At 54.1% G+C, this 115,343-nt stretch carries 87 protein-coding genes and 1 other annotated feature (1 of these 88 only partly in view); of the genes, 52 read left to right on the plus strand and 35 right to left on the minus strand.

The annotated features are described in order from the left end of the window. The first annotated feature begins 222 nt into the window (after positions 1–222). The 8 genes from K0I63_RS11035 to K0I63_RS11070 all read left to right on the plus strand — a co-directional run bounded on the left by K0I63_RS11035 (position 223) and on the right by K0I63_RS11070 (position 15,731). Positions 223–1,134, plus strand: a complete 912-nt coding sequence (locus K0I63_RS11035; RefSeq protein ID WP_220081066.1) for an AAA family ATPase — start codon at positions 223–225, stop codon at positions 1,132–1,134. A gap of 27 nt (positions 1,135–1,161) precedes the next feature. Then, positions 1,162–2,142: a DUF58 domain-containing protein gene (locus K0I63_RS11040; RefSeq protein WP_258406851.1), complete on the plus strand. Its 981-nt coding sequence runs from the start codon at positions 1,162–1,164 to the stop codon at positions 2,140–2,142. After that, the gene (locus K0I63_RS11045) at positions 2,132–4,174 is read left to right on the plus strand and encodes a transglutaminase TgpA family protein (protein WP_220081068.1); all 2,043 of its coding nucleotides are present in this window, start codon (positions 2,132–2,134) and stop codon (positions 4,172–4,174) included. The genes K0I63_RS11040 and K0I63_RS11045 overlap by 11 nt, the downstream gene beginning before the upstream one ends. 218 nt (positions 4,175–4,392) lie before the next feature. Beyond that, positions 4,393–8,007, plus strand: a complete 3,615-nt coding sequence (recC, locus tag K0I63_RS11050; protein ID WP_220081069.1) for an exodeoxyribonuclease V subunit gamma — start codon at positions 4,393–4,395, stop codon at positions 8,005–8,007. Position 8,008: 1 nt separating this feature from the next. Then, positions 8,009–11,680, plus strand: coding sequence for an exodeoxyribonuclease V subunit beta (recB, locus tag K0I63_RS11055; RefSeq protein ID WP_220081070.1), 3,672 nt, complete (start codon positions 8,009–8,011; stop codon positions 11,678–11,680). After that, positions 11,677–13,665, plus strand: a complete 1,989-nt coding sequence (gene recD, locus K0I63_RS11060) for an exodeoxyribonuclease V subunit alpha (protein WP_220081071.1) — start codon at positions 11,677–11,679, stop codon at positions 13,663–13,665. Before recB ends, recD begins: the two co-directional genes overlap by 4 nt. Beyond that, entirely contained in the window at positions 13,662–14,585 is a 924-nt protein-coding gene (locus K0I63_RS11065; protein WP_220081072.1) for a hypothetical protein, read from the plus strand. The genes recD and K0I63_RS11065 overlap by 4 nt, the downstream gene beginning before the upstream one ends. 141 nt (positions 14,586–14,726) lie before the next feature. Beyond that, the gene (locus K0I63_RS11070) at positions 14,727–15,731 is read left to right on the plus strand and encodes a D-alanine--D-alanine ligase (RefSeq protein WP_220081073.1); all 1,005 of its coding nucleotides are present in this window, start codon (positions 14,727–14,729) and stop codon (positions 15,729–15,731) included. A gap of 95 nt (positions 15,732–15,826) precedes the next feature. On the opposite strand, the gene K0I63_RS11075 is transcribed toward K0I63_RS11070, so the two are convergent. From K0I63_RS11075 to K0I63_RS11085, 3 genes are all read right to left on the minus strand, one after another. Continuing rightward, positions 15,827–16,264 carry an Hsp20 family protein gene (locus tag K0I63_RS11075; RefSeq protein ID WP_011865932.1) on the minus strand — a complete coding sequence of 146 codons (438 nt, stop codon included), beginning with the start codon at positions 16,262–16,264 and terminating at the stop codon, positions 15,827–15,829. A gap of 435 nt (positions 16,265–16,699) precedes the next feature. After that, positions 16,700–18,403 (minus strand): bifunctional UDP-sugar hydrolase/5'-nucleotidase UshA, encoded by a 1,704-nt coding sequence (gene ushA / locus K0I63_RS11080; protein ID WP_011865933.1) that lies wholly within the window; start codon positions 18,401–18,403, stop codon positions 16,700–16,702. Positions 18,404–19,007: 604 nt separating this feature from the next. Next, on the minus strand, positions 19,008–19,682 hold the full coding sequence (locus K0I63_RS11085) for an alpha/beta hydrolase (RefSeq protein WP_220081074.1): 675 nt from the start codon (positions 19,680–19,682) through the stop codon (positions 19,008–19,010). Between the two features lie 192 nt (positions 19,683–19,874). On the opposite strand from K0I63_RS11085, the gene K0I63_RS11090 reads away from it, so the two are divergent. Further along, positions 19,875–20,867, plus strand: a complete 993-nt coding sequence (locus K0I63_RS11090; RefSeq protein WP_220081075.1) for a glutathione S-transferase family protein — start codon at positions 19,875–19,877, stop codon at positions 20,865–20,867. 135 nt (positions 20,868–21,002) lie between these two features. Here the strand turns inward: K0I63_RS11090 and K0I63_RS11095 are convergent, their stop codons facing one another. The 4 genes from K0I63_RS11095 to K0I63_RS11110 all read right to left on the minus strand — a co-directional run bounded on the left by K0I63_RS11095 (position 21,003) and on the right by K0I63_RS11110 (position 24,221). Beyond that, the gene (locus K0I63_RS11095) at positions 21,003–21,227 is read right to left on the minus strand and encodes a DUF3389 family protein (RefSeq protein WP_220081076.1); all 225 of its coding nucleotides are present in this window, start codon (positions 21,225–21,227) and stop codon (positions 21,003–21,005) included. A gap of 95 nt (positions 21,228–21,322) precedes the next feature. Continuing rightward, positions 21,323–21,805 (minus strand): FKBP-type peptidyl-prolyl cis-trans isomerase, encoded by a 483-nt coding sequence (locus tag K0I63_RS11100; protein WP_011865937.1) that lies wholly within the window; start codon positions 21,803–21,805, stop codon positions 21,323–21,325. Between the two features lie 74 nt (positions 21,806–21,879). Then, positions 21,880–22,752, minus strand: coding sequence for a WYL domain-containing protein (locus K0I63_RS11105; protein WP_220081077.1), 873 nt, complete (start codon positions 22,750–22,752; stop codon positions 21,880–21,882). 281 nt (positions 22,753–23,033) lie between these two features. Continuing rightward, positions 23,034–24,221: a lytic murein transglycosylase gene (locus K0I63_RS11110; RefSeq protein ID WP_220081078.1), complete on the minus strand. Its 1,188-nt coding sequence runs from the start codon at positions 24,219–24,221 to the stop codon at positions 23,034–23,036. Positions 24,222–24,476: 255 nt separating this feature from the next. On the opposite strand from K0I63_RS11110, the gene K0I63_RS11115 reads away from it, so the two are divergent. Next, positions 24,477–24,851, plus strand: coding sequence for a DUF2750 domain-containing protein (locus K0I63_RS11115; RefSeq protein WP_409928975.1), 375 nt, complete (start codon positions 24,477–24,479; stop codon positions 24,849–24,851). A 57-nt stretch (positions 24,852–24,908) separates the two neighbouring features. Then, the gene (locus K0I63_RS11120; RefSeq protein WP_220081079.1) at positions 24,909–25,577 is read left to right on the plus strand and encodes a hypothetical protein; all 669 of its coding nucleotides are present in this window, start codon (positions 24,909–24,911) and stop codon (positions 25,575–25,577) included. Positions 25,578–25,631: 54 nt separating this feature from the next. Here K0I63_RS11120 and K0I63_RS11125 read toward each other — a convergent pair whose 3' ends face one another. Together K0I63_RS11125 and K0I63_RS11130 are read right to left on the minus strand one after the other, a co-directional pair. Then, the gene (locus K0I63_RS11125; RefSeq protein ID WP_011865942.1) at positions 25,632–26,585 is read right to left on the minus strand and encodes a chemotaxis protein CheV; all 954 of its coding nucleotides are present in this window, start codon (positions 26,583–26,585) and stop codon (positions 25,632–25,634) included. Between the two features lie 108 nt (positions 26,586–26,693). Then, entirely contained in the window at positions 26,694–28,307 is a 1,614-nt protein-coding gene (locus tag K0I63_RS11130; RefSeq protein WP_220042592.1) for a mechanosensitive ion channel family protein, read from the minus strand. 490 nt (positions 28,308–28,797) lie between these two features. On the opposite strand from K0I63_RS11130, the gene K0I63_RS11135 reads away from it, so the two are divergent. Next, positions 28,798–28,971 carry a hypothetical protein gene (locus tag K0I63_RS11135; protein WP_011865944.1) on the plus strand — a complete coding sequence of 58 codons (174 nt, stop codon included), beginning with the start codon at positions 28,798–28,800 and terminating at the stop codon, positions 28,969–28,971. Between the two features lie 149 nt (positions 28,972–29,120). Here K0I63_RS11135 and K0I63_RS11140 read toward each other — a convergent pair whose 3' ends face one another. Then, entirely contained in the window at positions 29,121–30,047 is a 927-nt protein-coding gene (locus K0I63_RS11140) for a 1-aminocyclopropane-1-carboxylate deaminase/D-cysteine desulfhydrase (protein ID WP_220081080.1), read from the minus strand. A gap of 229 nt (positions 30,048–30,276) precedes the next feature. On the opposite strand from K0I63_RS11140, the gene K0I63_RS11145 reads away from it, so the two are divergent. Continuing rightward, positions 30,277–30,684 (plus strand): YccF domain-containing protein, encoded by a 408-nt coding sequence (locus K0I63_RS11145; protein WP_011865946.1) that lies wholly within the window; start codon positions 30,277–30,279, stop codon positions 30,682–30,684. 87 nt (positions 30,685–30,771) lie between these two features. Here K0I63_RS11145 and K0I63_RS11150 read toward each other — a convergent pair whose 3' ends face one another. Next, complete coding sequence (locus K0I63_RS11150) at positions 30,772–31,548, minus strand: substrate-binding periplasmic protein (protein ID WP_350354942.1); 777 nt, start codon at positions 31,546–31,548, stop codon at positions 30,772–30,774. Positions 31,549–31,768: 220 nt separating this feature from the next. On the opposite strand from K0I63_RS11150, the gene K0I63_RS11155 reads away from it, so the two are divergent. After that, complete coding sequence (locus tag K0I63_RS11155) at positions 31,769–31,996, plus strand: PGPGW domain-containing protein (protein WP_011865948.1); 228 nt, start codon at positions 31,769–31,771, stop codon at positions 31,994–31,996. Positions 31,997–32,147: 151 nt separating this feature from the next. Here the strand turns inward: K0I63_RS11155 and K0I63_RS11160 are convergent, their stop codons facing one another. Continuing rightward, complete coding sequence (locus K0I63_RS11160) at positions 32,148–32,525, minus strand: DUF6508 domain-containing protein (RefSeq protein WP_220042595.1); 378 nt, start codon at positions 32,523–32,525, stop codon at positions 32,148–32,150. 354 nt (positions 32,526–32,879) lie between these two features. Between K0I63_RS11160 and K0I63_RS11165 the strand changes: the two genes are divergently transcribed. Next, positions 32,880–33,224 carry a hypothetical protein gene (locus K0I63_RS11165; RefSeq protein ID WP_220081081.1) on the plus strand — a complete coding sequence of 115 codons (345 nt, stop codon included), beginning with the start codon at positions 32,880–32,882 and terminating at the stop codon, positions 33,222–33,224. A gap of 88 nt (positions 33,225–33,312) precedes the next feature. Here the strand turns inward: K0I63_RS11165 and K0I63_RS11170 are convergent, their stop codons facing one another. Beyond that, complete coding sequence (locus tag K0I63_RS11170; RefSeq protein WP_220081082.1) at positions 33,313–34,218, minus strand: LysR family transcriptional regulator; 906 nt, start codon at positions 34,216–34,218, stop codon at positions 33,313–33,315. Positions 34,219–34,372: 154 nt separating this feature from the next. Between K0I63_RS11170 and K0I63_RS11175 the strand changes: the two genes are divergently transcribed. The 3 genes from K0I63_RS11175 to K0I63_RS11185 all read left to right on the plus strand — a co-directional run bounded on the left by K0I63_RS11175 (position 34,373) and on the right by K0I63_RS11185 (position 37,406). Continuing rightward, complete coding sequence (locus K0I63_RS11175; protein WP_220081083.1) at positions 34,373–35,533, plus strand: homogentisate 1,2-dioxygenase; 1,161 nt, start codon at positions 34,373–34,375, stop codon at positions 35,531–35,533. A 91-nt stretch (positions 35,534–35,624) separates the two neighbouring features. After that, positions 35,625–36,665 (plus strand): 4-hydroxyphenylpyruvate dioxygenase, encoded by a 1,041-nt coding sequence (gene hppD / locus K0I63_RS11180; RefSeq protein ID WP_011865953.1) that lies wholly within the window; start codon positions 35,625–35,627, stop codon positions 36,663–36,665. A gap of 123 nt (positions 36,666–36,788) precedes the next feature. Then, positions 36,789–37,406 (plus strand): LysE family translocator, encoded by a 618-nt coding sequence (locus tag K0I63_RS11185; RefSeq protein WP_220081084.1) that lies wholly within the window; start codon positions 36,789–36,791, stop codon positions 37,404–37,406. A 111-nt stretch (positions 37,407–37,517) separates the two neighbouring features. On the opposite strand, the gene K0I63_RS11190 is transcribed toward K0I63_RS11185, so the two are convergent. Next, positions 37,518–38,933, minus strand: a complete 1,416-nt coding sequence (locus tag K0I63_RS11190) for a GNAT family N-acetyltransferase (protein ID WP_220081085.1) — start codon at positions 38,931–38,933, stop codon at positions 37,518–37,520. A gap of 118 nt (positions 38,934–39,051) precedes the next feature. Between K0I63_RS11190 and ggt the strand changes: the two genes are divergently transcribed. Continuing rightward, entirely contained in the window at positions 39,052–40,782 is a 1,731-nt protein-coding gene (gene ggt, locus K0I63_RS11195; protein ID WP_220081086.1) for a gamma-glutamyltransferase, read from the plus strand. Between the two features lie 83 nt (positions 40,783–40,865). Here ggt and K0I63_RS11200 read toward each other — a convergent pair whose 3' ends face one another. Together K0I63_RS11200 and K0I63_RS11205 are read right to left on the minus strand one after the other, a co-directional pair. After that, positions 40,866–42,437, minus strand: coding sequence for a methyl-accepting chemotaxis protein (locus K0I63_RS11200; RefSeq protein ID WP_220081087.1), 1,572 nt, complete (start codon positions 42,435–42,437; stop codon positions 40,866–40,868). Positions 42,438–42,626: 189 nt separating this feature from the next. After that, positions 42,627–44,276 carry a dipeptidase gene (locus tag K0I63_RS11205; RefSeq protein ID WP_220081088.1) on the minus strand — a complete coding sequence of 550 codons (1,650 nt, stop codon included), beginning with the start codon at positions 44,274–44,276 and terminating at the stop codon, positions 42,627–42,629. A 263-nt stretch (positions 44,277–44,539) separates the two neighbouring features. On the opposite strand from K0I63_RS11205, the gene K0I63_RS11210 reads away from it, so the two are divergent. From K0I63_RS11210 to K0I63_RS11220, 3 genes are all read left to right on the plus strand, one after another. After that, positions 44,540–46,720: a M3 family metallopeptidase gene (locus K0I63_RS11210; protein WP_220081089.1), complete on the plus strand. Its 2,181-nt coding sequence runs from the start codon at positions 44,540–44,542 to the stop codon at positions 46,718–46,720. A 311-nt stretch (positions 46,721–47,031) separates the two neighbouring features. Then, complete coding sequence (locus tag K0I63_RS11215) at positions 47,032–49,110, plus strand: bifunctional 2',3'-cyclic-nucleotide 2'-phosphodiesterase/3'-nucleotidase (protein ID WP_220081090.1); 2,079 nt, start codon at positions 47,032–47,034, stop codon at positions 49,108–49,110. Between the two features lie 115 nt (positions 49,111–49,225). Further along, complete coding sequence (locus tag K0I63_RS11220) at positions 49,226–49,828, plus strand: DUF938 domain-containing protein (RefSeq protein WP_220081091.1); 603 nt, start codon at positions 49,226–49,228, stop codon at positions 49,826–49,828. 136 nt (positions 49,829–49,964) lie between these two features. Here the strand turns inward: K0I63_RS11220 and K0I63_RS11225 are convergent, their stop codons facing one another. Then, positions 49,965–51,755, minus strand: coding sequence for an acyl-CoA dehydrogenase C-terminal domain-containing protein (locus K0I63_RS11225; protein WP_220081092.1), 1,791 nt, complete (start codon positions 51,753–51,755; stop codon positions 49,965–49,967). A gap of 252 nt (positions 51,756–52,007) precedes the next feature. On the opposite strand from K0I63_RS11225, the gene K0I63_RS11230 reads away from it, so the two are divergent. The 4 genes from K0I63_RS11230 to K0I63_RS11245 all read left to right on the plus strand — a co-directional run bounded on the left by K0I63_RS11230 (position 52,008) and on the right by K0I63_RS11245 (position 57,712). Continuing rightward, on the plus strand, positions 52,008–52,862 hold the full coding sequence (locus K0I63_RS11230) for a D-hexose-6-phosphate mutarotase (RefSeq protein WP_220081093.1): 855 nt from the start codon (positions 52,008–52,010) through the stop codon (positions 52,860–52,862). 242 nt (positions 52,863–53,104) lie between these two features. After that, entirely contained in the window at positions 53,105–57,043 is a 3,939-nt protein-coding gene (locus tag K0I63_RS11235) for an intermembrane phospholipid transport YdbH family protein (RefSeq protein ID WP_220081094.1), read from the plus strand. Between the two features lie 183 nt (positions 57,044–57,226). Next, a complete protein-coding gene (locus tag K0I63_RS11240) occupies positions 57,227–57,370 on the plus strand; it encodes a YnbE family lipoprotein (RefSeq protein ID WP_160290154.1) in 144 nt (47 codons plus the stop codon). Between the two features lie 21 nt (positions 57,371–57,391). After that, positions 57,392–57,712, plus strand: a complete 321-nt coding sequence (locus K0I63_RS11245) for a YdbL family probable chaperone protein (RefSeq protein ID WP_144203094.1) — start codon at positions 57,392–57,394, stop codon at positions 57,710–57,712. 219 nt (positions 57,713–57,931) lie between these two features. On the opposite strand, the gene K0I63_RS11250 is transcribed toward K0I63_RS11245, so the two are convergent. The 3 genes from K0I63_RS11250 to K0I63_RS11260 form a co-directional block, all read right to left on the minus strand. After that, complete coding sequence (locus K0I63_RS11250) at positions 57,932–58,861, minus strand: universal stress protein (protein WP_220081095.1); 930 nt, start codon at positions 58,859–58,861, stop codon at positions 57,932–57,934. A 287-nt stretch (positions 58,862–59,148) separates the two neighbouring features. Next, on the minus strand, positions 59,149–61,986 hold the full coding sequence (locus K0I63_RS11255) for an ExeM/NucH family extracellular endonuclease (RefSeq protein WP_220081096.1): 2,838 nt from the start codon (positions 61,984–61,986) through the stop codon (positions 59,149–59,151). A gap of 482 nt (positions 61,987–62,468) precedes the next feature. Then, positions 62,469–63,476: an isoaspartyl peptidase/L-asparaginase family protein gene (locus K0I63_RS11260; protein WP_220083425.1), complete on the minus strand. Its 1,008-nt coding sequence runs from the start codon at positions 63,474–63,476 to the stop codon at positions 62,469–62,471. A 172-nt stretch (positions 63,477–63,648) separates the two neighbouring features. Here K0I63_RS11260 and K0I63_RS11265 point away from each other — a divergent pair, with 172 nt between their 5' ends. Both K0I63_RS11265 and tamB read left to right on the plus strand, forming a co-directional pair. Continuing rightward, a complete protein-coding gene (locus K0I63_RS11265) occupies positions 63,649–65,496 on the plus strand; it encodes an autotransporter assembly complex protein TamA (protein ID WP_434086773.1) in 1,848 nt (615 codons plus the stop codon). Next, the gene (gene tamB, locus K0I63_RS11270) at positions 65,493–69,440 is read left to right on the plus strand and encodes an autotransporter assembly complex protein TamB (protein ID WP_220081098.1); all 3,948 of its coding nucleotides are present in this window, start codon (positions 65,493–65,495) and stop codon (positions 69,438–69,440) included. Before K0I63_RS11265 ends, tamB begins: the two co-directional genes overlap by 4 nt. Before the next feature lie 89 nt (positions 69,441–69,529). Here the strand turns inward: tamB and fadR are convergent, their stop codons facing one another. Beyond that, complete coding sequence (gene fadR, locus K0I63_RS11275; protein ID WP_011865972.1) at positions 69,530–70,291, minus strand: fatty acid metabolism transcriptional regulator FadR; 762 nt, start codon at positions 70,289–70,291, stop codon at positions 69,530–69,532. A gap of 298 nt (positions 70,292–70,589) precedes the next feature. Here fadR and nhaB point away from each other — a divergent pair, with 298 nt between their 5' ends. Both nhaB and dsbB read left to right on the plus strand, forming a co-directional pair. Further along, on the plus strand, positions 70,590–72,185 hold the full coding sequence (nhaB, locus tag K0I63_RS11280; protein ID WP_220078448.1) for a sodium/proton antiporter NhaB: 1,596 nt from the start codon (positions 70,590–70,592) through the stop codon (positions 72,183–72,185). An 87-nt stretch (positions 72,186–72,272) separates the two neighbouring features. Beyond that, positions 72,273–72,788 (plus strand): disulfide bond formation protein DsbB, encoded by a 516-nt coding sequence (dsbB, locus tag K0I63_RS11285; RefSeq protein WP_011865974.1) that lies wholly within the window; start codon positions 72,273–72,275, stop codon positions 72,786–72,788. 415 nt (positions 72,789–73,203) lie between these two features. On the opposite strand, the gene K0I63_RS11290 is transcribed toward dsbB, so the two are convergent. From K0I63_RS11290 to K0I63_RS11315, 6 genes are all read right to left on the minus strand, one after another. After that, on the minus strand, positions 73,204–73,449 hold the full coding sequence (locus K0I63_RS11290) for a hypothetical protein (protein ID WP_220081099.1): 246 nt from the start codon (positions 73,447–73,449) through the stop codon (positions 73,204–73,206). Positions 73,450–73,701: 252 nt separating this feature from the next. Next, positions 73,702–74,328 (minus strand): hypothetical protein, encoded by a 627-nt coding sequence (locus K0I63_RS11295; RefSeq protein WP_220081100.1) that lies wholly within the window; start codon positions 74,326–74,328, stop codon positions 73,702–73,704. A gap of 353 nt (positions 74,329–74,681) precedes the next feature. Then, the gene (locus K0I63_RS11300; RefSeq protein ID WP_220071606.1) at positions 74,682–74,969 is read right to left on the minus strand and encodes a DUF3892 domain-containing protein; all 288 of its coding nucleotides are present in this window, start codon (positions 74,967–74,969) and stop codon (positions 74,682–74,684) included. Positions 74,970–75,600: 631 nt separating this feature from the next. Next, entirely contained in the window at positions 75,601–76,041 is a 441-nt protein-coding gene (locus K0I63_RS11305; RefSeq protein WP_041406638.1) for a YcgN family cysteine cluster protein, read from the minus strand. Positions 76,042–76,155: 114 nt separating this feature from the next. Beyond that, complete coding sequence (locus K0I63_RS11310) at positions 76,156–77,094, minus strand: lytic murein transglycosylase (RefSeq protein WP_258406852.1); 939 nt, start codon at positions 77,092–77,094, stop codon at positions 76,156–76,158. 69 nt (positions 77,095–77,163) lie between these two features. Further along, entirely contained in the window at positions 77,164–77,445 is a 282-nt protein-coding gene (locus tag K0I63_RS11315; protein WP_011865981.1) for a YcgL domain-containing protein, read from the minus strand. 126 nt (positions 77,446–77,571) lie between these two features. Here K0I63_RS11315 and minC point away from each other — a divergent pair, with 126 nt between their 5' ends. From minC to minE, 3 genes are read left to right on the plus strand one after another with little or no spacing between them, the layout of a single operon-like run. Then, positions 77,572–78,237: a septum site-determining protein MinC gene (gene minC, locus K0I63_RS11320; RefSeq protein ID WP_220081102.1), complete on the plus strand. Its 666-nt coding sequence runs from the start codon at positions 77,572–77,574 to the stop codon at positions 78,235–78,237. A 24-nt stretch (positions 78,238–78,261) separates the two neighbouring features. Next, entirely contained in the window at positions 78,262–79,071 is an 810-nt protein-coding gene (gene minD / locus K0I63_RS11325; protein WP_220071608.1) for a septum site-determining protein MinD, read from the plus strand. A gap of 2 nt (positions 79,072–79,073) precedes the next feature. After that, a complete protein-coding gene (gene minE, locus K0I63_RS11330) occupies positions 79,074–79,334 on the plus strand; it encodes a cell division topological specificity factor MinE (RefSeq protein WP_144203062.1) in 261 nt (86 codons plus the stop codon). 109 nt (positions 79,335–79,443) lie between these two features. Here the strand turns inward: minE and rnd are convergent, their stop codons facing one another. The 7 genes from rnd to tsaB form a co-directional block, all read right to left on the minus strand. After that, positions 79,444–80,550, minus strand: coding sequence for a ribonuclease D (rnd, locus tag K0I63_RS11335; protein WP_220081103.1), 1,107 nt, complete (start codon positions 80,548–80,550; stop codon positions 79,444–79,446). Positions 80,551–80,640: 90 nt separating this feature from the next. After that, positions 80,641–82,314: a long-chain-fatty-acid--CoA ligase FadD gene (fadD, locus tag K0I63_RS11340; RefSeq protein WP_220071610.1), complete on the minus strand. Its 1,674-nt coding sequence runs from the start codon at positions 82,312–82,314 to the stop codon at positions 80,641–80,643. Positions 82,315–82,512: 198 nt separating this feature from the next. Beyond that, positions 82,513–83,448: an alpha/beta fold hydrolase gene (locus tag K0I63_RS11345; protein ID WP_220081104.1), complete on the minus strand. Its 936-nt coding sequence runs from the start codon at positions 83,446–83,448 to the stop codon at positions 82,513–82,515. 2 nt (positions 83,449–83,450) lie between these two features. Then, complete coding sequence (locus K0I63_RS11350; protein ID WP_220071611.1) at positions 83,451–84,299, minus strand: class I SAM-dependent methyltransferase; 849 nt, start codon at positions 84,297–84,299, stop codon at positions 83,451–83,453. 82 nt (positions 84,300–84,381) lie between these two features. Then, a complete protein-coding gene (locus K0I63_RS11355) occupies positions 84,382–85,083 on the minus strand; it encodes a M50 family metallopeptidase (protein ID WP_220081105.1) in 702 nt (233 codons plus the stop codon). A gap of 137 nt (positions 85,084–85,220) precedes the next feature. After that, complete coding sequence (locus K0I63_RS11360) at positions 85,221–85,592, minus strand: hypothetical protein (RefSeq protein ID WP_258406853.1); 372 nt, start codon at positions 85,590–85,592, stop codon at positions 85,221–85,223. Positions 85,593–85,657: 65 nt separating this feature from the next. After that, complete coding sequence (gene tsaB, locus K0I63_RS11365; RefSeq protein ID WP_220081106.1) at positions 85,658–86,371, minus strand: tRNA (adenosine(37)-N6)-threonylcarbamoyltransferase complex dimerization subunit type 1 TsaB; 714 nt, start codon at positions 86,369–86,371, stop codon at positions 85,658–85,660. A 396-nt stretch (positions 86,372–86,767) separates the two neighbouring features. On the opposite strand from tsaB, the gene K0I63_RS11370 reads away from it, so the two are divergent. Then, positions 86,768–87,685: a DMT family transporter gene (locus K0I63_RS11370; protein ID WP_220081107.1), complete on the plus strand. Its 918-nt coding sequence runs from the start codon at positions 86,768–86,770 to the stop codon at positions 87,683–87,685. A 12-nt stretch (positions 87,686–87,697) separates the two neighbouring features. Beyond that, entirely contained in the window at positions 87,698–88,999 is a 1,302-nt protein-coding gene (locus tag K0I63_RS11375; RefSeq protein ID WP_220081108.1) for an NAD(P)/FAD-dependent oxidoreductase, read from the plus strand. Between the two features lie 12 nt (positions 89,000–89,011). Here the strand turns inward: K0I63_RS11375 and yoaA are convergent, their stop codons facing one another. After that, on the minus strand, positions 89,012–90,937 hold the full coding sequence (gene yoaA / locus K0I63_RS11380) for a DNA repair helicase YoaA (RefSeq protein WP_220081109.1): 1,926 nt from the start codon (positions 90,935–90,937) through the stop codon (positions 89,012–89,014). Positions 90,938–91,217: 280 nt separating this feature from the next. Then, positions 91,218–91,338 (plus strand) — a sequence feature (His leader region). A 68-nt stretch (positions 91,339–91,406) separates the two neighbouring features. Here yoaA and hisG point away from each other — a divergent pair. From hisG to K0I63_RS11465, 17 genes are all read left to right on the plus strand, one after another. Continuing rightward, positions 91,407–92,306: an ATP phosphoribosyltransferase gene (gene hisG / locus K0I63_RS11385; protein WP_011865995.1), complete on the plus strand. Its 900-nt coding sequence runs from the start codon at positions 91,407–91,409 to the stop codon at positions 92,304–92,306. 34 nt (positions 92,307–92,340) lie between these two features. Beyond that, positions 92,341–93,654 carry a histidinol dehydrogenase gene (gene hisD / locus K0I63_RS11390; RefSeq protein ID WP_220083427.1) on the plus strand — a complete coding sequence of 438 codons (1,314 nt, stop codon included), beginning with the start codon at positions 92,341–92,343 and terminating at the stop codon, positions 93,652–93,654. After that, positions 93,651–94,733 carry a histidinol-phosphate transaminase gene (gene hisC, locus K0I63_RS11395; protein ID WP_220081110.1) on the plus strand — a complete coding sequence of 361 codons (1,083 nt, stop codon included), beginning with the start codon at positions 93,651–93,653 and terminating at the stop codon, positions 94,731–94,733. Before hisD ends, hisC begins: the two co-directional genes overlap by 4 nt. Positions 94,734–94,800: 67 nt before the next feature. Continuing rightward, positions 94,801–95,868: a bifunctional histidinol-phosphatase/imidazoleglycerol-phosphate dehydratase HisB gene (gene hisB / locus K0I63_RS11400; protein ID WP_220083428.1), complete on the plus strand. Its 1,068-nt coding sequence runs from the start codon at positions 94,801–94,803 to the stop codon at positions 95,866–95,868. Beyond that, positions 95,865–96,539: an imidazole glycerol phosphate synthase subunit HisH gene (gene hisH / locus K0I63_RS11405; RefSeq protein ID WP_220081111.1), complete on the plus strand. Its 675-nt coding sequence runs from the start codon at positions 95,865–95,867 to the stop codon at positions 96,537–96,539. The genes hisB and hisH overlap by 4 nt, the downstream gene beginning before the upstream one ends. Continuing rightward, a complete protein-coding gene (gene hisA, locus K0I63_RS11410) occupies positions 96,536–97,273 on the plus strand; it encodes a 1-(5-phosphoribosyl)-5-[(5-phosphoribosylamino)methylideneamino]imidazole-4-carboxamide isomerase (protein WP_220081112.1) in 738 nt (245 codons plus the stop codon). The genes hisH and hisA overlap by 4 nt, the downstream gene beginning before the upstream one ends. After that, positions 97,255–98,028: an imidazole glycerol phosphate synthase subunit HisF gene (gene hisF / locus K0I63_RS11415; RefSeq protein ID WP_220071622.1), complete on the plus strand. Its 774-nt coding sequence runs from the start codon at positions 97,255–97,257 to the stop codon at positions 98,026–98,028. The genes hisA and hisF overlap by 19 nt, the downstream gene beginning before the upstream one ends. A 28-nt stretch (positions 98,029–98,056) precedes the next feature. Further along, entirely contained in the window at positions 98,057–98,677 is a 621-nt protein-coding gene (gene hisIE, locus K0I63_RS11420; RefSeq protein WP_220081113.1) for a bifunctional phosphoribosyl-AMP cyclohydrolase/phosphoribosyl-ATP diphosphatase HisIE, read from the plus strand. Between the two features lie 530 nt (positions 98,678–99,207). Then, on the plus strand, positions 99,208–100,257 hold the full coding sequence (locus tag K0I63_RS11425) for a GGDEF domain-containing protein (RefSeq protein WP_220081114.1): 1,050 nt from the start codon (positions 99,208–99,210) through the stop codon (positions 100,255–100,257). A 385-nt stretch (positions 100,258–100,642) separates the two neighbouring features. Then, entirely contained in the window at positions 100,643–101,383 is a 741-nt protein-coding gene (locus K0I63_RS11430; protein WP_011866004.1) for a response regulator, read from the plus strand. Between the two features lie 5 nt (positions 101,384–101,388). Continuing rightward, positions 101,389–103,671, plus strand: a complete 2,283-nt coding sequence (locus K0I63_RS11435; protein ID WP_220081115.1) for a tetratricopeptide repeat protein — start codon at positions 101,389–101,391, stop codon at positions 103,669–103,671. 510 nt (positions 103,672–104,181) lie between these two features. Then, positions 104,182–105,999, plus strand: coding sequence for a S8 family serine peptidase (locus K0I63_RS11440; protein WP_220081116.1), 1,818 nt, complete (start codon positions 104,182–104,184; stop codon positions 105,997–105,999). A 302-nt stretch (positions 106,000–106,301) separates the two neighbouring features. Beyond that, positions 106,302–106,445, plus strand: coding sequence for a pentapeptide repeat-containing protein (locus K0I63_RS20065; protein ID WP_220081117.1), 144 nt, complete (start codon positions 106,302–106,304; stop codon positions 106,443–106,445). 366 nt (positions 106,446–106,811) lie between these two features. Next, entirely contained in the window at positions 106,812–110,288 is a 3,477-nt protein-coding gene (locus K0I63_RS11450; RefSeq protein ID WP_258407011.1) for a S8 family serine peptidase, read from the plus strand. A gap of 81 nt (positions 110,289–110,369) precedes the next feature. Further along, the gene (locus K0I63_RS11455) at positions 110,370–111,584 is read left to right on the plus strand and encodes a proprotein convertase P-domain-containing protein (RefSeq protein ID WP_220081119.1); all 1,215 of its coding nucleotides are present in this window, start codon (positions 110,370–110,372) and stop codon (positions 111,582–111,584) included. A gap of 282 nt (positions 111,585–111,866) precedes the next feature. Beyond that, positions 111,867–112,973, plus strand: coding sequence for a phosphoribosylaminoimidazolesuccinocarboxamide synthase (locus K0I63_RS11460; protein WP_220081120.1), 1,107 nt, complete (start codon positions 111,867–111,869; stop codon positions 112,971–112,973). An 840-nt stretch (positions 112,974–113,813) separates the two neighbouring features. After that, on the plus strand, positions 113,814–115,343 hold the 5' portion of the coding sequence (locus K0I63_RS11465) for a M3 family metallopeptidase (protein WP_220081121.1). Its footprint extends 633 nt past the window's final position; the window shows 1,530 of its 2,163 coding nt (coding positions 1–1,530); it begins with the start codon at positions 113,814–113,816; its stop codon lies beyond the right edge, outside the window.

Below are 115,343 nucleotides of genomic sequence, written 5' to 3' on the forward strand. Positions count from 1 at the left end.
CTTATTATGAAACCTTTGCCTCACCTCGCCACTCGCAACAAGCCCCCGCTATAAACCCGAGGACATGTCAAAATTCTGGCAAAACTCAGTGCAATATTTCTCTTAAGAAAAAGATGAAAAAATCTGGCCAATCATAGACTTCTGCCTCATAGTTAAAGGCCATCATCATGGTGATTTTCGACTTTTTCTTTGATTAATACCTGCTCGCCATTAAGGAGTTCCATGTCTCATACCAGCATCACGGCGATCTTAAACCAGCTACAACGAGTGCTTCTGGGTAAACCCCATCAGATAAAATTGGCCCTCACCTGCATCCTCGCTAAGGGACACCTATTGATCGAAGATCTGCCCGGCATGGGTAAGACCAGTCTCTCCCAGGGGATGGCTCAGAGTCTGGGGCTGAGCCACCAACGCATCCAATTTACCAGCGATATGCTGCCGGCGGATATTCTCGGCGTCTCCATCTTCGACAAAGAGCAGTCCCAGTTTGTGTTCCATCCAGGTCCCATCTTCAAGCAGATGATCCTGGCCGATGAGATCAACCGTGCCAGCCCAAAGACCCAGAGCGCGCTGCTCGAAGCCATGGCCGAGCAGCAGATCTCGGTCGATGGCGTTACCCACGCCCTGCCCAGCCCCTTCTTCGTGATCGCTACCCAGAACCCCAGCGAGCAGTCGGGTACCTTTCCCCTGCCGGAATCCCAGCTCGACCGCTTCATGATGCGGATTTCCATCGGCTATCCCGACGAGACCGCCGAGATGGCCATGCTGAAGGGGGAAGATATCTCGCCGCAACTGCAACACCTGCCCGCCTGTGTCGACCCACTCACCCTGATTGAGCTCCAGTCTCAGGTGACTAAGGTTAAGGCCTCTGAGGCGCTGCTCAACTATATTCTCGCCCTGGTAAAAGGATCACGACAGCTCAACGAAGGTTACGGGCTATCGCCTAGGGCCAGCAAGGCGCTGCTCAATGCCGCCAAGGCCTGGGCCTTCATTCAGGGACGCAACTATCTGGTGCCCGACGATGTGCAGGCGGTATTTGCCGCCGTGGCCGAACACAGGCTAAGACACACCAGCCAGCAACAGGGCGAAGCCCTCTCCCAGCGTTTGCTCGCCAGCACCAATCCTATCTTGTAAGCCTCTCTTATTAAGCCCATGGCCAGGATGAAGACGAAAAGCAGTAGATTAACAGCATGGTGGCAGGCCTGGATCGCCAGACGACTGCCCGCCAGTAATAAGGTGACCCTGGCGCACCGCAGCATCTTTATCCTGCCGACAGGGTTTGGCCTCTTCTGGCTGCTGTTTGTGGTCTTGCTTTTTCTTTTTGGCACCAACTATCAGAATAATTTGGTGATCGGACTTTCTATCTTGCTGCTCAGCCTGTTCAACACCTGCATCATCTACAGCTATCGTAATCTGGCGGGCATGACATTAGCGGCGAAAACCGGGCCCGAGGTCTATGCCGGCGAGACTCTGCTCTATGGCATCTCCCTCCAAGCCAAACAGGTGCAACATCAGGTGGAACTCAGCTATGACAAGACCCAGGTACAGACCATAGACAGGGTAGATGATAAGCCCCAAGAAGCGCTGATCCCCCTGAGCAACAACCAGCGAGGCTGGATCGCTCCCGGCCGCCTCAAGGTAGAAAGCCGCTATCCGCTGGGGCTTTGCCGGGCCTGGTCTCATGTGGATCTCGCCAATGCGCAGATCGCCTTTGCGCAGCCCAAGGCAGGCCAGTATGAGCTCAGCGCCGAGCAGCAAGGCGACGATCATCAGACGAAAGATATGGGTAAGAGCGTCATAGGCGTCGAGGAGTTTCGCGGCCTCAAGCCCTTCGTCACTGGCGAGTCGCTCAATCAGATCGCCTGGAAACAGCTGGCCCAGGGCCGCGGCATGCTCACCAAAGAGTTTGAGCAGCCTCAGAGTGCGCCCCAATGGCTGACCTTAGACACTAACGCACCGTTAGAGGAGCAACTTAGTCTACTAACCTGGGCAGCAGATAGGCTTGCTGCCAAGGGACAGGTCTTCGGCCTCAAGCTGCCGAACAAAACCTTAGCGCCCGCCAGCGGCGAGCAACACAGACGTTTAGTGCTCGCCACCCTCGCCGTCTATCCTGAGCATCTGGAGAGTCTCCATGGCCGATAGCAAGAGCGAAAACATAGGCCGTCAAAGCCTGCTCTGGTTGCTACTGATCAACCTCAGCGTGCTAGCGCCCCTCTACGATAAGATGACCCCCTGGAGCATGGCCATCTGCGCCATCTGCCTCCTGTGGCGAGTGGGGATCTTTGCCGGTAAAGTCGCCAAGCCGCCGAGATACCTAGTCACCACACTGGCGATCGCCTCCGCTGTCACTCTCGCCTTAGTCACGGCGCAGATAGGCCTGCTTAACGGTTTGATCAATTTGCTGATCTTGGGCTATGCCCTCAAATATATCGAGATGCGCGACCGACGCGACGTGCGCGCCGTAGTACTGGTGGGCTTCTTCCTCATCGCCGTCACCCTAATCGAAAAGCAGAGCCTCTGGTTTACTCTGCAACTGACCCTGGTCGCCACCATTAACATCTGTGTGCTGGTCAGCCTCTATCTTAATGCCAGCTCCATTCGCCGCACTGCCAAGCTTGGCGCCAAGATAATGCTGCAGAGCCTGCCATTGGCGATAGTGTTGTTTATGGTGCTGCCAAGACTGCCACCACTCTGGCTGGTGCCAAATCCCAAGAATGCCACCACAGGGCTCAGCGACGAGCTCTCCTTCGGCGATATCGGCAAGCTGACCCGCTCCAGCGCCCTGGCCTATCGCGTCACCTTCGATAACAGCCGTCCGGCCAACAATCAGCTCTATTGGCGCGCCCTGGTGCTAGATCACTATGATGGCAGGACCTGGACCCAAGACCCAGGCATCAAGACGCTGCAACGACAGCTCACAGTATCAAACGCTCGCCCTAGCCCCAAAGGCACCTCGATAAACTATGAGGTGATCGCAGAGCCCAGTTATCAAAACTGGCTCTTCGGCCTGGATCTCGCCTACACCAATACCCGGGAGATCCTTGAGCTGCCCGATGGCCGCCTCTACGCCAAGGCGCCCCTGAGTCAGAAATACCAGTATCGGGTCTCCTCCTATCCTGAGGCGAAACTGGATCCTCGTCTGCCACCCGAGCTTAGACGCCGCAACCTGCAGTTACCGCCAAATACCAATCCAAGATCCCGGGCACTAGGGCTTGAACTGAAACGCGACTATCCAAATCCCGAGCGTCGCCTAAATGCCATCATGACATTGTTTAACAAGTCGCCCTATTTCTATACCCTGGAGCCGCCTAGGGTCGGCCCACAGCAGATCGATGACTTTCTGTTTGAGAATCGCGCCGGTTTCTGCGCCCACTACGCCAGTGCCATGGTGTTCCTCGCCCGCCAATCAGGCCTGCCAGCCCGCATGGTCACGGGTTATCAGGGCGGTGAGTGGAATCAGGCCGGCGGTTACCTCAGCGTCTATCAATATATGGCCCATGCCTGGGTCGAGGTCTGGCTCGAGGGCAAGGGCTGGACCCGCTATGACCCCACCGCCATGATCGCCCCCGAGCGGGTCGAGGCAGGCTTCGATGCCATGTTCTCCCCCGAGCAGAGCTATCTGATCAACAACCCCTTTAGCAGCCTGAGGCTGCGTCAGTATCCCCTGCTCAATAATTTGCGCATGTCCCTGGCCAGCATAGATTACTACTGGAGCAAGTGGGTACTAGGCTTCGATGAAGAGAGACAAAGCCAGCTGCTCAAGGAACTACTTGGCGAGATCAACGCCACCAAGCTGGCGATCTTCATCATCGCCTCCTTCAGCGTCATCGCCCTGTTTATCGCCTACAGCGTCGGCCTGCTACGTTTTAATCGCCATCCGGATCCCGTCGTCGCGGGTTTTGAGCAGATAGGCGCCATGCTGGCCAAACGCGGCCTGCCCCGTGCTCAGGGTGAATCGGTCGATGCCTATCAAACGCGGGTACTCGCCGCCGCGCCCGAGCTTAGCGAGCCAATGACGCGCTACACCACAAGTTATATGACGCTGAAATATCGCGCCCCCTCTCTAAAGGCCAGCAAACAGCTTAAGCGTCAGCTGAAACAGGATCTGCGCCGCCTGCGCCTGGCTATCCTCAGGCTGAAAGGCAGCTTAGCTAGCAGCGAAACCACAGATTAGTGGCCACATAAATACAAATTAGATCGATAGCGTCAGGATACTCATTTATGTGTTTTTGCTGCAGGCTAATCCTCAAGCAAAGCCATTGAAAATGTGTGAAAAACAAGCATAAACTGAACTAACATATCGAATTACGCCGATATTGTACGGCGAGCATTGGCCGGATACCCCAGATGCCCTAGAATGGCCAAAGAACAACGAAATGGATAAGTGATCTCATGCTGTATTTGGTGCAATCGAATCGAATGGAAGCTTTGGCAGAGCTGCTCGCCAACGAGCTACAGACGCCCCTGCCGGGTCAGTCGCCGCTAAGCAATGAGCAGATCTTGGTCCAGAGTCCCGGCATGTCCACCTGGCTCAGGCTCGCCATCGCCAAACAAAACCAGGTCGCGGCGGCGCTGGAGTTCCCCCTGCCGTCGAGTTTTATCTGGCAACTCTGCCACCAGCTGCTGCCGAATGTGCCCAAGGAGAACGCCTTTACCAAACCGGCCATGACCTGGAAGCTGATGGAGCTGCTGCCAGGCCTGCTATCTCAGGAGGTGTTCGCCCCGCTGGCAAACTATCTGAAAGACGATGCCATACTCACAAATAGCGCGGCGCCGCACTCGTTAAAACTGTTTCAGCTTTGCAGCCAAATAGCCGACATCTTCGACCAATACCTGGTCTATCGCCCCGACTGGATCTTGGCCTGGGAACAGGGTGAGGATAGACTGCCCCCCAACGAGCGTTTGCTAGCTGCCAACCAGCAGTGGCAAAGCCTGCTGTGGCGCGAACTTATTCACTACAATCATCACACGCTGAACCAGAGCCGCTATCACAGGGCGAACCTGCACCAGGCGCTATTTGATGCCTTAAGCGATCCCCTGTGCGATCTTAGCAAGTTGCCGCCGCGCCTGTTTGTCTTTGGTATCTCCTCCATGGCGCCGCAGACCCTGGAAGTACTCTACTTTTTGGCCAAACGGATCGATGTAGTGATGCTCAACCTAAGCCCCTGCCAACACTATTGGGGCGACATAGTAGATCCTAAACTCAGGGCGAGAATGGCGCTGCAATATGGCGACAAGCAGCAACTCGCCATCGATTGGGAGAGTAAGCTTGAGGTGGGCAATCCCCTGCTGGCCAACAACGGCAAGATGGGCCGCGAGCTGTTAGACCTTATCCTGGAACTGCCGGAAAACGACACCAACTTCAACTTCGAGTGCTATCAAGATCCGGGCTCAAACAGCCTGCTCCACGGTGTGCAGCAAGATATCCTAGAGCTTTGCACCCGCGGCGAAACCCTAGGACCGGACGCCGAACTCTATCTCACCACTAAAGGCAGACGAGTACTTAAGATTGACGATGATTCCCTGACCCTCAGGAGCTGTCATAGCCCGCTGCGGGAGCTTGAGACACTGCACGATCATCTGCTGGAGCAGTTGTCGCAATCGGATGGTCTCGCCCCCAAAGATATCGTGGTGATGATGCCGGATGTAGCGGCCTACGCGCCCTACATAGATGCGGTATTTGCCTCCAAGCGCGGCGATCATTTTATCCCTTACGCTATCGCCGATCGCGGCGCGGCCCAGGAATCCCCGCTGATCAACAGCTTCCTGCACCTGCTGGGTCTCAACAAGAGCCGCTTCGCCCTGACGGACATCTTAGGCATACTCGAGGTGCCCGCCGTGATGCGCCGTTTCGATCTGAACGATGATGACCTCCTGCTCATCCGCCGCTGGCTGGAGCAGGCGGGCGTGCGCTGGGGAAGGGATCAGCACAGCCGTCAGGCGCAGCAGCTGCCCGCCTTCGAACACAACTCCTGGGCCTTTGGCATCAAGCGGCTGATCTTAGGCTATAGCTTCAGCGATGAGGCGCCCATCTACCATGACAGCCTGGCGCTCCCCGGCGTCGAAGGGCAATCGGCCCAGGCACTGGGTAAGCTGCTTAACTTTATCGAGGCGATCGACGAGTTTAATCTGGCGCTTGGCGAGCATTGCCCCTTAAGCGTGCGCATTACTCAGCTGCAGACCTTGGTAGAGACCTTCTACGACTGCATCGATGAGGAGCTGAGTCAGAAACAGGAGCTTTTACAGGCGATCACCCGTCTGAGTGAGGAGCTCACCGCCACACAGTATCAGAGCGAACTCGAACTCGAGGTGATGCAGAACTGGTTTACCCGTCACCTCACCGAGTCCCGGGTGGGACAGCGTTATCTAGCCGGTAGCGTCAACTTCTGTACCCTGATGCCGATGCGCTCCATCCCCTTTAAGCTGGTCTGTCTGTTGGGGATGAACGATGGTGTCTACCCCAGGGTACAGCACCCGGTCGGCTTCGACCTGGTAGCTCAGGAAGGGCCACGTAAGGGCGACCGTTCTCGCAGGCTGGATGACAGATACCTGTTCTTAGAGGCGCTGCTCTCTGCCAGGGAGCAGCTCTACATCAGCTATATCGGCCATAGCGAGCGGGATAACAGTGAGCGCATCCCCTCTATGCTGGTGTCCGAGCTCATCGAATACTGTCAGCTCTGCTATTTGCCGGAAAATTGTGCCCACCTGCTGAACGGGGCTAATGCAGATGACACAAGCACGGCAGATATTGCAAAAATCGAGCAGGCCATCTTAGACCAGCTAATCATCACCATGCCGCTGCAGCCCTTCGATGAACGCCTCTATCTGGCAGACGAATCTGAAGGCGCAGAGTCTGAAGGCGCAAATAGTGAGCCAAGACGTCTTCGCCAGAGCTATAGCGAGCAGTGGTGCCCTAGCGCCCTTGCTGAGCAGGATAAGCAGCACTACGGGGAGCAGGGTGCCAAGCCAGCAAGTGCTGGTCATTTCATCGAGGCGCCGCTGAGTCTGGTCGCCGATGAAGATAAGGGTGAACCACTTGAGCTCTCGGCGCTGATCCGTTTCTACCGTAATCCGGCGCAGTATTTTTTCAATCGCACCCTCAAGCTGGATCTTAATCTCAGCATACAGGCGGATGAAAACGATGAGCCCTTCGCCCTCAATCCCCTGTCTCGCTATCAGCTTCAATCGACCCTGATAGAAGATGCGGTAAAATCCGGCGATGAGAGGCCATCGAGTGAGCTGTTAGAGCGCTTGCGGCTCTCGGGGCAGTTGCCCCTTGCTCCCTTTGATGACCTCCTGCTTAAACAGTATCAGCACGATATTCGTGCCCTGGTCGGACGCACCCTGTATCTACAGGGAGAGAGCAGCCATACCCAGGATATCGACCTGCTGTTGAGAGATAGCGCCGCCACGGCTTTAGTGGGGCGAATCGATGGCGTCAGCGCCAAGGGGCTGGTCAACTATCGGCCTGGTACGGCGAACGCGCGGGATCTGATCCGTGTCTATCTGCGTCACCTATGTCTTAACGCTAGTCTTAACGCTAGCCTTAACGCTAGTCTTAACGCCAGCGTCAGCGACAATAACAACGTGGAAAGCCATGAGGCCACGCCTTGGCAGCGACACAGCTTTCTGCTCGATATCGGCCATTTCCACGCCTTCGCGCCGATAACGCCCGAGCAGGCACTCAATCAGCTCTCGCTCTGGGCCGAGCATTATCATCAGGGGCAGAGCCAGCCCTTGTCCTTCATGCCAAGAACCGCCTTTGCCTATGTCGAGGCCGAGGGTGATCATATTGAGAAGCTGATCGCCGCCCAGCCCCAATGGCTGGATGAACAATCTAATCTGGGCGACGGTCAGGAGGCTCACTATCAGCGGCTGTTTACTTTCCCCGATGACTTTAGCGAGGCAGGTTTTGGCACCATCGCCAGCACACTGCTCTCCCCTATGCTGAGTCTCTATCACAAGGCGCCGCTGAGCGAGTTGGCCGATTTCGTGGAGGGCCAATAAGATGACGACACAGACACTGGATCCCCTAAGCCTGCCGCTATCGGGCACTCGTCTCATCGAGGCCAGCGCAGGTACCGGCAAGACCTACACCATCGCCGGACTCTATGTGCGTTTATTATTGGGCGATAGCCAGCGTGCGCCGCTAAGCTGCGAGCAGATCCTGGTGGTGACCTTTACCAACGCCGCCACCCAGGAGCTTAGGGATCGTATCCGCAAGAAGATCCAGCTGGCCTACCGCGCCTTTCTCGGCATGGAGGTGGACGATCCGCTGATCAATACACTTTATTCTGAGGCCGAGCCCGAGGCGCGAAATCAGGCGCTGAAAAGGCTGGATCTCGCGCTCAAGTCGCTGGATGAGGCGGCGATTTTTACCATACATGGTTTCTGCCAGCGCATTCTGTCGGACATGGCGTTCGAATCATCCCTGCTGTTTGAGTCTGAATTTACCCTGGATGATAGCGAATACCTGCACCATGCGGTGCGCGACTTCTGGCGTGAGGCCTGCTATCCGCTACCCGGTTATCTGGCGCAGATCATCTGCAACAAGTTTAGCGATCCCGAGGGCCTGACCAAACAGTTACGGCCGCTACTCGGCGCCAATCAGGCCAGCGTCTCGCCAACACCCGAAGCCTTTAGTCAGGTATCGGAGCGCCTGAGCCAGAGCCTTTCGAGACTCAGGCTTATCTGGCCGCGCGAGCGAGACGCCACCCTTGAGCTGCTCAAGGCGCTGCCGCTCAACGGCACCCGCTTTGGTAAGAAAGATCAAGGCTATCCCAAGCTCGAGACCCTGTTTGCCGCCATGGATAACTGGGCGGCTCAGCCGCTCTCCCTGCCCGACAACAAGGTGCTAGGGGCCCTGGCCTTAGGCGGCCTCAAGCTCAACAAGGGCGGCGAGATCCCAACGCCGGAGCAGGCGCCGCTACTTGCTCATATCGAGCGTGTCACAGAGACAATTGACACCTTAGTCCCCAGCTTCCTCTATGGCGCCCGCGATGGGATCAAGCGCCGTTTTGCGGCGCAGAAACAGCTTAAGAATCTGCGCACACCGGACGATCTACTGATCGCCCTGGCAGGTGCCCTAAGCGAAGAAACCGACAAAGAGCAGGCGCTGGCAAGAGCCATCGCCAAGCGTTTCCCCATCGCCCTTATCGATGAATTTCAGGACACAGATCCGCTGCAATATCAGATCTTCAGCCGCATCTATCAAGGCCAGCAGGTCTCAACAGACAGCGACCTCGGCCTCTTGATGATTGGTGACCCCAAACAGGCGATCTACGCCTTTCGCGGCGCCGATATCCACACCTACATCCATGCCAGGGGCCAGACGGAAAACCACTACAGCCTGGACACCAACTACCGCTCCAGTCAGGCCATGGTCGAGGCGGTCAATCAGCTGTTCTCAAGAAGTGACGATCCTTTTATCAGCCAGGCGATCCCCTTTGAACTCATCAAGCCCTCCCCCATGGCGGCAGAGAAGCGCCTTGTCGAGAAGGTCCCTCAAACGAGCGCGCTGCGGCTTAAGCTACTCGGCGAAGATCCCAACGCCGGGCTCAATAAGGCCAGCGCCCGCAGCCAGTTGGCCGAAGATGCCGCCAACGAGATAGCCAGGCTACTCAACGAGGCCCAGCGAGGCGAGTGCTTGAAGCAGAATAAGCCGCTCAAGGCAAAAGATATCGCGGTGCTTGTCAGGGATCGCAACGAGGCCGCCTATATCAAATCGGCGCTGAGTAGCCGGGGGATAGGCGCCGTCTTTCTCAGCCGCGACAGCGTATTCGATACCCTGGTGGCCAAGGAACTTGCCCTGGTGCTACTGGCCATCGCCAATCCCAAGGATGAGCGCGCGCTGCGCAGCGCCATGGCCACCGCCCTGCTGGGCTATGATGCCCAGGCGATCCATGGCTTTAATCTGGATGAAGATGTGCGTCAGCAGCAGCTCGAGGCCTTCGACAACCTGCATCAGACCTGGCTCAAGCGCGGGATCATGCCCTGCATGATGGCCTTGGCGGCCGACACCCGCCTCATCGAGCGTCTGTTGACTGCAGATGAGGGGCAGCGCCGCCTGACCGATTTCAGGCACCTCGGTGAACTGCTGCAACAAAAAGCGATGGAGCTCGACGGCATCAGCGCCCTGCTCAACTGGTATCAGCAAACGCTGATCGAGGTGAGTAGCACGGAAGAGGCCCAGCTCAGGCTGGAGAGCGAGCAGAATCTGGTACAGATAGTCACCATACACAAGAGTAAGGGACTGGAATATCCCATCTGTTTCCTGCCCTTCGTCAGCCTGGCCAGAGACAATCGCCGCAAGCCTGCACCTATGCTCTACCACGAGCAAGATGCCCTAGTGTGGGATATCGACCAGAGCGACGAAGGCTGGGCCAAATACAAGGCGGAAAATCTCGCCGAAGATCTGCGCCTGCTCTATGTGGCGCTTACCCGACCCGTACTGGCCTGCTACTGCTATGTCGCCAACCATTCGCGCTTCACCAAGCGTGACGGGATCAGCAGTCAGTTATTCGAGACCGCCATCGGTTACCTTTTGGGCATAGAGACCAAGGCCTGCGAGTTTGCCGACATTCAGGCCGCCGCCCAGGCGCTGGCGAGCGAGGCGATCTCGGTCGATCTGGTGGAAAGCGACGCACCCAAACTAGACTTTGACCCTATCGACACTGCCGATGCCGTCAAGCTGGCGCCGCGGCCACTTAGCCGCAGGCGCGAGATCCCCTGGCGGGTGGGCAGCTATTCTGGTCTGGTGAAACATTCGGCTCACGAACAGATCAGCCCAGGCATGGGCGATGAGGCCTTTCCCGAGCTTGAGCAATTAGCTCCCGATAGCGAGCAGCTGTCCAGGTTTAGCTTCGAGCGCGGCGCCAACGCGGGGAGTTTCCTCCACTGGGTGCTGGAGCAGATAGACTTCACCCAGGCCGATACCAGCCTAGGCGATGAGCTGCCCAAGGCGATGGAGCGCTTCGGTATCGATAGCGAGTGGCAAGATATGCTGCATGCCTGGTATCTGGATCTGCTGCATACGCCCCTCGATGGTGATGGGCTGCGTCTTGCGAGCCTAAGCCAGGCACAAAAACTGGTGGAGATGGAGTTTTACATGCCTATAGGCAAGCTCGACGCACCTGGGCTTAATCAGCTGCTCAGTGATTATGGCTATAGCGCCGCACTGAACTTCGAGACCCTAGAGGGGATGCTCAAGGGCTTTATCGACTTAACCTTCGAATATCAGGGCAAGTTCTATATCGCCGACTATAAGTCCAACCATCTGGGGGATCACCTGAGTCACTATGAAAAACCCGCCATGCAGCGGGCGATCGCCGGTCACCACTATGACCTGCAGTACATCATCTATAGCCTGGCACTGCATCGCTACCTCAAGCTGCGCCTGCCCGGCTACCAGTATGAGAAGCATGTGGGCGGCTGCTACTACCTCTTCCTTAGGGGCATGTCGGCCGACTCACCGAGTACCGGCGTCTATTACGACAAACCGCCCCTAGCGCTGATCCAGGCCCTGGACACCCTGCTTAGCGAGGCTGAGGCCAGTGAATCTCAAGCTGAGTCTCAAGCTGAGTCCCAAGCTGAGCCCCAAGCTGAGCCTGAGTCGCACTCGCAAGCAGACAGGCTATCTGACATGCCATCAGGCCCAGCACAAGGAGAGCTAGACCTATGATCCAGCTAGCACAGCCACTTAGCCAGCTGCTTAAGCACTGGCAGCAGGAGGGACTACTGACCCCATTGGATCGCCACTTTGCCCTGCAAATGCAAGCCCTGCACAGCGATGGCGACGATCTCTTTACCCTGATCTGCGCCCTGCTCAGCCGTCAGCTATCCCAGCAACACACTTGTCTGCCCCTGACTCAGATAAACAGGAATAACCCGCTGCATGAACAGCAGCCTCAGTGTCAACTTGAACTGTCGCCCCAGGCGCTGGCCGAACAGTTGATTCAATATCAAGCCATTAGCCCGGCCGATGGTGAGCTAAACACCCCCTTGATCCTCGATGGCGACAGGCTCTACCTGCAGCGTTACTACCAGTTTGAGACTCAGGTGGCCGAGCGTCTTACCCGCCTCAATCAGCCCATCACAGTTGCCGCGCCAGATAAGGTAGCCAGCATACTGAATATTCTGTTTGCCGGTCAGGCGGAGAAGCCTGATTGGCAGAGGGTAGCCACCGCCACCGCCTTTAGCCAGAAACTGGCGGTGATCACCGGCGGGCCCGGTACAGGCAAGACCACCACAGTAACTAAGCTATTACTGCTGCTCTGTCTGGAACAGCAACTCACCATCAAGTTGGTGGCGCCAACGGGCAAGGCGGCCGCGCGCCTGAGCGAGTCGATCAAGGCCTCCAAGGCGAGGCTTGCCCAGGAGCTGGCCCCCTATGGTGAAGAGTTAGATCTTGAGCAGCTTAAGCAGGTCCCCGAAGAGGCAGCTACCCTGCACCGTCTGCTGGGGGTGATCCCCGGCTCCCACCGATTCAGGCACCACAAGGACAATCCTCTCAGGCTGGATCTCTTGATCCTCGATGAGGCCTCCATGGTAGATCTGCCCATGATGCACAAGCTGCTGGCCGCGCTGCCGGAGCACGCCAGGCTCATATTGCTTGGCGATCAGGACCAGCTCGCCTCGGTCGAGGCCGGCGCCGTGCTGGCTGATATCTGCGCCGGGCTAAAACAGACAGACTCACAGGAAAGTGGCTGGCGCATGCGCTACTCACAAGAGAAGGCGGCACTCCTGAGTCAGTTAACCAAGGAAGATCTCAGCGTCTATATCGATGCGCGCCCGGCACTGGGCGATAGTCTGGCCATGCTGATGCACAGCCACAGATTTAAGGGCGATGCCGGTATAGGACAGCTGGCCGGCGCCGTCAACCGCCGCGATCTGACGGGCATATTAAGTGTCTGGCAGAAAGGTTATGGAGAACTTGGCTGGCTTGAGCATCAACTCACCCCCCAGGGCAATGCCGGACTCACGGCCTTGATGGCTCAGAGCGTCGACAAATATCGTCCTTATCTGGACTTGGTCGGTCACCTGGCCAACAAAGAGCAGGCTCAAGATGTAGATAAAGAGGCAGATCAACAACTGGATCTGGACAAAATCGCCAACCAGATCATCACTCGCTTCAACGACTACCGTATCCTCTGCGCCATGCGCGCCGGCGAATATGGCGTCGAGGGGATCAACGCGGCGGTCACCCAGGCGCTTAAGGATGCCCAGCTGATCCAGCCATCCAGCGAGTTTTACGCCGGACGCCCTATCATCATTCAGAGTAACGACTATAACCTTGGGCTGTTTAACGGTGATATCGGGGTGATCTTGCCAGCTCACGGCTCCACCCACCGCCTGATGGCCTATTTCGTTCAGGCCGATGGCAGCCTGCTCAAGGTGCTGCCCGCCCGCCTGCCCAGCCACGAGACCTGTTACGCCATGACGGTGCATAAGAGTCAGGGCAGTGAGTTTCAGCAGGTCGCCTTCGTCTTACCGCCAAGGCCTAGCGTCGCCCAGCGCCAGCTACTGACCAAGGAGCTGGTCTACACGGCCATCACCCGCGCCAAGGGACACTTTAGCTGTCTTGGCAGCCAGGCGGTGTTCGAGGCGGCCTGCAGCCAGGCGACCCTTAGGGCCTCGGGTCTGGCCCAGAGGTTGTGGCCAGCATGACTCAAACCTTGTCCCAGCTGCTCAACCAGCGCCCGAGTGCCCATCCGAGGGCATTAGTGGTGGGTAACGGCATCAATCGCTACCGCCCTAGCGGTCAACACGCCAAGCAAGCAACCAGCATCAACGCCTGGGATGAGATGCTCCTCAGCCTTTGGCGTGCACATCAGGGCAATGAGGTGGCAAGCATTCCTGCTGGCATCGCCCTAACCGAGTTTTATGATGCGCTGGATCTCATTAGTAGTCAGCCCAACACCCAGCTACAGAAAGCGTTCTGTAACCTGATGACCAACTGGCAACCCCAGCGTCAACACCAGCGAATGATTGCCTGGGCAGCGGCGAACAACACGCCCGTGCTGACCACCAACTTCGAACAGACTCTGGCGAAAAGTCACCAACTTAAACTACATCACCTGCAGGCGAAACATTTTACCGACTTCTACCCCTGGTCCAGCTACTTTGCCAAGTCGCCCATCGCCTCGCCCACTGAGGAGTTTGCCATCTGGCACATCAACGGCATGCAGAGGTATGCCCGTAGCGTGCGCCTGGGACTGAGCCATTACATGGGGGCGGTAGACAGGGCCAGGGATATTTTGCATCAGGGCCATCTTGGTGGCGGCTTTAAAAAGGCGCTAAAGGAACATTGGCGCGGTAACAGCACCTGGCTCAATATCATGCTGCATAACGAACTGGTGTTTATCGGACTCGGGCTTGAGAGTAACGAGATCTTTCTGCGCTGGTTGCTAATCGAACGCGCTAAGCTCTATAAGGCCTTTCCCGAGCGCAGGCGCGCGGCCTACTATGTTTACGCCGGTGAGCCCATCTCCCAGGGACAAGCGCTGTTTCTTGAGGCGGTAGGCGTAACTGTGCTGGCGCAAACCGATTATGATGCGCTCTATGAGGCGCCTTGGGCCGAGCGTTAAGGCGGCATAAATAATGATTTCGGCCACAAATTGCCCGGTCAGACATTAAGCTTTCTTTAAGCAGCATCCAGGACTTGCATAAAAAAATCAGCACGTCATAGTGAGCATGGAAAACGATACTGAGTCGAAAACGGAGACCCGATGAATCCGATCAACCTTTTACTTTTATGCGGTGGCGGCGGCGATGAACACGCCATCTCCCTGCTGTCGGCCAACTATTTCGAGACCTCGCTGGCGAAACTTCCCCACCTGAATGTGCTGCGGGTCGAACTCGATGCCAAGGGACAATATCAGACCAAATCAGGTGAGCGTTGTGAGCTGACCAACCGCCGCGAGATCCGCTTCGAAGACGAAAGCCTGGCCCCCTGGCCGGTGGATTATGTGCTCCCCTGTATTCACGGCTATCCTGGCGAGACCGGCGACATTCAGTCCTATTTCGAACTCATAAACCTACCCTATTTCGGCTGTGACGCCGAGGGCTCTCGCAACTGTTTCAACAAGATCACCGCCAAGATGTGGTTTAGCGCCCTGGGGATCCCTAACACCCCTTACCTCTTCCTGAACCAACTGGACGAGCAGGCAATTGCCCAGACCACAGATGCCCTGGCCAAGTGGGGCTCAGTATTCGTAAAGGCCGCCTCACAAGGCTCCTCTGTGGGCTGTTACCGGGTCGATGACGCGGCGCAGATCCCGGCCATTCTGGCCGATGCGTTTCGCTATTCTCCTTATGTGGTGGTGGAGAAGACCATTCAGGCGCGGGAGCTGGAAGTCGCCGTCTATCAATATCGCGGCGAGACAGTCGCCACCCTGCCTGGCGAGGTGATCTGCGCCGGTGGCACCTTCTACACCTATGATGAAAAGTATGCCGCCGACAGCAAGGCCACCACTAAGGTGGTAGCCGAGGTCAGCGATGAGGTAGCCGAGCAGATCCGCACCTACGCGGTGAAGGTTTTCGATGGCATGAAGCTCAGGCACCTGTCGCGCATCGATTTCTTCCTCACGCCAGAGGGCGAGATCTTACTCAACGAGATCAACACCTTCCCGGGCCTGACGCCGATATCTATGTTCCCTAAGATGCTGGCCAACCATGGCGATGACTTTAGCCAATACCTGAACGAAGCCATTCTGACCGGGCTTAATCGCTAAACCTGAAAGGTGAACGTTAGCCATCAAAAAAGGGAGCCTGGGCTCCCTTTTGTTATTCGATGCAGCGCTCTAAAGCGCTGCACTTAGCCATTCTTTTAGGCGTCTAGCAGCCTTGAAGTTGAGATCTCAATCTTGCGCGGTTTTAGGGCCTCGGGGATCTCACGCTGCAGATCGATATTGAGCAGGCCGTTTTCGAGGTCGGCGCCAATCACTGTCACATAGTCGGCCAGCTGGAAGGTGCGCTCGAAACCGCGCTCAGCGATGCCTTGGTACAGGTATTTGCGCTCGCTCTCCTGCTCCGCCTTGGTGCCTTTCACCACTAGCTTGTCGCCTTCGCTAGTGATGTCTAATTCTTCCATCGCAAAGCCGGCCACCGCCATGGTGATGCGATAGCGATTTTCGCTCAGCAGTTCGATGTTGTATGGGGGATAACCCGAATTACCCTTGTTCGATGCAGCATGCTCGGCAAGCTGGGCTAAACGATCGAATCCAATGGCACTACGGTATAGAGGGGTCAAATCATAATTACGCATAGGTATATCCTTGTATTAAGCAATATAGTAGTTAGTGGCCGACAATAATTCACACGATATGTTTGAATGAATTGCGCCGCGCCTTTTAGTGACATCACCGGGCAGCCCAAAGGCACTGCCATAACAAGATCAACATCTTGGGTAACATCAGGGGCCTCGATGAGCGCCCCATACTCACTATATGTGGCTAGGCCTTTATGATTTCAAGGAAGAAATTTAAAAAAATTTTCCGGCGCCATTTGAATGCACTTGTGCAAAAGTTGATGACCCAGAAATTGAACCAGAGCGTGGCTCAGAGAATGGCCTAGAGAATCACCAAGAGAATGACCCGGCTAATTCCTCTCATAAACTGACTAGGTCCCAATACGGTGAATGCGCAATCTCGGGCATAAAAAAGGCAGCCCTGAGGCTGCCCTTTGTGTCGCTTAATCCTGCTTATTGAGCAGTGATCTGACAACCTTCAACACTTTCAGAGTTTTCGTAAACGATATCGCCTACTGGGTTGTAGTCGGCCGCTACGATAGTGCCTGCATCCTTGAAGAAGGTGTACAGCACTTCGGCGTCAACATAACCAGTTTGTACTGGGTTTAGCTTAGGATAGCCGTCACCACCTGCCGCGTTGTAGCTAGGTACTGTCATGGTGTAAGAGCCAGTCGCGCTGTACTCTTTACCGTTAACTTCGCTGATAGCCACTGTCTTAGCCGCACAGTCAACCGTCATCTTAACGCCAGTGATCTGAGCGTAAGCGCCTGCACCAATCTGTAGGCTAGCCACTTCACCCAGGTAAGCGCTAAGCTCTTCACCTGTCATAGTGCTTAGAGTCACCATGTTACCGAAAGGCTGTACAGTCAGAACGTCACGGTAAGAGATGTCACCGGCTTCGATTGACGCACGAACACCACCAGAGTTCATCACGCCCACATCGGCCGCAACCTTGGTACGCTGTGCATCGGCGATCAGACGACCCAGGTTAGTCTGCATGTAACGAACGTTTGCACGCTCACCGTCTAGCAAACCATCGGTAGAAGCAATCACTTCGTCCAGTTGGCCTTGACCACGCTCTTGATAGTAAGAAAGCATCTCTTTCAGTGCAGCATCTGCCTCGATCGCTTCACCTACCAGTACTTTAGTCTCGTTACCTTGCTCATCTTTTACTTTCTTCACTAGGTTAACTGGAACCAACTTGTAGTTAGCCAGATGCAGTTCACCGTTGAAGTATTCGAAATCGGCGCGGCCAACATACTTACCCCACTCGTGGGCTTGCATGATGTAGGTACCGTTTTGCTGATCAGGTGTACACTCGTCGCCCGGTGCGAAGTCAGCATATTCGCCGCCTTCCATACAAACTGGGTTTTGTGAGTGACCACCGATCACAGCCTGAAGTTGACCTTGCTCAAGCGCCTTGGCCAAAGCCACGTCGCCAGGTGCGTTGCTGCCGTGTTCGCCGTTCGCATAGTGACCCATGTGAGTCGTTGCGAAGATAAGATCGGCTGCCTTAGCGTCTTTGATCTCTTTGATCACCTTAACGATCTCTTCTTTAGGATCGGTGAACTTAAGACCTGAGATAAATTCTGGGTTACCCAGCTTAGCCGTGTCTTCGGTGGTTAGACCGATAACAGCAATCTTGATGCCGTTAACATCGAATACCTTGTAGGCTTCGAAGTAGCGAGTGCCATCTTCTTTGTAGATGTTAGCCGCTAGCATTGGGAAGTTAGCGATAGAACGCTGTGAATCCAGTACCGCCAATGGGTTATCAAATTCGTGGTTACCGACCGCCATAGCGTCATAACCGATATCGTTCATACCAAGGAAATCTGGCAGTGCGTCTTGCAGATCAGACTCAGGTACACCTGTGTTGATATCACCACCAGAAAGTAGCAGCGTTTCGCCGCCATTGGCCGCCACTTCGGCGCGGATCTTTTCGATCAGCGTCTTACGTGCCGCCATACCATATTCGCCGTCTTTGTTTTCCCAGAAACGACCATGGTTATCATTGGTGTGCAGTACGGTAAATTTGGTGCAAGCAGTGCCAGCTTCAGCACATGTTGTTGGCGCCTTGTCGTCATCGCTGCTGTTACAACCAGCAAGTGCTGCCAATACAGCGGTAGCGACTAATCCTTTTAAAAGCTTATTTGTCATTACATCAACCCCTAGATTATCTTTTTTATTAACCATCATAATTTTTGATAGCGAACGTCATAATCTCGCCGCGAAATATAATAGCAAACAATATCTAGGAAATGTGGCATTTTTATGAACAAACATAGGGCAAATGTTTATTTTAAAAGCGTTTTACGCCTTTCATTGTTTCACCAGCAGAACAAGGTAAAAATGAATCGCGAGACCTATCGATAAATTAAAACGGCCATAGATATCGATTTCCCATCTATTTTATTAACTTGCACCTGTTTTCTAAAAAATAAGGATACTCCCTTTAATCAAACAAGCTCTAGCGTACCTAGATCACAAAACCGGTAAAAATTTCACACTAGATCAACTTCATCTAAAGCAGTAAAACGTAATACAGCACAAATCGATGATTTTTTAGCCGCAAAGGTCGCCATTTATGGGCAATTGTTAACCTATGGTTACGATAAAATGACCAGGCTGTGCCCGCCAATTGATTGACGTGATGTTCATCACGCTCTTTCAAGCATAAAAAAGAGGCGCCAACTGGCGCCCCTCGCTTATTGTAATAATCCTGTTCCAATTCAGGCAGGTAACAGGCAGGTGAACAGGAACACTATTGGCTCAGTCGCGCCTTAAGCCACAGACCTATCTCCTGAAGCTGATTTGGCAACACGCTATGGCCCATCGGATAGGTATGCCACTCGCTGGAATAGCCCGCCTTAGAAATCAGATCATAGGCCGCGCGGCCAAGAGCCAGTGGCACCACCTCATCCTGCTCACCGTGTTGTTGCAGCAGCGGCGTATTACGATTGGCCTCACTCAAGTTATCGGGCATGGCATGGCCCGTCGGCAGATAGCAAGATAGTGCCATGATCCCCGCCAGACGCTTAGGGAAGCGCAAGCCGGTAAACAGGCTCATCACCCCGCCTTGACTGAAACCGGCCAGGACAATCTTATCGCTCGGCACGCCAGAGGCGATCTGCTCCTCAATAAGCGCTGCAATCGCCAGCTCAGAGGCCAAGACACCAGCCATGTCGGCACGATTGTCAACATCCATCCCCTTGATGTCATACCAGGCGGGCATCACATACCCCTGGTTGATGGTCACCGGCATGCTTGGCGCATGGGGAAAAATGAAGCGCACGCCGAGATCATCGGGCAGACCCAGAAGTGGCACCACAGGGGCAAAACCGGCACCGGAATCGCCAAGACCATGCAACCAGATCACGCAGGCGCGGCACTGAGATTGAGGTTCTATGGTGATCCGCTCTAACGGCTGTTGAGACATAGGGTTTCCTTTATTACTCTTCATTAGGTGTTTATGTGCGGCCAATCATATCAGGAAGCCTAAATCCACCCAACTATAGTCCACCCAACTATTCGATAAAGTCGAATAAAAAACGCCAGTTTTCGCGTTTTTTATCCGCTTACTCGACTGTTACACTGCACTTAATGAGTTAGATAAGCGAGGCAGACACAGATGGGATTACTTCAAGATGGCCAATGGGTCGATAAATGGTATGACACAGACAAGAGTAAGGGCGCATTTGAGCGGGAAGACGCCGCCTTTCGCCGCTGGATAAAGGCGCCAAGCGCAGATGAGCCTGAGCCCGAATTTAAAGCCGAGTCGGGTCGCTACCATCTCTATGTCTCTCTCGCCTGTCCCTGGGCACACAGAACCCTGATCTTTCGCGAGCTGAAGTCTTTGCAGGCCCATATCGGCGTAACCGCCGTGGAGCCCCATATGCTGAGCAACGGCTGGGAGTTTAGTGGACCCAAGCAAAGTGAGAGCGCCCGGCATGTCGAGGGCAGCGAGATAGACAGGCTCAACGGCAAAGATTATCTCTACCAGATCTACCAGTTAGCAAAACCCGACTATAGCGGCAGAGTAACTGTACCTGTGCTGTGGGACAAGCAGACCCGAACCATAGTCAGTAACGAGTCGGCGGAGATCATCCGCATGTTTAACAGCGCCTTTAACGAGATCACCGGCAATCATCTCGACTTCTACCCCGTCGCTTATAGAGAGGAGATAGATGAGATCAATCACTGGATCTACCACAAGATCAATAATGGTGTGTACAGAGCCGGTTTTGCCACCACACAGGCGGCCTATGAGCAGGCTTTCGATGAACTGTTTGACGCCTTAGACACCTTAGAGACTCGTCTTAGCCAGCAGCGCTATCTGGTGGGTGACCAAATTACCGAAGCCGACTGGCGCCTGTTTACCACACTCGTGCGTTTCGATGCCGTCTATGTGGGTCACTTCAAGACCAATCGTAATCGCATCGCTGACATGCCGGCAATCCAGGCCTACCTGAAGGAGTTATACCAACACCCTGGGGTCGCCAAGACGGTCAACTTTGAGCATATCAAGCAGCATTACTATTTCAGCCATGGCCAGATCAATCCGACTCGCGTGGTTCCCAAAGGACCCAGGTTAGATCTCGACTCGCCCCACGGCCGCGACTAGCTTAGCCAAAACTAGCCGTGCTTAGACGAGACTTGCTTAGACGAGACTTGCTTAGACGCAACTTGCTTATTCGCCACAAGCATGGCCATTAACGGGCGCATGGGCAGCAACTGATGAAGTAAAAATCAAACGCAGCTAGGCGATATCGACACCGAGACACTCGGCGATATCGCCTAGCTGATTTGCATCGTCTAAGGAGAGGTGCCAACGCACCGCGCCCGCATCGGCCACCATGATGTTGCCGGCGCTGAGCAGACGCAGATCATCGGCCATGGCATAGAGGCTGACACCTGTGGTGAGTTTTACCAGCACCTCTTGGGGCGAGACGATTATCCGTCCCCCTGAAAATTCGATGACCACAGCTTACTTCCCCGTTAGATATGCAAAGACCCAGGTTCGCCCGGGTCTCTATGGTTATTCAGGTAATCGCCACTAGTCTAATGGCCGTGACCATTCTAGTGGTGGTGACCGCCGACCCCATGGGCGTGACCGTGGGCGATCTCTTCGGCAGTCGCCTCGCGCGCGTCGACAACCTCAAGATCAAAGGTCAGTTCGCGGCCAGCCAGAGGATGGTTGATATCCACGGTCGCCATAAACTTACCCACCTTGAGTACGGTCACCTGGCGCTGCCCCTGGTCTGTGCTCACGATGGCACGCATGCCAGGCTTCCACACTTTCGCGCCTTGCAGATGCTTAATAGACACGCGCTGCTCGCCGTTTTCGTTACGCACGCCATAGGTTTCTTCCGGTGGCAGGGTCACAGAAAACTTCTCGCCCACAGCCTTACCTTCCATCGCCTTCTCGACGCCAGGCATCATGTTGTCATGCCCATGTAGGTAGGCAATAGGATCTAATCCTTCGTTGGTTTCGAGCACTTCACCTGCTTCATCGCGTAAGGTGTAGTTAAACTGCACGACCATATCGTCTTTAATGCTCATCAAGCGTCCTTAGTTAGTCTCTTTTTATCAAGTGGGCGAAGCTTAGCAAAACTTCCCCCGGGGCGCTACGCCTGTTATGCCTTGGCGCCCGGCACTATGGCCAGATGCTCTATCTCGCTTAAGATGGCATGGTTCTTTAGCGCCAGCTGACACACGCCGCTGCGGATCTGATGCTGGGCCGAGCAGTCTACGCTCCACTGGCGCAGCAGATAACCGGCCAGGGCGGCGCGGCAATTGAGCACCAACTCCCCCTCGCTCATCTGATAGTCAAGTGCAATCGCCTCGGGATGCTTCAGGCTGGGATGGGGGATCAACACCAGAGAGACCAGCTTCTGCCAGTAGCCATCCTTATCTTGCAGCTCATGATCGAAAGGCTCTGTGGCGCTCTGAGCCACCACCTTGAAGCGGGTCACCACAAAGTCGGTAAACACCTGATGGGTGCGATCGAAACAGCGCACATGCCAGCGCTGTCCGTTATTCACCAGGGTGTGCGGCACCAGCTCTCTTTGAGTCTCTCCCGATGACACCGACACATAGGTCACGGCGATCGCCTGCTTATGGGCGATGGCGCGCATCACGGCGGCGATAATATTGGTATCGGGATGAATAAGCTGCACCGCATCCAGACAGACGCTACTTGGCGTCACCGGATGGGATAGCCCGTCGCCGAAGCCATTGGCCAATCCATGGAGGATCGCCTCGGGATCATGGTCAAACAGGGGGGTAAACTCGGCGCGCCTATGGTAACGCTTGGTCTGATGCACCAGCTCCATGTTGTGGGGCGCCAACTCGCGGTAGCTGGCGAAATCCCGGGTCGCCGCCGCCAGGCCTGTGGCGAATTTGGCGATCAAGTCCTGGCGCGATACCTGGCCAAAATACTGCAAACTAAAGTCGATAAACGCCAGACGTTGCCGCTGGGCAAATGACAAACTCTCCATCGCATCCATATTGCTACCTTTATTGCCACTCGTAATACCAATCACGGTAAATAAGTGATCAGAAATAGCGTAGGAAAAACAGCCGAGAACAAGGCAGAATTTTTTGATAAGTAGTTATTCTACAAGCAAAAATAATAACACCGTTATCGGACGTTTTAACAAGCTAGCATGATCAGTTATTTACTACGATTGGTATAAAATGCTGTCATTAACAAATGGCCGAGCAAATTGCCCGGCCAAAATCTTAAGCTAATGTAATTCTTAGCGAGATGCAATCATAATGGTTAGCACTATTTGATGCCCAGGGCGCTGAAGGTCTCATCGCTTGGAAAACCATCGGCCACCAGGCCAATACTTCGCTGAAAGGCCTGCAGGCCAGCGCGGGAGTTGACCCCGAGCACGCCATCAGGCTTACCCACCTCATAACCCTTCTCGTTGAGTTTGGCCTGCAACTGCTTAAGCTTGTCGCGGCTGATGTTGTCATGTTTCGGCGGCGCCACATGCAGGCGAGCGCCACCATTGATACGATCGGCCAGATGCCCGACGGCGATGGCGTAAAACTCTGAGCGGTTCCAGCGCATGATCACATCGAAGTTGGCATAACCTAAGAAAGCAGGCCCCGTATGCCCGGCCGGAAGATAGAGGGCGGCTTGCATGTCGGGGGTCGACAGCGCGCGGCCATTGGCCTGAGTGATCCCTAAACCGGCCCAGGTCGTTAAACTTTGTTTATCGTTACGGCCAAGATGCCGAAAATCATAATCCTTAGGCAAGCTTACCTCGCGGCCCCAGCGCTCGTTGCGCATCCAACCGAGATTATTCAGGAAGTTAGCCGCACTCGACAGGGCATCCTGAGTACTGTTAAACAGATCGGCCTTGCCGTCACCATCGGCGTCCACCGCATACTTGGCATAGGCCGAGGGCATAAACTGAGTGTGCCCCATGGCGCCGGCCCAAGAGCCTTGCATCTGGGCGTTATCAAATTGGTAGGCCTCTTTAAGCTTCAACGCCTGAATTAATTCACCCGTAAAATAATCGCTACGTCTCGGATCGCAGGCAAGGGTTGTCAGGGAGTCAATCACCGGCATCTTGCCTTTATAAGAACCGAAATTGGTTTCCAGTCCCCAGAAGGCCACCAGATACTGGGGCGGAATGCCATATTCCTGCTGCAACTTATGCAGCAGCGGGCCATGCTGCTTAAGCAGACGTCTGCCCTCCTGAACCCGCCAGTCGGTAACCCGCTTGGAGAAATAGTTGTCGAAGGTCTGACTAAATTCCGGCTGCTTCTTATCCAGCTCAATCACCCTGGTCACAAACTTCACCTGACCCAAACCCTCTTCTACCGTCTTGCTCGACACCCCGGCGGCCAGCGCTTTTTGCTTGAGTGCACTGACGCAGGTATCAAAATCTTGGGCGAGCACGCTAAGGCTTGGCAAGCCGGTTGCCAGGATCAGGGATGCAAAGGTGAGCAATTTTTTCAAAATAGAGACTCCAAGAGAAAACGGCTAAAAAAATAAGAAACTTAATGATCTGCAGCCGGCGAGAAACCAGACCTTCCCCAGACATGATAACGACTCGAGGCACTTATACTAAATGATTTATGATTAATTATTCGAACTAAGACCAGTTTGCCCCGTGAGCGGATAAATAGTGGACTGATCGGGTCACCTAGCGCTTGGCTCGTTAGCCACATCGCGTATAATGGGCTCGATTTTACCCACTCTAAGAGAACTCACATGACAGACACTCAAATGACAGACAATAGTCCCGTTTTAGCAAGCTTTATCGACAACGTAAAAGAGCAGCAAGCCGTTTGGGGCCTGCAAGATGAAACTGGCGAAGGTTGGGTCGTGTGTGACTCGTCAGAATATGAAGAGACGGATGTGATGCCGCTGTGGTCTAGCGAAGCACAGGCCAAGGTACACTGCACTGAAGAATGGCAGGATTATCAGCCGGCTCCCATTCCACTGGAAGAGCTGCTGGAATACTGGATTCAAGATCTGCACGATGACGGCGTATTAGTGGGTATCGACTGGGTCGCCGAGCAGGAATGCCTAGAGTTAGATCCTATCACCCTGGCCAAGAGCCTGGTCGACATAGAGCAAGAGTAGGCCCAGAGCTTGCGCTTTAATATGCGCTTATGCCAAGTAGCAGACAGGGGATAGCCCTTGTCTGCAAGCCTGCCCCTGGTCGACATCCCCTTCGACAGACGCCACACCTGCTGGTTCTGCGCCGAGCCCTGTGCTCATCAGTTTGACTATCACGCCTTGGGCCATTGCCCTCACCCCTCGCTAGCGGTTCCCGCCTGTAAAGAATGCCTGCAAATCGCCGAGAAGGCACCGCTCAGCTCTATCTGGGACTGCCACGCCGCAGTTAAAGATGAGTTAATGCGCCGCTATGCCAAACACTTGGCAATAGGCGAAAACTGGACCCAAGAGGAGCTCGAAGAGTCGGACTTTAGCTGTAAGGTGTTCGAAGGCTTTAAGAAGAGCGCCTGGTTTATGTATCAGGTCGCCAAGGCGCGGGTGAGCGTTGCCCCCTGGCCCCTCAGCCTCAGGGGGATCCCACTTGACACCGCAGGTTATGGCGGCGGTTTTGAGTTCGATGGCGTGCAATTCTCGTCGCTGGCCAAGGCCGTGGAACATTACGCCAAGATGCTGGGGCTTGATAAGGCCTTCCTGCATCAGTTGCTGGCTGCCGTCGGCCGCGACCGTTTCGGCTACGCGGTGCGCATCGCCAGGATCAACATCGTCTCCACCGCCGTGGTCAAGTGTCAGGTATTGCGAGATATCCTTGCCGAGCAGGCCCTCGACCATGATTCGTTAGACGATGAATAGCTAGACCTTGATTAACTAGGCGATAAAAAGCCAATGCTACTAAAAGCTTTCCGCTTAATTTACCTGTTCGGGCAACTGAGTACGTAGACGCTCCTGCACCACATCCACCAGCAGATCCGGCTGGAATTTTGAGATAAAGCGATCGCATCCCACCTTCTCCACCATGGCATTGTTAAAGCTGCCACTCAGCGAGGTATTGAGGGTAATAAAGAGATTGGCCATCCGCTTGTCGTTACGTACCTCATAGGTGAGACGATAACCGTCCATTTCGGGCATCTCGGCGTCGGTGATCAGCATGAGTATCTCTTGGTTGATATCACGCCCCTCATCGCACCAGCGCTTCAACAGCTTAAGCGCCTGCAGGCCATCAGAGGTCTCTATCACCTCGATCCCCAGCGGGGCGAGCGTGTCTTTCACCTGACGGCGGGCCGTAGCAGAGTCGTCGGCGATCAAGATCTTACGCCCTATCATCTTGTCCACCAAGGCCTCATCCAACACCCCTTCCGAGATGGCGATATCATAGTGAACGATTTCCGCCAGCACCTTCTCCACATCGATAATGGAGACCAGACGGGTCGCGCCATCCACCTCCACCTTAGTAATGGCGGTCAGATAGTTATGACTGCCTGTGCTCTTAGGCGGCGGCATGATGTCGCTCCAGGTCATATTAATGATATGGTCGACCTTGCCCACCATGAAGCCCTGCACGCTGCGGTTATATTCGGTGATAATCAGGTTCGCTTCCTGGTCGCTGTTCATGGGCTGAAAACCGATGGCCGCGCGAAGATCGATGACGGGAATCGAGGTGCCACGAATGTTGGCGACCCCCTTGATGCTAGGATGGCTACCGGGCAAGGCGCTCAGCTTTGGCAGCTTAACCACCTCTTTGACCTTAAACACATTAATCGCAAACAGCTGCGTCGCATTGATACGAAACAGCAACAGCTCGAGACGGTTTTCGCCAACCAACTGGGTACGCTGATCGACACTCTCTAGCACTTTAGCCATACAATTCTCACTACGTCATGATGTGATGGACGCGATACGCCATTAATTATAGCCATGATCCCCGGATTTCGAGCCTACATCAAGACCCAGAGATCACAGCTTTAACATTTATCCATTATTCAGGGCAACGGGCGCCACAGGCACGATGCGAGAGCCATTCTTCACCACTATATCCATGATTTTTAAATGTAACTCTTCAGATGCCAACTGAAAGGTGGGAAAACTCTTGGTGCCGATATAGGCCAGCACATTGACCTGTAGACCATGGAGACCGAAGCCCTTAAAGGTGACCCGAAGGGGCTCTTTGAGCACCAGCTCATGCTCTTCGAGCATGGCTTTAATCTCGGCGACAATCGCCTTGAGCTGCTCCGAGGTGGTCACCGCATAATCGAGGCGAATATCCGCCTTGAAACGGATCTTCTCGCGCTGGGAGATGTTTTCGATCTCCATCTCCACCAACTTGGCGTTAGGCACATGGATAAGCGTCCTGTCCAAGGTGCGGATCTGAGTGCAGCGCAGGCCTATCTCCTCGACCGTGCCGCTGATGCTACCAAACTTACACAGGTTGCCCACCTTAATCGGCGCCGCGGAATAGAGGGTAATGGTGCCGATAAAATTCTCAATCGACTGCTTGGAGGCGAGCGCAATGGCGATGCCCCCTATGCCCATGCCGGCGATGATGGCGCTGGCGTTAAAGCCTAGGTGTTCGAGCCATAACAGCACCGCCATGATCACGAAGATCACCCGCAGGAAATTGGTCAGCGGCCTGAGCAAAGACGCGGCCTGATCTTTGCCCTGCTCTTTCCAACGCTTCTTCAGGCCCTGCTGAAAGATCCCCATGGCGCTCCAGCCAAACCAGATGATGGCCGACACTAACAAGAATCCCGTGTCTATCATCTCGATTGCCGCCGGAGAGATGCTGCTGTGAGACACCCAGGCTCTGACCAGTAACACGGCCGCCAGCAAACGCAATGGCCCGGCGACGATATAGGCCAGTTCCTCTTTAAGCTCATATTGGGTTAGCAAGATCACGCGCTTGATGATCCAAGTAATGGGCACCATCACCAGAAATGCGGTGATCAGATACGCCAGCAGCAGGGTCCACTCCCACAGGTTGACGTTAAACCAGCGCCCCTCGGGGATATGATTGACAAACCACTCTGCCACGGGTCCATAGCCCAGGTTTTGATAGAGCTGTGGCACCTTGGCGACGGTAGCGTTGGAGACCTTCCAGATGGTGCCGCCTTCGCTGGGCACCCGCTGTAGATAGAGGGCGATCTGATCGCTCTGCAGCGCGACCCGGCCGAAGAGATCCCGATAGGCAGGAAGCTGATCGTTATCCTGCCCAAGTGGGGTATCGTTGAGCTGTCCCAGGTCGAGCCAGAGATTACGCTCTATGATCAGCTGTAGCTGCTTAGCATATTCGGCGCCTTTGCTGGCCGACATCCCCTCGGGCAGGTAACGCAGATCCAGATATTCTGCTGCCTTCTCATAATCCTGCTCGTAAACCGCCGCCATAAAGCCTTCTACCGTGCCCCTTGGGGTATCACGCTGCAGGCTGTCCTGATAATCGAAGTGCTCAACCGAGCGCACAAATTGGCTCTGACCACTGTCGGCGGCGGCATCGCTTAAGGCCCCCACCAAACTATTTGGCGCCGCGCTCCAGGCGCTGCCGACAAAAAAACTCATCACCAACATAAACTGCCAAACAACAAAGCGCATCCCAGTCCCCTTAATTGTTAACAAGCGCCTAGAAATATTAGCATTTATTCCTAAATTGCACAGTAGAAAGCTAAGCAGGAACGGGCCTTTTCATCGCTATGGGCGTGGTCAAATCGACAGAATTGATTAAATATTGACAAGTACGCCGCCGAGATTATAATGCGTTCCTTCTGCAGTACCCTGCTTTAAGTTTTCTGCCTTCAAGTTTTGCATCGCTAGACTCTAAATCATCGCATAGTCATCGCTTCAACAACTCGCAGTTATCTCGTCACACTATTGTCATTTATTGATGATTTACTGTGTCCAATCCGGTGAAAAGCCCCTGTTTAGGGCGCAAGCAACGGCTTTAGCGAGGCAGATCACTTGATTATTTAAATTAGGCTGGGTAGTCTCAGAAAGGATTTAATTCATCTTTCGCAACAGCTAAGGATCTATTATTTGTTAAATTTTTACTGCCACAAGGCAGTTATAGTAATAAGGAGTATGGCCTATGTCGTACAAAGTTAACGGTCATGAGATCACGGTAAACTTCCCGGTGGACTCAATTTCAGTCAACAAATCCTCTATCGCATTTACCGATAGCCTAGGAAAAAACAAACAAACTTTTGCTAAGCGTACCGACGCCCTGCAATTTATGAAATGGTTGCTCTCAAGCAACAAATAACCCCCACGCTATTCGATACACCTCCTCTCACACGTATCGAAGGTTGCCCAGGCAACAAGTAGGATTGACCCCATTCGTCAACGACTCAGCAGGTAACATTTGGCTCAGGTTGTACCCCTTTCACAGGTACCGACCTGGCCAAATGGCATTTATCTCTCTAGCTCACCAAACTTACGCCTATACCTAGGCAGCATAGATTGATTACCCAGCAGGCCCCCTTGGTGCAGATAGAGCACGGGCGCAGCTAACCCCTGTTGCCACAGCTGCTTGAGGCAAAGCCAGCCAAGAGGATCGTAGAGCAGCTCAAACGCTATCCCCGTCGACTCGAGTTCATGCCACATCTGGTAAAACTCAGGGTACAGCTTGCCAAAGTGGTAGCGCTTAGCGGCCGGGACTATCTGAGGATGCAGCGCTTCGTCTTGCTCAAGCGCTAAAAATTGCTTCTTAAGATACTCATCGCCCCCCACCACGGCGCAGGTCATGACGCTTATGCTGGGATCTATAGCTAGGAACTGTTTCTGCAGATAGAGCGCCGTGGTGCCTGTGCCGGATGGCAGAAACACCACTAACTCGTTAAGGGGCTGCGCGCTTTTCCAGCTGGCTATCTCGCGGGCAAGCTGGGCGACGCCCGGCTCGGCAAAGGCGCAGCGCCCGCCTTCTGGCACAAACAGCTGCTCATCGCTGCCCGTCAACACCCTTTGCCTTATATAAGCTTCGCTATCCAGGCCATCTCTGTCGCTCTTGCTCGAGAGATCTATTATGTTGGCGCCGTTATCTAACGCGGCGAGGTAGTTGCCGCAGGGGTGCTCCGTCAGATAACTGGGGAGATGGTCCACGTAGAAATCCAGCCGCCACCCCTTGAGCTTAGCCAGGGCCGAAAGCGAATAGAGGGAGTTGGCCTGGGGCGAGCCATAGCCAATCAGTTGCCTAACAGAGGGGAAGTCGTTCTCGAGGAAATAGGCAAACTTACGCGCCTTATTACCGGAAAACTCGGGATGCAGCAGATCGTCGCGCTTCACATAAACCTTGTGCTCCCCAAGGCAGACAGCCTCTACGGGCGTGTGGCTAAGCTTCATGTTATCGGGCCTGAATGAAATGACGCGCCAGAGTGTACACCCTTTAACGGCAAATGCGTAATTTGACCGACTTTTGGCATATTATGTCAACACTCCAGAATCACACCAACACAATAATCAATAAAAACATACAGATATAACATGGCATGGTTTTCGCTTATTCCCTAGTAGATCTAATTTAAGGCCAATGCCTTAACAACAATAAAAGCACTGCAACAAGGAGCTCTTCATGGCACTACTGCGCTTAATCTTTAATATTGCATGGTTTATTTTAGGCGGCTTCGTGATGGGGCTGGCCTGGTGGCTGGCGGGCCTGCTCTGTTTTATCAGCATCATAGGCATCCCCTTCGGCCGTGCCTGTTTCGTTATCGGTGAGATGGCCTTCTGGCCCTTTGGTCAGCAAAACGTTAATCGCCGCGCGCTGCAAGGGGTCGATGATATAGGTACTGGCCCGCTCGGCATGGTAGGTAACATCGTCTGGTTCCTCCTATTTGGGATCTGGCTCGCCATCGGCCATATCACCCACGCACTGGCCTGTTTCGTCACCATCATAGGGATCCCTTTTGGTATTCAGCATCTTAAACTGGCGCTGCTGAGTCTGACCCCTATAGGTCAAACGATCACGGCCAAGGCTTAAAAACCTTAAAGGCTTGATTTAGGGGCTGGAGGGGAGTTCACGAACCTCGGCAGCAGAAGCGAATCAGGATTACTACGGGACGGCGAACTAGAGGCTTTGCAGGTAATCTTTGAGGAGCTGCTCGACTTGGATACGGGCCAGGCCGGCGTTATAGATCTCTCGCCACCTGCGCCCCTCTGGGGTGTTTCTAAAGGCGATATAGAGCTGTTTCGACTCCAGTAACTGCTTGTTAAATTGCAGCCTGGTTTTGAGTTCGTTCAGGTGTGGCTGCTCGATGAGAAATTGATAGACATAGAGATCCATGACGGCGCCCTGAACCCTTCCAGTGGCCACCTTGCGGATATTGTGTTCATCTGAGCTTACCAGCTCTACCGGCTGGGCACCGATGGCAATCATCTCATCGAGCGCCTGGGTGTTCACATAGTCTCTGACCACGCCCAAGGTGTAGGCATTGAGATCCTGCACCCGCGACCAGGTAATGGGGTGCTGGCTCTGCTCCAAGATCCCAAGGGGACTCTGTCCCATGGAGTCGGAGAAGATGAATTTATCGGTTGGGTGATGATACTCGGGGAAATAGCCCTGATAGCCAGAGTCGTCCCGGGTCACTACTCGCACGGTGCGGCTCCAAGGGAAATAGTCCACCTGAAGCTCATGGCCCATGGCGGCAAGCGCGGCTCTGGCCACCACGACACAGGCGCCGCCATCTTTCAGCGTCGGCCCCGAATAGGGTGGCCAATTTAAAGAGGAAAGCTTAAGGGTCTCGGCCTTCGGGCCTGAAGCAACACACAACAAGGTAGCGATGAAGATGGAGACAAACAGTAAATGGACGCGTCGTAGCACCGTTGGCCATAGCTTTACTGGCATTAGCGGTACTGGCAATAGCGGCGTAGAGAGCAAGGCCAGCCTATTCGCGTTTTTTATGCTTAAGTTAAAGCCGCCTGTTCTCATCAACACCTTTCCCCCGAATCACTGTTTCGCCGCACTCCATCGCGCCATAGATGTCCTTTTGTTACACATTTTCACTGGCATGGATAAACAAGATGATGCAAAACAAGTATAGGAGAGAAGGTCAAATGAGGTATTTATGCTGAGAAAAACCTTGATCACCGTCATCGGCGGCGCACTTTGTCTACTCGGGTTGGCGCTGGTTATCTTGCCTGGCCCGGCCTGGTTACTGCTCCCCATAGGACTTGCCGTATTAAGCCTGGAGTACCACTGGGCCAGAGGCTGGCTAAAGAAGAGCCAGAAACAGATGACCCGCAGCGCCGCCTGGCTTGACGCCAAGGTGCGCGATTGGCGTTACAGCCGCTAATATGCGGCTATTTGCCACCATTAGCGCTATTTCCCGCCAATAGTGCTTATTCCCCACCAATGATGGCTTGGGCGCTAAGGCGCCTTAGCCCAATAAAGGGTGGCAAACCAACAAAAACTAAGCCAAAACAAAGAGTTGGGCCAGCACAAAGCTAGGCCAGCACAAAGAGGTCGCGCCCGCAGCTCTTGTGGGTAAGTACGTTGAGCCGCTCCAGTATCGCCAGCAACACCCCTTGCCTGCGCATGTTTTCCAATACGCCGCGGCTAAAACGCTCCAAGCGGCTCATGGCGGTTAACAGCAAGCGGCACTGATAGAAGCTCGCCTCGCGGATATAATCTGGCTTATCGACAAGGTGGGCATTTTGGTACCACTCCTGCCAGTTGAGGGTATCGAGTAACAGTCCCTGCTGAGCAAGCTGCTCGACAAAGCCCTGCATCGTCAGCTGACTGCTGGCCTGATCGCCACGGGCAAACTGCGTGGCATATTGAGAGTAGAGATTTGCTATCTGCAAAGATATTACACTTTTCATATCGCACTCCTTAGTCCCAAGGACTGGTTGCCCTTAGCGGCCCCCATTGCCCTAACGCCTTTCGCCTTACTTTCTAGGCGTCTACCTGACTTCACATCTCATAAAACGCTTGCTGAGTCTTAAAAGGAGACATTCGCTAAGCCTCTTACCTAGAGAATTTGCATACTCCGTACCACAGCTTATCTAGGAGGCTAATAGCCTGGTGCGCCCGGCGCTTTATCAATGACTTAACTCCAGGTTAATGAGAAGATGCTGAATACAAGCTGAACATGGTTAAGGTCCTGACTGGCTGGACATTAACAGGGCGAGACCATATGCTAGCTGAGAACGCAATGATTGCGCTGGAGAATTCAGATGAAGAAATACACCACAGGCGTTAGCCTTATCCTACTGGGACTGTCTATCGGTTTTTCGCCGCTAACCCTGGCTAAAAACGATAAGCATGAACATGGTGCCAAGGCCCATAACGAAAAGAGCCTGCCACCAGGATTGCAGAAGAAGGTGGCCCGCGGCGAGCCGCTACCACCGGGCTGGCAGAAGAAACTGCACAGGGGCGATTACCTGTCTGATGACTATTATGATCGCGGCAAGATCCATGTGCCTATCGACCGTGACGGCAACATCACCATAGATGTCGATGGCACCTTTATTAAACTGCACGACAAGACACGTCGTATCCTAGACATTATTAACGACTAGCTATTATTAACGACTGGCTTGCAATTAAGACTAGCCATATAGAAAAGCGAGCTTAACGGCTCGCTTTTTTGATCTAAAAATATCGGCTTTAACGACTGGCCTGGGCTTGGTAAAGGTTAAACTCCTCCAGGATCAGGCTGGTAAAGAGCCGCCCAGCGCGACCTAAGGGGCGCTCCATGGTCGATACCAACTGAGGGGTAAAGCTGTAACGACTGCCACCGAGAAAATCCAGCTCCTGTAACTCACCGCTGGCCAGCTCTTCTTTAATCAGAAAGTCAGGCATCCAGCCAAAGCCCAGTCCCATCAGCAGGGCATTCTTCTTCATAATAAAGCCAGACAGGTAAAACACCTTATCGCCGCCAAATTGCAGCTCATCGCTGTGGATCTTGCCGGGGGAGGAATCCTCGATGGTCAGCTCCACATGCTGCAGCAACTCAAACAGGCTGAGCTCCTTGGCCTTGGCTAAGGGGTGAGAGCGACTCACCACCAGTATGCTGTTGATGTCAGGCAGAGGCTGCGGCCGATAGTTAGGCCCGGTGCGATAGTCTTTCACCAACATGAGATCGGCATTATCCCGCTCGAACCTGTGTTGTACCCCACCGAGAAACTCCATGTTGAGCTGGATCTTGGTAGGGATCTTATGCTCAGACACCCGCTTCAGCGCCCGCATGATGGGCTCCATGGGCAGAGAACCGTCCACCACCAACTCGAGTTTAGGCTCCCAGCCTTCGCTGAAACGGCTGGCTAAATGTTCAATGTTACCAAGATATTGCAACAAGCGTTTACCTTCGGCGAGGATCACCTTACCCTCTGGGGTTAATTCCGCGCGATACTGATCCCGACAAAAAAGCTTTACACCCAGGTGCTGTTCAAGCTTCTTTACCTGATAGCTTACCGCCGACTGCGCCTTGTGCAATCGCTCGGCAGCCTTTGAGAAACTGCCCTCTTCCACCAGAATCGACAACACCCTAAAGGCTTCCACATCGATCTTCATCTCACATCCTCAGCGTAAACAAAAGACAACCATCTAAAATTTAGATTGTGTTAAGCTATTTATTATTCTTTTTTTTGTTCATGCCAGCAACTAAATTGTTACTTAGATCACATAAACATAAGTGTGCCCGCTAAAGCACCCAAGGAAAGAAGCCATGCCATTTTATGTAAGACAGGGGGAGATCCCCCATAAACGCCACATCACCTTCAAGAAAGCGAATGGTGAACTCTACCGGGAAGAACTCTTCTCCACCCATGGCTTCTCCAATATCTACTCCAACAAGTATCACCACAACATGCCGACCAAGGCATTAGAAGTGAGCCCGTTCGAGGTCAATCACGGCCAAACCTGGCAAGACACCTTGATTCAGAACTATAAATTGGACGCTAAGCTGGCCGACCGCGAGGGTAACTTCTACTCGGCGCGCAACAAGATTTTCTTTAATAATGACGTGGCCATGTACAGCGCCAAGGTCACCGAGGCGACCGAAGAGTTTTACCGCAATGCCTACGCCGACGAGGTGATCTTCGTCCACGAAGGCCAGGGCAAGCTCTACAGTGAATATGGTGTGCTCGAGGTGAAAAAGTGGGACTACCTGGTTATCCCGCGCGGCACCACCTATCAGCTTAAGTTTGACGATTACAGCCAGGTTCGCCTGTTCGTTATCGAAGCCTTCTCAATGGTTGAAGTGCCTAAGCATTTTAGAAACGAGTACGGACAGCTACTTGAGTCTGCTCCCTATTGTGAGCGCGACATCCGAGTTCCTTGCCTGCAAGAAGCCGTGGTCGAGAAAGGCGCCTTCCCCTTGGTCTGTAAATTTGGTGATAAGTATCAGCTGACACAGCTTGAGTGGCATCCCTTCGATCTCGTGGGCTGGGACGGCTGTGTCTACCCTTGGGCTTTCAACATTCAGGATTACGCCCCTAAGGTAGGTCAGATCCACCTGCCGCCGTCGGATCATCTGGTGTTTACCGCCCACAACTTCGTTATCTGTAACTTTGTGCCGCGCCCGTACGACTTCCATCCGCAGTCGATCCCGGCGCCTTACTACCACAACAATATCGACAGCGACGAAGTGCTCTACTATGTCGACGGCGACTTCATGAGCCGCACCGGCATCGAGGCCGGCTACATGACCCTACATCAGAAAGGGGTACCACACGGACCACAACCAGGCCGCACCGAGGCTTCGGTCGGTAAGAAAGAGACCTATGAATACGCAGTGATGGTCGATACCTTCGCTCCACTGCAGCTAACCCAACATGTACAAGGTTGCATGAGTAAAGACTACAACCGCTCTTGGTTAGAAGACTAATACCGTTCGGTACACACCGAATCACAATGAATAGCCAGACAAGTCACCAAAGAGTGACTGTGGTTGTAACAAATTGAACGAGGATACTCACATGGCAAGCGAACAAAATCCACTGGGATTACTGGGCATCGAATTTACCGAGTTTTGCACCCCAGATCTCGACTTTATGCACAAGGTCTTTATCGACTTTGGCTTCTCTAAGCTGAAGAAGCATAAGCAAAAAGATATCGTTTACTACAAGCAAAACGACATCAACTTCCTGCTAAATAACGAGAAGAGCGGCTTCTCTGCCGAGTTTGCCAAGAAGCACGGCGCTGCCATCAGCTCTATGGGCTGGCGCGTAGAAGATGCCAAATTCGCTTTCGAGGGTGCGGTTGCCCGTGGCGCCAAGCCTGCAGGTGATGAAGTGAAAGATCTGCCCTATCCGGCCATCTATGGCATCGGCGATAGCCTGATCTACTTTATCGACACCTTCGGCGCCGACAACAACATCTACGCCACCGACTTTGTCGATCTTGAAAACCCAGAAATCGTACAAGAGAAAGGCTTTATCGAAGTCGACCACCTGACCAACAACGTCTATAAAGGCACCATGGAGCATTGGTCAAACTTCTACAAAGATATCTTCGGCTTTACCGAGGTGCGCTACTTCGACATCAAGGGTTCACAGACGGCACTGATCTCTTATGCCCTTCGCTCTCCCGATGGCAGCTTCTGCATCCCAATCAACGAAGGTAAAGGCGATGACAGAAACCAGATCGACGAGTATCTGAGAGAATACGACGGCCCAGGCGTGCAGCATCTGGCGTTCCGTAGCCGCGACATCGTAGCCTCACTGGATGCGATGGAAGGTAGCTCGATTCAGACCCTGGATATCATCCCTGAATACTACGACACCATCTTCGACAAGCTGCCACAGGTGACCGAAGACAGAGAGCGCATCAAACATCACCAGATCCTGGTGGACGGTGACGAGGACGGCTACCTGCTGCAGATCTTCACCAAGAACCTGTTTGGTCCTATCTTCATCGAGATCATCCAGCGTAAGAACAACCTGGGCTTCGGCGAAGGTAACTTCAAGGCACTGTTCGAATCAATCGAGCGTGACCAGGTGCGTCGCGGCGTACTCTAAACACTGGCTCATACAGAGCAATGTGACACTAAAAACCAGCCTCATCGGCTGGTTTTTTGCTTTGCAGCGAGGCGATAAATCACTACACTAGCCTGCCTAGTCACTCATTCATCGCACCACAAGATGTCAGATCATATTCTTATTGCCGTTTTTCTGCCCACCTTCTTCTTCGTCTCCATCACACCCGGGATGTGCATGACACTGGCGATGACCCTCGGCATGAGCATAGGGGTGCGCCGCACCCTGTGGATGATGATAGGCGAGCTGGCCGGTGTGGCCCTGGTGGCGATTGCCGCCGTGATGGGAGTCGCCGCCATGATGCTTAATTATCCGCAGATCTTCGAGGTCCTCAAATGGGTCGGCGGCGCCTATCTTGGCTATATCGGCATTCAGATGTGGCGCGCCAAGGGCAAGATGGCGAGTCTCGATGATCAAAACACACAGATCAGCAACCAGGCCTTGATCTCACAGGGCTTTGTCACCGCCATCGCTAACCCCAAGGGTTGGGCCTTTATGATCTCTCTGCTGCCCCCCTTCATCGATGTCGAGCGCGCGGTGGCGCCGCAGCTGAGCCTGCTACTGATGATCATCATGATGACCGAATTTGTCAGCATGCTGGCCTACGCCAGCGGCGGTAAGTCGCTCAAGTTGTTTTTGGCGAAGGGCGATAACATCAAGTGGCTCAATCGCATCGCGGGTTCCCTGATGATAGGGGTCGGCTTCTGGCTGGCGTTGGGCTAGGCTTAACTTAAGTTAACTTAGCTTACTTAGCTTTCTTAGCTTTCTTAGCTTTCTTAGCTTTCTTAGCTTTCTTAGCTTTCTTAGCTTTCTTAGCTTTCTTAGCTTACTTAGCTAGTCTCCCTCACGCTTGAAGGGCAAAATGGCCTCAAGCTCACTCATGTAGATTTTCATCGCCTGCGCTTCCTGCTCGATGAAATCGGCTATGGCGCGGCGAAAATCACTGTGTAAGATCTCATGCACCGAATAGGTAGGGATAGGCTCAAAGCCCCTGAGCACCTTGTGCTCTCCCTGGGCGCCGGCATCAAATTTCTTAAGGCCCTGTGCGATGGCATAGTCTATCCCCTGATAATAACAGGTCTCGAAATGCAGCCCCTCTATCTCCTCCAGAGCCCCCCAGTAACGGCCATAGAGGCAATCATTACCGACGAAATAGAGCGCCGCCGCGATGGGCTCGATTTCTTGCGCGCTCTCTGCCTCCTTCTCTGCCTTGCTCCCGACCTCACTCCTTGCCTCACTCCTTGCCTCACTCCCTGCCTCACTCCCTGCCAGGGCTTCAAGCTTGCTAGCTTGCGGGCGCTCTACCATTAAGAGGCGCACCTTATCGGCCATGTTTTTGACGACAGCGCTGAAAAAGGCGGCGTTTAAATAGCCCTGATGGCCGGAGCGCTTGTAATAGGTGCGCTGATAGCAGTGCACAAAGTGAGTGAGTTCATCCTCTGTGATTTCGGCCCCGTCGATGAAACGAAATTTCAGCCCAGCTTTTGTGATGGCCCGGCGCTCCTTGAGGATCGACTTGCGTCTGCGACTGGTAAGCCTAGAGAGAAAGTCATCGAAGCTTTGATAACCTTTATTAAACCAGTGAAACTGAGTGCCGAGGCGCTCAAGATGCCCTTGGCTCGTCAAGGGCTGCCTCTCGCTTTCTAATAGAAACAGGCTGTGCCAGCTCGATGCCGAGCAGGACTTGGCCAGCAAGTCCAGATGCTCGCCAATTTTACGAATCAGCTCAGCTTTTTGCGCCTCAGACAGATCGCCTCTAAAGCCGATGCGCGACCCCGTCACCGGGGTAAAGGGGATAGCATTGACCAGCTTAGGGTAATACTCGAGCCCGTGGCGCTCATAGGCCTGGGCCCAGGCCCAATCGAACACATACTCGCCATAGGAGTGCCCCTTGAGATAGAGCGGCATCACAGCGAGCACCTTGCTGGGATCAATCTGTCTGTCACCTCCCTGAGCACTCGCCTGATTATTCTCCCCTATTTGCCCGGCCTCGCTGACCACAAGATGCATGGGTCGCCAACCCGTCTGCTCCCCCACGCAGCCGCTTAGCTCGAGGGCATGTAGATACTCATAACGACAAAAGGGGTTAGCCGGTCCGTTCTGATCCTGCATATTCGCGATCGCCATCAGGGCATTCCACAGAGGCGCTCCCAGGATAGCGATTTGACTAACACACTGAATAGAATATGATGCCGCCAAGACCTGCTCCTTAAAAAGATGGCTTGATTTCAGCAGTGATAATCGGCACATTGAAACCAAGAGAACTGACTCAGTAGCTTAACACGCTTAATATTCTTATCACTCTTCTTACTCTTAACGCGCGTATTCATTGCAATACTTTTATTACTTTAATCATTAAGGAACCCGTGTGCGTCCAATAAAAACCTTACTCTTTGCCATCAGCCTCAGCCTGCCGCTCGTCGCAGGTCAATTTGCCCAGGCCACCGAATCCTCCATCTATAGCCACAGCGCCACAGTTCAACCTGTTTGGGCCAAACACGGCATGGTGGCCAGCCAGGAGGCCGTAGCCACTCAAGTCGGGGTCGATATTCTCAAGCAAGGCGGTAACGCGGTCGATGCGGCGGTCGGCGTCGGCTTTGCCCTGGCGGTCACCCTGCCAAGGGCCGGCAACATAGGCGGTGGCGGTTTCATGCTGGTGCATCTGGCAGAGGGGAATAAGACGGTCGCCATAGATTATCGTGAGGTTGCCCCTAAACGCGCCCACAAGGATATCTTCCTGAACGAGCAAGGTGATGCGGTCGCCAAGCTCAGCCGCGAACATGGTCTGGCCGTCGGCGTACCCGGCACCGTCATGGGAATGGAACTGGCCCTTAAGAAATATGGCACCATGACCATGGCCCAGGTGATCGAGCCCGCCATTAAGCTTGCCGAGCAAGGCATCACAGTCACCCCGGATCTCGCGACCTCCCTTGCCGGACTTAAACGCCGCATCTCCCAGTGGCCAAGCTCCAAGGCGATCTTCTATCGCCCAGATGGCAGCAATTACGAGATAGGCGAGACCCTCAGCCAAAAAGCGCTGGCCCACTCACTCAAGCTGATCAAGACGCACGGCAGCAAGGGATTCTATGAGGGCGAGACCGCCGAGAAGATAGTCGCCAGCGTCACCCAGGCCGGCGGCATCATGACCTTAGATGATCTTAAAGGCTATCGTGTGGTCGAGCGTCAACCCGTGCAGGGCGAGTATCGCGGCTACCAGGTGATCTCCATGCCGCCCCCCTCATCCGGTGGCATACATATTATCGAAATGCTCAACATGCTCGAGCCTTATCCCATCGCCAAGTTAGGCCACAATACCGCCGATACCCTGCATTTGATGGCCGAGGTGATGAAACGCGCCTATGCCGATCGCAGTGAATATTTGGGGGATCCCGATTTTGTTGAGGTACCGGTGAAAGCGCTCATCAGTAAAGACTATGCCAAGTCCCGCGCCAAGGGGATCGCCATCAACCGCGTCACCCCAAGCAGCGAAATCGCTCCGGGCAAGCTCGCCGGTTACGAGAGTCCACAGACCACCCACTACTCTGTGGTCGACAAGTGGGGCAATGCGGTGGCTAACACCTACACCCTGAACTTCAGTTATGGGTCGGGCCTGGTGGCCGAAGGCACGGGCATTCTGCTCAACAACGAGATGGACGATTTCTCAGCCAAACCCGGCGTGCCTAACGGCTATGGCCTGATCGGCGGCGATGCCAATGCAGTCGAAGGCGGCAAGCGCCCCCTCAGCTCTATGAGCCCCACCATAGTGATGAAAGATGGCAAGCCCTTCATCGTCACCGGCAGCCCAGGTGGGTCACGCATCATCAACACCACACTACAGATCATCATGAATGTGATCGATCATGGACTCAATATCGCCGAGGCCAGCTACGCCAGCCGCGTGCATCACCAATGGCTGCCAGATGAGCTGAGAGTGGAGAAGAGCCTCAATCGCGACACCATCTCGCTATTGGAAGCCAGAGGTCACAAGGTCAGCGTCAAAGATGCCATGGGCTCGACTCAGTCGATCATGATCACAGACGAAGGGCTGTTTGGCGCCTCAGATCCTCGCCGCGCAGGCAGCGCGACTGCGGGTTACTAGTATCATTCGCACTAGAATGACCCACGAAAAAGGGAAGCTAAGCTTCCCTTTTTCTTTACTCAATATTGCTACTCAATGTTTTATTACTTAATGCGCAGGCTCTGACGCCAGAACTGCTGAGACAGATGATGAGTCTTGGCCGACAGGCGCGCCACCTGACCGCCCCGCTCTGCCGCGGCCTGAGTCTGACTCAGGCTGGCAAGGGCTAGCTCATTGATCAACTGAATCGACTGGCTGATCTCGCTGGCTACCGCCGTCTGCTGGCTCATGGCCGCGGCGTTAGCATCGCTCATCTGATTGATCTTATCGATAGAGGCGCGCAGCTCCTCGAAAGAGGCATCCACCTGCTGGGCCAAGCCTACCGAGTGCTGCGCCTGACGCTGACCCGCCTGCATGGTCTGACTCGCCTTTAAGGTGCTGTCTCTGAACTTGCTGACGATCGCCTCGATATGGCTGGTCGACTCGCTGGTGCGGCTGGAGAGCTGGCGCACCTCATCGGCAACCACGGCGAAACCCCGGCCAGATTCACCGGCGCGGGCCGCCTCGATGGCGGCATTGAGGGCCAACAGGTTGGTCTGCTCGGCGATACCCCGTATCACCTCCAGTACCTCATTGATCTCCTGACTGTCCTGCTCGATAGAGGCCACCACGGCGGAGAAGTTGCTCACCTCCTGATGCAGCCCCTTGATGGCCTGGATCACCTCGACTAGCAGCTCATGGCCCTTCTCGGCCGCCTCATGGCTCATCGACATCTCTTCGGCCGCATGCTGGATATTCTGGCTCACCTCGTTAAAGCTGGCGCTCATCTCCTCCACCGCGGTAGCCGCCTGGCTGGTCTGCTGGCTCTGACTGTCGGCGCGATCCCGGGTATGACTGATGGTCTCATTCAGACTGACGCTGAGTTCCTGTATCGACTCGGCCGAGTCCGCCATGCGTCCCACGGCGCCGCCGGTTTCTGTCAGCAGATACTGCAGGGCGAAGCTGAGTTTGCCCAGCTCATCCTGACGGCCACAGTACACGGCGGTCGCCAGCGGATCGTCTATGATGCCGCTCGCCTGTTCCACCAGGGCATTAAAGGGCTTGAGGATCAGAGAGAGTCCGCCAAGTCCCAGGCCCGCTGCCAGCAGCAGTGCCAGCAGGGGCGAATAGCCGGCGAGCGCGACGCCGACGCCAAGGCTTAGCAGCAGGACCAAGCCCAAACGCTTGCCAAAACCGAGGCGCGCCGCCTTTAGCGCACGGGGCTGTTTACCGGCGTTAAGCTCGCCATAGAGGGCCTGAGCGTTATCTATCTGCGCCTGGGTCGCCTTCCTGCGCACCGATTGATATTCGTGCACCTGGCCGCCTTCCAGCACTGGGGCCACATAGGCGTTGACCCAGTAGTGATCTCCCGACTTAGCGCGATTCTTCACTACGCCAATCCAGGGCTTGCCCTGCTTGAGGCGAGACCACATGGATTCGAAGGCCGCCGGCGGCATGTCAGGGTGGCGCACAATATTGTGGGGCTGGCGATAGAGTTCATCCTGGGTAAACTCAGACACCTGAGTAAAACCAGCATTAGCGTATTTGATCTTGCCCTTAAGGTCTGTGGTCGACAACAAGATAGTGTCTGCGGCAAACACCTTCTCTTTCTGGGTGACAGGTTGGTTATTTTTCATATTATTGTTCTTCTGGGTACAAAGACGTTAGCAATGCTTATCTAACGCAATTAAAAAGTCATTGATAATTATCAACAAAGACTAAATTACCTTAAAAACAGTCAGGTTATTTTGCAAGCTTTAATCGCTGGTGCGCTGCGCCCCGGTCTTAGCCGCTTGCTTAGTCTTTTGCTTAGTCCCTTGCTTAGCCTACTCGGATAACTCCTCTGTCGATACGGCCAGCTCGACGAAGGCGGCGGTATACATCTGTAGATTGAGCATAAACTGCGCCTTGGTGATGAATTCGTGCTCGCTATGGCCGGTATATTCGACGCCGGGCATGGCGGGGCCAAAACTTAGTGCATTGGGAAACAGCTTACTGTTGGTCGAGCCGCCGATGGCCACAGGCCTTGGCGATGGCGTATCGGTAAAGTGACCAAATACCGACAGCAGGGTCTGCAGATGCGGCGCCTTATCCATCAATTTAGGCTCGCCCCAATAGGTCTCGACCCCCTTAAGCGACACACTTTGCTGCGCCTGCCAGCTCTCCAGCGCCTGATGAGTTTCTTGGTCTAGTTGCTCGGGCGTCTTGCCCACGGGGCGCCTCAGGTTAAGCACTATCTCTGTGCCCTGCTCATTTGGCTTCACCAAGGTCGCGGCCAGGGTCATGGGCCCCATAAAATCATCTTCATAGGCGATATCGCCAAACTGCTCGCCATAGAGCCCTAACCCCACCATCTGCTGAATAAACTCAGCCGTGAGGGCCGCCTCGCTGCGCGCAAAATGAATCCCCTTCAACAGCTCGGCCTGATGGGTCACGGCGTTGACGCCCGCCTCGGGCGTAGAAGAGTGGGTCGACTTGCCCTCGGCAGTGATAATCAGCTGTCCGTTAACCTGGCCTGCCGATGAGGTCTGCTCAAATTGATACTTCATCCCCTGCTGGGCGCTGGCCTTCTCCTTTAGCGCAGCGATTGTCTTCATATCTAGCCCAGAGATCTTGGCCACCGCCTGCTGGGGCACCTGGCTGGCAAAGGCGCCGCCAGAAAAACTATCTAGGCTGGCCGACGCGCCAGAGGCTGCTATACCATCCTTAGGCGTCTTGGGCATCTTAGGAATAGTCAGGCGAATTTCACTCCAGCCCTTCTCGGCAGTAACGACCGGATATTCGGCGTCTATGGTGATATTGATATCGGCGGGGGTAAATTCGGTCAAAAAGGCCTTCAGCGGCGCCCAATCTGACTCTTCGGCCAGATAAACCAGCAGCTCGATGCGCCTATTCAGAATTAGCCCCTTGTCCTTGATCGCCTTCATGGCATACATGGCGGTAACTATGGGCCCCTTGTCATCTTCGGTGCCGCGGCCAATCAGAAAGCCTGGCTGTGACTGACTGTCCAGAGTAAAGGGGTCTTGCTGCCAGAAACTGCCATCGGCGGGCTGCACATCGCCGTGTGTGATCACCCCAAGTTTCTGCTCCCCTTCACCCAGACCGATGAGCACCACATAGCCTTGGTCGCTGTAATCCAGCCCCAGGCTCTGGCTCAGGGACTTTAACTGCGCCTTGAAACCAACAAATTCGGGATGGGTCAAGGGGGTCATCCCCTCTGTTTCCACCGTCTTATAGGGGATCAGGGTCGACAGCGCGGAGATGGTCTCATCGCCATAGGTATCCAGCGCATATTTAGCCACTCGGTCGGCCAGGGCCGAGATCTTTGGCGCGGCTTGTAGAGGGGCTTTAGCACTTACATCTGAATCGGCTTGAGCACTAAGCTGTGAATCGGCTTGAGGCGCGGCAAAAGCCAGGCCGCTGCTCAGCAATAGACTTAGGGCGCTGGCGGCTTTAAGGGAGAGTTTAAGAGTCATCTGTTATTATCATTTTTAACGTCGAATTGACGCATTTTGCCACATTTATGTGCATCTAGGGTGCAAAAACAGCCAACTCAAAACATTTGTTACAAACAAAACACAAAATCGATAGATTTAACCGTCAGAAACCTGATAATGAGCAGTTTAATGTCGCCGCTTAAGCCAATTTAAGCGCAGATATTCGCGGTCAATTTGGCCGCTTAACGAGTCGTGACGCCAGATCGCGGCCTAAAACAAGCCAATCATCGGGGAATTTAACTATGAAGGGATTGACCCTCAAGCCAATCGTGTCGGCCATGGCACTCGCCATCGCCTTAGGCGGCTGTAGCGCCCAGCAAGGTAGCAGCCAGCAAGCGGAAGTCGCACCCAACGTGGTCGCGCAGCGCATCATAGACAACAACGCCAGCAACCCCTTCTTCAAGCCCTACGATACCTTCCTGGGTATGCCAGATTTCGACAAGATCAAGCCAGAGCACTACCTGCCGGCCTTCAAGGCGGGTATCGCCCAGCACAAGGCTGAGATCCAGGCCATTATCGATAACCCGGCGGCCCCTACTTTCGCCAATACCATCGAAGCCATGGAATTTGCAGGCGATCTCACCACTAAGGTGGCCAGCGTCTTCTATAACCTGACCAGTGCCGACACCAACGAGCAGCTTCAGGCGATCTCTAAAGAGGTCTCGCCTATGTTGTCTGCCGCCGGTGACGACATCCTGCTTAACGACCAGCTGTTCAAGCGCGTCAAGGCCGTATATGACCAGCGCGATAGCCTGGCGCTCAATACCGCCCAGCAGAAGCTACTGGAAGATACCTACAAGTCATTCACCCGCGGCGGCGCTAACCTGAGCGATGCCGACAAGGTTAAACTTAGAGCCCTGAACGAGAAGATCGGCAAGCTGAGCCTGGAATTTGGCGATAACCTACTGGCCGAAACCAACGCCTTCGAGCTGGTGATCGACAACGCCGCCGACCTCAAAGGTCTGCCGCAGGATGTGATCAACACCGCCGCGCAAACCGCCGAGAAGAAGGGTCATCCGGGCAAATGGGTATTCACCACCCAGCGTCCATCTATCACCCCTTTCCTCACCTACGCTGACAACCGCGAGCTGCGTGAGAAGATCTACAAGGGATACGTTGAGCGTGGCAACAATAACAACGCCCACGACAACAAGAAGATCTTGGCTCAAATGGCGGCCCTGCGCGCCGAGCGCGCCCAGTTGATGGGCTATAAGAGTCACGCCCACTTCGTGCTGGAAGAGCGCACCGCCAAGACCCCTGAAAATGTCTATGGTCTGTTAGACAAGGTCTGGCCGGCAGCCCTTGGTCAAGCCAAGGCAGAAGTCGCCGTAATGCAGGAGCTGATCGACGCCGAAGGCGGTAACTTCAAGCTGGCGGCCTGGGACTGGTGGTACTATGCCGACAAGATCCGTGTGGCCAAGTACAGCTTCAACGAGCAGGAAACTCGCCCATACTTCTCGCTGGAAAACACCCTGAAAGGCGTGTTCTACACCGCCAACCGTCTCTACGGCATCACAGTTAAAGAGCGCACCGACCTGCCTAAGTACAACGACGAAGTGCGTACCTGGGAAGTGTATGACAAAGATGGCTCGCTGATGGCGATCTTCATGGGCGACTACTATGTTCGCGACAGCAAACGTGGGGGTGCCTGGGCCAACGCCTATCGTAAGCAGTACAGAATGCATGGGGTCGAGTCTAAGCCGATTATCGTTAACGTGCTCAACTATCCACGTCCGGTAGGCGACGAGCCGGCGCTACTCACCTTCGATGAGGCAAGCACTCTGTTCCACGAGTTTGGTCATGCCCTCCATGCCATGCTGTCGGACGTCGAATACCGTTCACAGGCCGGCACCTCAGTGCCACGTGACTATGTGGAGTTCCCATCACAGGTGATGGAAAACTGGATGACCCAACCTGAAGTGTTGGCGCAGTTTGCCAAGCACTACAAGACGGGCGAAGTGATCCCTCAGTCCCTGGTTGAGAAGATCCAAGCAGCCAGCAAGTTCAACCAGGGCTTTGCCACGGTTGAATATATGGCGGCGACCAAGCTGGATCTCGACTGGCACACCCTGAGCGACTTCGAACCTAAGGATGCGGCCAAGTTTGAAGCCGATTCCCTGAGCAAGATGGGCCTTATCGAGGAGATCGCGCCGCGCTATCGCAGCACCTACTTCTCACACATCTTCTCGGGTGGTTACTCGGCCGGTTACTACAGCTACCTATGGTCTGACATCCTGGGTGCCGATGCCTTCGAGGCCTTCAAAGAGAACGGTATCTTCGACAAGGCAACCGCCGACGCCTTCAGAAACAACGTACTGTCTCAAGGCGGCAGCGAAGATCCTATGCAGCTCTACAAGCAGTTCCGCGGCAAGGAAGCGGGCATTGAGCCGCTGCTTCGCAGTCGTGGCCTCCTCGCCAAGTAAGCAGCACTCGTCAATCTAAAAAATGCACGCTCCGGCGTGCTTTTTTTATCCCGTCAAACTGCGAGATTGCGCAATTCCCGCGCAACTTGCTCAAGGGTTCACCGATTCATAGCAAGTCGATACAAACTGTCACATAAACAGTCGCTTACTGTCACAGTTTTTACATTTCATCTCTCTATAATTCGCCAGGCGGCACTCGGGGTTAAGCAGGCGAAAGATAAGCCTGGCCAAGGCCTTGCTGCACAAATGAAGCCTAACTGAAATCAACAGCGGCTTCGGGGTCAAACAATAATTAGTAGAGATTGATGGATATGTTTAATAAAAAACTATTAGCCGTGGTTATCGCATCGAGTATCGGACTCACCGCCTGTAGCTGGAACGATGATGATGAGGATACGATCACCTCGGCAAACGTGGAGCTCAGAGTACTGGAAACCACAGATCTGCACACTAACATCATGGACTATGACTACTACCAGTCTAAGGTCGATCCCACCATAGGCCTGGCGCGCACCGCCAGCCTGATCCACGCCGCCCGTAAAGAGGCAGCTAACTTCGTGCTAGTGGATAACGGTGACCTGTTGCAGGGCAGTCCCATGGGCGACTACATGGCCAAGATCGGCCTAAATGAAGGTGATGTCCATCCAGCCTACAAGGCGATGAACACCTTAGACTATGAGGTGGCCAACATAGGCAACCACGAGTTTAATTATGGCCTGGATTTCCTTGAGAAAGCCCTCAGCGGCGCCGAGTTCCCCTATATCAACGCCAACGTCTACTGCGCGGCCGATGACTGCTGGAATGACATCAAGAAAGGCGACAACCTGTTTACCCCTTACCTGATCAAGGAAAAAGTGGTCGTCGACACTCAGGGCCGTGAACACACCATCAAGATAGGTTACATAGGCTTCGTGCCGCCACAGATCATGTTGTGGGACAAGCAGCATCTGACCGGTAAGGTCGAGGCCAAAGATATCATAGAGACCGCCAAGCTGTTCGTGCCTAAGATGAAGGCCGAGGGCGCCGATGTGATCATCGCCATCCCCCACTCGGGCATTGGCTCGACGGAAAACCCAGGCGATGCCATGGCCGAGAACGCCACCTTCGCCCTCACCAATGTCGAAGGCATTGACGCCATCATGTTCGGCCATAGCCACTCTATCTTCCCCCACGCCAACTATGCCGATCTGCCCAATACCGATGTGGAGAAGGGGCTGCTCAACGGCGTGGCCGCCGTCATGCCGGGCCGTTGGGGCGACAACTTAGGGGTAGTGGATCTTAAACTGACCCTCAAAGATGGCGCCTGGTCGGTAACCGATGCCCAAACCGAGGCACGCCCCATCTATGATGGCGCCAACAAGGTTGCGCTGGTGGACGCCGACAAGGATATTCACGATGCGGTCGAGATTGAGCATCAAGGCACCCTGGCCTTCGTTGATCAGCCCATAGGGGTCGCCGCGGCCGATATGTATAGCTTCCTGACTCTGGTACAGGATGATCCTACGGTACAAATCGTCTCGGATGCACAGATTGCCCAGGTGAGCGCCAAGCTACCCGAATCGCTGCAGGGGATCCCAGTGCTCTCGGCAGCGGCCCCCTTCAAGGCGGGTGGGCGTCACGCCACCGAGGCCGATGCCTCGCAGTTCGTGCAGGTGGATGCCGGCGATCTGACCTTTAAGAACGCCGCCGATCTCTATCTCTACCCTAATACCATGGTGGCGGTGAAGATCACAGGTGTCGAGCTGAAAAACTGGCTCGAATGTAGCGCCAACCAGTTCAATCAGATCGATCCAAGCTCAAGCGAGCCTCAGTCGCTGATCAACTGGAATGGCCATCCGACCTACAACTTCGATGTGATCGACGGCGTAACCTATAAGATAGATGTCACTCAGCCTAGCAAGTTTGACCGTGACTGCGCCGTTATTGCTGGCAACGAGAACGCCCAGCGTATCGTCGATCTGGCCTACACCACGCCAACGGGCGAGGTGTTAACCGGTGATGCGCTAAGCGCCCAGGAGTTTATCGTAGCCTCTAACAACTACCGCGCCTTTGGCGGCAAGTTTGCCGGCACGGGCTCAGAGTATGTGGTGATGGAGCTGCCAGACACCAACCGTGAGGCGCTGGCCGCCTATATCACGGCGCAATCCAAGCCAAACGATCAGGGTGGTTATGATGCCATGGTTGACCCAAGAGCCGACTACAACTGGGACTTCAAGACCATCAACACTCAGGTGGCGCTGGACATCCGCTTCGAGACTCAGAACAGCGACAAGGCCGACAAGTTCATCAGCGACAACCAGCTGCGCAAGATGGAAAAGCTGGCCGAACCAGATGCCCTTGGCTTTGCCATCTACCGCATCGATCTGACCAGCGATCCCGTCGCGAAATGATCACGCTGTAAAAAGCCTCATAGTTAAAAGCGCCTACGGGCGCTTTTTTATTCGCTTGCGAACAGGCGCTGAAATATCGTAGATTGGCACTCACTGCCCACAATTAACATGCATTATGTCTCTCAGCCAACTGCCCTTTTCACAATCCTGCGAAAACAACAAGGCGCCTATTCTGGCGGTACTGAAACAGAGCTTTAGGACCACACGGCGAGTGCTTGAAGTCGGCAGCGGCACGGGCCAGCACGCGGTATTCTTTGCGGCGCACCTGCCCCATCTCACCTGGTGCCCTAGCGATCAGCCCCAATTTATCGAGCCGCTCGAGCAGCGAATCGTCCTGCAAGGCGGCGATAATATCGCTAAGCCCGTTAGCTTAGATGTCACCGCCCCCTGGCCCCTGGACTTGGGAGAGGTTGACGGCATCTTCAGCGCCAATACGCTGCACATCATGAGTGAGGCCATGGTAACCGATTTCTTCAGGGGTGTTGATCGCCACCTCAGCGAGACTGGAAGCCTCTGCGTCTACGGCCCCTTCAACTACAACAACCAATACACCAGCGATAGCAATCGCCAGTTCGATATCTGGCTCAAGCATCGCAACATCCACAGTGGCATCCGCGACATCGAATGGATAATGGATCTAGCCAACACGGCTGGCCTCAGCCTAGAAGCCGACCATGCCATGCCCGCCAACAATCGTTTGCTGCATTTCATGCGCTAACAACATCCCCCTGTCGCTTACTTTTTAAATTGGCAAGTGAAAGGGCACTAAAAAAGGGCCTTGCGGCCCTTCTTGCTAGATCGAATCTGACTCAATCCTAACTTGCCCATTCGAATCTGGCCGAATCGAATCTGGCCTAGTCGAAATCGCTGTCTTGTAACTGAGTCAGCAGCTCACAGCTACGCTCCATCTGGTAGCGAATACTCCTGGTCTGAGGCGCCCAGTAACTCATGTAGAATTTCGCCGTCACTAGCTTGTTGGCGTAGAAGGCCTCCTCTTCGCCCGCCGCCATGGCCTGATGAGCCTTAACCGCCATCCGCGCCCACATCCAGCCCAGGGCCACTATACCCAGGATCTGCAGATACCCCATGGAGGCGGAGCCTATGATGTCTGGATTCTTCACCCCATTAGCGACGATATACTGGGTCGCCTTCTCGAGATCTGTGGTGGCCTCCATCAACGGCATCAGGTAAGGTTTCAGCGCCTCATCCTCGAGATGTTTAGCCACGAACGGCTTAACCATCTCAGACCAGAGCCCCAGCGCTTCGCCTTTATCGGCAAGCAGTTTACGGCCAACAAGGTCCAGCGCCTGCACGCCGTTGGTGCCTTCGTAGATCATGGCGATGCGGCTATCGCGCACAAACTGCTCCATGCCCCACTCGTGAATATACCCATGGCCTCCATAGACCTGCTGGGCATCGACACAGGCCTTAAAGCCTTGATCGGTCACGAAGCCTTTCACCACTGGGGTAAAAAGCGCCGCTAACTTGGCCGCGATAGTCGCCGTGGCCTTGTCCTGATGACGGTGAGACTCGTCGAGCCAGAGTGCCTGCTGGCCCATCAAGGCTCTGGCGCCTTGGTTGAAGGCCTTCTGAGCCATCAACATGCGTCTGACATCGCCATGAACCAGAATCGGATCGGCCGGAGACTCGCTTGCCTTGACGCCACTTAAGGCGCGCCCCTGCAGACGTTCTCTGGCGTAACTCAGGGCATTTTGATAGGCGATCTCAGAGACCCCGAGCCCCTGCACGCCCACGCCGAGTCTGGCCTCGTTCATCATGGTAAACATGGCCCTCAGCCCCTGATGGGGTTCGCCCACCAGCTCGCCGATGGCGCCATCGAACACCATGACGCAGGTAGAGTTACCGTGGATCCCCATCTTATGCTCCAGAGCGCTGGCCTCGACGCCGTTACGGCAACCTAATGTGCCATCATCGTTCACCAGGTATTTGGGCACGGCAAACAGAGAGATCCCCTTCACGCCATCGGGCGCATCGGGCAGACGCGCCAGCACCAGGTGCACTATGTTGTCGGCCAGGTCGTGATCGCCAGATGAGATAAAGATCTTCTCGCCGCTAATGGCATAGGTGTCTTCGCCCACCGGCTTAGCCTTGGTGCGCAGCAGCGCCAGATCCGTGCCCGCATGGGCCTCTGTCAGGTTCATGGTGCCGGTCCACTCGCCCGACACCAGCTTCTCGAGGTACTTGGCCTTGAGGGCGTCGCTGCCATGGGCACGGATCGCCGCATAGGCTCCGTGGGTTAAGCCTGGATACATGGCAAAGGCCATGTTGGTCGCCGTCTTCATCTCGGTGGCAAACACCCCGATACATTCGGGAAGACCCTGACCGCCATATTCTGGGTCGCTGGTGAGTGTCGCCCAGCCGTTATCCACATATTGCTGATAGGCGTCTTTAAAGCCTTCGGGGGTGCGCACCTGACCGTCCACCAACCGGCAGCCCTGGGTATCGCCCTGGCTGTTGAGCGGCAGCATGATCTCTGTGGTGAAGTCGGCGACCCCTTGAAGAATGGCGTCAGTCAGCTCGGCGTCAATCTCATCGAATCCCTGAAGGTCATCGCGCCCATAGATGTTAAGTAGCTCGGAGAGAATAAACTGATAGTCGCGCAGTGGAGCTTGATAGATTGGCATTCCTTAATCCTTCTTTTGTCGAAACCCAAAACGAACAGGCGCTAGCCGGGACATTAGCGCTCGCTCAACTATAGTGCTCCGACCACTTTACCCAAATCTGCTCAAAAATACAGCCCTTAAACTCGGCTGTTTTATTTCAATCGTCAAAAAGCCTAAAAACAATCAAGGTCATACTACAGCTTAGCGCGAAAACTCTGTAAGCTAGGTCATCAGCTAAAATGACCAGCCCGGCTTAACTCGTGAGGAGCATTTATGGGTTCTGTAACCGTAAAAAAACATCCCCAGGGACTCGAATATGTCGAGGTCGATACCGATCTCTGTCAGGCGCGCATCTTCATGCAAGGCGCCCAGATAGACAGGTTTCAGCCTAAGGGCCAAGCCCCGCTGCTCTGGGTGTCTAGCGCCGACGACTATCAGCCGGGTAGCGGCATCCGTGGCGGCATCCCTGTCTGCTGGCCCTGGTTTGGCATGCATGAGAACCCTCAGTGGCCGCAACACGGTTTTGCCCGTACCCGCCTATGGAATTTAGATTCGGTGCAGATGCAGGATCAGGTGGTGGAGCTCAGGTTTAGCCTGACGGTAAGCGATGAAGACAGACAGTACTGGGCGCATCCAAGTCGGGTCGAGCTCATCTTTACCTTAAGCGATAGCCTAAGCGTCAGCCTGGTCAACACCAACCTGGGTGATGCGCCGTTCAACCTGACCCAGGCGCTGCACACCTACTTCCCTATCGAGGATATTCATCAGCTTAAGGCCAGTGGCTTTAGTGATGCCCGCTATATCGAATTTGGCGAAGGCCCCTTCGAGCAGGAGGGAGATGAGGTGCACTTTGACCGGGAAACCGACCGTGTCTACACCCAGCTTGGCGACTGCCAGTTACTGCATACGCCACAGGGGATCATAGAGGTGCGCCGCGAAAACAGTCGATCGGCGGTGCTGTGGAATCCTTGGATAGAAAAATCTAAGCGTCTGTCGCGCTTTAACGATCAGGATTATCTCACCATGGTCTGCCTCGAGGCCGCCAATGTATTAGAAGATAGGGTCGAGCTGGCGCCGGGTGAGTCCCATGCCCTTAGCACCCATATCCGCTGGCAACCTCAGGGCTAAACATGAGATTCTGGGCACCAGATTAATAAGTTGCCCTCTTTAGCCCGGTAGACTAGCGATGCATCGAAGCCGCTCTCTCCTATTGATCAAAAATTTTACTGGTGGTCATAGGTTTTACTGCATAGGTTTTAGTGGATAGGTTTTACTGGCAAGAGCGCTAAAATGGAAAGGTTAGTTTCAATCATTGAGACCTCAGTAGGCAGCGCTAACAGCTAACGCTAAATAATCAGAGACAGGGACAGATGTCGCGACGCTTTTTTACCTCCCGCAGCATAAAATGGATAGCCGGCGCAATGGCGCTGTCCCTGCTGCTGTTGCTGCTGCTCTTCGTGCTAGTAGCGAGTCAATTGGAATACCTGGTTAAACGTCTCGCCAATCCCTATCTGGCTGATGCAGGCATTAGCATAGAAAGTCTGCGCTTAAGCTCCAGCGATCTGATGGCGCTCAAGCTGCCCATGGCACTGCTTAAGGTCGATAGCAACCTGGCCAGACTCGACGATCTTGAGCTCACACTCGCCGAAGACTGGCTATCGGCACCAATGGGTCTCTCCCAGATAGATTCGCTTTCGGTGCGCCGCGCCGAGGTGTCACTGAGCCAGGACTATTTCGATAATCTAGGCCGTGAGCAAGAATCAGGCGCCAGCAGCGCCCTCAATCTGGGCGCCCTGCCGCAGATCGCCTTGGGCGAAGTCAGCTTCAACCTGTTAGGCACACAAGCTAGCTCCTCAAAGGCGCAACCCCTGGGCCTCAAGCTGGATTATCTTAACCTGGATAATCAAGGTCAGCTTACCGGCGCCCTCAGCTTCTATCAGGCGCCACTGCTGAGCTTAGCTGCGACACTCGAAAAGACCCGCTGGCGACTCGATAGCCGCCTCGAATTCGAGCCCTTCGGCCGCCTCATCGGCGAACTTAGTGCGCTCACCTCTGCCGGCCAAAGCGAACCAAAGCCAGACACGTCTCCTGCGCAACAGGCATCTAATGTTTCAGAGGCGTCTGGCGTTTCAGAGGCGCCTGGCATTTCAGAGATGCCTAGCCTTTCTAAGGCGCCAGCATTAGTCACGGCCCTGCATGATGTCAACCAGCGTTTAACCGAAATGTTTACCCTAAGTGGCAGCCTCAGCTCCCGCGGCGAATTAGACCTTATCAAGGGCGTACTGCATTCTAGCCATGAATTTGATGGGCTCAAGATTCAGCTAAAACGGCTAGGTGGCCAGACGCTATCGCCAGAGCTAAGCATTACCGTGACGGGCCAGGCGCAAGCTAAACAAGAAAGCGCTTATCTCACTCAATCAAGTCATGCTCAGTCAAGTTATTCTAAATCCATCCAGGCTCAGTCCAGTCAGAGCATGATACTTGGACTGAATGGCCCCCTAAACGATCTGCATCTCACGCTGTCGCCAACTTTAGTCACCAGCAGCACATCGCTGGAGCAGCTTGGAGAACTGGCAGGTGAGTCTGAGGCGATAACCGCCCTGCTCACGGCACTTAAGGCTCAATCTCATGATAAAAAGTCTCATGATAAGCAGGCACATGATAAGCAGGCGCCAGATATACGAGCTCCAAACCAGCGCTCAGCCGATGAACACACGACTAAGCTTTCTCTGGAGCTTGGCCAAGAGATGAATGGTGAAGATGCGCTCGATTTTTCGCTCCAAGATGTAGACGTGCAGCTAGGAGCTCTGATCGCCAAGGTTGAAACTCAAGGCCTGGTGCTCGCCGCTAAGCTTGAAAAAGCCAGGCTGGAAAAGGCTAGGTTAGAAGAAACCAAGCTCGAAAACGGTCCTGAACCGAAGCCGACTTCGGCCTGGCAGCTCACCGGCAACTGGCAACTTGATGCAGCGCTTAAACAGCCGCTGTGCCTAACCCTGCCGCCCTATCCAGAGACAAGCAACGGCTGTCAGGATCGGGCTAAGAATGAAACAGACATAGACAATAGCCTCACGCTTGCTAAAGCAAACTTGAAGCTTGAAGGCGAACTGGATGCCAGACAAGCAGATGCAACAGATGATTCGACAAATGATTCGCAAAAAAATAGCACTCTCAATCTAACCCTGGCGGGCGAGCTGAATCTAGCGCAACCCGAATTTAATCATAGAGACCTTAAGGTGGGCGCGCGCAGTATCACCACAGAAATTCCGGCGCCTCTTAATCTCAGCATCAACACCAGGCCAGAACTTAAGCTAAACCTCGACTGGCAAAGACTAAAAGTCGCGATCGATGGGCATCATCTAAGCTGGCCAGCGATGCAGGAGATGGCTAACAAAGAGCCAAAAGCACAGCTAACCAGCGAGCAGACTCGCACCACTTTTGGCGCAGGTCATTTTACCTTTAGCCCAGGTAAGCCGCTTCTGGCCGAGCTAGTGAGCTTTAGGAGTGTCACTCACTCCCCTCATCTGACGCTGCCAGAGGCCTCGATACTTGAGGTCTCATTGGCTAACACCTCAATGACAGGCGCCTCAATGGCAGAGGCCTCAAAAACAGAGAAAGCAGCAAAACCGCTGGAGCGCGAACTTACCGCGAGTGAATTTGTACTCGAAGCCGCGCAGCCACTGCGCCTCAATGCGCAAGCACTGGTGATCCCGCCCGTCGGGTTAAAGGTTATTGCGCTAGCCGCCAGCGAGCAAAAAGCCGTTCAGGGAAAGGGCCAAGAACAGACTCAGACTCAGGTTAAAACGACTCAAGTTAAAACGACTCAAGTTAAAACCACTCGGGTCAACTTGGATGAATTAAGCCTTGCCACCCAGACCATAGCGCTAACGCCAAAAGCCACCAAGGCTGGGATAGATGCGCAAAACAAAGCGGCGACACTATCACAGTCGACGCTATCACTGTCGCCAGATGCCCTGTTAGCCTTCCCCTGGCAGACTGAGGTGAACTACCAGCTGATCAATCTCAAGGTGAGCGAGGAGAGTGTTCGCCTCAATAAATTGCGCCGCAAGACGCTGCTTAAACTGCCCAGCACCAGCCTGAGTCAGTCGCTGCAATGGCAAGGTGCCCTGCAAACTTCTGGCAGCTCAGGCACTAAGTCCTATTCAAAGCCTGTATCTGAGGCATCAAAAATTTTGATCCAATTAGCCAGCGATTTGAATGGGCACTACGGGCTGACAACCAAAGAAAAGTGGAACCTGGATGGCCTGCCATTTTACAGCGAGCATCATCTTGCGCTGACTCACTCGCTTAAGCCCAGGCTGCTTACCGGAGAACTCACGCTAACAAGTGATGCCAACGAGCTGATGAAGCGATTGATGCGTATGCAGGGGGCAAGCCTAGAAAATCCCTTAATCGGTGATATCAATCTTACCAGCCAGCATAACCTCAAATGGCATGGCGATAAGATGGACTTTGCCTTTGCCTTGACCCCAGAGGTTAAGCTCAGTGAGGGTAGCTATAACGCCCTGCCGTTCGAGCAGGCAGAGTTTACCGGTCAATGCCAGTTAGATGGTGTCAAAGCGCCTCACTCTCAAACGGCAAAGCTTGCCTGTGAGCCGCTGTCACTCAAGGTCGCCGCCTTCAATCCTGGGGTGCTGATCACCGACATAATCGCCCACGCCAAACTCGAATTAGATCTGACCCAAGGCGAAACGGAAGCTGCACTCGGTGCTCAAACAGGTGCAGCATTGGCACTGAGCGGCGCCGATGTGAAGCTCGATGCCAGGGCCAACACCTTGGGGGGCGAGATCTTACTGCCTATCTTTAACCTGAACCTCGGCGCCCCCTCCTCCGCCTATCTGGTGCTGCAGGGGTTAGATCTCGAACAGCTGCTCGCCGCTCAGCCCCAAACCGGCATCTATGCCGACGGCATCTTCGACGGCGTGCTGCCGGTGCAGCTCGAGCATGGCCAGGTGAGCATCACCAATGGGCAGCTCGCGGCGCGGGCCCCCGGTGGCCTCATCAAGGTGGATGACAATCCGGCCGTGCTGCAGATGCGCCTGTCGCAACCCTATCTCGATTTCGCCTTCTCGGCGCTGGAGGAGCTGCACTACACCCAGCTGTCGAGCAGTTTCGACATGGCTCCCAACGGCGATGCGCTGCTAAAGGTTCAGGTGAAGGGACGGGCCAAAGATATTGAACGCCCTATCCATTTGAACTACGCTCAGGAAGAAAATATGTTGCAGTTACTCAAGAGTTTACAAATCGGTGATAGACTGCAGAGTGAAATCGAGCGGGCCATGGCCAACTAATTTCGCACAAGCATCGACATAAGAGTCATAGCCAGCGACAAATGCAAACGTTCAGCCTATGGTCATCTTAGGGATCTACACTAAGACCATAGCCAATAGAATTTTCAACCAGATTAAGGAAGCACTGTGAAGAAATTGCTAACCTTGCCGACGATAACCCTGAGCCTGGCCGCCGTGCTGCTCATGGGCGGCTGCACGCCAACGGTCAAGATAGAGCCACCTGAGAAGCCTATCGTTATCAACCTTAACGTTAAGATTGAACATGAGATCAAGATTAAGGTCGATAAAGAGCTCGATGAGCTGATTAACAACGATGAACTCTTCTAATCAAGGTATAAGGTGATCCCAATGAAAAGCAAAATACTCGTCCTCATGGCCGGACTTCTTCTCAGCCTCAATGCCTTCGCCATCTCGTTGCAAGACGCCAAAGCGCAAGGATTAGTGGGCGAACAGGTCAACGGCTATCTAGGTGTAGTGGTCAACAATAGTGAAGCCAGCGCCCTAGCCAAGTCGGTCAACGCCAAGCGTAAGGCGCACTACGAAAAGATCGCCCGCAAGAACCAGATCAGCGTAGATGATGTGGCCAAGCTAGCCGCCGAGAAGGCGATAGCGGCCACCGCCAAGGGCCATTATATTCAGACTCCCCAAGGAAAATGGGTCAAGAAATAAATGGTGCAAAGAATAGATGGGGTAAAGAATAGATGGGGTAAAAATTGAGGGGTCAAGAAGGCGTAGTTCTTAGGACTAACTGCTAGTTCCCACTCAATCTGTGATAGCTGTCTAACCAATAAGCGACGCCTAATGCGTCGCTTATTGGTATCTTTAACTCTCATTTATTTAACCGACTAACCACCTACTCTCACTGTGGCTCGTTCAAACATACATGGGCTAGATGGCGTGAGCGCTTTGGGGTTTGACCACCAAGAGATCGCACTGGATCCTGTCGATCACCTGCTCCCCCACATGACCACACATGTTGGAGAACATGCTGCCATTGCCGGTATCGCCGACGATCACTAGCTCAGAGTCCACCTCCTTGGCTAAGGACTCGATGGCATCTTCCGGCAGTGACTTGGCCAGATGAAGATGATGATTACTCACCGCCGTCCCCTTTGGCTGCAGGTGATAGCGGCTGGAATAACTGGACATCTTCTGCAGGTGGTAGTTCTCATCATTGGCAGGAGCCAGCGCCTGATGGAAGGAGATGCTTGGCGTCTCGCCATAGTAGCAATCGATAAGATGACAATCCCCCGCCAGCAGCTGAGAGAAATGCTCAGAGGTCTGCAGCACGGCGTCATTGAGCGCCCTATGGGTAACATCATCGGCGCAGGGCTCAACCAGGGAGAGAATGTGCCCGCCAGGTTGCCACAGATGGTCCTTAACCACCACCACGGGGCGGGAAGATTCGCGGAGCAGCCGCACATCCAGCGGTTTGATGGTCAGCCAGTTCCATAGCTTATGGCGCGAGGCGGCTAAGATCACCGCATCCACCTTGAAGTCGTCGCAAAACTGCAGCACATCGTCGCTGCTATGACAAGCGATAGACGCCTTGGAGATAGAGAGACCCGATTGGGCGGCCTGACTGATAAAGGCGTTTAAGCAGCTCAGCTTACGCTCCTTGGTCAGGGGGTGGGTCTGCCCCTCGTTGCCTTCGGCCTCGAAGGTGTCCACCAGACGATTGACGAAATGGCTGTGCTCTAACATCATCACTATGATTGCCGCGTGGGTTTTACTGGCCAGATACACGGCGCGGGAAACGGCCTTTAAACTGAAATCGTGTTCATCTACAACCACTAAAAGTCTCTGATAGCTATCCATAACTTTGCTCTCACCTAGGATTCGCACCTAATTGTAGCTCAAGCCAGAGGCGCCAAAATGGCGCTAGCCCTTTATTGGCGTGGGTTTGCGGCAACGTCATGATAATAGAAATGATTATTGTTAAGAACATTTTTAGCTAACCCAGCCCCAATGGAAACCTTTAGCTATTAGCTGAGCGCAAAATGGCTTTTTAACCATTAAAATCATCAGATTACATAGAATTTGATATAAATTAAGCATAAAAAAGGCCACCCTAGGGCGGCCTTTTCAAGCTAATTAGCTAAACATTAGAAGTTTAACTTAGCCTTACCCTTAAGGCCGTCGTTATCCTCAACGGTCAGCTTCACCTTACTGGCGCGGTGACCGAAACTGATTGCCACAGGACCCGTCTGCTTGCTGCCGTTGTTAAACTTCCACGACTGCGACACTATCTCACCGTCTGTGTCATAGCTTAGCGAGACAAACAGATGCATAAACCAGAGATCCAGGTGCTCAATAACGGCAACAGGCTTTTGCTGCTTCACCTGTACCTTCACCACCTGGGTCACGCTATGGCTCAGACCATCGTTGTCGGTTACCGTCAGGGTCACAGGGTATTCACCGGCCTTGGCATAGCGATAGCTTAGCTGCTGGCCGCTGGCGGTCTCACCATTACCAAGATCCCATTGATAATCGACTATCTCGCCATCTTCATCCGTGGCGCTGCTCACCAGGCTCAGCGTGCGGCCTTGCAGCTCATAGCTAAAGCTGGAAACTGGCGCTATGGTCTCACGCTCCAGCAGCAGGGAGATCACCACAGGGTCATGGTCCGAAGAGCGATAGGCATCGCTGCTGTAGAGCGACTCAATCTGACCGGCAGACTTAAACTCTTCGTTGTAGTCCAGCAGTCTTGGCTCGTCGGTATTGATATGCCACTCGGTCACATCGACAACCTTTTCGGCCAACTGGGTATTGGCCAGAGCATGATCCAGCTGCCCCGTCTCACCGGAGAAGACATAGGAGTATGCACCCGACTTGCCCAGATGGTCGAACAGCTCGAGGTAACCGGCGCCGCGTAGCGCATCGATTGGATCTTCCTTGGCATAGGCGTTCATGTCACCAATCACCAGGGTTGGCAGCTCACCATACTCACTGGCCAGCCAAGCCCCCAGGGCGGTCGCCGCGCGGGTACGGGTTAGGTTACAGTTACCCTGACCGTCGTTGAGATCTGGGTCGCCCAGACTGACACAATCACTGCCCTTAGACTTAAGATGGTTCACCGCCACCACGAGTTGTTGCTCTTCACCCAAGACCTCGAAGGCCTGGGTCAGACTCGGTCGGTTCTTACCATCGTTGAACAGCACCTCACCCTGCTCATCCAGCGGCGAGTTGGCGCTAGACAGCACCTTAGCCGCGCCCACGGGCGTGACGCGATCGCTACGATACAGCATGCCCACGGTAATGGCGTCTGTGCCTATGGTTGGCGTTGGCGCCGAGATAAACTGGTATCTTGCCTCGCCCACCGCTTGGTTCAGACCGCTCACCAGGTCATTGATGGCCGACTCAGTACCAAAGCCGTCGTTTTCTATCTCCATCAGGCCGAAGATATCGGCATCTATGCTGACCATGGCGCTGATGATCTTGGCGCGTTGACGGGCAAACTCGCTTGGCGTATCGGCGCCGCGAGCCGTCGGGAAGCCGCCGCCCTGGCCATCGCCGTTGAAGTAGTTCAGCACGTTGAAGCTGGCGACCTTGAGGTTACCGCCGGTGGCCAAGGCTGGCTCGCTGCTTCTTGGGTTGGTCGCCACGAAATTAACCGTATCGATTGGCATCAGACGGTACTTGCCAAAGCCATAGTGCATCACGGCGTTAAGCTGGGTAATAGAGTCGCCCACACGTACCGTATTGTCGGCGCTCAGGCCTGGTGCAGGGTAACGCACAGGATCTGGGTTTTGTGAGGTTAATCCATCGTCCAGCAGCACTGAGTCTAAGGCGTTGGCCTGACTCACCGCCAGCGCCTCGCTGCCAGGCTCGGCCACCTGAGTCCCGATGAAGTGACGCTTGCTACCGAGCAAGATCTCGCCGTAGCGTCCCAGGTTATAGACCTCGTTCACTACCAGGTTCTGGGTAAAGTGTACGCGCATGCCTTCGACCGCTTCCAGGTCGCTGCTCTGGGCCAGTGGCAGGCTCACCTCGGCGGCGCTCGGCAGAGCCTGAGCGCTGTCACACAGGGCGTGCTCGCTGACATTGGTCAACTCGGTCAGGCCGTTGTACTCCTTGACCGTGGCGGTCAGACGCACGCGATCGCCCGCCTGATAACCCAGCGAACCACCTGTATAAACGAAGACACCCTCAGAGGTGTTGATGTCAGCGTCAGCCTCGGCATCGGCCATCTGCAGGAACAGACCCTTGAGCCCAGCTTCCTGGTTGCTGGTCACGATCGCCTCGACCGTGACGCTCTGACCATTGAGCGGGCTGACATCGCCACTGCCCTGCAGTTCTGAGATCTTGGTGGCCGGATCATGACAAACCAGACTCACCGGCGGCTCGGTAGGATCCGTCGGGTCGGTTGGGTCTGTCGGTCCCTGACCGGTAAACTGGCCGAGATCGCTAAAATCATCCTGTGCATGACCTGTCCAGGTGGCCAGGGTCACGGCATCATCGAGCTGAGTATCGGCGATCAGCTGGTTAGGATCCCGGCGCAGGGTGTTATTCTGGGTCGACAGATCGCCGCTGCCCCACTCAGACCCCGGATCTGTGCCCAACTGGCCAAGGCTGTCGATCTCCTGGCCCTGCTTGCGCAGCACTAAGGTGTCGTCACCGTTGAAGAAACTGGCTGTGCTTAGCTGGTCGGCGACCGCTAAGATCTCAGCGGCGGCATCGTTGTCGGCCAGAACATAGGTCTTGCCGGCGGCCAGGCTACCGGTAAGGGCTATGGTAGAGCCGGCACTGGTGCTGCCGTTAAAGTAGAACTCGAGTTGATATTGACTTAAATCGATGGCGGCGCCGGTGGGATTGTAGAATTCGACGGCCTTGTTGTTGCTGCTGCCTTCTACATACTCTGAAATGATCAGATCGTCTGCGGCCTGGGCAAAGGTGGAGACACCACCAATCGCCAAGGCAAGCGCGCTTGCTTTGGTAAACATATTAACCCCTAAAATTATCCATTAACCTAGTGTTTAACTAGTGCTGTGCTAGACAGTATCCGAGTCTTATCGCTCAAATTACTGCGGTGCTGATCCTTCGACCAGCGCACACTATAAATCAGCTTAGTGACAAAGAGGTTACAAATTTTACATAAAGTTAATGCGTAGGGTGTTAAGCACAATTGACAGCTTAGAGGTGATTTTGTAGCACAATCCTCTCTTATCTGCGGTTCGATGAGGTCAGTCGACAGAGGCTTACTGAGGTAGACGGATTTAGAATCTGACGTGAAGAAGTACGAGATATGTGTTTGAAAAAGAAGAAGGAAAAGAGGTAAAGAGACAAAAAGAGATGTTTAAAGCGAAAGCCAGACCCAAGGCCAGACCCAAGCATAGTGCCCAGGCCCGGCTAAAAACAAACCAATACTTTGGATTGCTTATTGTTGGATGTGCTGATTGTTAAAAGTGCTTTTTGTCGAAAGTAATTAGTTGTCCTGCCAGATCATCACCTTGGCCGGCTCGCCGCCCTTGCGGGTCGCGCGGTACATGCCTTCGGTATTAAATGGGGTGGCGATGTTGCCGCGCTGATCGATGGCGATCACCCCGCCGGTGCCACCTGCGGTGATCAGGCGCTGATTGATCACCTCATCCGCCGCCTGCAGAATCGATTTTTGCTGATATTTCACCTTGGCGCAGATATCCCCCGCCACATGGTAACGAATGAAATATTCACCATGGCCGGTGGCCGACACGGCGCACACCTGGTTTTCCGCGTAGGTGCCGGCACCGATCACCGGCGAATCGCCGATACGGCCAAAACGCTTGACCGTCATGCCACCGGTCGAGGTGCCGGCCGCCAGGTTGCCTTGCTTATCCAGCGCCACGGCGCCCACGGTGCCAAATTTGTAATCCAGATCCAGATAGTTAACCGAAGCTTGATAGTCTGGCTTACCCGGCTCCTTGCTCTCGGCCGCCTTCAGCTTGGCCTTAGCATCGATAAGCTGCTGATAGCGGCTGTCGGTATCAAAATAGGTCACAGGAACCAGGCTAAAGTCCTGGCTCAGGGCGAATTCTTCTGCCCCCTGGCCCGATAGCATCACATGGGGCGACTTGTCCATCACGGCGCGCGCCAGATTGATCGGGTTCTTAATGTGCTTCACCCCGGCCACGGCGCCGGCGTTGAGGCTGCGGCCATCCATGATGGAGGCGTCCATCTCATGGGTGCCGTCATAGGTGTATACCGCGCCTTTACCGGCATTAAACAGCGGACTGTCTTCGAGAATATTGATGGCAGTGGTCACCGCCGTCAGGCTATCGCCCCCCTTCTCCAGCACCTTATAGCCGGCGTCTACCGCCTCTTTTAGCTTGTCGCGATAGGCTTGCTGCTGCGCCTCGGTCAAATTGGCCTTAGAGATGGTGCCGGCGCCGCCATGGATGGCGATGGAAAATGGCTGGGTTTCGGCCAGAGTGCTAGTGCTGATCAACAGGCCCATCAGGCCGGCCAGTAGGGAGGGGGTAATAGTGCTTCTCACGGTAGGCTTCCTCATTATTGTTTGCCTTCTTTGTACCGATTTTCATCATTAATTACAATCACCATCTTGCTTGGCCTCTATAATCTGCGACAATAAACAGCAACAAACTTTTCAACTAGATAGAGCCTTTTTCTTGCGGATCTTTGCGACCTTATCCCGGCTATCGATACTCGCCCTACTCAGCCTCAGCGTGGGTATCTCCCCTGTCTGGGCAAACGACTGGTTAAAGGTCGAGGTCGACGGCGCGAATGAGTCGCTTAAACGCAACATCACCGCCCACCTCGGCGCCCTGCCAGGCTCAGAGGTGCAGCGCCGCGCCTATATCTTCAATGCCGAAGAGAACATAGAGGCCGCACTACACTCCCTGGGCTACTACAAGGGCAAGATAGACCAGCAACTGGAGAGCCCGGAATCCGGCCCCTGGACGCTCCGACTCACCGTCACCCCGGGCGCCCCGACGGTGATCCAGTGGATAGATATTCAGCTGTCTGGCGAGATCCTCGATGATGAGGTGATCAACGCCTGGCTCAGGCAGATAAAGGTCAAACCCGGTGATGTGCTCAATCATGGCGAATATGAGGCGATCAAGTCGCAGCTGCTCACCTACGCCCTGGCCAGGGGTTACTTCGAAGGCAAATATCTGACCAATAAGATAGTGGTCAACCGGGATCTGGACAGCGCGCAGATCAGCCTGCACTACGACTCCGGTCCGCGCTACCGCATCGGCGAGGTCAGCTTCAACGGTCACGACCTGGTGCCCGGCTTTCTCGACAAGTTGATCCCCTTTGAGCCAGATTCCCACTACAGCACGGGTAAGATAGGCGCCCTCAACCGTGAGTTGGTAGATACCGGCTACTTCACCAATATCAAGGTGTTGCCACAGCTGGACAAGATGCAGGATGACAGGGTGCCGATTCGGGTAGAGGTGACGCCTAAACCCAGCCACTCCATCGAGCTAGGTCTGGGCGCCGACATAGGCAACTCCATCGACAATAACATAGAGCCTAGGGTCAGGGTCACTTGGCGCACGCCGCAGATCAATCGCTATGGCCACTCCCAGGAGACCAGCCTTGAATGGTCGCCGGACAGGCCTAAGTTTCTGACCACCTATACCATTCCCCTCACCCATCCGCTGGACGATCAGCTCAAGCTACGTCTCGGCCTGCTGAGGGACAAATATGGGGTGACCCAGATCTACGATCCCGATAAGCGCGACTATCGCAACACGGGTGAGCTGGAATCGGTCAAGAAACTCGTGGGGGTAGTCAGGCAAAAACGCCTGCGCAATCAATGGCTGTTTACCTATTCGTTAGATGCCATCAACGAAGAGTATACCCAGTCGGATATCAAATATAATCCCGACATCTTGCTGCTCGGCACCAGCCTGTCCAAGACCAACAGGGGCGACAAGAGTCTGGATCCCAAGTCGGGCTTCTTCCAGTATTACAGCCTGGAGCATGCCGACCCGAGTCTTGGCTCAGATCTGCGTCTGACCCGGCTACAGGCCAAGTTTAAGTGGATAGACACCTTCTTTGACAAGCACAGGTTTGTCTCCCGGCTGGATCTGGGCGCCAATCTGGTGAGCGAAGAGGATCTGCCCATGGTGCCCCCTTCGCTACGCTACTTTGCCGGCGGCGATCAGAGCATCCGCGGCTATAGCTACCAGGAGCTAGGCCCCTATATCGAATATACCAACAGCCAAGATCAGCTCGCCCGCATGGTAGTGGGTGGCCGCTACCTGATGGTCGGCAGCCTAGAGTATCAGTACTACCTCACCCCCACCTGGCGTCTAGCCACCTTCGTCGATGCCGGTAACGCCTTCGACAATCAGCAGTTCGAGCCCATCGTCTCTGTGGGCGGCGGTGTCCACTGGATCTCCCCTATCGGCCCCATCAAGCTGGATCTCGGTGTCGGCCTGAAGGAAACAGAGACAGTTGATCGCAGCTGGCGCATCCATATCACCATGGGGGCCGAGCTATGATAGAGCGGCCAGATGGAATCGACCAAGGGCAGATGACCCAGGAACAGCCGCTATCGGCGCAGGGCGGCGAAGCGCCGCCAAGATCTTTGCTATACCGCCTGCTCTGCTGGCTGCGTAACCTTGTTCGGGTGCTGCTCTATCTGCCACTGGCCCTGCTCATCCTGCTGGCCATCTTGATAGGCACCCCCTTTGGCAGTCGCATCGCGGTCAACCTCGCCGATCTCTTGGTGCCGGACTTAAGCCTGAGCTATGGCGGCGGTACCCTCAATGGCCAGCTGCAACTGGCACATGCCAAGTGGCAGATGACGGGCATAGAGGTTGAAACAGAGGAGCTTAGCCTCAACTGGCGCCCCCTGTGTCTGTTGCAGCGCCAGGTGTGTGTCGACTCGCTAGGCGCCGATGCCGTGCGGGTCGATATCGACACAGACCTACTCACTGCATCATCACCAGAGGCTCCTCTCGAGGAGACAGCTCCGACAGACGAAACAAGCGAGCATGGCCCGCTCACCCTGCCTATCGGCATCATACTCAACCAGAGCGACCTCAATCAGATTAGGGTGCGGGTCAATGAGATGCAGTTTAATGCCGAGCAGCTCGCGGCCAAGGCCAGCTGGTTAGAGACAGGCCTTAGGGTCAACCGGCTCGACAGCAGCGGACTCTTGGTCTCGATTCCCCTTGGGCAGAGCGATGATGGCACTCAGCAAAAGCAGACTCATGTTCAAAATCAGACTCATGTTCAAAACCAGGCTCAAAAGCAGGTAAAAGATGCCCCTCAAGATGCGCGGGCGAGCTGGCCCTTAAGTCAGCTACCCGAGGTCGAGATCCCCATGCCCATCTTCGTCGATGGCGCGCATCTGGCCGGTAGTGAGCTCAGGCTTGGCGAGCGCATAGACAAATTTGCCACTATCGATCTGGCCGGCAGTTACCTTGGCTATAAGATCACTGTCGATAGCCTGGCCTTCAGCCATGACTATGGTAAGGCGCGCCTCGATGGCGAGATGAGCCTGACTCAAGACTATCCCATGGCGCTGCATCTCGAGGCGGAGTTTAATGCCAACAAGGTCAGCGAGCTGCCGGAACTCAAGCACCAGCGCCTGAACGCCGAGATCAACGGCGGTTTCTCGGCCCTTGCCGTCAAGCTTAAGGGCGAAGGCCACCTCGCGCTGGATCTCGACGCCAAAGGGAATCTGAGCACGCCTGCAATGCCCTACGAGATGACGCTTTACAGCCCGCACCTGATGTGGCCACTTGCCCAGGCTCAATATGAGGCCAAGGCATTAACTCTTGAATCAAGCGGCAGCCTGGCGTCCCAAAGTCTCAAACTTACCGGTGAGCTTAAGACGCCTTATCATCCCTGGTTAAGCCTGAACACCCAGTTGACCCATCAGGACCAAAACGTCGAGGTGGCTGCGCTTTCCGTCGACAGCGAGATGGGCAAGTTGGATCTTAAGGGCAAGCTGGGTTACGGCGAGGCGATTAGCTGGCAGCTCGAGGCCGACACCCAAGGCTTAGATCTTGCCCAGCTGGATGTGATGCCAGACAAGCCCCTGCCTGAAACTCAGATAAGCGGCAGCCTGCATAGTCAGGGACGCTTCAGCGACAAGCAGTGGTCGGTAGGCATCAGCCAAGCGGATCTCGAAGGCCATGTGGATCAATATCCCCTGAGGCTTCAGGGGGATATCTCCCTGAACGATAAGTTCCAGCTTAACGCCGAGCATCTGCAACTCGACGCCTTGGAGTCACAGCTTACCCTCTCTGGACGGGTAGATGATGCCTGGGCGCTGGATGGCCAGCTAAGCGTGCCCGCCCTGAGCCTGTGGGATCCGAGCGCCAGCGGCGCCATCAAGGCGGTGATCAATGTCTCGGGCGATGACGAGCACCCGGAAGTGGCCATCAACGCCGACACCATAGAGTTTAAGTACGCCGATATCACGGTAGACAAGGCCAAGCTTATCGCCTTCTATCGCCCCCAGGATGCGCACCAATTTGCGCTGTCGCTAAAATCTTCGGGCATCAAGGGGCAAGGCATGGCGCTGAGCGACCTCACCTTGGGTTTCAAGGGGGATATGGCCAAACAAAAACTGGGCCTACAGACCTATGGTGACCTGCAGCTCAACACCTCTATCGCCTCTACCTTCGACGAGAAAACTCAGCGCTTCGACGCCAAGATAAAGCGCATCAGCCTCAATTCTCGCCTCGGTGCCATGGCGCTGGATGAACCCTTCGACCTATATTGGGACAACAAGCACGCCAAGGGCGAGATCTCCCCCTTCTGTTGGCGCCATGACGCCGCCAGCCTGTGCCTCACCGACACAGCAGAACTTGGCGACAAGGGCGATACCCGATTGCAATTTGCCGGCGATCTCGGCGCCCTGCTGGCACCCGTGCTGCCGGAAAACCTCAAATGGAGGGGGCCGACTCAGCTCGATGGCGAGCTGCAATGGGCCAAGGGCGCCAAGCCCACGGGTCAGCTGACACTGGCCATGGCACCGGGACAGTTTGATCTCACCACCACCAAGCGACATATCGAGGCCCAGTACCATTACCTCAACCTCACGGCCCGCCTGGATGAGCTACAACTTGCCATAAACACTCAGCTGGAATCTGAGCGTTTCGCCAAGATAGACAGTCAGCTCACCATAAGTACCGATCCCGAGCACAGGCTGAGCGGTAAGATAGATCTCAAAGATATCGACCTGCATGCCCTGGCCGACTTTACGCCCCAGCTTGAGGTGCTCGACGGTAAGGTCTCAAGCGCCATCATCTTGGGCGGTACGCTGAATGAACCTGATCTCAGCGGCACGGTAGATCTCATCGACGGCCAACTGGCGGCCGCCGCCAACCCGACCCTCTTAGATAACATCAACCTCAAGCTCACCCTGCTGGGGCAGACGGGTCAGGTGAAGGGTCAGTGGACCATGGGCGATGGCAAGGCCAAGGTAGATGGTGTGCTCGGCTGGCAAGAGGGACTCAAGGGCGATCTTAATTTTAGCGGCGACAAGCTGGCGATCATTCAGCCGCCACTGGCGATACTGGATGTGTCACCGGATCTCGACATCAGCTTTAGCGATAAACACCTGGATATTCGCGGCAAGCTGGATGTGCCCTCTGGGCATATCAAGATCGTCCAGCTGCCCGAGGGCGGCGTGGCCGAATCCAGCGATGTGGTGTTCAATGACAGCCTGGCCAGCCAAGCCCAAGTAAAAGATCCCATCGCCGTCACCAGCCAGATAGCGGTCAAGGTAGGCGACAAGCTCACCATTGACGGCATGGGCCTGCGAGGCATGCTGGTGGGTACCCTGGAGCTGCGCCAGGCCGCCTTTAAGCCGCCGCTACTCTATGGCGACATCAAGGTGGTTAACGGTAACTACAAATTTATGGGCCAGACACTGTCGATCAAGGCGGGCGAGGTGCAATTTATCGGCCCCATGGCGGTGCCTAACCTGAATATCGAGGCGATTCGCGAGATCAAGGATGAAGATGTGGTCGCCGGGGTACGCATTACCGGCACGCCGCTAAAACCTGTGGTCACCCTCTTCTCCAATCCTGCCAAGGAGCAGGCGGAGATCCTCTCCTACATCATCAAGGGCACAGGGCTAAATAACTCAAGCTCAGATCAGAACAATGCCCTGATGATGGGCGCCGCCCTCACCCTGGGCAATCAGCTGGGGGATAACGCCTTTAGCAATCTTGGCAGCTCAGCCTCCGGCATCATAGAGAAGTTCGGCATCTCCAACGTGCAGTTCGACGCCAACGACGAAGGCAAGGTCGCCATCAGTGGCTTTATCGGCGAAGATCTCATGGTCAAATATGGTGTGGGGGTGTTCAACCCAGGCTATGAGATGACGGTGCGCTACTACCTGATGTCCCAGCTCTATCTGGAGAGCGTCTCGGGCACCATCTCCAAGACACTGGATATCTACTACAACTTCGATATCGATTAGTGCCGCGTGAAACTATCAGATAAAAAGACGCCATAAAAAAAGCCGCTTCAATGAGCGGCTTTTTTATCAAAGGGTTTTGCAGCTGGCGCTTAAGCCTTGCTCGCCTCGGCCGATTGCATCAGGTTGGCCTTGTAACGCTGCCACACCTTGCCACTGTTGATACCATAGCTGCGCATCAGCACAGGCACGTCATTGTGGTTATGATCTTTGGCCAGGGCTTCAAGCGCCTGGTAGAAGTCCAGCGCCAGCTCGCGCGCCTTCTCGATGGCAAAGTACTCTTCACCCACGCGACTATAGAGGCCCTTGAAGCCGTTGAGGATCAGTACATAAAGCGGGTTACCCGAGTGATAGGCCAAGGTGTGATGCAGTTGGTAATCGAACTCGATAAAGGCCTTGGCATCATCTTTCAGGGTGGCCAGTGGCGCTAACGCCTCAAGCACTTTGTCTGGATTGTAACGCACGGCGCCCTTAAAATAGATGGCGCTGATGTTGGTACGGGCAGATAGCAGCTGCTCTAGCAGAACAGGTTCACCGGCAGGGTTAAGATCGGCGATGGTTTCCAGCACGTTCAGACCCGAGGTTTCCCAGATATCGTTTACTCGTGTCGGCTTACCGTGTTGAATGGTCAACCAGCCATCACGGGCCAGGCGCTGCAGCACTTCACGCAGCGTAGTACGTGTCACGCCAATCAGTTCAGACAGTTCACGCTCGGCAGGTAGAATGGAACCGGGTGGAAACTTTCCCTCCCAAATCGAACGAACAATATACTTTTCGGCAAAGCTCGCAGGACCTTTCGCTTCAATAATATCTTTGTCTTTAGGCGCTACAGGTACTTGGGGGACAGTTGTCATCAGGCCACTATTCCAATTTATTCAAAGTTATCTTGGGAACTGATCATACCAGAGCGGTAAAAAATGGAAACCTAATCCGTAACATTACTGGATAAGATCAAGGACTCAGATCTCATTAATGAGCAAAATACACACCACATCAACAAGCTTGTGATATAGATTGCAGTTAATGTCTGTTTTTGGGCAATGGGGACCATAAAGGTATTAAATTCTACATATCATTAGGATACACTGAATTGAACAGCGGACAGTTCGTTAACTTTCTGTCAAAAAATAATTATATAGATGAGAGGATGCCATGCCTGTGACCATGAGTCAGGCGTTTATTGACAATTTCTTAGGAAATTCTCCTAAGTGGTTCAAAATCGCAATTTTATCATTCTTAGTGATCAACCCGATCGTCTTCTACCTCAACCCATTCGTCGCCGGATGGTTACTGGTAGTCGAGTTCATCTTCACGCTGGCAATGGCGCTGAAATGTTATCCCCTACAACCCGGTGGTCTGCTGGCCATCGAAGCCGTCATCATAGGCATGACCTCGCCCAGTCAGGTCTTGCATGAGATAGAAGCCAACCTGGAAGTTCTGCTGCTATTAATCTTCATGGTGGCTGGCATCTACTTCATGAAACAGCTGCTGCTGTTCGTGTTCACCAAGATGATCACCAAGATCCGCTCTAAGGTCGTGGTCTCCTTGATGTTCTGTATCGCCTCGGCCTTTCTGTCTGCCTTCCTCGATGCGCTGACGGTAATCGCCGTGATCATCGCCGTGGCCGTGGGTTTCTACTCCATCTATCACAAGGTAGCCTCTGGCAAGAGTTTTACCGACGATCACGACCACACCTCGGACAGCCATGGTGAAGGGCATCCCCTGTGTGAAGATGAGCTAGAGGCGTTTCGTGGCTTCCTGCGTAATCTGCTGATGCATGCCGGTATTGGTACCGCATTGGGTGGCGTGTGCACCATGGTGGGTGAGCCGCAAAACCTGATCATCGCCGCCCAGGCCAACTGGCAGTTCGGTGAGTTTGCCCTGCGCATGGGCCCGGTCACAGTGCCTGTGTTCATCTCGGGTATCGCCACCTGTTTCCTGGTGGAGAAGTTTAAGTGGTTTGGCTATGGCCAACAGCTGCCAGAGGCAGTACACAAAATTCTGTCCGATTACGCCTCCTATGAAGATGCGCACCGCACCAAGCATGACAAGATCAAGCTGGTTATCCAGGCGTTTGTGGGTGTATGGCTGATCGTCGGCCTGGCCTTCCACCTGGCCTCTGTGGGTCTTATCGGTCTGTCGGTTATTATCCTAACCACCGCCTTTAACGGCGTCACCAACGAGCACGCCCTTGGCAAGGCCTTCGAAGAGGCACTGCCCTTCACGGCGCTGCTGGCGGTCTTTTTCGCCATCGTGGGCGTGATTATCGACCAGCAACTGTTCGCACCTGTGATCCAGTGGGCACTGAGCTACGAGGGTAACACCCAGCTGGTGATCTTCTATATCGCCAACGGCCTGCTCTCTATGGTGAGTGATAACGTGTTCGTGGGTACCGTCTATATCAACGAGGTGAAAGCCGCGCTGTTAGATGGCCAGATCACCCGCGACCAGTTCGACCTGCTGGCGGTTGCCATCAACACGGGTACTAACCTGCCATCTGTGGCAACCCCTAACGGTCAGGCAGCCTTCCTGTTCCTGCTGACCTCGGCGATTGCCCCATTGATCAGACTCTCCTACGGCCGCATGGTGTGGATGGCGCTGCCCTACACTATCGTATTGTCTATCGTGGGCATCCTGGCCATCGAGACAGGATTCTTGGGCGAGATGACCCAATACTTCTACGATTCCCATATGCTGATCCACCACTCGGTGGCGGAAGCGGCCAAAGGCGCAGTCACCGGGCACTAATTTGTTGATTGACTGAACTTATCTAGTTTCGTAAAGTCTTAAAAACGCCTCTAGCAGTTAGAGGCGTTTTTTTATAGGAGAATATCGTTGAGTGCCCTGACCCGATTTGCACAGTCTCGTTTAGCCTGGACCCTACTGCTACTGACCGCCGTAGGCCTGGAAGCTTGTGCCCTCTTCTTTCAACACGTGATGAAACTCGACCCCTGCGTCATGTGTATCTATCAGCGCTTAGCGGTACTCGGCGTACTCACCGCCGGCCTCATCGGCGTGGTTGGCCATCAATTCCGCCTGCTGCGTTTCCTCGGCGTGCTCCTGTGGGGCGTTAGCGCCGCCTGGGGCCTCAAGCTGGCACTGGAACTGGTCGAGATGCAGACCAACCCATCGCCTTTCTCCACCTGCTCCTTCCTGCCGGAATTTCCAGAATGGATGCCGCTACACGAGTGGTTCCCGTCAGTCTTCCTGCCCACCGGCATGTGCACCGACATACCATGGGAGATGTTTGGCATCACTATGTCACAGTGGATGGTGGTGGCTTTCAGCACCTACCTGATTGCCCTGGTGGTGTTTATTGTTCCGGCGTTAATGCCAACTAAGAAGGCTTGATGTGCGCTCAAGGTAGCGCTTTTAAGAAACGCCCTTAATGGGCGTTTTTTTGTGGCCCTGCAATGGGCCCTTTAATTTGCTTGAGTAACGACAACCAACAAGGTTATTTATCTGGAATACTTTAATGCGTACGCTCACTGCAACCTAACGCCTGCCCGGCGGGGGATGTGCAAACACAATTTTGGCACGCTGTGAATATGTCCCTATACGCTCCACGGCGACGTCCTGTCGCCGAGGGCCAAAATCGTGTTTACACTGGGTATCTAACGTCTCTTCGATTTGACGGCATTGGTAATGAAAAATTGGTAATGAAAAGAAGATAAGACAGGGATTAGAGGTACGAGCCCCTACTTAAGAATGAGGGGCTACGATGTGTGAAAACTAAGATAAATAGGCTAAACGCCGCATTCACTTGTTATATATTTTTACGATACTTGCGCTCTGAGGAGTACCAAAGCCAATTGGCCCAAATTAAACCGCCAACGGGAAAAACGATAATAGCGACAAGCGGTCTAACCCAAATAGGTTCTTGTGGCTGAAACAGCTGCATCAAAGTTGACCATAGCACTGCAGTAGAAACGCCCCACAGTAGAAAGCCATTCATCCAGATAAACCTAGCTTTACCCTTGGCACGTACTTGCTTCCATTTCTCTATCTTCATCGACTACTCCATAACTCGATTTCCACATAACGCCACATTCAGCGTAAGCAACTCTTGCACCTCGCCTAAGCCATCTCACGATAAACACAAAATTCAACAAGAATCATGTGCCAATCAACTCTCTTAAAAAGTTTACTCTGCCCCCATTTATTCTCGCTGCCCAAGATATGTCGTTTTCGGTTAGGCTAGAAGCTTGTACATGCCCCTTCCAATTAACTTCTAATTGTGGGGCAGCGTGCTGTCCCACACCAATTATTTATTAGCGTTATGCATCCACACGTCACTTCTATCGCCGCATTCATAAAGAATTCTTTCTGCTAGCAATGAACCTGTATGTGAAAAATAGTTACCAGTTTTACCAGAGAATGTTTGATGGCAAAGCATAAATTGACCTCTTGCAATCACCGCATGTAATAGAGGGATTAATGATGTTGTAGATGCGATTCTCGCAGTAAACTCATTATTCAATCGTTCAACTGACCAATATGATGGTGCATGTTTAACGGTTTCATTTAATGCTCGCCTGCAAAATTCGAATGAAAATGAACCAAAGCTAAAAATTAGTTTTGGTTTGTAGCGATTAAAAAGCTCATTAAGCTCATTTATTTCACGATCTAAGTTTTTCGAGCTGCTAGTAAGGTTTTTCTTTAACTCTGAATTGGATACAGCATTTCTTATGTAAAAAGCATTTTGAGATAATCTGTTTAATTTTTGAGTAAATACAACCTCTTGAATTTGATCAAGAATTGGTGTCCAAATGTTATGTCTTGTCGGATGCCTTGAATCTAAAGGAAATTCGAGTATCGACGCTAATTTATGCGGTTCTGAGTCTCCAATAAGCCAAATTGGAGAATGAGGATTGCCATCTTCTTTTTTCATAACGAATATTTCTTTATGAGGTTAACGCCCGGCACAAGGGCAGACAAATAAGCGCAGCGTTTTGGCTGTCCCAGCTCCCGTAGGGAGCGATTGCTGCCGTTTGTTAGGCTTATTCATTGACGATGTGCTCAGGTGTTAATGAGCGACCGCATATGGGGCAGGACGGTCTCATTTTTGCCACAAGGTGATGAGCGCCCGAATATTGCCCCTTTCCATCGAGATCTCTGAGGCTGGTTTTCGACCACTCTTTAGAGTATGGCTGGTCGTTCTCGCTTTCGACAATTTGACCAACATGACCACAATTACATTGAAGTTTAGTAAAAGTTCTATAAGTCATTGAGAAATCTCTGGCTTTAAGGGCATTCAGGTAAACTAAGCAAGTTATTTGGTTGTTCGCCGTCATTTTGCGTTTTTAAGTATTTATTTCCAGCTGCGCTGGTTGAAACGACAACCCAAACTGATTGGCCGTTTACACTCACATAGAATTTCCACTTACCGGACTCGATTCCTTCTATAGCTCGATCTAAAGTTAGTTTCCAACGACTTCCATCACCGTTAGTACCACCAACATGGCTAATACGCTCATGGGCACTTTGACGATTGGTTTTGTTGATACATTTTATTTGATGATTCTCAGCCATTTTTCTACTCCTTGTGTTTTGGTTTTTAGCCTAACAACTTATTAGTGATACCTTGCAAGGTAGGAGTCCAAGCATGCAAATAAATGGGGTCAGAGTTAACTTTTTGAGGGATTAGATTGAAGCATATTGGTTGGCTTTTTCATTCCCTGAATGGCGTAGTCGATGTTTGATTCGAGTGTGCCTAGCTCTGTCCTTGATTGGTGATACTTTAATCTATCTTGTTGCTGATATTCAACATCTCATTTCACACTTTCATGAAATTTTTCTTTAGGAATAATAGCTTGTATCAATGAGCAACAGACGAAGCCAAATCGAAGAAACGTTAGATACCGAGTGTAGATGCATCTGCGGACGTCGATGGCAGGGAAGCCATCGTCGAGCCTCCAAGGATGGATTTACGGCGTGTAGCAGATGTATCTGCACATAAGCCCACCGCAGGTGATAGATAGCAATGAAGGTGCGACCTTCAAAATCCCATCAAATGCCCAAACAGGTAGACGCTACAACCACATTTACCCCGCCGGGCAGGCGTTAGGTTGCCATGAAGCTATGAACTTCAAAATCCCATCAAATGCCCAAACTGGTAGGCACTACAACCACATTTCCCTCACTTTAATGAGAAAGTGAAGAACTAGTCACAATCCTTCAGCGGCCACAGAACGATATGGTCCTCAAGGTACCTCACCTTGTTCTCATTCACTATCTTGTTGCGGGTAGACATCCCCAACTCATGCATCTTGGTCTTGTCGCCGGTTAACAGCGGGTGCCAACTAGGCAGGTCCCTGCCCTGATACAGGCGGCGGTAGGCGCAGCTGTCTGGCAGCCAGGTGAGCTCGGCTATGTTATCGACCGTCACCTTGGTGCAGCTGGGGACGAAGGTAAAACGCTGCTCATAGTGCATGCAATTACACGCCTTTGCATCGAGTAGCTTACAGGCGGCGTTGGTGTAGTAGAGCTCATCGGTTTCATCGTCGATGATCTTGTTGAGGCAACACTTACCACAGCCATCGCATAGCGATTCCCATTCCTGGGCACTCAACTCTGCGAGGGTTTTCTCTTTCCAAAACGACATCTTTACAATTCTTTCAAGGGCCAACTCTTTAAACGCCATATATTTCAATGCTCAAGAGTTGGCGGAGTGCTTAGGCGCCGAGCCAGCTTAAACCGGCTCGGCGTCTCGAGTAGCCTATTTTATCTCAGGATACTTAATTCTTTCTGACAGGTAGGTCACAGCCAGGGTCAGATGATCCGATGCCTGGGTCTGTCTCAGCACCCGGTAGTTGTCATACACCAGATAGCTGCGACCGCCTTTGCCATCGGGCCTAATCAGCGACACCTGCATGTCTTTGCGTGACGGCAGGTCGCTGCCATTGAAGCGCCTTACGCCGAGGGCCTGCCACTGGTCAAAGCCTTTGTGTACCTCTAGCCCCACCAGATCCTTGGGCAGTTCGCTAGGGGATTTCACCTGGCGTCCCCAGGTGCCATCATAATCCCAGCCAAGCTGCTTGAGATAGTTTGCCGTAGTGGCGAAGGCATCGGCGAGGTTCTGCCAGATATCCACCTTACCGTCGCCATTACCATCTTTGCCGTACTTGGCCAATTGCTTAGGGGTAAAGTGGGGGTAGCCCATCAGGCCGGTGGCATCGCTCTTGAGGCTGTCGAAGCTAAGCTGGTCACGCTCCATCAGCTTGAGCGCCGCGAGAAACGCCGCATCCTGGCCATCGCCATGATAGGCGTTGGAGGCGATCACCGTCAGAGCCGGATAGTCGCTGGCATCGAAGGCCGAGGCTATGCCCCAGTAGGCCAGTACAAACCTTGGCTGGACGCCATATTCCTTACCGAGACGGTCGAAAAGCGCCTTGTTATCGCGATACAGGCTTCTCGCCTGCTCTACCAGGGCTTCGCTGACCCGCTCTGGGAGATAGGTTTCCAGATTTTGCGGGCCATTTTGCGGACCATTGGCGGCGGGTTCGTTAACCACCGCCTTCTTGAACAGCTTTATCTGATCGAAAACCGCGTCTATGGTGCCTTGGGCGATCCCCTGCTCGACTGCTTGCTGCTTTAACTCAGAGAGATATTGATCGTAACTGAGCGCTGACTCTTGGGCTTGCAAGGGACTGGCCAAAACCAAGCCATTTGCAAGTAGAGCACTTAGCAAAACATTCTTCAAAAACATGCACTTTCCTATCGGTAACTAGTCTCTGCTATAACCTATCTCTTTCTTGTACTCTTCGAGTAGGTTAACCGGCGGTGGTGGTAATTGAAGATAATACCCCTTCTCGGCTAGTTCAACTTTTACTTTTTCGATATCGGCAAGGGCTAACTGTTCACGTTTGTTTAGCGGCAGCAACATCACCAGTTCTGGCGTGCCAAACATCTTCATCAGAGGCTCGGGCACACGCTCGAAATCGTTGCGTTTCTCCACAAAAAGATAGCTATCGGGTTTTAAGCGACTCTTATATACAGCACAGATCATATAGGGTGAAATTTCCAGTTTATTCAACTTGCCAGCAAATTGCGCACACTATAACATGGAGCGCAAGGATTATAATAATATCTAGCCGGCGCGAGCCGGTTAATTTTATCAAGAGCAAGTTTAGGAATGCAGAAACCTAGCCTCGAATTAAAAGGCTCTTCATTTACGCTTTCAGTGCTGCATATTAATGATGCAGATCTCGACGGAATCGTCCGCGAACTCGACGATAAACTGGCCATCGCGCCGCAGTTTTTTCTTGGTGCGCCCCTGGTGGTTAACCTCAGCGCCATCTCAGACCCCGATTACAACCTCGCCGGCCTCAAAGATCTCTTGATCTCCAGGCAATTGGTGATTGTGGGGATCACAGGCGCGCCGAGTGCTATCGCCAATCAGGCCAAGGCCTTGGGGCTTGCGCTGATCAAGTCTGGCAAACAGAGTCAGACCCAGCCGCAGCTGCCGAAAACCACCAAGATAGTGAAGCAGAACATTCGCTCGGGGCAGCAGATTTACGCGCAAAATGGCGATCTCATCATCATAGGCGCCGTGGGTAATGGCGCAGAAGTGATTGCAGATGGCAGCATACACATATACGGTAGTCTTAGAGGCAAGGCCATGGCGGGTGCCAATGGCGACAAGAATGCCGTGATCATCGCCCAGAATATCGATGCCGAGCTGGTCTCCATCGCCGGGCAATATTGGTTAACCGAGAATCTACAGGCACATGCCTCGATCAAGAGCGGTTGCATCAGGCTAGACGGCGACAGCCTTACCGTCGAAGCACTATCGCTATAGAAATAGAAAAGGACAGAAACAAACATGGCACAAATTATTGTTGTCACCTCAGGTAAGGGTGGAGTGGGCAAGACCACTTCGAGTGCGGCCATTGCCACCGGCCTGGCATTGAAAGGACATAAAACCGTGGTAGTCGATTTCGATATCGGCCTGCGTAACCTGGACCTCATCATGGGGTGTGAGCGCCGCGTGGTGTACGACTTCGTCAACGTGATCAACGGCGAAGCTAACCTGAATCAGGCGCTGATCAAAGACAAGCGCACCAGCAACCTATTCGTGCTGCCCGCCTCTCAGACCCGTGATAAAGACGCCCTGACCAAAGAAGGCGTCGGCCGCGTACTGGACGAGCTAAAGCAAGATTTCGAATACATCATCTGCGACTCACCAGCGGGTATCGAAACCGGCGCCATGATGGCGCTCTATTTTGCCGACACGGCGATCGTCACCACCAACCCTGAGGTTAGCTCGGTGCGCGACTCTGACCGTATCTTGGGCATGTTGCAGAGCAAGTCTAAGCGCGCCGAAGAGGGCCTGGAGCCGGTCAAGGAGTTGCTGCTACTGACCCGTTACTCCCCTACCCGCGTCGCCACCGGCGAGATGCTCAGCGTGGCCGACGTGGAAGAGATCTTGGCCATTCCGCTGCTTGGGGTGATCCCCGAGTCGCAAGCCGTACTCAAGGCCTCTAACTCGGGCGTACCTGTGATCATCGACCAAGAGAGCGATGCCGGTAAGGCATACAGCGACGCCGTGGCACGACTAACGGGTGAAGACGTAGAGATGCGTTTCGTCACCGAAGAGAAAAAAGGATTCTTGAAAAGGATATTTGGTAGCTAATTATGTCTTTACTCGATTACTTCAGAGCGAAAAAAGAGCCTACGACCGCAACCACCGCCAAGGAGAGATTGCAGATCATCGTCGCCCATCAGCGCGGCGAGCGTGATGCGCCAGACTACTTTCCGGCGATGAAGCAGGAGATCATCGAGGTGATCCGCAAGTATGTGCAGATAGACAGCGATCAGGTATCGGTGCAGCTGGATCAGAACGACGACAACCTGTCAGTACTGGAACTGAACGTGACCCTGCCGGAAAAGTCTTAGGCGACTGGCAGGTCTTACTCAGTAGCCTGAATATGCATACAGAAAAGCCCTCAATTGAGGGCTTTTTCATTGGCGCCGTTTGGCGTTTAGCATCTTGGATAATCCTACCTTAGCAGCTAATCTCAGCCATGGCGTCCTTACTCAGCTCACCGCGCCAGCCCTGCAACACCAAGGGCGTCTCGCCCTGGCCATCGTTCCAGCGCCACTGCAGGTATTCATGGATATGACGCTTAGAGCCCAGCAGCTCCATCGGCACCTGATGGGTTTCCGCCACCTGGGTTAGCGCCTGTTTGATCGCCTTAAAGGCCGACTTGTAGCCGGGTTTCAGGGCGATCACATCGATAGCCTCGGGCAGGTTATCCAGATCCGCCTTGGCCATCTCGGCGATAATCGCCTTGGCATGCAGACGCTTCTCCTGCTCGGTCAGCTCTGTCATCCTGAAGATCTCACCTGTACTCTTAGGCTGCTTCTTGGCCAGCGCCAGCAGCGCGTGATCTTTGATGACGAAGCCCAGGGCCAAGTCTCTGTCCAGCGCTTTTTGCAGGCGCCACTTGGCCAGCACCTTCAGATAGGCCAGCTGCTTAGGGCTTAGCTGGAAGGCGTTCTTCACCTTGAGGTAGGCGGTGTCACCATCCGGGCTCTCAAGACGCCCCTGGGTCATACGCTCGCCCTCTTCCAGCAGCCAAGGCATTCTGCCAGACTCTTGCAGCTTTTCTAGCAGCTGAGGATAGAGCCGATAGAGGTAATCCACATCGTTGGCCGCATACTGCAGCTGAGCATCGCTGAGCGGACGTTTCATCCAGTCGGTGCGCGACTCGCCCTTATCCAGCTGCACGCCCAGGCAGTGCTCCACCAGCTTAGCGTAGCCCATGCCATGACCCCAACCACAGAAGGCAGCGGCGATCTGGCTGTCGAACAGCACCTTAGGCTGACAGCGACCGTAACGGGCCAAGACTTCGAGATCTTCGCTGCAAGAGTGCAGCACGCTTATCATATCGTCGCGCTCCAACAGGGCCCAAAATGCAGAGAGGTCGCTTACCGCAACAGGATCGATCAGCGCCAGGGTCTCGCCGTCATAGACCTGGATCAGTCCCAGCTTGGCGTAATAGGTGCGGGTGCGAACGAATTCGGTATCCAACATCAGGACCTTAGCCTGACGATACTTAGCCACCAGCTCTGTTAGGCTGGCGTCATCCTCTACATATTGAAAGGTCAAATCTCATCTCCAAATGCTATGGCTCGGTGAACACAAAAGCCGGCATAATGCCGGCTTTGAGTCACCTACAACGGGTGGTTTCCTATATAACTAGGCCGATTTGGCTTCGTCACGCAACTCGCGGCGTAAGATCTTGCCCACGTTGCTCTTAGGTAGCTCATCCCTGAATTCTACCAGCTTAGGAATTTTATATCCCGTCAAATGATGACGACAGTGCTTGATCACCTGCTCTTCGGTCAAAGATTTGTCTTTTGGTACCACAAATACCTTCACCAGCTCGCCGCTCACCTCATGGGGAACGCCGACGGCGGCCACTTCCAGCACCTTAGGATGCAGGGCAACCACCTCTTCCACCTCGTTGGGGAAGACGTTAAAGCCAGAGACCAAGATCATATCCTTCTTGCGATCCACGATGAAGAAGAAACCTTGCTCATCCATGTAACCGATATCGCCGGTGGCCAGGTAGCCATCCTTATCGATCACCTTGGCCGTCTCTTCCGGGCGCTGCCAGTAGCCTTTCATCACCTGAGGGCCCTTGGCAAACAGCTCGCCGGTCTCGCCCTGAGGCAGCACATTGCCCTCTTCGTCGCGCACCTGCATGTCGGTATTGGCAACCGGGAAGCCGATAGAGCCGTTATAGCCCTCCAAGTTATAGGGGCAACAGGTCAGCAGCGGCGAGGCCTCGGTCAGGCCGTAACCTTCCAGCAGACGCGTCTTGGTGATCCCCTGCCACTTATCGGCCACGGCGCGCTGCACCGCCATACCGCCACCGATAGAGAGCTTAAGGTTGGAGAAATCCAAGGTCTTAAACTCTTCCGAGCTCACCAGAGCATTAAACAAGGTGTTCACCCCGGTGAGCGCCGTGAATGGATGCTTCTTAAGCTCAGACACGAAGGCCGGGATATCCCTTGGGTTAGTGATCAGCAGGTTGTTCGCGCCTTTATGCAGGAACAAGAGGCAGTTCACCGTCAGCGCGAAGATGTGATACAGCGGCAACGCCGTGACCACAAACTCCTTTCCATCGGCCAGCAGCGGCGAATAGGCGGCGTCCGCCTGCAGCAGGTTGCTGACGATATTACCATGGGTCAACATGGCGCCCTTAGACACACCGGTTGTGCCTCCGGTATATTGCAAGAAGGCGATATCGTCCCCCTTGATGGTCGGTTTCACATACTGCAGGCGGCGTCCCTTAGAGAGCGACTGACGCATAGAGATGGCATGTGGCAGATGGTACTTAGGCACCATCTTCTTGATGTACTTGACTACAAAGTTCACCAGGGTGCGCTTAGGCGCACTGAGCAAGTCGCCAAGACCTGTGAGGATCACGCTCTTCACCGGCGTCTGATCCACCACCTGCTCCAGGGTGTTGGCAAAGTTAGATACCACGACGATCGCCTTGGCACCCGAGTCGTTGAGCTGATGCTTCAACTCTCTTGGGGTATACAGAGGGTTCACGTTGACCACCACCATACCGGCACGCAATATGCCGAACAGGGCGATGGGATACTGCAGCAGGTTAGGCATCATAATCGCCACGCGATCGCCCTTCTGCAGCTTGAGTTCGTTTTGCAGATAAGCCGCAAAGGCACGGCTGCGCTCTTCGAGTTTTCGATAGGTCAGCGTCGCGCCCATGTTCACAAAGGCGGGCTGATCGGCATACTTGGCTACCGAGCTTTCAAACAGGTCGATCAGCGAGCTGTATTGCTTTGCATCGATAATAGCGGGCACATCATGGGGTAAATTTTTCGTCCAAAGCTGTTCCACGAGTCTCTCCTAAATCCCCAGGCAGAGTTAGGTGAATGAGGCCATTCACTTAAGGTTTCAAAAACAGAAACTAAACACTGACTTATAAATATTGTAGGTAACACCCAAAAAATCATACGGGCGTTTTAATTTTGAACATCATCACACAATTAGAGTAAAAATCCTAGTGTAATTTTACCATCCCTCCCCGAGGGGCTGTCACGCTAAAAATGCCTTAATTGCCGCGGCCACCTCCAGGCTATTGCCCATATGGAGATGATGGTCACCTTCGAGGGTCACCTGGGTGAGATCTTGATACCAACTGGCGGCGGTTTCGCATAGATCTTCGCCAGCCGTATCATGGGCTTCAGACATCTTTTCTGTCTGGTGATAGCCCATCAGGGGATAACCCTCTTTGCCTCTAATGACCAGCACCCTGCCAGCGTGGCCCTGCATCAGGCCGCTGACATGGTCAAAATCGAGCCGCATGGGGGAATCTAACTTGAGTCTGGGATCGCTACGCCAGTAGTAGTGACCGTCTGTTAGCTGCAGGTTGCGCTCGAGGATTAGCCTACACCAGGGCATATCCAGCCCGGTCAGTTTATGCCTTGCCCTGACGGCGGCATCCAGCACCACAGGCTTAGGCGCGAGCTGACTCATGGCGGCCCGCTGATGGGCATCGAAGCTGCGCCTGAGCCTTAACTTGCTCTTAGCGGGCGCCTCAAACAGGGGCGCGAGCGCCTCGATAACGATCCAATGCTTGGCCTTCTCGGCAAAGGCGGCGCTGTAGGCCGAAGCCACTATGCCGCCCAGCGAGTGACCTATCACGCCATGCAGGGGCTGATGACGAACTATGGCATCGATAAGCAGCTCGAGATCATAGAGGTAGTCTATCCAGTGCAGCGGATAGCCACCGGGCCTGTGCTGTGACGCGCCATGACCGGGCCAATCGATCGCCAGCAGTCGATACTCGCTTAGGTGCTCCGCCAAGGGCGCAAAGCTGTTGGCATTATCCAGCCAACCGTGAAGCGCCAATAGCAGGGGCTTATCCGCCTCCCCCCACAGCCGACCAGAGAGACGAATATGGGGCAGTGATAGCAGCACTTCATTGCCATCAGTTGAGGGCTGACACAGAGGGGCTAGCGGATCGCTCATGATTAAGACTTCTTCACAAATTTAAGCGTCATGCGATCGCTCTCGCCGATGGCAAGATACTTGGCTTTATCCTGATCGCCCAGACGCAGGCTTGGCGGCAGAGTCCAGACGCCCTTAGGATGATCTTTGCTGTCCTTAGGGTTGGCATTGACCTCACTGCTGGCCACCAGGGTAAAGCCGACTTTCTCGGCTAAGGCGATCATCTCATCCTGCACCATGTAGCCTGTGCTCAGATCCATGCCAGGGTTTGCCCTGTGCTCCACCACGCCAAAGGTACCACCAGGCTTTAACACCTTGTAGGCCGAGTCGAACACCTGCTCCAATACCCCGGACTTGGCCCAGTTGTGCAGATTTCTGAAGGTCAGCACCACATCTGCGCTGTTAGGCGCGCCGAGTTCCGCAAGCCTTGGGGGATCGAAACTGATACTCGATGCCTGGCCTAAGGTATCGCCATGATCCTTGAGCCACTTGTCCAGCGCCTTGCCCAGGCGGATACGATAGCCTGGCACCTCTAGGCCCTCTGGCGGGTTGGCATCGAAATTCGCGGCGATATAGTGACCCTCTTTTGCCAAGTATGGGGCAAGGATCTCGGCGTACCAACCACCACCCGGCCAGAGTTCCACCAGGGTATCGCTTGGCTTAACGCCGAAGAAGCTCAGGGTCTCCCCCGGGTGACGGTACTGATCACGCTCCATATTTGCCGCTTGTCTCAGCGGATTGGTGAGCGCATCTGTGACCTGCTGATTGACCAGGTGTGTCTCGTTAGCCTGGGCATAGTTTGGGCTGACTAGGCTAGGTGCCGCCACGCCTATGGCTAATGCCAGTGAGGCCGCTAAGGTTAAACTCTTCATATTCTCTCCCTAGATATTAGATAAGGCTAAAACACCTAAGCTATCAGGCTAATAACGAAAATTAAACTAGATATACAGTCGGTTACACTTTTTGCGCGCTCAGCTGATTGGCACTATCGACCCGGCGCCAGCAGAGCCAGAGCATGGTTAAACTGGTGAGCAGCCAAATACCGACCCAGATCCAGGCCGGGATCCAGGTCTGTTCCGCCAGCATGGCCGCATCGCCGCGCCCCGGCATGCCAAGCAGCACTGTGGGGCTGGCGAGCGCGTTCAACATCACCATCAGCGCCATTACCCTGAGGGCAAAGGTCAGCAGTGGACTATGATTGAGTTTTAACGGCAGCAGAAACAGCAAGGCGAGCATCAACAAGATGGCGACGGTGAGCAGATCCCGCCCCCAGAGCACGATACTCAGCAATACCACCAGCCCGAGACAGCTAAAACTCACGCGGATCCCCCTGGCCCAAGTCGCCAGATGAAAGATGAGTAGCCCCCAGAGCGCGGCGCCGAAATAACCGGCAAAGCCAATCAACACAGGCCAGCCCCCCTGGCTCACGCACAGACCGGCGCCATTGGGATAGAGCTCGATATGACTCACCATACCGCCGCTAATCAGGGTCGCCAGGGCGTGAGACGCCTCGTGAAAATAACTCTCCAGCCACTTAAAGGGCACACTAAGATAGGGAATGCGGGTGACGACTAAAGCCAGCAGTAACTCGACCATGAAGAGACTGCGAGTCGGCATACCGGCGCGAGAAGAGGGAGAATCGATAGAAAAAGCCATACTGAAGAACCCGTCCTATAGGTTGTTGATGCCTTAATGGCCGGCAATTTAGACACGCTGGCGCTACGCCGAAACATCTTCCTTTATTGAAGACTAAACATGAACCTAGCTAAACATGAACCTAGCTAAACATGAACCTAGACATAGGTGTCTATGCCCACCATCTGAGAGATGGCATCGCGCTGGGCGGCGTGTTGGTGCAGCAGATATTGGCCTATGGCGCCGCGACTGCCACCGGTTTGTTGATCGTATTCAAGCTTGGCGCTGAGCCGCTCTTCGAGGGATTCCTGCTTGCGCTCGACCAACTGAGTGGCGTCGCCAGTGGCATCACTAGTTTCATTAGTATCGACGCTAGCGAGATCGATATTATCCCTTGCGGGCACGGCCGGCCCCACTGGCGTCACATCGATAACATTGGTCCGCAGATCCTGCTGTGGGGCGATAGCATCGCTAATGGCAGAGGCGCCCGCAGAGAGCCCAGGCGTCAGGTAAGATGACGAAACTTGCATGCTAGTTATTCCCCCTTCTCTCCTGACAGTCTAGTTACACGATAATGCTTCAAGCCTACACTAAATTACTCGCGACCAGGCAGTTTTTTCCAGGTCACGGTATCACGCAGATAAACAGGCTTTAGCTTATCCACATCGGTCGCCTGCCCCGCCTTCACCGCGGCTTCTGCCAGCGGCAACATGTGGCGCGCCAATGGGAATTTGGCTTCCTCGACTAGGGTCATCACCTCAGTCACCAGCGCCGGATAGGCATCGAAGCCTGTGCCACAGGCAGCAAGCGGCGTGTCAAAAGCTAGCTGGCTCAATAACTCCTCTGGCGCACAGACTTGCTCTTCACCGACTAGGCTGGCCAAGCCATCTACAGACAGGTACTCGCCGTAGTAGATCTCGCCCATGCGCGCATCGATGGCGGTCGCTACTTGAGTCGCGCCCTTTATCTCGATAGCCGCCTGGGCCATGGCCGCCAGAGTTGAGATGCCCACCACGGGAAGATCTTGGCCCAAGGCCAGCCCCTGGGTCATAGAGGTGCAGATGCGGATCCCGGTGAAGCTGCCTGGCCCACGGCCATAGGCGATCACATCCACCTGACTCAGCGCGATCCCCGCCTCTTGCAGAACCTCCTGCACCATAGGTAGCAGGCGTTGGCTGTGTTCCCGCGGCGCGTCGGCCTCACGGGCAAACACCTGTCCCTGATATTGCAGAGCGACCGAACAAAACTCGGTGCAGGTGTCCAGAGCGAGTAAACTTAATGGGGCTGAGAAATCTTTATTTTCCGGCATGCAAAAACGAACCAAATCTGTCGCGATATCATGGCACTGCGCTGCTAATCTAACTGCGCTAATGCCTCATCGCCAAAACCATAGGATGAATGGCGCCGATTATAACGTAAAACCCGCTTAGGTATAGCCTTAATTGCCCGCATCAAAGCTGTAAACCAAGCTATTTTGGCGGCTAGACGTCACTTGCCCTTTGGCCCTATAGCCCATTGAGTTGATATCGACGCCAGGGCAAAAAATCCGTTTTCTCTTTGAGATAAACCCGATAGGATAGGCTCACGCTTATCGGCTTCTTAGCTTAAATTAGCGCTTAAATCAGCACGCAAGCCGACACAAGAGCTAGCACAGACACTCAACCCAAGGATCTAGAGTCGTACTCAGATGTAGGCTAATGACGTAATGAGTCAATCAAGAGCACAGTCCCAACCTCTGTCACAATCGCCATCGCATTTATCCTCCCAGGCCGTGATGATGGCCCTTGGCTCGGCTATTTTAATGGGCACAATCGGCGCACTGGCCCGCACCGCCAACCTCGATGCCAGTATCATCACCTTCTATCGCCTTCTGATCGGCGCCTCCTGTCTCATCGCCTACATGCTTGCCACAGGCAAGGCCCGGCAGATCCTGCATCGTCCAGGGAAACGCCATCTGTTTAATGGCGCTATGCTCGCCGGTTTCATGGTGTTTTACGTGCAATCCATAGGTTACATTAACATGGCCAATGCGGTGATGCTGATCTACCTCGCCCCCTTGGTCAGTGCCATTGGCGCTCACTTTCTTTTCCATGAGCGGCTGACACGCCAGGACCTATTAGCCATAGGCATCGCCCTTATTGGCGTCGTAGCCATATTGCCGAGCCTTGAGAGCCTCACGGGCAGCACGGCCGAACTCAAGGGCTATGGCTTTGCCCTGCTGGCGCTGCTGAGCTACAGCGGTTTCATGTTAATCAATCGCCGCCCCGCCAGTGCCAGCCCCTATCAGAGCACGCTCATCCAACTGAGTTTCGGCGCCCTCTGCTTGCTGCCCTTCGCCCTGCATCAAGCCGTGGTGCCCAGCTTGACCCAGTGGTTCTGGCTGGCGCTGATCGGCGTATTTCCCGGCTTTCTGGCGATCTTATTCGCAGTCAAGGCTCTACGGGTGTTGCCCGCAGCTACCTTCGGCACCTTGGCCTATATCGAACCTGTGACCGTGGTGATCCTCGGCTGGAGCCTGTTTGCCGAGCACCTCACCCCGATACAATTAATGGGCTGCGGCCTGATCATCTGCGCCGGACTGATACAAACGCGCAAGCGGCGCCGGGCCCCTAATCCCCAATAGAAGGAGTTGTCGATGAGTGCAAAGATCCCAAGAATCGTGATAGTGGGCGGCGGTGCCGGCGGACTCGGCCTGGCCACCCAACTGGGACACAAGTTAGGCAAGAAGCAGCGGGCAGAGATACTACTGATAGACAAAAACCGCACTCATATCTGGAAACCCTTGCTCCATGAGGTGGCCACAGGTTCACTCGACGCCGACCTCGACGGCGTCGTCTACTCCGCCCATGCGGTGAAACATGGCTACCAGTTTCAATTGGGGGAACTCACCGGGCTGGATCTTCAAGGCAAACGGCTGCAGCTCGGCGCCATCAGCAACGATAAAGGCGAGGCGCTACTGCCCGCCAGAGAACTTGAGTACGACACCTTAGTGCTGGCCGTTGGCAGCGTCAGCAACGACTTTGGCACCCCGGGCGTAAAGGAGCACTGCTTCTTTCTCGACTCCCACCACCAGGCGAACCGCTTTCACAACGCCCTGCTCGACAGCTTCACCCGCATGCATCAATCGGAGGAGCAGCAAAAACTCAATATCGCTATCGTCGGCGGTGGCGCCACCGGGGTGGAGTTGTCCGCCGAACTCTACCATGTGACCGATCTGCTCAAGAGTTATGGCCTGAGCAAGATGACCGCCGACAGGCTGAGTATCACACTGATCGAGGCGGGCCCGCGCATCCTACCCGCCCTGCCCGAGCGTATCGCCGCCTCGGCCACCCGTGAGCTGATTAAACTGGGCGTATCGGTACGTCAGAGCACCCGCATCGAAGAGGCGACCTCTAAGGGCTTTGTCACTGCAGACGGCGAGTTGATCGCCGCCAACCTGATGCTGTGGGCGGCCGGGGTTAAGGCGCCAGATTTTATCAAGCAGATAGAGGGACTTAACCTCAATCGCGCCAATCAGATCCTGGTGCGTCCTACCCTGCAGGCCCAGGGGCACGACGATCTCTATGTGATCGGCGATTGCTGCGCCTGTGAGCAGGCCGACGGCAGCTTCGTGCCGCCAAGGGCGCAGTCGGCGCACCAGATGGCCCAGTGTGTCGAGCACAATATTCTCAATGAGCTCAGAGGCCTGGGTCTCACCGAATATGAGTATGTGGATCACGGCTCCCTGGTTAATCTGTCACGTTTTAGTACCGTCGGTAGCCTGATGGGTAACCTCACTAAAGACAGCATGTTTGTCGAGGGAAAGATAGCCCGCTTCATGTATATCTCCCTCTACCGCATGCACCAAAAAGCAATTCACGGCCTGGCCAAGACCATCGCCCTCTGGTTGGTGGAGAAGATGATGCGGGTAGTTCGCCCGCGGATGAAGCTGCACTAAGCAGGCTTAGCGCTAGTCTATGGTTTGCAGGAAACGCACCGCACTGTCGAGATCCCGGGTGCGATGCATGAGCGGCAGCGAGTTGATAAAGGCCTGACCATAGGGACGATTGACGATGCGATTATCGCACAGGATCAACACGCCCCTGTCTTTCTCATCCCGAATCAGGCGACCGACGCCCTGGTTAAGCGCTATAACCGCCTGGGGCAGCGACAAGGTCATGAAGGGATCTTTGCCCTCACGCTGCACCCCGTCGGCCCTGGCCTTGTAAAGGTTATCATCCGGCGAGACGAAGGGCAGCTTGTCGATGATGACACAGCTCAGCAGCTTACCGCGCACATCTACCCCCTCCCAGAAGGCGCCCGTGCCCAGCAGCACGGCGTTGCCCAGCTGTCGATACTTCTTAAGCAAAGTCTGCTTGCCCGCCTGCCCCTGTACCAGGAGCGGATAATCGACCCGCCCCTGTAACATCACCGCCACCAGATTGAGCATGCGATGGCTGGTGAACAGCATGAAGGTGCGGCCCTTGGCGGCGTTTATCGCCTTCACCGCCACCTCCACCAGCTGCCTGGCGGCGCGCTCCTGACTGGTGACCGACGCCAGATGGCGCGGCACACAGAACAGAGATTGGCGCCGATAGTCGAAGGGGCTGTCCAATATACTTGTGTTGGCCTTCTCCAGCCCCATCGCCTTGGAAAACAGCGACAGGTCGCGATTGATCTGCAAGGTAGCCGAGGTAAAGATCCAGCTGACATCCGGGCTAAACAGCGACTGACACTCCTTGGCCACCTTGATGGGCGAGATCCTTAAGGTCAGGTGCTGATAACCATAGTCTATGCTGTAGGCGCTATCAGGGTTATCGCATTGAATGAACACGGTTAACTTGCTGAGCAGCCCATCGATTTTTTCGACGCCATCATCAAATGCCTCATTGCGACCAAGATAACCCAGCAGCATGGTGCGATAGGCGGTCAGCTCAGACAACAGTGCCCATGATGCCTCCATTAAGGCCTTGTCGCCGATAAGCCTTCGCCAATCACGCTCCTCGGTGGCAAACAACAGCCCCTGCCAATGGATCAGCTGAGTATGGCAGCGGGCCGTCATGGCGCCAATTTGCGGCGAATCGGCCATCTGAGTGCGATAGAGTTCGTTAAAACGTTCCAGCAGGCGGATGAGGCTCTTGATACTGAGCTGCTGGCCGAAATAGGTCACGGCGATATCTGGCAGCAGATGCGCCTCATCGAAGATCACCACGTCGCTGTCGGGGAGCAGCTCGGCAAATCCCGTCTCTTTTAGGATGCGATCGGCGAAAAACAGGTGATGGTTGACCACTATGATTTTGGCATCGAGCGCCTTGGCGCGGGCCTTGCGGGTAAAGCAGGCCTCATAGTGATCGCAGGCCTTACCTATGCAGGACTCTTTACTGCTCACCACCAGCGGGATCGCCGGGGAGTTTTCCGGCACGGCGTAGAGGCTGCCGATGTCGCCATCCACCGTCTGGCTGGCCCACTGATCGATTCGCAGCAGGTCGTCGAGGATCTTGCCATCATTCACCTCGACGCCGCTGAGCTGCTTCTCCATCAGGTATTGGCACAGGTAGTTACTGCGCCCCTTGAGCAGGGCCACTTTTGGCCTGATCCCTAAGATGTTGAGCAGTGCGGGCAGATCTTTGAAAAACAACTGCTCCTGCAGGTTTTTACTGCCTGTGCTGACGATGATCTGCTTACCGCTGAGCAGCGCCGGCACCAGATAGGCGTAGGTCTTGCCCACGCCCGTGCCCGCCTCGACCACCAGGTTGTCGCCCTTTTGCAGGGTCTCGCTCACCCGAGTCGCCATCGTCTGCTGCTGGACACGACAGCTATAGCCCTTGATATGACGGCTTAAGCTGCCATCTGGGGCGAATACCTGCTGTACATCCTGGGTCAGTCGTTTATTCAATGAATGGCTGATGATAGTTAATGTTTAAAATGACATGCTGGCATTATGCGGATTTTCTTACCCAGTACAAGCCACAAAGCACCCGCGATAAATAAACAGGAAATCATTGAGATCCCATGGGGATATTGCAGTGTTAGTTGAATAATTTTCAATCGACCCAAATTAGCGCTTGCATACGCCGAAAAACTTGATTAGTTTAAATACAACTTAGGGCAGACACTGCCCATTGATACGCACTAAGCGAGAGAAGACAGAACATGACACAGCGTTTGAATACTATCCATCATCACCATCATATGCGGTAGCCTTCGGATGCTTACTGCCGGAGGACTATTTCCTTCTGGCGGTTGATTCAAAAGCGATCTAAGACCCCTGGAAGGAATTCCGGGGGTTTTTAGTTTTTAGCTTAAGATTTTGTTTTAAAACGATTTAAACAATTTTACTGAATCAACAAATGAGGAAACATCCTATGTCAGAGTCAAACCGATTACGTATCGCCATTCAAAAGTCCGGCCGCCTGTCCAAGGAATCCCAGAAGCTGCTCAAGAGCTGCGGCATCAAGTTTAACGTTAACGAACAGCGCCTCATCGCCCACTCTGACAACATGCCTATCGACCTTTTACGGGTTCGTGACGACGACATCCCCGGCCTGGTGATGGACGGCGTGGTCGACCTTGGCATCATAGGCGAGAACGTGCTCGAAGAGGAGCAGATTGAGCGTCAGACTCTGGACAAGCCGAGCGAGTGCATCAAGCTGCGCCAACTGGATTTCGGCGCCTGTCGCCTGTCGCTGGCGGTACCTACAGAATTTCGCTATCAGGACGCCAGCTCGCTCGAGGGCCTGCGCATCGCCACCTCCTACCCTAACCTGCTACGTCGTTACATGCAGGAGAAAGGCATTAGCTATCGCGACTGTATGCTCAAGGGCTCGGTGGAGGTTGCCCCCCGCGCCGGCCTGGCCGACGGTATCTGCGATCTGGTCTCCACCGGCGCCACTTTAGAGGCCAACGGCCTGTACGAGACTGAGGTGATCTACCGCTCCATGGCCTGCATCATCCAATCGACTCAGGAGCAGAGCGAGGCCAAACAGGCGCTGATCGACAAGATCCTCTCCCGCGTCAACGGCGTGGTGCGCGCCAAGGAGAGCAAGTATATCCTGCTACACGCCCCGACCGAGACACTGGATCAGATCGTCGCCCTACTGCCCGGCGCCGAGAACCCGACCGTACTGCCGCTGAACGACGACACCAATCGCGTGGCGATCCACGCAGTCAGCAGCGAAGATCTCTTCTGGGATACCATGGAGGCCCTGACCCAGCTAGGTGCCAGCTCCATCCTGGTGATGCCAATCGAAAAGATGATGGGATAACGCCATGACAACAAACACCATGACATCCAAACAGATGCAGCGCCTCGACTGGCAGGCGCTCGATGACCAGGCAAGGCGAGAGGCGCTGTCGCGCTCGCCCCTGATTGGCGATGCCAACCTTGAGCAGCAGGTCAAGGCGATCATCGACCAGGTGGCCAGCCAGGGCGACGCAGCGCTAAAAGCCTTCTCACAAAAATTCGATAAGGTAGAACTCGACGCCCTGCGCCTTAGCGAAGCGGCTATAGCAGCCGCCACCGAGCGAGTGACGCCCGAGATCAAGGCAGCTATCGAGCAGGCCAAACAGAACATCGAGACCTTTCACCAGGCCCAGGCCTTCAAGGGGATCGACCTTGAGACCCAAGCCGGAGTACGCTGCGAGCTTAGAAGTGAACCTATCGAAAAGGTGGGCCTCTATATTCCCGGTGGCAGTGCGCCGCTCATCTCTACCGTGCTCATGTTAGCCCTGCCGGCCAAAATAGCCGGTTGTGAGCAGCGGGTGTTGGTCAGCCCGCCACCGATCGACGATGCTATCGTCTACGCCGCCAAAGCCTGTGGCATCACAGATATCTATCAGATAGGCGGCGCCCAGGCGATCGCCGCCCTGGCCCTGGGCACTGAATCTGTGCCAGCGGTCGATAAAATCTTCGGCCCGGGCAACCGCTATGTCACCGAGGCCAAGCGCCTGGTGGCCCAGGACAGCCGCTGCGTGGTCAGCATAGACATGCCCGCCGGCCCTTCTGAGGTGTTGGTGATCGCAGATAATGAGGCGAATCCCGACTTCATCGCCGCCGATCTCCTCTCTCAGGCAGAGCACGGCCCCGACTCTCAGGTGATGCTGGTCACCGACAGCCAAACCTTGGCAGACGCGGTCAACCAGAGCCTTGGCGAGCAACTGGCAAGACTGCCCAGAGCCGAGATCGCCATGCAGGCCCTGAGCGCCAGTCGCACCCTGATTGTCGAAGATATGGCCCAGGCCGCCGAGGTTGCTAACCGCTATGGCCCTGAGCACCTGATCATTCAGACCCGCGCGCCCCGTGAACTGCTGAGTAAAATCCGCGCCGCCGGCTCGGTATTTCTTGGCGCCTACACACCTGAGTCAGTTGGCGATTACGCCAGCGGCACCAATCACGTGTTGCCAACCTATGGCTATAGCCGCGCCGTCTCCAGCCTGTCGCTGGCCGACTTTAGCCGCCGCTTTACCGTGCAGGAGCTGAGCGCCGAAGGCTTGCAGGGCCTAGGCGAGTGCGTGATGACTCTGGCCAGCGCCGAGCTGCTCGATGCCCACAGAAATGCCGTCGCCGTGCGCCTTGCGCCTTGCCACGCTAACGGGCGAGGAGAAATAAGATGAGTGTAGAAGCTAAGATGAATGTTAACGCGACATCGCTCGCCGAGCGTCTCGCCAGACCCGAGCTCCTGACTCTGGAGCCCTATCAGTCAGCGCGTCGCATCGGCGGCGAGGGGCAAATTTGGATCAATGCCAACGAGTCGCCCTTTAACAACAGCGACTTGGATGGCCTCAACCGCTACCCTGAGTGTCAGCCGCCCGAGCTTATTACGCGCTACGCCGAGTATGCAGGTGTAAGCAATCAACAGGTGCTTACCAGTCGCGGCGCCGATGAAGCCATAGAGCTGCTTATCCGCACCTTCTGTATCCCGGGGCGGGACAGCATTGCCTGCTTCGGCCCCACCTACGGCATGTACGCCATCAGCGCCAAAACCTTCAACGTCGGCGTCAAGGCGCTACGCTTGGATGATGAGTATCAGCTGCCGCAGGAACTTTGCAGTCAGGTCGACGATGCCAAGCTGGTGTTTATCTGCAATCCCAACAACCCAACTGGCACTGTGATCGCCCAGGCCACCATAGAGGCGGTGATCCGCAGCCTGCCAAATACCTTAGTAGTGGTAGATGAAGCCTATATCGAGTTTTGCCCAGACTACAGCGTGGCAAGCCTGCTGGATAAGTATGACAACCTGGTGGTGCTGCGCACCCTGTCCAAGGCCTTCGCCCTAGCCGGTGCCCGCTGCGGCTTCATGCTGGCAAACCCTGAGGTCATCGAGATGGTGATGCGGGTGATCGCCCCCTATCCAGTGCCGCTTCCGGTCGCCACGCTTGCGATAGATGCGCTAAGTAAGGAAGGGATAGCCCGAATGCAGACTCAGGTCGCTCAGCTCAAGGCCAACGGCCAACGACTCGCTGACGCCTTGCGGGAAGCTGGCGCCAGAGTGCTGCCTGCCTATGGCAACTTCGTGCTGGCCTATTTCGACCAGGCAAATGAGATAAAAGTCAGTGAGATGCAGGCACGTCTAAAACAGGCAGGTGTTGTCGCCAGGGCCTACAAAGACCCGGCCCTTGCCGATGCGATACGCTTTAGCTTTGCCAGCGACGCCCAGACCGAGACGCTGCTTGCCATACTCAAGGCCGACTAATAGAGCCGCACCCAGCCAGACAATAACGACAAATTTAAGATAGAAGCAGATTTAAGGTAGAAGCATGATGAAACAGAAAATCCTCTTTATCGACCGCGATGGCACACTGATCGAGGAGCCGGTCACCGACAAGCAGGTCGATAGCCTGGCCAAGCTGGTATTTGAGCCTCAGGTGATCCCGGCCCTGCTCAAGCTGCAGGGCGCCGGCTATCGCCTGGTGATGGTCAGCAACCAAGATGGCCTGGGCACCCCCTCCTTCCCCAAGGATGACTTCGATGCGCCCCAGGATATGATGATGCAGATCTTCAACAGCCAAGGTGTCAAGTTCGATGAGGTGCTCATCTGCCCACACTTTGACGATGAAAACTGTAGCTGCCGCAAACCTAAGCTGGGTCTGGTCAAGGCGTACCTCACCGAGGGTCGGGTCGACTTTACCCAGTCGGCGGTGATCGGCGACAGAGAGACAGACCTTGGCCTGGCCGAGGCCATGGGCATCACAGGCATACAGTACAATCGCGAGACCTTGAACTGGGACGCCATCGCCGAGCAACTGCTTGGCGGTAATCGTGTGGCGACTGTGGTGCGCACCACCAAGGAGACCGACATCAAGGTCACTGTCGATCTCGACAGCCAGCTAAAGAGCAGCATCAATACCGGCATCGGCTTCTTCGACCACATGCTTGATCAGATAGCCACCCACGGTAACTTCAGGCTGGATGTCAGCGTCGATGGCGATCTGGAGATAGACGATCACCACAGCGTCGAAGACACGGCGCTTGCCATAGGCGATGCCCTCAGACAGGCCCTTGGGGATAAACGCGGCATCGCCCGCTTCGGCTTTAGCATCCCCATGGATGAAGCCAGCGCCAGCTGTCTGCTGGATCTCTCGGGTCGCCCCTTTATCAAGTTTGAGGGGCAGTTCGAGCGCGAGATGGTGGGCGAGATGGCCACAGAGATGGTGCCCCACTTCTTCCGCTCCCTTGCCGATGGCCTGCGCTGCACCCTGCACCTCTCGACCCAGGGCGATAACGATCACCACAAGGTGGAGAGCCTGTTTAAGGTCTTTGGCCGCACCCTGCGCCAGGCGGTGAAGGTCGAAGGTGACGCCCTGCCATCGAGTAAGGGGGTGCTATGACCCAATCAGATACCATCATCATAGATACCGGCTGCGCTAATTTGAGCTCGGTGCGTTACGCCTTCGAGCGGATCGGCGCCGACGTCGAGGTGAGTGACGATATCGACAAGATAAAGGCGGCCACCCGCGTGGTGCTGCCAGGCGTTGGTACCGCCAGGGCCGCCATGAAGGCGCTGAAGGACAAGAAGCTTATCGACACCATCTGCTCCCTCACCCAGCCGGTGCTCGGCGTCTGCCTCGGCATGCAGATGCTGACCAAGGCGTCACAGGAGCGCGGTGGCTTAAGTTACGAGAATAGTAGCAAGGACTGTCAGTGCCTTGGGCTGATCGACACTAATATCGAGCAGCTGGACGCAAAGGGCCTGCCGCTGCCCCACATGGGCTGGAATCAGATAAGCCCGGGCGATCACCCGCTGTTTGCCGGGGTTGCCGAGGGCAGCTATGTCTATTTCGTTCACAGCTACCGGGCGCCGCTGGGCGATTTCACCATCGCCAAGTGCGAATATGGCGAGGGCTTTAGCGCCGCCATCGCCAAAGACAACTTTATGGGGGTGCAGTTCCACCCGGAAAAAAGCGCCGCGGTGGGGGCCACCATATTAAAAAACTTTATGAAAATGAATGCCAGCAGCTTTGCCTGCAACCACAAATCTACACAGGAGAGCGCCCAATGATCATCCCAGCAATCGATCTCATCGAGGGCCAAGTGGTGCGTCTCTACCAGGGCGATTATGCCCAGCAGACCACCTTCGACCTGAGTCCGCTCGCCCAGCTACAGGCCTATCAGGCCCAAGGCGCGACCTGGCTGCATATCGTCGATCTGACCGGTGCAAAAGACCCAGACAGACGCCAGACCCGACTCATAGGTGAACTGGTTGAGAATCTCGAGGCCAACATTCAGGTCGGCGGCGGCATTCGCAGCGAGGCCCAGGTCAAGGAGCTGTTAGCGCTCGGGGTCAAGCGGGTGGTGATAGGCTCCCTCGCCGTCAAACAGCCAGAGCTGGTGCAATCCTGGCTCGAAACCTATGGCAGCGATGCAATCTGCCTGGCGCTGGACGTGAACATCAACCAGGCGGGCGAGAAGATAGTCGCCGTGTCGGGCTGGCAAAGCGGCGGCGGCAAGACACTGGAATCTCTGGTGGCCACTTTCGCCCCCTATGGACTCAAGCACGCCCTGGTTACCGACATCAGTCGCGACGGCACGCTGCAAGGCAGCAATACCCAGCTCTATCAGGAGATCGCGGCGCGTTATCCCGACATTGAGTGGCAGGCCTCAGGCGGCATCGCCACCCTGGACGATGTGAGCGCCGTGCGTGATAGCGGTGCCAGCGGCATCATCATAGGCAAGGCCCTACTCATCAACAACTTTACCGTGAAGGAGGCGATCGCATGCTGGCCAAACGCATAGTTCCCTGTCTGGATGTCCGTGACGGTAAGGTGGTCAAGGGGGTTCAGTTTCGTAACCATGAGATCGTCGGCGACATAGTACCCCTGGCCGCCCGCTATGCCGCTGAGGGCGCCGACGAGCTGGTATTTTACGACATCACCGCCAGCGCCCACGACAGAGTGGTGGACAAGAGCTGGGTCAGCCGCGTCGCCGAGCAGATAGATATCCCCTTCTGCGTCGCCGGCGGCATCAAGAGTATCGAGCAGGCGCGGGAAAAGTTGGCGTTCGGCGCCGATAAGATCTCGATAAACTCGCCGGCGCTGAGCGATCCCAGCCTGATCGATCGCCTGCAAGATGAATTCGGCCGTCAATGTATCGTGATAGGCATAGACTCTTACTATGACGCCGATACCAACAGCTACAAGGTGAAGCAATTTACCGGTGACGAGGCCGCCACCAAAGATACCCAGTGGTATACCCAAGACTGGGTGGAAGAGGTGCAGAGACGCGGCTGCGGCGAGATAGTGCTGAACGTGATGAACCAGGATGGCGTTCGCCAGGGCTATGACATCAAGCAACTCGCCATGGTGCGCGCCATCTGCGACGTACCCCTCATCGCCTCGGGCGGCGCCGGCACCATGGAACACTTCCTCGAGGTGTTCACCCAGGCGGGTGTGGATGCGGCCCTCGCGGCCAGCGTCTTTCACAAAGGGATCATAGAAATAGAGGCGCTTAAGCGATACCTGCTCGACAACGGCGTACAGATGCGCCTGTAACCGCCCCAAATTTGTTCAAGGAATAAAGATGAAAAACCTAGAAGATTTTAACAACTTAGATTGGGACAAACAGCAGGGTTTGCTGCCCGCCGTGGTCCAGAACCACCTCACGGGTAAGGTGTTGATGCTGGGCTATATGAATCAAGAGGCGCTGGCCCAGACCCTGGCAAGCCGCAAGGTCACCTTCTTCAGTCGCAGCAAGCAGCGGCTGTGGACCAAGGGCGAAACCTCGGGCAACACCCTAGATCTTATCGCCATCGACAGCGACTGTGACAACGACAGCCTGCTGCTGCAGGTGATCCCCAACGGCCCCACCTGCCACCTGGAACGGGAAAGCTGTTGGCCCGACGGCGAGGCACATCCCTTTATTGACAATCTGGCAAATCTCATCGCCTCGCGCAGGGGACAAGATGCCAAGAGCAGCTACACGGCGCACCTGTTCGAGCGCGGCACCAAACGGATCGCCCAAAAGGTCGGCGAAGAGGGACTGGAGACCGCCCTCGCAGCCGCCACCCATGACAAGGAGGAGCTGATCAACGAGGCCTCAGATCTCATCTATCACCTGCTGGTGCTACTAGAAGATCAAGACCTTAGCCTGGAGGATATCACCGCCAACCTGCTAGCGCGTCACAGCGCCGCCAGCAAATAGGCCAAGGCTAGCATTAGCCATACAATTAAGGGCGTCCGGGAGAAGCCGGCGCCCTGCTCTATATCTTGCCATGACGGTTTATGGCCATCCCCACGCTATCCCCCTTTTCTTACTCCTCTGGGCGACTTAAGCCACTATCTCTAAAATCAACTACGCTATCTCTAAAATCCACTACGCTATCGCAAAAATCCACGTCCCTGTCGTAAAAATCCACACCGCTATTGCAAAAATCCACTTTGCCACATAATATACATTCATATACAAAAGAATACATGGTGTAACAAACGGACTTATTGGCAACAAATTCATTACAAATTCACCGATGAAATGCCCACTGATGTTAGCGTTCAAACAAGAGGTATCCGGTTATGGCTAGGCGTTTTCGACAGCTCACACTCAAAACAACTACATGCTTTGCCTGTAGCTTGATGCTACTAGTCTCTAGCCAAGTCGCGGCGAGTACTAGCCAGGTTCAGCCTATGCTCATGCCTTATGCACTCACATCTCACGCACTTATGCCTAGTGCACTCATGCCTAGTACGTTGGCCGCCCCCTATAGCATGGTCGCCACCGCAAGCCCTAGACTTGAGCAGAGCGGCAAACCATTCCAGTTTGCTTCGGCGCCATCTAACATGGCTTCCGTAGGCCTTTCCCAAATTTCCAAGGCCTCTGCATCACCGCTGCACGACCCAAGCCGCCAGGCCAGCATTGCCTCCTCATGGCTGGGCGATCTCAAAGCCCATTATTCGAATCTGCTGCTTCACTATCTTGCGCCGCTTATTGCCATCGCCTTGGTGATGCAGCGGGTCTACAGACAGGCCAGTGCCCTGTCCAGAACACGACTGGAACAAGCGATCGATGAACGCACTCAGGCGCTGCAACTTGAAAACCTGCGCCTGCAGGAGATGAGTCACAGAGATCCCCTGACCGGCCTTAAGAATCGCCGCTTCATCGAAGAGATGATTGCCCAAGACCTGAATCGGGTCGACCGCAGCTATGACGTCACGCAGCTAAGGAATGAAGAGCTGCCGAGCAAAGCCGACTTGTTGGCGCTCATCATAGATATCGATCACTTTAAGCCCATTAATGACACCTATGGTCACCTGGCCGGCGATCGCGTGCTGAGCCAGGTGGGTCAGCGACTGACGACTCTGTTTCGCAACTATGATTATGTGGTGCGCTGGGGCGGTGAGGAGTTTCTGGTGGTGGCACGCTTTATCGATCGCCAAGAGATAGACCAGCTAGCGGAAAAAGTCCGTCACGCCATCGAGTCGATGGAGATCGAACTCGACGCTAAGCGCACCATAAAGATCACCGCCTCGGTCGGCGCCGCCCCCTACCCCTTCTCCACAGCCCAGGCGGATAAGCTACGCTGGGAGCAGGTGGTTCATCTTGCCGATATGGCGCTGTACCAAGCCAAGACTAGTTCGCGCAATACCTGGGTTAGTTACATGGGGAGTAACCAGCTGCCTATCCCGGATGAGCTGCAATTGGACCCCGCCAAGATCCCTCGAATCGCTATGGTTTCATCTAAGCCATTGTCCAGCCAGAGTCTCGATCTAAGGAAAGCCGCTCTTTAAGCAAAGCTTCTCGCCATCCAACCACAGCCTTATCTCGTTCTGAGTGCTAAGTGCTAAGTGCTAAGTGCTAAGTGCTAGTTTTATGTTTAAGGCAGGGAAGCCTTAAACTTTTTTATCTCCCCTCAGCTTCTAACCCTTCCATTACTCGGTTAACTTATGTCGCTGGCTATAGTTTCTAGCCACTCTTCGAAATTAAACTTCGAAAATAAACGTCGAAAACAGGCTTGGGAAATAAGCCTGTTTGCCCCGAAGTTGGACCGATTTAGCGCTAACTATTGCTTTCACAACAAGTTTTATATACATAAACATACATTAGAATACAAAAGTGATATATAATAACTGGCAATAAACCTTTTACAGTATTGCAACACTTCAGAGGGATATCGTGAAGGATAATAACTGGATACTGATTGTCGATGACGATGCCGATCTGGCAAACCTGGTCGCCGATTTTCTCGAAATGAACGGCTACAAGACCGAGATAGAACACAACGGTGCCAAGGCCGTCGAGCGCATCATTGCCGAGCAACCTATGTTGGTTATCTTAGATGTGATGCTGCCCGACATGGACGGCTTGTCCATCTGCCGCGCGGTGCGTCATGGCCATCCGGGGATCGAGGGGAGCTACAACGGCCCTATCCTGATGCTGACCGCCCTGAACAACGATATCGACGAAGTTGCCGGCCTGGAGACAGGCGCCGACGACTACCTGGCCAAACCCGTGCGCTCCCGGGTGTTGCTCGCCAGAGTCCGGGCCCTACTGAGACGTAAGCCTGAGCCACCTGTCACCGAGAAACTCAGTAAGCTGCACAGCAATAACGAAAGCCTCATCGAATTTGACGGCCTCAGCATAGATAAGAAATATCAACGCATCCAACAACATGGACAGGATATCGAACTCACCACCGCCGAATTTGAGCTGCTGTGGTTGCTGGCCAGCCGACCCGGCGAGATCTGCGACAGAGACTCTATTTCTGATTACTTCAGCGACCTGGGATACGAGAGTTCCCATAGGACCATAGATCTTAGGGTGTCACGCATTCGCCGCAAGCTTGGCGACGATCCCAGCCACGCCACCCGCATCAAGACAATCCACGGCAAGGGTTATCTGTTTGTCGGAGACTGACCTAGATGCGAAAAAAGCCCATTGCCTTACTACTGCTCGCGATACTGATCAGCCTAAGCCTGGTCGGTATCGCCGCACGTATGGATCCTCCCGAGGCAAGGGCCGACATCACAGAACGAGAGGCGCAGCTGACGACGCTACCGGAAAACCAGCAGGGTGAACTGCTCACCGCGCTGGTCAAACATTATCGCGACAACGACCCCCTCAAGAGCCTGGCCTATGGTGAACAGGCGCTGACCCTCTTCTCCAAGATCCCCGACGATATCCGTAAAGTCACTGTGCTGAACAACATGGCCTGGATATATGTCTCCCTGAGTCAGTATGAAAATGCCCAGCTGCGCACCGACCAAGCCAAACAACTGGCCAAGGCAAGCAATGACCCACATGGACTCTTTACAGCACAGACCATGCAGGGGATCATCTATTGGCGCAAGGCGGACTATCAGACCGCCCTCAAGACCTTCGAACAGGCCCAGGAAATAGCCAAGCAGGAGAAAAATCTCAGGGGCATCGCCAGCACGACCAACTATATGGCGATCATCTACCAGACTCTGGGGCAACCTGAGAAGGCGCTCGACTATTTCATCCGCGCCTTCAACATTCAAAAAGAGGTGGGGGATGAGAAGAGCATTGCCGTCTCCCTCAATAACATCGCCAACATGTATGGCACCAGCGGCAACTATAGCCTGGCGCTGGACTATCAACTGCAGTCGAGGAAGATTCGCGAGGAACTGAACGATCTGCCTGGCCTGGCCCAGATCCTGGGTAATATCGGCCTCACCTATTTCTATCTGAAGGACAGCGAGCAGGCGCTCTCTTATCTGCAACGCTCTCTGGGTTACTACGAATCCCTCAAGGATCAACAGGGCATCGCCGAGATCCACGGCAACCTCGGCATGGTCCATCTGCACGAGCATCAATTGGAGTCGGCGCTGTTGCAGTACCAAGAGGCCCTGGCGCTGGCAAAAGCGATCCCAGATACGGCGCTCGAGGCCAGGATCAACATAGATCTCGCCAATGCCTATATCGAACTCGATGACCCCGAGCAGGCCTTCAATCAGATCACCACGGGCTTAGATCAGGCCAATAAGCTGGGTATCGTCTCCCTCAGCGCCTATGGCCTGCTGACCCTCGCTAAGGTGGAAAAATTACGTGGCAACAGTGAACGCGCCCTCACCTTGAGTGCGGCGGCGTTAAACAGCTCCCAGCAGCTGCAAGATAAGCGTATCGTGCGCGATGCACACGAGTTTCGCTATCAGCTCTACAAACATCTCGGGCAGGCCGAACAGGCGCTAGCGAGTCTGGAAGCCTTTAAGCAGGTGAACGATGAGATGTTTAACTCTGAGAGCGACCAGAGAATGGCCTTTCTCCTCAGCCACTTCGAGGCCGAGCAGCAGGAGCAGCAGATAAAGTTGCTGCAGGCCGATCAGGCGCTGCAGAAGACCCAGCTTGCACAACATACTTATCAGCGCAACGTATGGCTAGGTGGTCTGAGCGTCTTGTTTATCATCCTGCTCCTGCTGGTGAATCGTCATCACCAGCGCAAGATCAACGCCTCCCTCAATCAGAACATTCAATCTCAACGCGAGTTAATTCAAGCCGTTGCCCACGAGTTTAGATCCCCGCTTGCCCGGGTTCAGCTGGCCTTCGACATGCTGGAAGAACAGTTTGAGCAGGACAAACCCACTCGCCTCATCGACACCATCAACAAAGGCCTGAGTGAACTGGAGAAGCTGATCAAAGAGGCGCTGGATTTCATCCAGATAGAGAGTAAATCCAGGCCGTTGCACCTCTCACAGGTCAATCTCAATAAACTGCTGGGTGAGTTGATGGACGCTAATAGTGTCCTCTATCCCGATAAGGCCTTTAAGCTGGAGGTTAACCCAAGTGAAGCTTGCCTGGTTAAGGCCGATAGCACCCAGATTACGCGGGCATTTTCCAATATACTGCGCAACGCGGCGCGCTTCGCCCGCTCTCAGGTACTCATTAGCCTCAAGCAAGAAAAGTCCCGTATCCTGGTCATCATCGAAGATGATGGCCCAGGGATCCCCACGGAGCAGAGAGAAAGGGTATTTGAACCCTTCGTCAGGCTAGATCAAAGCCGTTGTCGGGATTCGGGCGGTATCGGCCTGGGTCTCGCGCTGGCCAAGAAGATATGCGAAGCCCATGGTGGCGCCCTCACCATCTCCTCGTCCCAGCTCGGCGGCGCCAAGTTGTCGCTCGCCTGCCCTTTAGTTAACAGAGAGTCTGATAACAAAAATTCTTCAACCAAGCCAGCTGAACACTAAGCGCTAGAACATAAGGCAACGGAACATCAAGCGGCCGCTCACCAAGCTGCCACAAGCAAAGCCCCTGAAAACAGATAAGCTAGAAACAGAAAGTCGGTAAAGCCTGTAGAAACAGGTCTATAAAACCGATGCGCTAATAGTGCCAGTTCGCTGCTCATCCCCCTTCCTCTTCTAATGCCGCTGCTAATCTCCCTGCTGATAAGCCAACTTTTCACCCCCAAGCGACGAGAATTCATCCGGTTGCATCCCAACATTTTCCGCCTAATGCACTAAACCACCCTAAAAAATGTTTGTTATTTGTTAAATACATTTGATCAAATGAATATTTTTGTATATAAATGTATATTTAAAGCTGTAAATCTTGCAGAGAAATCCCCCTCAGCAAGGAGAGCGGCGCCATGAGCCTAGCTCATCCCTACCACACACAATAACAACGAGGCACCTGAGCCAGCAGCGGTATAGCAGGATATGCAAGCTGCCAATGCAACAGGAAATCGTGGAGCATATAAGATGAAAATCAGTAAACTAGCAGGCATGATCTCCCTAATCACACTGGGTATCGCCGCCTCGAGTCAGGCAGCAGACAACCGCTATGTGGTTCAAGTCGATAATCAACACAAGGGCATAGTGAAGGCCCTGGCGGTCAAGTCGGGCGCGACAATCGAACTCGACGGTGATGGCTTCTTCGCCGCCAGCTTTAACGCCCAAGATCTCGCCCAGGTCAAAGGCCTGTTAAACAATCCCCATGTGAAGCTGGTCGAGGAAGACCAACGCCGTACCCTGCAGTCACTCTATCAGGATGATGCGGGCGACCCTATGTTGAGCCAACTCACCCCCTATGCCGTCTATCAGTCTCAGGCAGATCAAGTTGATTTCGTGCCGGGCGCCGGCATTAAGGTGTGCGTGATCGACTCGGGCCTGGATAGAAGCAACCCTGACTTTAACTGGGGAGCCGTCACAGGCGATAACGATTCCGGCACAGGTGATTGGGATGTCAACGGCGGACCTCATGGCACCCATGTTGCCGGTACTATAGGTGCGGCAGACAACGACATAGGTGTCGTTGGTATGGCACCTGGGGTCGATATGCATATCATCAAGGTCTTTACCGCCAGCGGCTGGGCCTACTCTTCAGATCTGGCTCATGCCACCGACCTCTGTAGCCAGGCGGGCGCCAACATCATCAGCATGAGCCTAGGTGGTGGCGGTGCGAGCAGCATCGAATCTAACGCCTTCGAAGCCTTTACTCAGGCAGGTGGCCTAGTGGTCGCCGCCGCGGGCAACGATGGTAACAACGCCCGCTCCTACCCAGCCGCCTACCCCGCCGTCATGATGGTTGGCGCCAACGACGCCGATAATAATATCGCCAGTTTCTCGCAATTTCCTAGCTGTAGCAGTGGCCGAGGCAAACATGCAACCCAAGACGAAACGACCTGTGTAGAAGTCACCGCCGGCGGCGTACAAACGCTGTCGACCTATCCCGCCAAAATGGCCACCATAGCCGCCATGTCGGCGGATGATGTTTTCTTCGAGGCCTCGGCCATGGAAAATATCGGCAGCGCCAGTGGCAGCACCTATTTCATGGGCACGGCCGAAACCTTAGATACTCGAGCCCAGGGCAGTGTGTGCGTTATCGATCGCGGCAACATCTCCTTCCATGACAAGGTCGCCAACTGTGAGGCCTCTGGCGGTATCGGCGCCGTCATAGTCAATAACGTCGACGGCATGCTATATGGCACGCTGGGTGACGCCAACAGCACTCAGATTCCCGCCGTGGGTGCGGCGCTCAGTGACCGCACAGCCTTAATGGCAGCGACTCAGGCATCAGTGTCTATCGCGAGTGGCGATTACGGTTATATGAGCGGCACCTCGATGGCGACCCCTGCCGTGTCGGGCGTAGCGGCACTGGTGTGGTCAAACTTCCCAGAATGTACTGGTAGCGAGATCCGTCAAGCACTTAAGGCGACCGCCGAAGATCAGGGCATACCTGGACACGATGAGTATTTTGGCTATGGCATAGTCAAGGCCAAGGCGGCTTACGACTATCTACAAAACAGTGGCTGTAACGGTCAAGGCGGCACGCCGGGCACCTTTAGCCTAAACGCCGAGTATGAATACGCGCGAGGCAAACACAGGGTTAACCTGACGACGGTCGCGGCATCGAGCCCTAAGGTTGACATCTACCGTAACGAGCAGCTCATCGCCACGGTAGCGGCAAACACCCTCTATACCGATAGCTTTGGTCGCAAGGCAAGCGGCAACTTCAGCTACAAGGCCTGTGAAGAAAATACCCAGATCTGTACTGAGACCCAAAGCGTCAACTTCTAGTCACTGAGATTTGTCGCTGCAGCTAATCAAGGCGATTTGGTAAGGTGCTGATAGCCTTAGAGATGAGTGTTCTTGCGGCTGACGCTAGACATTGAGCAATGGCTCATCAAGCGTGAGCTCATTGGGCACTGTCTCGGTAAGAAAAAGCTCGCTAAGAAAAGGCTCGCTAAGAAAAAGCTCGTGAAGCACAAGCTGATTCAGCACAAGCTGATTCAGCACAAGCTCGTTAGACACGAGCGCCTTATGCGTAAGTAAATTGAAGGGCGGAGATCATCTCATTTGATCTCCGCCCTTATTCTTGATTGGACAGAGCTCAATTAGACATATCTCAATTCGACAGGGCGAGATTAGACAAAGCTCGACTAGTCAAATCTCAGTTAGACAGGGCTCGATTAAACAGCGCCCGATTAAGCAACGTTAGTAGAATCCCAGTGTTTGTCGTCTAGGGATTCGTCGATCCTAGTACATTTCCCCAACTCATACACTGCTTCACCACTTCCACACTATATAAAGAGCACTCCCCTTCTCCATCGCGTCTATCTCCAATCAAATGCTATTTATTTATAAATATCAGTCCATTGCGAGCACTCAGTCAAATTAACACACAAGCATCTATATACATAAATTCACATTTAAGACGAAATTGTGACATTTTTGATAAACAAATGTTGATCAAAACCAAATCGAGGTATATAAATGTATACATATCGAATACATTTGTATGTGATATAGCCCTATTGAAGACCTCATCAAGTAACTGGGTGCGACAACACTGAGTACTTATAAATTTTATAACAACAGGAGAACAGTTGATGACTACACCCAAGAAATCATCTTCCAAGCTGCTCACAACACTATTAGGTGCCTCACTCTTAACTGGTTTGAGCCCTGTAGCACTGGCCGTAACCAAGGCGCCGCTGAAGGCAATGCCGCAGTACGATAACCAAAGCGTACTAGTCAAGTTCAAACAGAAAGTCACTAAGAAAGATCGTAAGGCGCTAACCCGTAACCTGGGCGTCTCTTTCAAAGATAAGAATAACGACGGCGTGGATGACCGCCTGCGTAACATTGCCAATGGTCGCCTGGCCGTGCTGGATCTGGGCCAGGGTCGCCAGGTAGAGGCCGTCCTCAACAGCCTGAAAAACCACCCTCTAGTTGAATACGCAGAACCTAACTACATAGTACACACCACTGCAGTGCCCAACGATACTTCATATGCAAGCCTTTACGGCATGCAGAAGATCCAAGCTGAAACTGCCTGGGACTATGTGATCGGTGATTCTTCTGTTGTTGTTGGTGTGATCGACACCGGCTTTGACTTCAACCACCCAGATCTAGCTGACAACATCTGGACCAACCCAAATGAGATCGCGGGCAACGGTATCGATGACGACGGCAACGGTTACATTGATGATATCCACGGTATCTCTGCCATCCTGGATAACGGTAACCCGTCTGATACAGGTGCTCATGGCACTCACGTATCTGGCACTATCGGTGCCAAAGGTAACAACGCTCTAGGTGTTGTCGGTGTAAACTGGCAAACCAACATGGTCGGCTGTAGCTTCCTCGGCACAGGCGGCGGTACCCTAGCCGATGGCGTTCAATGTATCGACTATATGATCGGTCTTAAAAACGCCGGCAACAACGTCCGCGTGCTGAACAACAGCTGGGGTGGCGGTGGCTTCACCCAAACCCTAAAGGATGCCATCTCGGCGGCCAACAATGCCGACATCCTCTTCGTTGCGGCTGCGGGTAACGATTCTGCAGACATAGACAACGGTGGTTTCTACCCTGCCGGTTACGATGTGCCTAACGTAGTAGCGGTAGCCTCTACCGATAGCGCCGACAACCTGTCTGGTTTCTCTAACTATGGCGATCAACTGGTTCACCTGGCTGCACCGGGTTCATTCATCCTGTCAACGACGCCTAATAACAGCTACGACACTTTCAGCGGTACCTCGATGGCGACACCGCACGTAGCCGGCGCCGCAGCCCTGATCCTGGCAGGTAACCCTAACCTGACCACGTCTCAGCTAAAAAGTGTACTCATGAATACTGGTGATGCGCTTGCGTCTCTGCAAGGTAAAACCATCTCAGGTAAGCGCCTGAACCTTGCCAACGCCCTGATCGATTCAGGCGGAGCGGGACCTTCTTTCTTCATGGAAGCAACACCAACTAAATCGACCGTCAACCAAGGCGACAGCCAAGCTTATGCTATCGATCTGGTGGCTGCGGGCGGTTTCAATGGCACAGCGACTATGAGTCTGAGCAGCGTACCTGAGCTCAACGCTGACGTGGTATTTGCACAAAACCCAGTTGCGGGCGACACCACTAACACCATGACTATCAATACGACCGAGCAAACTGCACCTGGTACGTACAACATGACAGTCAACGCCACCGACGGAGCCGTTTCTAAGAACATCAACCTAGAGCTGAAAGTATGGCCTCAAGGTACTGTTTCTACTATGTTGACCAGCAACCAAGTCGTGCCTATCAGCGATAACGATCCTTCATTCCCTGCAACCAGCAGCATCAATGTTCCATATGACATGACGCTGACTCAGGTTGAAGTGTTTGTTGACATCACCCACGCCTGGGCACCTGACATGCTTGTGTCTGTCATTTCACCAGCCGGCGAAGAAGTCATTCTGCACGACCGTGCGGGCGGCAATGGTACTGGCCTTGTTGGCAACTTTATTCCTACCGAATACGAGCTGGACAACGCATTGGGTGAGTGGACACTGAAAGTTGTTGACGAAGTTGCGGGCGACACGGGCGCTATCAACAGCTGGTCGCTAAAACTGACTGGCGCACCATCGGCAGGCACGGACTTCGTGCCAAACGTACAGATAGCGACGCCTGCTAACCAAGGCGCGTACCTAACCGGTGAAACCGTCAGCTTCAGCGCAAGCTCAAACGACACCGAAGACGGCGACCTGACGTCTGGCATTGTTTGGACCTCAAGCATCGACGGCGTTATCGGTAACGGCGCATCGTTCACTAAGTCTAACCTGTCGGTAGGCGACCACGTGATCACTGCGACCTCTACTGATTCAGCAGGCCAGGCAAGCACAGAAACTGTTGAGCTATCTGTTGCCGATGCTAACACTACAGTAAGCGGTGCTAATAACACGGCAATCGCGATGCCTGAGATGGGCGGCAAGGTATTTACTGAAATCGACCTACCTACCGGCGTTGCTATCGATGCAATCGAAGTCAATGTCGATATCTCGTTCGAATCGGTTCAATACCTGAACGTGTGGCTACAGTCTCCGTCTGGCACCCTGGTTAAACTGGTGACTTGGCGTCAGTTCTGGAACAAAGACCTGGTTAAGACCTTCAACCCGGTTGAATTCGCAGGTGAGTCGAGCATGGGTACATGGCGTCTGTTTGTAGAAGATACCTCTAGCTACATCATGAATGGCGTACTGAACAACTGGAGCATCTCGGTTTCAAACGGCGACGCGGTACTTCCGCCTCCTGCTGAAAACACAGCACCTGTGATGACTATCAATGCACCTATGGGTGGTACTAGCTTCAACCTGGGCGACAGCATCACCTTCGAAGGCAGCGCAATTGACGCCGAAGACGGTGACGTAAGTGCCGGTATCGACTGGTACTCAAACTTCGGCGGTAAGATTGGTACCGGTGGTTTATTCACGACGAGCTCACTCGTCGCAGGCGACCACATAGTGACAGCGGTAGCTCACGACTCTGAAGACGCATTCGACCAGGCACAGGTAAGCTTTACCGTGCTAGATGCGCCTGCTAACGTAGCGCCAGTAGCTGACTTCAGCTTCGCGGCTAACTTCTTAGCGGTGCAGTTTAGCGACCTTTCAGGCGACAGCGACGGCGCAATAAGCAGCTGGTCTTGGGACTTCGGCGACGGTGCTAGCTCAACGCTGGCAAACCCAAGCCACAGCTATGACGCCGCAGGCACCTACACTGTCACCCTGACCGTTAGCGATGATGATGGCGCCGAGCACTCAGTCACTAAAGAGATCACTGTGACAGAGCCAAGCCTGGCGCTACAAGGTAACGCGACCACAGACGGTAACCGTGTAACAGCGAACCTGTCTTGGACGTCATCAAGCAAGGTATTGGTTGATGTATACCGCGACGGTGCCCTAGTAAGCTCTGGTGTAAGAAAAACAAGCTACACAGATCGCTTCAGCTCTAGCGCTACTAGCTTCACTTACCAAGCATGTGAAACTGGCACAAGCAACTGCTCTTACGAAGTCACCATAGTGGCGACGCCTAAGACCAAAGGTAAAGGCAAGTAAGTTGTAACCCAGGGAAGGCTCTGCCAAGAGCCTTCCTTTTTTTCTATCTATATCTAATTTTAGCTAACGCTATCTAACGTTATGAAAAGCAATCACTCCGCCGCTGGATTGACCTACATCCAGGCCGGGCAGACACCCGAGGCACAAGCGGTGAACAACAACCGACTCTCCCTATTCGCGATACTCCTGCTATTTATGCTAACACCCTTCACCCATGGCTCGAGCGAATTTCGCGCCTACCAGAGCCGCTATAACGACCCACTGCTCAATATGGTTGCCGAGGACAGGGAAACGCTTGAAAAGTTTAACGCCCAGAGCAAGGCAACTATCGGCTCGGTAGAGATAAAACCCAAACGGATAAGCGAAACGAACACAAAAAGCAAGACGCCGATAGCGAGCGATCAAAAGGAGGCTTCAGCAACTCCAGAGGACAAGCCTACTGAATTGACGCCCGGTTTCGTGCTGTCGGTAAAAGAGAAACGCTTAAGCAAAGCTGCGGGTGAGACCGCGATTTATCACTTCTCGACACTTGAAGACAGGACTCTTGTAGACACTAGCCTTACGGGAAAAAGTTTGGCTAGCGAGAAATTAGAGGGACAGATATGCCTGAGCCTGGCCTCCTCCCTTCCCGGCGCCAGGCTCACTAAGGAAAGGCTTCATCCCGGCGACACATTCAGCCTCTTGGTGCCATCCAATAGTGACGCCCAATGGGGCGACTATATGTTTACCGTAACCGCCTCATCCGACGGCGGCAATTGGGTCAAACAGCAAAGCGTCAATCTCAGCCTGCTTCCCGGCGACATACGCGAGATAAAGCAGGCCAACTTCACCTGGCATCCCATCATAGACAATACTCCTGAGGGAACAGTGAGTCGCATCGCCGTCGAAGATGAACTTGCCGCCTTTGGCGTGCGCGTCTTAGTTAATGTCTCCCATACCTGGCACAGGGATCTTAGCATGACCCTTACCTCCCCCATGGGCACAAGCTATCAGTTGGTGAGCGAAAGCCATTCTGCAAAAGCAAGTGATTCGTCAGAAGAAAGCCATGCTGCAAATTCGTCAAAAGAAAGCCAAGCCGCAAGAGAGAGCAATTTGTTAAAAGAAAGCCATGCTGGAAGAGACAATCAGTATCGGGAATATCGCACCCAGGCCTTCAATCACGAGGCGATAAGAGGCGACTGGATCCTCAAGGTGAGTGACCTGGCCGCAGGCGACATAGGCACGCTAAGGGGCTGGCAACTCCTCATCTCGGGTTACTCGGCCGCCCAGCCACAAGATATAAGTGCTAGTCCTTAGTCCTCCATAGACCAAAGTCCATAGTCCATAGTCCATGCTGTAACATGAGCCAGAAGCGCGCTGAATCATGGCAGACCAACACCCGAGAATCCTAGCCCAGAAAGCCGCCATTTCGCGCGAGAAAACGCCAATTTTATCGTGCATCTTACATTCACCTTCTTCCAATGAGAACACTCTGTTTTCGCAAAAGAATTAAAGCGAAAAAGCTGTTGTCCCATAGCAGTTCTGCTACAATTTCGCCGTAATTTCCTCCTCTAACATTACATATAAAAATAGTACCCTATGAATCAATCTAATAAAGTTCTAGCCGTTAACGATGATCTGCCCATCCGCACCGACAAGCCAGTACATTCAGGTAAAGTCCGCAGTGTTTATTGGTTAACCGCCGAAGACAGTGCGCGCCTGATCGAGCAGAAAGATTATGACGTTCCCGCCGACACGCCGCTGGCGATCATGGTGATCAGTGACCGTATCTCTGCCTTCGACTGCATCTGGCAAGGCGAAAACGGCCTCAACGGCGTCCCTGGCAAAGGGGCGGCGCTTAATGCCATCTCTAACCATTGGTTCAAGCTATTTAAAGAGAAAGGCTTAGCAGACAGCCATATTCTGGATGTTCCACATCCTTTCGTGTGGATCGTGCAGAAGGCGCAGCCAGTGATGGTCGAAGCGATCGCCAGACAGTACATCACAGGTTCTATGTGGCGTGCCTACAGCAAGGGCGAGCGCGACTTCTGTGGTATCACACTACCCGAGGGACTGGAGAAGGATCAGAAACTGGAAGAGGTGCTGATCACCCCATCGACCAAAGGCGTACTGACGGGTCTTGAGGGCGTTCCCGAAGCCGATGATGTTAACGTCTCTCGCGCGGATCTGGAGCGCCACCTGGAAGATTTCAACTTCCACAGCAAGGGCGATATCGACCTTTACGAGAAGCTGCTTAAAGAGGGCTTTGCGGTGATCAGCGAGGCCCTGGCCGAGCAGGATCAGATCTTCGTCGACACCAAGTTTGAGTTTGGTTACGTGAAAGATGCCAGCGGTCAGGAAAAACTGATCTACATGGATGAAGTCGGCACCCCTGACTCATCACGTATCTGGGACGGTGAAGCCCGCCGTAACGGCAAGATCGTCGAGAAGTCGAAAGAAGGCTTCAGACAATGGCTGCTAAGCCACTTCCCAGATCCCGATATTCTGCTCAACAAGGAGCGCATGCCTGAGCGTTTCGCCCTGGCGCGCGACAACAAGCTGCCAACCGAGGTGATGATGGATATCTCTAACACCTACGTAGGCATCGCCGAAACCATCATAGGTAATAAGCTACACCTGAGCGAGAATCCTCGTCAGGAGATCATCGACATCCTGCGCGATGAGTATCAGCTGATCCAAGCCTAATGGCGCTAAGCTCCTGATGCTCAACTGGCATAATTTGCCAGGGCAAGATGAGATAATCAGGGCTGACTAGAAAACGAAGGCCAGCGTTCAACAGACGCTGGCCTTTTTATGCGTGTTTATCTGCGTTTCACCTGAGATTCGATTGGGCCTTTTTATTGGAAAGTCACCCAGAAGTGGTTTTATCATGCTTGAGCTTGAGCCCTAAAAGCCGCTAGCAATGACGCTAAAACCTGGCGCCGCTCGCTCATAAGACGATGATGAAAGAAAATTAATCTGCTAAAGCAGATAGGCGCGCCATCGAACGGCGACTAAAAACTCGCTTAATCTGCGCCAGTAATTCGCTTTGCCCAAACATGAGCAAAATGGCAACTTTCCTCAAAGAGAGAAACCTCAGAGGCTTTCGCCCAAGTGACTTGAATAAAAGAGCAACAAGCGAATGCCGTTAAATGGCTCTATTTGTAATAATCATTATAATCAGTAAGATAAACAGGAATACCAACAAGCCTCAATCCACTCAGGCCTGGGTATTCGGTGGTGATAAAAGCTGCAATTCGTCTCTAAACCGCCGCTCGCCGCAACTTCATAAAGCTAAGGCAATGAAATGAACATTAACTAACGAGAGACAGACAAGACGGGATCTGGCAACTGAAACCACAGCTCAAAACCCGGTTACAAAGATGGCCTTAATATTTTCTCACAACTTTATTAATCCAATCTTAAACTTTTGATTTGCCGCGCCCCTGCCCCGCTTGATAAGGTATGGCGGCAATCACATCTTTAGCGCCCCCATGCCTGTTAGGCAACAAAAAAACGATTGGGCGCCAGCAACAGGGAGAACCCATGCGCAAGTCTATCCTCACCACGGCTATCTTAGCCGGTCTATACCTCACTGGCTGTACACCAGCGAGTCAGGAAGCAAGCAATACAGAAGTAGCGAGTAGCGAAGCGGCGAAGCCTGCCGTACAGGCGAGTGAAGGTCAAATCAATGCCAGCAACGTACTGCTCAAGAAGAGCGTGTTACAGTATCAGGCGCCTGAGTTTGATAAGATCACCTTCGACGATTATGCCCCAGCATTCACCCAAGGGATCATAGAGCACGACAAAGAGATCCAGGCGATCATCGACAACCAGGCCGCCCCAGATTTTGACAACACCATAGTTGCCATGGAAAAGTCTGGTAGCCTACTTACCCGCGTGGCCAAGACCTTCTTTAACCTGGCCAGCGTTAACTCTAACAGCCAGGTACAAACCCTGGAAGCCGAGCTAGCACCTAAGCTGTCTGCGCACTGGGACAACATCTTCTTAAACCCAGAGCTGTTTGCCCGCGTAGAAAGCGTCTACAAGAGCCGCGACAGCCTGAGCGCCGAAGACAAGCACCTTGTAGAGTATTACTACCTGGCATTCGAGCGCGCCGGTGCCAAACTCTCTGACGCAGATAAAGAGAAGATGCGCGATCTCAACGGTCAGCTCGCCAGCCTAACCACAGAGTTTTCTAAGAACGTTCTCGATTCATTTAAAAACGAAGTGATCATAGTTAAAGACAAGGCGGAGCTCGACGGCCTATCTGACGCCGAAATCGCTACCCTCGCCCAGGCCGCGAAAGATGCCGGCAAAGAGGGATATCTGATCACTCTTGTGAACACCACTCGCCAACCTATCCTCTCCAGCCTGAACAATCGCGAGCTAAGAGAGAAAGTGTGGAAGACCTCGGCAAACCGCGCCATGGCGCTTAACGGCCCGAATATCGTCAAGCAGTCACACCTGCACGCCGAAAAGGCGGCGCTACTTGGCTATGACTCCTGGGCAGCCTACACGGTAGCCGATCAGATGGCCAAGACACCGACGGCCGTGTATGAGATCTTAGATGACCTAGCCCCTAAGGCTGTGGCCAAGGCCAAGCTAGAGGCGGCGGACATACAGGCGCAGATTAAGGCATCGGGTCAAGACTTCGAACTGGCACCTTGGGACTGGGCCTATTACAGTGAGAAGGTTCGTAAAGCCAAGTACGACCTGGATCAGAGCCAAGTTACGCCTTACTTCGAGTTTAACCGCGTCCTCAATGACGGTCTCTTCTTCGCCATGGAAAAACTCTACGGCATCACGGTCAAGGCGCGCAAAGATCTGCCTGTATGGAACCCGGATGTGCTGGCCTATGAGATCTTTAACAAAGACAAGAGCTCAGTCGGCATCTTCTATCTGGACCCTTATGCCAGAGAAGGTAAGAACGGTGGCGCCTGGATGGATGAGTTCGTAACCCAAAGCGGCCTACTAGGCACTAAGCCTGTGGTCTACAATGCGTTGAATATTCCAAAGCCTGCCTCAGGTCCAACCCTAATGACCTATGATGAAGTCAGCACCATGTTCCACGAG

The sequence above is a fragment of the Shewanella rhizosphaerae genome (assembly GCF_019457655.1).
Taxonomy (GTDB): Bacteria; Pseudomonadota; Gammaproteobacteria; order Enterobacterales; family Shewanellaceae; genus Shewanella; species Shewanella loihica.

Coding starts and splice junctions, on each gene's coding strand:
- K0I63_RS11425 (WP_220081114.1), top strand. CDS start 99,208: ATGCCTAGTACGTTGGCCGCCCCCTATAGCATGGTCGCCACCGCAAGC.
- K0I63_RS11085 (WP_220081074.1), bottom strand. CDS start 19,682: ATGTCTCAACAGCCGTTAGAGCGGATCACCATAGAACCTCAATCTCAG.
- K0I63_RS11205 (WP_220081088.1), bottom strand. CDS start 44,276: ATGACTCTTAAACTCTCCCTTAAAGCCGCCAGCGCCCTAAGTCTATTG.
- K0I63_RS11435 (WP_220081115.1), top strand. CDS start 101,389: ATGCGAAAAAAGCCCATTGCCTTACTACTGCTCGCGATACTGATCAGC.
- K0I63_RS11155 (WP_011865948.1), top strand. CDS start 31,769: ATGCTGAGAAAAACCTTGATCACCGTCATCGGCGGCGCACTTTGTCTA.
- K0I63_RS11185 (WP_220081084.1), top strand. CDS start 36,789: ATGTCAGATCATATTCTTATTGCCGTTTTTCTGCCCACCTTCTTCTTC.
- K0I63_RS11175 (WP_220081083.1), top strand. CDS start 34,373: ATGCCATTTTATGTAAGACAGGGGGAGATCCCCCATAAACGCCACATC.
- K0I63_RS11345 (WP_220081104.1), bottom strand. CDS start 83,448: ATGAGCGATCCGCTAGCCCCTCTGTGTCAGCCCTCAACTGATGGCAAT.
- K0I63_RS11145 (WP_011865946.1), top strand. CDS start 30,277: ATGGCACTACTGCGCTTAATCTTTAATATTGCATGGTTTATTTTAGGC.
- K0I63_RS11045 (WP_220081068.1), top strand. CDS start 2,132: ATGGCCGATAGCAAGAGCGAAAACATAGGCCGTCAAAGCCTGCTCTGG.
- tamB (WP_220081098.1), top strand. CDS start 65,493: ATGATAGAGCGGCCAGATGGAATCGACCAAGGGCAGATGACCCAGGAA.
- hisIE (WP_220081113.1), top strand. CDS start 98,057: ATGAAAAACCTAGAAGATTTTAACAACTTAGATTGGGACAAACAGCAG.
- hisD (WP_220083427.1), top strand. CDS start 92,341: ATGCAGCGCCTCGACTGGCAGGCGCTCGATGACCAGGCAAGGCGAGAG.
- hisB (WP_220083428.1), top strand. CDS start 94,801: ATGAAACAGAAAATCCTCTTTATCGACCGCGATGGCACACTGATCGAG.
- K0I63_RS11040 (WP_258406851.1), top strand. CDS start 1,162: ATGAAGACGAAAAGCAGTAGATTAACAGCATGGTGGCAGGCCTGGATC.
- K0I63_RS11235 (WP_220081094.1), top strand. CDS start 53,105: ATGTCGCGACGCTTTTTTACCTCCCGCAGCATAAAATGGATAGCCGGC.
- K0I63_RS11245 (WP_144203094.1), top strand. CDS start 57,392: ATGAAAAGCAAAATACTCGTCCTCATGGCCGGACTTCTTCTCAGCCTC.
- K0I63_RS11065 (WP_220081072.1), top strand. CDS start 13,662: ATGACTCAAACCTTGTCCCAGCTGCTCAACCAGCGCCCGAGTGCCCAT.
- K0I63_RS11200 (WP_220081087.1), bottom strand. CDS start 42,437: ATGAAAAATAACCAACCTGTCACCCAGAAAGAGAAGGTGTTTGCCGCA.
- K0I63_RS11305 (WP_041406638.1), bottom strand. CDS start 76,041: ATGTCGTTTTGGAAAGAGAAAACCCTCGCAGAGTTGAGTGCCCAGGAA.
- K0I63_RS11105 (WP_220081077.1), bottom strand. CDS start 22,752: ATGGATGCGATGGAGAGTTTGTCATTTGCCCAGCGGCAACGTCTGGCG.
- recB (WP_220081070.1), top strand. CDS start 8,009: ATGACGACACAGACACTGGATCCCCTAAGCCTGCCGCTATCGGGCACT.
- minD (WP_220071608.1), top strand. CDS start 78,262: ATGGCACAAATTATTGTTGTCACCTCAGGTAAGGGTGGAGTGGGCAAG.
- minC (WP_220081102.1), top strand. CDS start 77,572: ATGCAGAAACCTAGCCTCGAATTAAAAGGCTCTTCATTTACGCTTTCA.
- K0I63_RS11140 (WP_220081080.1), bottom strand. CDS start 30,047: ATGAAGCTTAGCCACACGCCCGTAGAGGCTGTCTGCCTTGGGGAGCAC.
- K0I63_RS11075 (WP_011865932.1), bottom strand. CDS start 16,264: ATGCGTAATTATGATTTGACCCCTCTATACCGTAGTGCCATTGGATTC.
- K0I63_RS11260 (WP_220083425.1), bottom strand. CDS start 63,476: ATGGGCCTGTTGATCAGCACTAGCACTCTGGCCGAAACCCAGCCATTT.
- fadR (WP_011865972.1), bottom strand. CDS start 70,291: ATGACAACTGTCCCCCAAGTACCTGTAGCGCCTAAAGACAAAGATATT.
- K0I63_RS11125 (WP_011865942.1), bottom strand. CDS start 26,585: ATGGCTAAAGTGCTAGAGAGTGTCGATCAGCGTACCCAGTTGGTTGGC.
- K0I63_RS11210 (WP_220081089.1), top strand. CDS start 44,540: ATGAAGGGATTGACCCTCAAGCCAATCGTGTCGGCCATGGCACTCGCC.
- K0I63_RS11460 (WP_220081120.1), top strand. CDS start 111,867: ATGAATCAATCTAATAAAGTTCTAGCCGTTAACGATGATCTGCCCATC.
- hisH (WP_220081111.1), top strand. CDS start 95,865: ATGACCCAATCAGATACCATCATCATAGATACCGGCTGCGCTAATTTG.
- hisG (WP_011865995.1), top strand. CDS start 91,407: ATGTCAGAGTCAAACCGATTACGTATCGCCATTCAAAAGTCCGGCCGC.
- K0I63_RS11220 (WP_220081091.1), top strand. CDS start 49,226: ATGTCTCTCAGCCAACTGCCCTTTTCACAATCCTGCGAAAACAACAAG.
- tsaB (WP_220081106.1), bottom strand. CDS start 86,371: ATGCCGGAAAATAAAGATTTCTCAGCCCCATTAAGTTTACTCGCTCTG.
- K0I63_RS11290 (WP_220081099.1), bottom strand. CDS start 73,449: ATGAAGATAGAGAAATGGAAGCAAGTACGTGCCAAGGGTAAAGCTAGG.
- ushA (WP_011865933.1), bottom strand. CDS start 18,403: ATGACAAATAAGCTTTTAAAAGGATTAGTCGCTACCGCTGTATTGGCA.
- hisF (WP_220071622.1), top strand. CDS start 97,255: ATGCTGGCCAAACGCATAGTTCCCTGTCTGGATGTCCGTGACGGTAAG.
- K0I63_RS11160 (WP_220042595.1), bottom strand. CDS start 32,525: ATGAAAAGTGTAATATCTTTGCAGATAGCAAATCTCTACTCTCAATAT.
- K0I63_RS11090 (WP_220081075.1), top strand. CDS start 19,875: ATGGGATTACTTCAAGATGGCCAATGGGTCGATAAATGGTATGACACA.
- recD (WP_220081071.1), top strand. CDS start 11,677: ATGATCCAGCTAGCACAGCCACTTAGCCAGCTGCTTAAGCACTGGCAG.
- K0I63_RS11130 (WP_220042592.1), bottom strand. CDS start 28,307: ATGCGCTTTGTTGTTTGGCAGTTTATGTTGGTGATGAGTTTTTTTGTC.
- minE (WP_144203062.1), top strand. CDS start 79,074: ATGTCTTTACTCGATTACTTCAGAGCGAAAAAAGAGCCTACGACCGCA.
- recC (WP_220081069.1), top strand. CDS start 4,393: ATGCTGTATTTGGTGCAATCGAATCGAATGGAAGCTTTGGCAGAGCTG.
- K0I63_RS11190 (WP_220081085.1), bottom strand. CDS start 38,933: ATGTGCCGATTATCACTGCTGAAATCAAGCCATCTTTTTAAGGAGCAG.
- K0I63_RS11370 (WP_220081107.1), top strand. CDS start 86,768: ATGAGTCAATCAAGAGCACAGTCCCAACCTCTGTCACAATCGCCATCG.
- hisC (WP_220081110.1), top strand. CDS start 93,651: ATGAGTGTAGAAGCTAAGATGAATGTTAACGCGACATCGCTCGCCGAG.
- K0I63_RS11250 (WP_220081095.1), bottom strand. CDS start 58,861: ATGGATAGCTATCAGAGACTTTTAGTGGTTGTAGATGAACACGATTTC.
- K0I63_RS11295 (WP_220081100.1), bottom strand. CDS start 74,328: ATGAAAAAAGAAGATGGCAATCCTCATTCTCCAATTTGGCTTATTGGA.
- K0I63_RS11240 (WP_160290154.1), top strand. CDS start 57,227: ATGGGCGGCTGCACGCCAACGGTCAAGATAGAGCCACCTGAGAAGCCT.
- hppD (WP_011865953.1), top strand. CDS start 35,625: ATGGCAAGCGAACAAAATCCACTGGGATTACTGGGCATCGAATTTACC.
- K0I63_RS11355 (WP_220081105.1), bottom strand. CDS start 85,083: ATGGCTTTTTCTATCGATTCTCCCTCTTCTCGCGCCGGTATGCCGACT.
- K0I63_RS11170 (WP_220081082.1), bottom strand. CDS start 34,218: ATGAAGATCGATGTGGAAGCCTTTAGGGTGTTGTCGATTCTGGTGGAA.
- K0I63_RS11300 (WP_220071606.1), bottom strand. CDS start 74,969: ATGGCTGAGAATCATCAAATAAAATGTATCAACAAAACCAATCGTCAA.
- K0I63_RS11135 (WP_011865944.1), top strand. CDS start 28,798: ATGTCGTACAAAGTTAACGGTCATGAGATCACGGTAAACTTCCCGGTG.
- K0I63_RS11375 (WP_220081108.1), top strand. CDS start 87,698: ATGAGTGCAAAGATCCCAAGAATCGTGATAGTGGGCGGCGGTGCCGGC.
- K0I63_RS11165 (WP_220081081.1), top strand. CDS start 32,880: ATGAAGAAATACACCACAGGCGTTAGCCTTATCCTACTGGGACTGTCT.
- K0I63_RS11360 (WP_258406853.1), bottom strand. CDS start 85,592: ATGCAAGTTTCGTCATCTTACCTGACGCCTGGGCTCTCTGCGGGCGCC.
- hisA (WP_220081112.1), top strand. CDS start 96,536: ATGATCATCCCAGCAATCGATCTCATCGAGGGCCAAGTGGTGCGTCTC.
- K0I63_RS11035 (WP_220081066.1), top strand. CDS start 223: ATGTCTCATACCAGCATCACGGCGATCTTAAACCAGCTACAACGAGTG.
- K0I63_RS11255 (WP_220081096.1), bottom strand. CDS start 61,986: ATGTTTACCAAAGCAAGCGCGCTTGCCTTGGCGATTGGTGGTGTCTCC.
- K0I63_RS11450 (WP_258407011.1), top strand. CDS start 106,812: ATGACTACACCCAAGAAATCATCTTCCAAGCTGCTCACAACACTATTA.
- K0I63_RS11115 (WP_409928975.1), top strand. CDS start 24,477: ATGACAGACACTCAAATGACAGACAATAGTCCCGTTTTAGCAAGCTTT.
- K0I63_RS11455 (WP_220081119.1), top strand. CDS start 110,370: ATGAAAAGCAATCACTCCGCCGCTGGATTGACCTACATCCAGGCCGGG.
- K0I63_RS11225 (WP_220081092.1), bottom strand. CDS start 51,755: ATGCCAATCTATCAAGCTCCACTGCGCGACTATCAGTTTATTCTCTCC.
- K0I63_RS11350 (WP_220071611.1), bottom strand. CDS start 84,299: ATGAAGAGTTTAACCTTAGCGGCCTCACTGGCATTAGCCATAGGCGTG.
- K0I63_RS11230 (WP_220081093.1), top strand. CDS start 52,008: ATGGGTTCTGTAACCGTAAAAAAACATCCCCAGGGACTCGAATATGTC.
- K0I63_RS11440 (WP_220081116.1), top strand. CDS start 104,182: ATGAAAATCAGTAAACTAGCAGGCATGATCTCCCTAATCACACTGGGT.
- K0I63_RS11070 (WP_220081073.1), top strand. CDS start 14,727: ATGAATCCGATCAACCTTTTACTTTTATGCGGTGGCGGCGGCGATGAA.
- K0I63_RS11215 (WP_220081090.1), top strand. CDS start 47,032: ATGTTTAATAAAAAACTATTAGCCGTGGTTATCGCATCGAGTATCGGA.
- K0I63_RS11100 (WP_011865937.1), bottom strand. CDS start 21,805: ATGAGCATTAAAGACGATATGGTCGTGCAGTTTAACTACACCTTACGC.
- K0I63_RS11150 (WP_350354942.1), bottom strand. CDS start 31,548: ATGCCAGTAAAGCTATGGCCAACGGTGCTACGACGCGTCCATTTACTG.
- K0I63_RS11315 (WP_011865981.1), bottom strand. CDS start 77,445: ATGATCTGTGCTGTATATAAGAGTCGCTTAAAACCCGATAGCTATCTT.
- nhaB (WP_220078448.1), top strand. CDS start 70,590: ATGCCTGTGACCATGAGTCAGGCGTTTATTGACAATTTCTTAGGAAAT.